Annotated in this window: 94 protein-coding genes, 4 pseudogenes and 1 riboswitch (2 of these 99 cut by a window edge); of the genes and pseudogenes, 42 read left to right on the forward strand and 56 right to left on the reverse strand. The window is 63.9% G+C overall.

Annotation, left to right across the window (positions count from 1 at the left end):
- On the reverse strand, window positions 1–59 hold the 5' end (the start) of the coding sequence (gene mobA, locus AACG97_RS12455; RefSeq protein WP_197885594.1) for a molybdenum cofactor guanylyltransferase MobA. 532 nt of this gene lie to the left of the window's left edge; the window shows 59 of its 591 coding nt (coding positions 1–59); it begins with the start codon at window positions 57–59; the stop codon falls past the left edge of the window.
- A gap of 186 nt (window positions 60–245) precedes the next feature.
- Here mobA and AACG97_RS12460 point away from each other — a divergent pair, with 186 nt between their 5' ends.
- Entirely contained in the window at window positions 246–557 is a 312-nt protein-coding gene (locus AACG97_RS12460) for an HU family DNA-binding protein (RefSeq protein WP_197885595.1), read from the forward strand.
- Window positions 558–584: 27 nt separating this feature from the next.
- Here the strand turns inward: AACG97_RS12460 and AACG97_RS12465 are convergent, their stop codons facing one another.
- Complete coding sequence (locus AACG97_RS12465) at window positions 585–3,710, reverse strand: efflux RND transporter permease subunit (RefSeq protein ID WP_225785575.1); 3,126 nt, start codon at window positions 3,708–3,710, stop codon at window positions 585–587.
- A gap of 11 nt (window positions 3,711–3,721) precedes the next feature.
- Window positions 3,722–4,897, reverse strand: coding sequence for an efflux RND transporter periplasmic adaptor subunit (locus tag AACG97_RS12470; RefSeq protein WP_125854692.1), 1,176 nt, complete (start codon window positions 4,895–4,897; stop codon window positions 3,722–3,724).
- A gap of 271 nt (window positions 4,898–5,168) precedes the next feature.
- Here AACG97_RS12470 and AACG97_RS12475 point away from each other — a divergent pair, with 271 nt between their 5' ends.
- The 4 genes from AACG97_RS12475 to ilvA all read left to right on the forward strand — a co-directional run bounded on the left by AACG97_RS12475 (window position 5,169) and on the right by ilvA (window position 9,426).
- A complete protein-coding gene (locus tag AACG97_RS12475; RefSeq protein WP_009686653.1) occupies window positions 5,169–5,870 on the forward strand; it encodes a response regulator transcription factor in 702 nt (233 codons plus the stop codon).
- A 6-nt stretch (window positions 5,871–5,876) separates the two neighbouring features.
- Window positions 5,877–7,175, forward strand: a complete 1,299-nt coding sequence (locus tag AACG97_RS12480) for an ATP-binding protein (protein WP_197885598.1) — start codon at window positions 5,877–5,879, stop codon at window positions 7,173–7,175.
- A 79-nt stretch (window positions 7,176–7,254) separates the two neighbouring features.
- On the forward strand, window positions 7,255–7,686 hold the full coding sequence (locus tag AACG97_RS12485; protein ID WP_009686655.1) for a PACE efflux transporter: 432 nt from the start codon (window positions 7,255–7,257) through the stop codon (window positions 7,684–7,686).
- 180 nt (window positions 7,687–7,866) lie between these two features.
- The gene (ilvA, locus tag AACG97_RS12490; protein WP_115294016.1) at window positions 7,867–9,426 is read left to right on the forward strand and encodes a threonine ammonia-lyase, biosynthetic; all 1,560 of its coding nucleotides are present in this window, start codon (window positions 7,867–7,869) and stop codon (window positions 9,424–9,426) included.
- A gap of 44 nt (window positions 9,427–9,470) precedes the next feature.
- On the opposite strand, the gene AACG97_RS12495 is transcribed toward ilvA, so the two are convergent.
- The 4 genes and pseudogenes from AACG97_RS12495 to AACG97_RS28010 form a co-directional block, all read right to left on the reverse strand.
- Window positions 9,471–10,319, reverse strand: a complete 849-nt coding sequence (locus tag AACG97_RS12495; RefSeq protein ID WP_110679824.1) for an ABC transporter permease — start codon at window positions 10,317–10,319, stop codon at window positions 9,471–9,473.
- Window positions 10,316–11,332, reverse strand: coding sequence for an ABC transporter substrate-binding protein (locus AACG97_RS12500; protein WP_225785574.1), 1,017 nt, complete (start codon window positions 11,330–11,332; stop codon window positions 10,316–10,318). Before AACG97_RS12500 ends, AACG97_RS12495 begins: the two co-directional genes overlap by 4 nt.
- A gap of 80 nt (window positions 11,333–11,412) precedes the next feature.
- Window positions 11,413–12,168, reverse strand: coding sequence for a methyl-accepting chemotaxis protein (locus AACG97_RS28005; protein WP_370593759.1), 756 nt, complete (start codon window positions 12,166–12,168; stop codon window positions 11,413–11,415).
- Window positions 12,169–12,270: 102 nt separating this feature from the next.
- Window positions 12,271–13,557, reverse strand: a pseudogene (locus tag AACG97_RS28010) (PDC sensor domain-containing protein); the annotation flags it as partial.
- A gap of 237 nt (window positions 13,558–13,794) precedes the next feature.
- On the opposite strand from AACG97_RS28010, the gene AACG97_RS12510 reads away from it, so the two are divergent.
- Complete coding sequence (locus AACG97_RS12510; RefSeq protein ID WP_115294019.1) at window positions 13,795–15,114, forward strand: Na+/H+ antiporter family protein; 1,320 nt, start codon at window positions 13,795–13,797, stop codon at window positions 15,112–15,114.
- A 13-nt stretch (window positions 15,115–15,127) separates the two neighbouring features.
- On the opposite strand, the gene AACG97_RS12515 is transcribed toward AACG97_RS12510, so the two are convergent.
- The 3 genes from AACG97_RS12515 to AACG97_RS12525 form a co-directional block, all read right to left on the reverse strand.
- Complete coding sequence (locus tag AACG97_RS12515) at window positions 15,128–16,135, reverse strand: FecR family protein (RefSeq protein ID WP_110679821.1); 1,008 nt, start codon at window positions 16,133–16,135, stop codon at window positions 15,128–15,130.
- Between the two features lie 140 nt (window positions 16,136–16,275).
- Window positions 16,276–18,045 (reverse strand): acyl-CoA dehydrogenase C-terminal domain-containing protein, encoded by a 1,770-nt coding sequence (locus AACG97_RS12520; RefSeq protein WP_182365099.1) that lies wholly within the window; start codon window positions 18,043–18,045, stop codon window positions 16,276–16,278.
- Window positions 18,046–18,150: 105 nt separating this feature from the next.
- Window positions 18,151–19,773 carry an acyl-CoA synthetase gene (locus tag AACG97_RS12525; protein WP_225785573.1) on the reverse strand — a complete coding sequence of 541 codons (1,623 nt, stop codon included), beginning with the start codon at window positions 19,771–19,773 and terminating at the stop codon, window positions 18,151–18,153.
- A gap of 225 nt (window positions 19,774–19,998) precedes the next feature.
- Between AACG97_RS12525 and AACG97_RS12530 the strand changes: the two genes are divergently transcribed.
- The 5 genes from AACG97_RS12530 (at window position 19,999) to AACG97_RS12550 (ending at window position 25,409) form a co-directional block, all read left to right on the forward strand.
- Entirely contained in the window at window positions 19,999–21,375 is a 1,377-nt protein-coding gene (locus AACG97_RS12530) for a sensor histidine kinase (RefSeq protein ID WP_115295280.1), read from the forward strand.
- An 11-nt stretch (window positions 21,376–21,386) separates the two neighbouring features.
- On the forward strand, window positions 21,387–22,019 hold the full coding sequence (locus AACG97_RS12535; protein WP_009686668.1) for a response regulator transcription factor: 633 nt from the start codon (window positions 21,387–21,389) through the stop codon (window positions 22,017–22,019).
- A gap of 161 nt (window positions 22,020–22,180) precedes the next feature.
- Window positions 22,181–22,654, forward strand: coding sequence for a MarR family winged helix-turn-helix transcriptional regulator (locus AACG97_RS12540; RefSeq protein WP_009686669.1), 474 nt, complete (start codon window positions 22,181–22,183; stop codon window positions 22,652–22,654).
- Between the two features lie 29 nt (window positions 22,655–22,683).
- Window positions 22,684–23,877, forward strand: a complete 1,194-nt coding sequence (locus tag AACG97_RS12545; protein WP_009686670.1) for an HlyD family secretion protein — start codon at window positions 22,684–22,686, stop codon at window positions 23,875–23,877.
- On the forward strand, window positions 23,874–25,409 hold the full coding sequence (locus AACG97_RS12550; RefSeq protein ID WP_009686671.1) for a DHA2 family efflux MFS transporter permease subunit: 1,536 nt from the start codon (window positions 23,874–23,876) through the stop codon (window positions 25,407–25,409). Before AACG97_RS12545 ends, AACG97_RS12550 begins: the two co-directional genes overlap by 4 nt.
- 104 nt (window positions 25,410–25,513) lie before the next feature.
- On the opposite strand, the pseudogene AACG97_RS28015 reads toward AACG97_RS12550, so the two are convergent.
- The 4 genes and pseudogenes from AACG97_RS28015 to AACG97_RS12575 form a co-directional block, all read right to left on the reverse strand.
- Window positions 25,514–27,136, reverse strand: a pseudogene (locus tag AACG97_RS28015) (ATP-binding protein).
- A 487-nt stretch (window positions 27,137–27,623) separates the two neighbouring features.
- Complete coding sequence (gene mapR, locus AACG97_RS12565; protein ID WP_009686675.1) at window positions 27,624–29,033, reverse strand: GntR family transcriptional regulator MpaR; 1,410 nt, start codon at window positions 29,031–29,033, stop codon at window positions 27,624–27,626.
- A gap of 50 nt (window positions 29,034–29,083) precedes the next feature.
- Window positions 29,084–30,487 (reverse strand): cytochrome c oxidase accessory protein CcoG, encoded by a 1,404-nt coding sequence (gene ccoG, locus AACG97_RS12570; RefSeq protein WP_197886152.1) that lies wholly within the window; start codon window positions 30,485–30,487, stop codon window positions 29,084–29,086.
- A gap of 120 nt (window positions 30,488–30,607) precedes the next feature.
- Complete coding sequence (locus tag AACG97_RS12575) at window positions 30,608–30,847, reverse strand: DUF3203 family protein (protein ID WP_009686677.1); 240 nt, start codon at window positions 30,845–30,847, stop codon at window positions 30,608–30,610.
- Between the two features lie 187 nt (window positions 30,848–31,034).
- Here AACG97_RS12575 and AACG97_RS12580 point away from each other — a divergent pair, with 187 nt between their 5' ends.
- Window positions 31,035–31,553, forward strand: coding sequence for an MgtC/SapB family protein (locus tag AACG97_RS12580; RefSeq protein WP_009686678.1), 519 nt, complete (start codon window positions 31,035–31,037; stop codon window positions 31,551–31,553).
- A gap of 530 nt (window positions 31,554–32,083) precedes the next feature.
- Here the strand turns inward: AACG97_RS12580 and AACG97_RS12585 are convergent.
- From AACG97_RS12585 to AACG97_RS12595, 3 genes are all read right to left on the reverse strand, one after another.
- Window positions 32,084–32,983: a hydroxymethylglutaryl-CoA lyase gene (locus tag AACG97_RS12585; protein WP_029886492.1), complete on the reverse strand. Its 900-nt coding sequence runs from the start codon at window positions 32,981–32,983 to the stop codon at window positions 32,084–32,086.
- A 19-nt stretch (window positions 32,984–33,002) separates the two neighbouring features.
- On the reverse strand, window positions 33,003–33,401 hold the full coding sequence (locus AACG97_RS12590; RefSeq protein WP_009686680.1) for a MerR family transcriptional regulator: 399 nt from the start codon (window positions 33,399–33,401) through the stop codon (window positions 33,003–33,005).
- A 108-nt stretch (window positions 33,402–33,509) separates the two neighbouring features.
- Window positions 33,510–34,388 carry a helix-turn-helix domain-containing protein gene (locus tag AACG97_RS12595; RefSeq protein WP_029886491.1) on the reverse strand — a complete coding sequence of 293 codons (879 nt, stop codon included), beginning with the start codon at window positions 34,386–34,388 and terminating at the stop codon, window positions 33,510–33,512.
- 172 nt (window positions 34,389–34,560) lie between these two features.
- Here AACG97_RS12595 and pobA point away from each other — a divergent pair, with 172 nt between their 5' ends.
- The 4 genes from pobA (at window position 34,561) to sodC (ending at window position 39,234) form a co-directional block, all read left to right on the forward strand.
- Window positions 34,561–35,748: a 4-hydroxybenzoate 3-monooxygenase gene (pobA, locus tag AACG97_RS12600; RefSeq protein WP_009686682.1), complete on the forward strand. Its 1,188-nt coding sequence runs from the start codon at window positions 34,561–34,563 to the stop codon at window positions 35,746–35,748.
- A gap of 115 nt (window positions 35,749–35,863) precedes the next feature.
- Window positions 35,864–37,654 (forward strand): gamma-glutamyltransferase, encoded by a 1,791-nt coding sequence (gene ggt, locus AACG97_RS12605; RefSeq protein ID WP_047149628.1) that lies wholly within the window; start codon window positions 35,864–35,866, stop codon window positions 37,652–37,654.
- Window positions 37,655–37,723: 69 nt separating this feature from the next.
- Window positions 37,724–38,605 carry a LysR substrate-binding domain-containing protein gene (locus tag AACG97_RS12610; RefSeq protein WP_009686685.1) on the forward strand — a complete coding sequence of 294 codons (882 nt, stop codon included), beginning with the start codon at window positions 37,724–37,726 and terminating at the stop codon, window positions 38,603–38,605.
- Window positions 38,606–38,718: 113 nt separating this feature from the next.
- Window positions 38,719–39,234 (forward strand): superoxide dismutase family protein, encoded by a 516-nt coding sequence (sodC, locus tag AACG97_RS12615; RefSeq protein WP_009686686.1) that lies wholly within the window; start codon window positions 38,719–38,721, stop codon window positions 39,232–39,234.
- Between the two features lie 98 nt (window positions 39,235–39,332).
- Here sodC and AACG97_RS12620 read toward each other — a convergent pair whose 3' ends face one another.
- Window positions 39,333–40,169, reverse strand: a complete 837-nt coding sequence (locus AACG97_RS12620; protein WP_029886486.1) for a bifunctional allantoicase/(S)-ureidoglycine aminohydrolase — start codon at window positions 40,167–40,169, stop codon at window positions 39,333–39,335.
- A gap of 239 nt (window positions 40,170–40,408) precedes the next feature.
- Here AACG97_RS12620 and AACG97_RS12625 point away from each other — a divergent pair, with 239 nt between their 5' ends.
- Window positions 40,409–41,287: a hypothetical protein gene (locus tag AACG97_RS12625; RefSeq protein WP_197886155.1), complete on the forward strand. Its 879-nt coding sequence runs from the start codon at window positions 40,409–40,411 to the stop codon at window positions 41,285–41,287.
- Window positions 41,288–41,364: 77 nt separating this feature from the next.
- Window positions 41,365–42,048, forward strand: a complete 684-nt coding sequence (locus AACG97_RS12630) for a TetR/AcrR family transcriptional regulator (RefSeq protein ID WP_009686689.1) — start codon at window positions 41,365–41,367, stop codon at window positions 42,046–42,048.
- Window positions 42,049–42,064: 16 nt separating this feature from the next.
- On the opposite strand, the gene AACG97_RS12635 is transcribed toward AACG97_RS12630, so the two are convergent.
- Window positions 42,065–43,072, reverse strand: a complete 1,008-nt coding sequence (locus tag AACG97_RS12635; protein ID WP_009686690.1) for a GlxA family transcriptional regulator — start codon at window positions 43,070–43,072, stop codon at window positions 42,065–42,067.
- 181 nt (window positions 43,073–43,253) lie between these two features.
- On the opposite strand from AACG97_RS12635, the gene AACG97_RS12640 reads away from it, so the two are divergent.
- The gene (locus tag AACG97_RS12640; protein ID WP_009686691.1) at window positions 43,254–43,724 is read left to right on the forward strand and encodes a hypothetical protein; all 471 of its coding nucleotides are present in this window, start codon (window positions 43,254–43,256) and stop codon (window positions 43,722–43,724) included.
- A gap of 89 nt (window positions 43,725–43,813) precedes the next feature.
- Window positions 43,814–44,026, forward strand: a complete 213-nt coding sequence (locus AACG97_RS12645) for a PLDc N-terminal domain-containing protein (RefSeq protein ID WP_009686692.1) — start codon at window positions 43,814–43,816, stop codon at window positions 44,024–44,026.
- A gap of 72 nt (window positions 44,027–44,098) precedes the next feature.
- Here the strand turns inward: AACG97_RS12645 and AACG97_RS12650 are convergent, their stop codons facing one another.
- Complete coding sequence (locus AACG97_RS12650; protein WP_009686693.1) at window positions 44,099–44,410, reverse strand: hypothetical protein; 312 nt, start codon at window positions 44,408–44,410, stop codon at window positions 44,099–44,101.
- A 140-nt stretch (window positions 44,411–44,550) separates the two neighbouring features.
- Between AACG97_RS12650 and AACG97_RS12655 the strand changes: the two genes are divergently transcribed.
- On the forward strand, window positions 44,551–45,465 hold the full coding sequence (locus AACG97_RS12655; protein WP_225785569.1) for a DMT family transporter: 915 nt from the start codon (window positions 44,551–44,553) through the stop codon (window positions 45,463–45,465).
- Here AACG97_RS12655 and AACG97_RS12660 read toward each other — a convergent pair.
- The 3 genes from AACG97_RS12660 to AACG97_RS12670 form a co-directional block, all read right to left on the reverse strand.
- Window positions 45,440–46,159: a TorF family putative porin gene (locus tag AACG97_RS12660; protein WP_009686695.1), complete on the reverse strand. Its 720-nt coding sequence runs from the start codon at window positions 46,157–46,159 to the stop codon at window positions 45,440–45,442. The genes AACG97_RS12655 and AACG97_RS12660 overlap by 26 nt on opposite strands.
- An 80-nt stretch (window positions 46,160–46,239) precedes the next feature.
- Complete coding sequence (locus AACG97_RS12665; protein ID WP_009686696.1) at window positions 46,240–46,491, reverse strand: hypothetical protein; 252 nt, start codon at window positions 46,489–46,491, stop codon at window positions 46,240–46,242.
- A gap of 229 nt (window positions 46,492–46,720) precedes the next feature.
- Window positions 46,721–47,740, reverse strand: a complete 1,020-nt coding sequence (locus AACG97_RS12670; protein ID WP_009686697.1) for a branched-chain amino acid aminotransferase — start codon at window positions 47,738–47,740, stop codon at window positions 46,721–46,723.
- A 480-nt stretch (window positions 47,741–48,220) separates the two neighbouring features.
- A riboswitch (cobalamin riboswitch) is annotated at window positions 48,221–48,433 on the forward strand.
- Window positions 48,434–48,533: 100 nt separating this feature from the next.
- Between AACG97_RS12670 and cobW the strand changes: the two genes are divergently transcribed.
- The 4 genes from cobW (at window position 48,534) to AACG97_RS12690 (ending at window position 55,046) form a co-directional block, all read left to right on the forward strand.
- Window positions 48,534–49,601, forward strand: a complete 1,068-nt coding sequence (cobW, locus tag AACG97_RS12675) for a cobalamin biosynthesis protein CobW (RefSeq protein ID WP_009686698.1) — start codon at window positions 48,534–48,536, stop codon at window positions 49,599–49,601.
- Between the two features lie 3 nt (window positions 49,602–49,604).
- A complete protein-coding gene (gene cobN, locus AACG97_RS12680) occupies window positions 49,605–53,366 on the forward strand; it encodes a cobaltochelatase subunit CobN (RefSeq protein ID WP_182368129.1) in 3,762 nt (1,253 codons plus the stop codon).
- Window position 53,367: 1 nt separating this feature from the next.
- Entirely contained in the window at window positions 53,368–54,378 is a 1,011-nt protein-coding gene (locus AACG97_RS12685; protein ID WP_009686701.1) for an ATP-binding protein, read from the forward strand.
- 89 nt (window positions 54,379–54,467) lie between these two features.
- Window positions 54,468–55,046, forward strand: coding sequence for a vWA domain-containing protein (locus tag AACG97_RS12690; RefSeq protein ID WP_054913473.1), 579 nt, complete (start codon window positions 54,468–54,470; stop codon window positions 55,044–55,046).
- Window positions 55,047–55,152: 106 nt separating this feature from the next.
- On the opposite strand, the gene AACG97_RS12695 is transcribed toward AACG97_RS12690, so the two are convergent.
- Window positions 55,153–55,419, reverse strand: a complete 267-nt coding sequence (locus AACG97_RS12695; protein WP_009686703.1) for a hypothetical protein — start codon at window positions 55,417–55,419, stop codon at window positions 55,153–55,155.
- Between the two features lie 340 nt (window positions 55,420–55,759).
- On the opposite strand from AACG97_RS12695, the gene AACG97_RS12700 reads away from it, so the two are divergent.
- Window positions 55,760–57,085 carry a sigma-54 dependent transcriptional regulator gene (locus AACG97_RS12700; RefSeq protein WP_009686704.1) on the forward strand — a complete coding sequence of 442 codons (1,326 nt, stop codon included), beginning with the start codon at window positions 55,760–55,762 and terminating at the stop codon, window positions 57,083–57,085.
- 47 nt (window positions 57,086–57,132) lie between these two features.
- Here AACG97_RS12700 and AACG97_RS12705 read toward each other — a convergent pair whose 3' ends face one another.
- Both AACG97_RS12705 and AACG97_RS12710 read right to left on the reverse strand, forming a co-directional pair.
- Window positions 57,133–59,133 carry a peptidase U32 family protein gene (locus AACG97_RS12705; protein ID WP_029887226.1) on the reverse strand — a complete coding sequence of 667 codons (2,001 nt, stop codon included), beginning with the start codon at window positions 59,131–59,133 and terminating at the stop codon, window positions 57,133–57,135.
- 123 nt (window positions 59,134–59,256) lie between these two features.
- On the reverse strand, window positions 59,257–59,637 hold the full coding sequence (locus AACG97_RS12710; RefSeq protein WP_115294026.1) for a RidA family protein: 381 nt from the start codon (window positions 59,635–59,637) through the stop codon (window positions 59,257–59,259).
- A gap of 136 nt (window positions 59,638–59,773) precedes the next feature.
- Here AACG97_RS12710 and AACG97_RS12715 point away from each other — a divergent pair, with 136 nt between their 5' ends.
- Entirely contained in the window at window positions 59,774–60,466 is a 693-nt protein-coding gene (locus tag AACG97_RS12715; protein WP_054904768.1) for a tRNA (adenine(22)-N(1))-methyltransferase, read from the forward strand.
- Between the two features lies 1 nt (window position 60,467).
- Here AACG97_RS12715 and AACG97_RS12720 read toward each other — a convergent pair whose 3' ends face one another.
- The gene (locus AACG97_RS12720; RefSeq protein ID WP_197885161.1) at window positions 60,468–60,728 is read right to left on the reverse strand and encodes a DUF2790 domain-containing protein; all 261 of its coding nucleotides are present in this window, start codon (window positions 60,726–60,728) and stop codon (window positions 60,468–60,470) included.
- 124 nt (window positions 60,729–60,852) lie between these two features.
- Between AACG97_RS12720 and AACG97_RS12725 the strand changes: the two genes are divergently transcribed.
- Entirely contained in the window at window positions 60,853–61,785 is a 933-nt protein-coding gene (locus tag AACG97_RS12725; RefSeq protein WP_009686710.1) for a LysR family transcriptional regulator, read from the forward strand.
- A 39-nt stretch (window positions 61,786–61,824) separates the two neighbouring features.
- Here the strand turns inward: AACG97_RS12725 and AACG97_RS12730 are convergent, their stop codons facing one another.
- Window positions 61,825–62,976 (reverse strand): acyl-CoA dehydrogenase family protein, encoded by a 1,152-nt coding sequence (locus tag AACG97_RS12730; protein WP_029887231.1) that lies wholly within the window; start codon window positions 62,974–62,976, stop codon window positions 61,825–61,827.
- 16 nt (window positions 62,977–62,992) lie between these two features.
- A complete protein-coding gene (locus tag AACG97_RS12735; RefSeq protein ID WP_125854800.1) occupies window positions 62,993–64,063 on the reverse strand; it encodes an enoyl-CoA hydratase/isomerase family protein in 1,071 nt (356 codons plus the stop codon).
- Between the two features lie 329 nt (window positions 64,064–64,392).
- Here AACG97_RS12735 and mdcA point away from each other — a divergent pair, with 329 nt between their 5' ends.
- From mdcA to madM, 9 genes are all read left to right on the forward strand, one after another.
- Window positions 64,393–66,054 (forward strand): malonate decarboxylase subunit alpha, encoded by a 1,662-nt coding sequence (gene mdcA / locus AACG97_RS12740; protein WP_182368123.1) that lies wholly within the window; start codon window positions 64,393–64,395, stop codon window positions 66,052–66,054.
- Window positions 66,054–66,959, forward strand: coding sequence for a triphosphoribosyl-dephospho-CoA synthase (locus AACG97_RS12745; RefSeq protein WP_144188142.1), 906 nt, complete (start codon window positions 66,054–66,056; stop codon window positions 66,957–66,959). The genes mdcA and AACG97_RS12745 overlap by 1 nt, the downstream gene beginning before the upstream one ends.
- A 1-nt stretch (window position 66,960) precedes the next feature.
- The gene (locus AACG97_RS12750) at window positions 66,961–67,260 is read left to right on the forward strand and encodes a malonate decarboxylase subunit delta (RefSeq protein ID WP_009686716.1); all 300 of its coding nucleotides are present in this window, start codon (window positions 66,961–66,963) and stop codon (window positions 67,258–67,260) included.
- Entirely contained in the window at window positions 67,253–68,101 is an 849-nt protein-coding gene (locus AACG97_RS12755; protein ID WP_064314480.1) for a biotin-independent malonate decarboxylase subunit beta, read from the forward strand. Before AACG97_RS12750 ends, AACG97_RS12755 begins: the two co-directional genes overlap by 8 nt.
- The gene (gene mdcE, locus AACG97_RS12760) at window positions 68,098–68,889 is read left to right on the forward strand and encodes a biotin-independent malonate decarboxylase subunit gamma (protein ID WP_125854803.1); all 792 of its coding nucleotides are present in this window, start codon (window positions 68,098–68,100) and stop codon (window positions 68,887–68,889) included. Before AACG97_RS12755 ends, mdcE begins: the two co-directional genes overlap by 4 nt.
- A gap of 1 nt (window position 68,890) precedes the next feature.
- On the forward strand, window positions 68,891–69,505 hold the full coding sequence (locus tag AACG97_RS12765) for a malonate decarboxylase holo-ACP synthase (protein ID WP_125854804.1): 615 nt from the start codon (window positions 68,891–68,893) through the stop codon (window positions 69,503–69,505).
- Entirely contained in the window at window positions 69,502–70,422 is a 921-nt protein-coding gene (mdcH, locus tag AACG97_RS12770; protein WP_115294034.1) for a malonate decarboxylase subunit epsilon, read from the forward strand. The genes AACG97_RS12765 and mdcH overlap by 4 nt, the downstream gene beginning before the upstream one ends.
- A gap of 123 nt (window positions 70,423–70,545) precedes the next feature.
- Complete coding sequence (gene madL, locus AACG97_RS12775) at window positions 70,546–70,968, forward strand: malonate transporter subunit MadL (RefSeq protein ID WP_009686721.1); 423 nt, start codon at window positions 70,546–70,548, stop codon at window positions 70,966–70,968.
- Between the two features lie 2 nt (window positions 70,969–70,970).
- Window positions 70,971–71,735 carry a malonate transporter subunit MadM gene (gene madM / locus AACG97_RS12780; protein WP_009686722.1) on the forward strand — a complete coding sequence of 255 codons (765 nt, stop codon included), beginning with the start codon at window positions 70,971–70,973 and terminating at the stop codon, window positions 71,733–71,735.
- A gap of 29 nt (window positions 71,736–71,764) precedes the next feature.
- Here madM and AACG97_RS12785 read toward each other — a convergent pair whose 3' ends face one another.
- The 23 genes from AACG97_RS12785 to AACG97_RS12895 form a co-directional block, all read right to left on the reverse strand.
- A complete protein-coding gene (locus AACG97_RS12785; RefSeq protein WP_009686723.1) occupies window positions 71,765–73,060 on the reverse strand; it encodes an MFS transporter in 1,296 nt (431 codons plus the stop codon).
- A gap of 326 nt (window positions 73,061–73,386) precedes the next feature.
- A complete protein-coding gene (locus AACG97_RS12790) occupies window positions 73,387–74,520 on the reverse strand; it encodes an HlyD family secretion protein (protein WP_125854806.1) in 1,134 nt (377 codons plus the stop codon).
- Window positions 74,517–76,166 carry an MFS transporter gene (locus tag AACG97_RS12795; protein ID WP_029887240.1) on the reverse strand — a complete coding sequence of 550 codons (1,650 nt, stop codon included), beginning with the start codon at window positions 76,164–76,166 and terminating at the stop codon, window positions 74,517–74,519. Before AACG97_RS12795 ends, AACG97_RS12790 begins: the two co-directional genes overlap by 4 nt.
- Before the next feature lie 213 nt (window positions 76,167–76,379).
- Window positions 76,380–78,782, reverse strand: a complete 2,403-nt coding sequence (locus AACG97_RS12800) for a TonB-dependent receptor (RefSeq protein WP_197885169.1) — start codon at window positions 78,780–78,782, stop codon at window positions 76,380–76,382.
- Between the two features lie 112 nt (window positions 78,783–78,894).
- Complete coding sequence (locus AACG97_RS12805; protein WP_009686727.1) at window positions 78,895–79,860, reverse strand: FecR domain-containing protein; 966 nt, start codon at window positions 79,858–79,860, stop codon at window positions 78,895–78,897.
- Window positions 79,857–80,366, reverse strand: coding sequence for a sigma-70 family RNA polymerase sigma factor (locus AACG97_RS12810; RefSeq protein ID WP_009686728.1), 510 nt, complete (start codon window positions 80,364–80,366; stop codon window positions 79,857–79,859). The genes AACG97_RS12805 and AACG97_RS12810 overlap by 4 nt, the downstream gene beginning before the upstream one ends.
- 100 nt (window positions 80,367–80,466) lie before the next feature.
- Entirely contained in the window at window positions 80,467–82,983 is a 2,517-nt protein-coding gene (locus AACG97_RS12815; protein WP_197885171.1) for an excinuclease ABC subunit UvrA, read from the reverse strand.
- Between the two features lie 57 nt (window positions 82,984–83,040).
- Window positions 83,041–84,138, reverse strand: coding sequence for a type VI secretion system protein TssA (gene tssA / locus AACG97_RS12820; RefSeq protein ID WP_054904743.1), 1,098 nt, complete (start codon window positions 84,136–84,138; stop codon window positions 83,041–83,043).
- Window positions 84,139–84,232: 94 nt separating this feature from the next.
- Window positions 84,233–84,751, reverse strand: coding sequence for an Hcp family type VI secretion system effector (locus AACG97_RS12825; RefSeq protein ID WP_029887856.1), 519 nt, complete (start codon window positions 84,749–84,751; stop codon window positions 84,233–84,235).
- 143 nt (window positions 84,752–84,894) lie between these two features.
- The gene (gene tssM / locus AACG97_RS12830; protein WP_197885172.1) at window positions 84,895–87,387 is read right to left on the reverse strand and encodes a type VI secretion system membrane subunit TssM; all 2,493 of its coding nucleotides are present in this window, start codon (window positions 87,385–87,387) and stop codon (window positions 84,895–84,897) included.
- Window positions 87,384–88,292, reverse strand: coding sequence for a type VI secretion system-associated protein TagF (tagF, locus tag AACG97_RS12835; RefSeq protein WP_009686733.1), 909 nt, complete (start codon window positions 88,290–88,292; stop codon window positions 87,384–87,386). Before tagF ends, tssM begins: the two co-directional genes overlap by 4 nt.
- Entirely contained in the window at window positions 88,289–92,089 is a 3,801-nt protein-coding gene (locus AACG97_RS12840) for a type VI secretion protein IcmF/TssM N-terminal domain-containing protein (RefSeq protein ID WP_182388352.1), read from the reverse strand. The genes tagF and AACG97_RS12840 overlap by 4 nt, the downstream gene beginning before the upstream one ends.
- A 30-nt stretch (window positions 92,090–92,119) precedes the next feature.
- A complete protein-coding gene (gene icmH / locus AACG97_RS12845) occupies window positions 92,120–92,836 on the reverse strand; it encodes a type IVB secretion system protein IcmH/DotU (protein WP_009686736.1) in 717 nt (238 codons plus the stop codon).
- Window positions 92,833–94,176 carry a type VI secretion system baseplate subunit TssK gene (gene tssK / locus AACG97_RS12850; RefSeq protein ID WP_009686737.1) on the reverse strand — a complete coding sequence of 448 codons (1,344 nt, stop codon included), beginning with the start codon at window positions 94,174–94,176 and terminating at the stop codon, window positions 92,833–92,835. Before tssK ends, icmH begins: the two co-directional genes overlap by 4 nt.
- Window positions 94,173–94,895: a type VI secretion system lipoprotein TssJ gene (tssJ, locus tag AACG97_RS12855; RefSeq protein WP_182368104.1), complete on the reverse strand. Its 723-nt coding sequence runs from the start codon at window positions 94,893–94,895 to the stop codon at window positions 94,173–94,175. The genes tssK and tssJ overlap by 4 nt, the downstream gene beginning before the upstream one ends.
- Before the next feature lie 25 nt (window positions 94,896–94,920).
- Window positions 94,921–97,518: a type VI secretion system ATPase TssH gene (gene tssH, locus AACG97_RS12860; RefSeq protein WP_029887850.1), complete on the reverse strand. Its 2,598-nt coding sequence runs from the start codon at window positions 97,516–97,518 to the stop codon at window positions 94,921–94,923.
- A complete protein-coding gene (tssG, locus tag AACG97_RS12865; protein ID WP_009686740.1) occupies window positions 97,515–98,585 on the reverse strand; it encodes a type VI secretion system baseplate subunit TssG in 1,071 nt (356 codons plus the stop codon). The genes tssH and tssG overlap by 4 nt, the downstream gene beginning before the upstream one ends.
- Window positions 98,549–100,369, reverse strand: coding sequence for a type VI secretion system baseplate subunit TssF (tssF, locus tag AACG97_RS12870; RefSeq protein ID WP_009686741.1), 1,821 nt, complete (start codon window positions 100,367–100,369; stop codon window positions 98,549–98,551). Before tssF ends, tssG begins: the two co-directional genes overlap by 37 nt.
- Window positions 100,369–100,851, reverse strand: coding sequence for a type VI secretion system baseplate subunit TssE (gene tssE / locus AACG97_RS12875; protein ID WP_009686742.1), 483 nt, complete (start codon window positions 100,849–100,851; stop codon window positions 100,369–100,371). Before tssE ends, tssF begins: the two co-directional genes overlap by 1 nt.
- A gap of 26 nt (window positions 100,852–100,877) precedes the next feature.
- Complete coding sequence (gene tssC, locus AACG97_RS12880) at window positions 100,878–102,380, reverse strand: type VI secretion system contractile sheath large subunit (RefSeq protein ID WP_009686743.1); 1,503 nt, start codon at window positions 102,378–102,380, stop codon at window positions 100,878–100,880.
- A 14-nt stretch (window positions 102,381–102,394) separates the two neighbouring features.
- Window positions 102,395–102,934, reverse strand: coding sequence for a type VI secretion system contractile sheath small subunit (tssB, locus tag AACG97_RS12885; protein WP_012272397.1), 540 nt, complete (start codon window positions 102,932–102,934; stop codon window positions 102,395–102,397).
- Between the two features lie 64 nt (window positions 102,935–102,998).
- Window positions 102,999–103,748 carry a hypothetical protein gene (locus AACG97_RS12890; RefSeq protein WP_033691266.1) on the reverse strand — a complete coding sequence of 250 codons (750 nt, stop codon included), beginning with the start codon at window positions 103,746–103,748 and terminating at the stop codon, window positions 102,999–103,001.
- A 438-nt stretch (window positions 103,749–104,186) separates the two neighbouring features.
- On the reverse strand, window positions 104,187–104,756 hold the full coding sequence (locus AACG97_RS12895) for a hypothetical protein (RefSeq protein WP_009686745.1): 570 nt from the start codon (window positions 104,754–104,756) through the stop codon (window positions 104,187–104,189).
- 90 nt (window positions 104,757–104,846) lie between these two features.
- Here AACG97_RS12895 and AACG97_RS12900 point away from each other — a divergent pair.
- A pseudogene (locus tag AACG97_RS12900) lies at window positions 104,847–105,730 on the forward strand (ADP-ribosylglycohydrolase family protein); the annotation flags it as partial.
- 28 nt (window positions 105,731–105,758) lie between these two features.
- On the opposite strand, the pseudogene AACG97_RS12905 reads toward AACG97_RS12900, so the two are convergent.
- The 4 genes and pseudogenes from AACG97_RS12905 to AACG97_RS12920 all read right to left on the reverse strand — a co-directional run.
- A pseudogene (locus AACG97_RS12905) lies at window positions 105,759–105,860 on the reverse strand (hypothetical protein); the annotation flags it as partial.
- Window positions 105,861–105,879: 19 nt separating this feature from the next.
- Entirely contained in the window at window positions 105,880–106,191 is a 312-nt protein-coding gene (locus AACG97_RS12910) for a hypothetical protein (protein ID WP_009686747.1), read from the reverse strand.
- Between the two features lie 130 nt (window positions 106,192–106,321).
- The gene (locus AACG97_RS12915) at window positions 106,322–106,831 is read right to left on the reverse strand and encodes a hypothetical protein (RefSeq protein WP_009686748.1); all 510 of its coding nucleotides are present in this window, start codon (window positions 106,829–106,831) and stop codon (window positions 106,322–106,324) included.
- Between the two features lie 50 nt (window positions 106,832–106,881).
- On the reverse strand, window positions 106,882–107,907 hold the full coding sequence (locus AACG97_RS12920; RefSeq protein ID WP_009686749.1) for a hypothetical protein: 1,026 nt from the start codon (window positions 107,905–107,907) through the stop codon (window positions 106,882–106,884).
- A gap of 268 nt (window positions 107,908–108,175) precedes the next feature.
- Between AACG97_RS12920 and AACG97_RS12925 the strand changes: the two genes are divergently transcribed.
- The 4 genes in view from AACG97_RS12925 to AACG97_RS12940 are tightly spaced (at most 40 nt apart) and all read left to right on the forward strand, a layout consistent with a single transcriptional unit that may run on beyond the window.
- The gene (locus tag AACG97_RS12925) at window positions 108,176–110,026 is read left to right on the forward strand and encodes a type VI secretion system Vgr family protein (RefSeq protein WP_182368100.1); all 1,851 of its coding nucleotides are present in this window, start codon (window positions 108,176–108,178) and stop codon (window positions 110,024–110,026) included.
- Between the two features lie 8 nt (window positions 110,027–110,034).
- Window positions 110,035–110,625, forward strand: coding sequence for a hypothetical protein (locus AACG97_RS12930; RefSeq protein ID WP_082414709.1), 591 nt, complete (start codon window positions 110,035–110,037; stop codon window positions 110,623–110,625).
- Window positions 110,626–110,665: 40 nt separating this feature from the next.
- Window positions 110,666–111,133 carry a DcrB-related protein gene (locus AACG97_RS12935; RefSeq protein ID WP_009686752.1) on the forward strand — a complete coding sequence of 156 codons (468 nt, stop codon included), beginning with the start codon at window positions 110,666–110,668 and terminating at the stop codon, window positions 111,131–111,133.
- 4 nt (window positions 111,134–111,137) lie between these two features.
- On the forward strand, window positions 111,138–114,662 hold the 5' portion of the coding sequence (locus AACG97_RS12940; protein ID WP_225785565.1) for an RHS repeat-associated core domain-containing protein. The gene runs 702 nt beyond the window's last position; the window shows 3,525 of its 4,227 coding nt (coding positions 1–3,525); the start codon lies at window positions 111,138–111,140; the stop codon falls past the right edge of the window.

Genomic DNA, 114,662 nt, shown 5'->3' on the forward strand with positions numbered 1-114,662 from the left:
CGTTGCCCGCGGCCCCCCGCGAGGATCAGGGCAGAGCAGGTGAGCAATTGTTCAGTCATTGGCTAAAGTCCGAGGCAGGCACGCAGGCAACCCTCACACGCACGACAGCGGTTGTCCAGTGGACGTGAGCGCGGGGCCAGGGCACTGACATTTTTGCCAGTTGTGCCCGCCGCTGCTTCTCCCTTGAATAGGGCTGCAGCCTTGCCCGCGCAATGAGGGCAAGCCAGATTCCCAGGAGAAGGCAATTGAACAAAGCGCAACTTATTGAACAGGTAGCAGCGCGCGCCGAACTCAGCCAGGCGATGGCCAAAAAGGCAGTCGATGCCTTCATCGACGGGATCAAGGCATCGCTGAGCACACACACGCCTGTCGCTTTGGTGGGTTTCGGCAGGTTCGAGACTGCCCGAAGGCCAGCGCGGGTCGGCAGGGACCCGCGGTCTGGCAAACCGTTGAAGATTCCGGCGGCGATGACGGTCAAGTTTCGAGCTGGCAAGGCCCCCAAGGACGCCGTCAGATTCAACGGGGAGGCCGACGCCAAGACCAAACCCCGCAAGTGAACGAAGAGGGTCCCTGGGGACCCTCATTCAGGGGCTGTCGTGCAGCGCCTCGCCGGCCGTTACGGTTTTGCGCGTGCCAGCCAGCCGCATCACGCTGACGAAGAACACCGGCACGAATACCACCGCCAACGTTGCGCTCAGCATGCCGCCGATAACCCCGGTGCCGATCGCCTGTTGGCTGGCCGAGCTGGCACCGCTGGCGATCGCCAAGGGCACCACGCCGAGGATGAACGCCAGCGATGTCATCACGATCGGCCGCAGGCGCAGGCGGGCGGCCTGTACGGCGGCATCGGCGGCGTCCACGCCTTGGTCGACCAGGTGCTTGGCGAACTCAATGATCAGAATGGCGTTCTTCGCCGACAGGCCAATCAAGGTGATCAGGCCGACCTTGAAGAACACGTCGTTGGGCATGCCCCGCAGGGTTACCGCCAGGACCGCACCCAGCACGCCGAGCGGCACTACCAGCAGCACTGCGGTGGGTATCGACCAGCTCTCGTACAGCGCAGCCAGGCACAGGAACACCACCAGCAGCGACAGCGCCATCAACATCGGCGCCTGGCTGCCGGACAGGCGTTCTTGCAGTGACAGGCCGGTCCATTCCAGGCCGGCACCGGCGGGCAGTTGCGCCACCAGGCGCTCGATTTCGGCCATGGCTTCGCCCGAGCTGTAGCCGGGGGCCGGTTCGCCGGAAATCGACACCGCCGGGTAGCCGTTATAACGCGTCAGTTGCACCGGGCCGCTGACCCATTTGGCCTGGACGAACGCGGCCAACGGCACCATCTTGCCGCTGCTGTTGCGCACATGCATGTTCAGCAGGTCTTGCACCTGGCTGCGCTGGTCGCCTTCGGCCTGCACCACCACGCGCTGCATGCGGCCCTGGTTCGGGAAGTCGTTGACGTAGCTGGAGCCCACTGCCACGTCGAGTACCGAGCCGATATCGGCAAACGTCACGCCCAGGGCATTGGCCTGGCGGCGGTCGATCTCCAGCTGCACCTGCGGGCTTTCCGCCAGCGAGGCTTCGCGCACGTTGCTCAGTACCTTGCTCTTGCCGGCCTGCTCGAGCAGCTGGTCACGCGCCGCCATCAGCGCGCGGTGGCCCATGCCACCCCGGTCCTGCAGGCGGAACTCGAAGCCGGTCGACTCGCCAAGCCCGTCGATGGGCGGCGGCAGCACGGCGTAGGCCACCGCATCCTTGAGTTGCGTGAAGGCCTGGTTGGCGCGCTCGGCAATCGACTGGGCAGTGTGTTCGGCACCGCGCTCGGACCAGTCCTTGAGGGTGGTGAAGGCCAGCGCGGCGTTCTGCCCGCTGCCCGAGAAGCTGAAACCCAGGATCAGTGTGGTGTTGCCGACCCCCGGTTCTTCACTGTTGTGCGCCTCGATCTGGGCGGCCACCTGTTCGGTGCGCATGCGGCTGGCGCCCGGCGGCAGCTGGATGTCCGTAATGGTGTAGCCCTGGTCTTCGGTGGGCAGGAACGCCGTGGGCAGCTGGCTCAAGCCATAGCCCAATACCCCCAGCAGCAGCGCATACAGCAACAGGTAGCGCCCGCTGCGTTGCAGCGCTTGCATGACCCAGCGCTGGTAGCCATCGCTCATGCCCTCGAAACGGCGGTTGAACCAGCCGAAGAAACCCTTGCGTGCATGCTGTTCGCCCTTGGCCACAGGCTTGAGCAGCGTGGCGCACAGTGCCGGGGTCAGGCTGAGGGCGAGGAATGCCGAGAACAGGATCGATACCGCCATGGCGACCGAAAACTGTTGGTAGATCACACCCACCGACCCTTGCATGAAGGCCATGGGCAGGAACACCGCCACCAGTACCAGGGTGATGCCGATGATCGCGCCGCTGATCTGGCTCATGGCCTTGCGCGTGGCTTGCCGGGGCGGCAAGCCTTCTTCGGCCATGATGCGTTCGACGTTTTCCACCACCACGATGGCGTCATCGACCAGGATGCCGATGGCCAGCACCATGCCGAACAGGGTCAGCACGTTGATCGAGAAACCCAGCGCCAGCATTACGGCGAAGGTGCCCATCAGTGCCACCGGTACCACCAGGGTCGGGATCAGCGTGTAGCGCAGGTTCTGCAGGAACAGGAACATCACCGCGAACACCAGCAGCATGGCTTCGAACAGGGTACTGATGACCTGCTCGATCGACACCTTGACGAACGGCGAGGTGTCGTAGGGGATGTCGTACCTGACCCCCTCGGGGAAGTAGCGCGCCAGGTCCTGCAGTTTCGCCCGTACCAGGGTGGCGGTCTGCATGGCATTGGCGCCCGGTGCCAGTTGCACGCTGAAGGCCGTTGCCGGCTTGCCGTTCAAGCGGGTGCCGTACTGGTATTCCTGTGCGCCGACTTCCACCCTGGCGACATCGCCAAGGGTGACCACGGAGCCGTCGGGGTTGGCGCGCAGCACAATGGCGGCGAACGCTTCCGGCGTGCTCAGCTGGCCTTTGACCACCACGTTGGCCGTGATTTCCTGAGTGCTGCGGCTGGGCAGGTCGCCAATGCTTCCAGGGGCTACCTGGGCGTTCTGGCCGGCGATGGCGTCGGCCACGTCGTTGGGCGTGAGGTTGAAACCGACCAGTTTGCGCGGGTCGATCCAGATGCGCATGGCCCGTTCCGAGCCATACAGCTGGGCCTTGCCGACGCCTTTGAGGCGGCGTATTTCATCCATCACGTTACGCGCCAGAATGTCCGACAGGGCGGTTTCGTCGAGTTTGCCGTCTGTGGAGGTGAGGGTGGCCAGCAGCAGAAAGCCGGTGGACACCTTCTCGACCTGCAGGCCCTGCTGGGTGACCGGCCTCGGCAGGCGGGACTCGACCACCTTCAGGCGGTTCTGCACGTCGACCTGGGCCAGGTCCGGGTGGGTACCCGGGGCGAAGGTGGCGGTAATGGTGGCGCTGCCCAGGCTGCTCTGGGATTCGAAGTACAGCAGGTTGTCGGCGCCGTTGAGTTCCTGTTCGATCAGGCTGACCACGCTTTCGTCCATGGTGGCTGCCGAGGCGCCGGGGTATACGGCGTAGATCTCGACCTGCGGCGGTGCCACGTTAGGGTATTGGGCCACCGGCAGTTGCGGGATGGCCAGCGCGCCGGCCAGCAGTATGAACAGCGCGACCACCCAGGCGAATACCGGGCGGTCGATGAAGAATTGCGGCATGGGTCAGGCCCTCACTGGCCGTTGTGCTGTGCGATGGGCGGCGTTTGTGGGCTGGGGTCGACCTGCACCTGGTCGCCGGCCTTGACGTGCTGCAGGCCCTCGATGACCACGCGCTCACCAGCGGCCAGGCCGGCGCTGACGATCCAGCGGTCGCCCAGGGTATTGCCCAGCACCACCTCGCGCTCGCTCACCCGCGCCTGCGGGTCGACCACCAGTACCTTGGGCTCCCCGGCGCTGTCACGCAGAATGGCGCGCTGCGGCACACTCAGGCCATGGGGTTGCACGGCCTGCTCGAGGCGCACGCGCACGTAGCTGCCGGGCAACAGGTCCAGGTCCGGGTTGGGGAACTCGCTGCGCAGGGTGATCTGGTTGGTGCTGGGGTCGACGCTGATGTCGGAGAACAGCAATTTGCCCGGCAGTGGGTAGGCGCTGCCGTCGTCCTGGATCAGCGTCGCCCGGGCCTGACCGTCGCCCACCTGCTGCAGCTCGCCCGCGCGCAAGGCGCGGCGCAGGGCATTGAGCTCGCGGGTGGATTGGGTGACATCGGCGTGGATCGGGTCCAGTTGCTGAATGGTCGCCAGCGGGGTGCTCTCGTTTTGCCCGACCAGCGCGCCTTCTGTGACCTGGGCACGGCCAATTCGCCCGGAGATGGGCGCGGTGACCGTGGCATAGCCGAGGTTGAGGCGTGCGCGCGCCAGTGCCGCCTTGGCTTCGGCTACGGCGGCATCGGCCTGCAGCAGGCTGGCCTTGGCATTGTCGTATTCCTGGCGGCTGACCGCCTTGTCGTCGACCAGCTGGCGGTAGCGCTGCTCTTGCAGGCGGGCCTGGTAGCGAGTGGCTTCCGCCTTGGCCAAGGTTGCGCGGGCACTGTCGTGGTCGGCTTTGAACGGCGCCGGGTCGATCAGGAACAGCACATCGCCTTGCCTGACGTCACTGCCTTCGCGGTACACCCGCTTGAGCACCACGCCGGCGACCCGCGCGCGCACTTCTGCGGTACGCGGGGCCAGGATGCGGCCACTGAGTTCGCTGCTGATGGCCAAGGGCTGCAGTTGCAGGGTTTCCACCCGTACTTGCGGGGTGGGTGCCTGTTCGTCTTGCTCGGCGCTGTTGCCGCAGCCGGCCAGGGACAGGCTCAGAAACGCCAGAAGCGCCACTGGGCGCAGGCGAAGGGAGAGGGTAGTAGGCATGCGGATCTTCCGATGATGACGGGGTATATGCTACGGCAGGCATTGCTGGGCGGCTGTTAATACCTGTAGGGCGAGTGTGAAAAAATGTAAAGAACAAGCCTGTGGTGTTGCAGTGTTCTATATCCTGAGTATTCCTGTGCCGGCCTCTTCGCGGGCTTGCCCGCTCCCACAAGGACCGCACAGTATCTGAAATCTGTGCTGTACCTGTGGGAGCGGGCAAGCCCGCGAAGAGGCCGGCAAGGTCCAACACAACCTAGATTCCCAAGCACCTATGCCGAATATTCTCCTGGTCGAAGACGACAGCGCCCTGTCCGAGCTGATTGCCAGCTACCTGCAACGCAACGACTTTCATGTGCAGGTGATCGCCCGCGGCGATCATGTGCTGGACGAGTACCGCCGGCAAAAGCCCGATCTGGTCATTCTCGACCTGATGCTGCCGGGCCTCGATGGCCTGCAGGTCTGCCGCCTGTTGCGCCAGGAATCGCAAGGCTTGCCGATCCTGATGCTGACCGCCCGTGACGACAGCCACGACCAGGTACTGGGCCTGGAAATGGGTGCCGACGACTATGTGAGCAAACCCTGCGAGCCCCGTGTGCTGCTGGCGCGGGTGCGTACCTTGCTGCGCCGCAGCAGTGTCAACGAGCCACGGCTGGACCACGACCTGATCGTGATCGGCGGCCTGCGCATCGACCTGGCCGAACGCACGGTCAGCTGGCGCGGCGACGAAGTGGAGTTGTCCAGCGGCGAGTACAACCTGTTGGTGGTGCTGGCGCGCAACGCCGGCGAAGTGCTGAACCGCGACCGCATCCTGCAGCAACTGCGGGGCATCGAATTCAATGGTACCGACCGCTCGGTGGACGTGGCCATTTCCAAGCTGCGGCGCAAGTTCGACGACAACGCCGGTGAAGCGCGCAAGATCAAGACCGTATGGGGCAAGGGCTATCTGTTCAGCCGCGTCGAGTGGGAGTGCTGACCGGCCATGCTCAAGATCCTGGTGCGGCTGTACCTGGTGATCATCATTGCCTATGCCGGTGCGCTGCTGCTTATCCCCGACAGTATCGTCGGTCTGTTCCATGAACGGTTCATGGCCTACAACCTGGACCAGGCCAAGGGTGTGCAGTCGATGGTCGTGCGCCAGTTCCGCCAGGCGCCGCGCGAGCAGTGGCCAGCGGTAGCGCAGGAGCTGGCGGGTGATTTCGCACCGCTGCAACTGCGGCTGTTGCCCATGGACCAGGCGGGCCTGAGCGACCAGGAGGAGGCGCGCCTGGCGCAGGGGCTGCACGCGGTACGCATTGGCGAGTGGGGCTATTACGAAACCGTGCTGGCCCCCCTGGACAAACAGTGGCTGGTAGAGCTGCATTCGCCGCCCGACCCGTTCGACATCAACGTATTGTCCTGGGGGGTGACCGTCTTGATCGGTGCCGCCATGCTCGGCTGCCTGCTGCTGTGGGTGTGGCCGCACTGGCGGGACCTGGAGCGCCTGAAGGAAACCGCACGGCGCCTGGGCCAGGGGCACATGGCCGAGCGTACGCACATCTCGCCGCACTCCAACATCGGCGAGCTGGCCGGGGTGTTCGATACCATGGCCAGCGACCTTGAGCGGCACGTCAACCAGCAACGCGAGCTGCTCAATGCGGTGTCGCACGAGCTGCGTACGCCGTTGACCCGGCTCGACTTCGGCCTGGTGCTGTTGTTCGACGAAGTGCCGCCAGCCAGCCGCAAGCGCTTGCTGGAACTGGTTGGCCATGTGCGCGAGCTGGATGAGCTGGTGCTGGAATTGTTGTCGTACAGCCGGCTGTACAACGCCGACCAGGCCCGCGAGCGGGTCGAGGTGTCGTTGCTGGAACTGGTCGACAGCGTGCTGGGCGGCTTCGCCGAGGAGCTCGATGGCCGTGGCATCCAGTGGGAAGTTCGCGCCGAAGGCGAGCTACCCCGCTTTGTGCTGGACCCGCGGCTCACCGCCCGGGCCGTGCAGAACCTGGTGCGCAATGCCATGCGTTACTGTGACCAAAGCCTGTTGCTGCGCTTGTGCCTGGACCAGGACGGCGCGTGCCTGTTGACGGTGGAAGACGACGGTATCGGCATTCCGGTAGCGGAGCGGGAGCGGATCTTCCAGCCGTTCTACCGGCTGGACCGCAGCCGTGACCGGAACACCGGTGGTTTTGGCCTGGGCTTGGCGATCAGCCGGCGTGCGATCGAGGGCCAGGGCGGTACGTTGACTGTCGCACAGTCGGCGCTGGGCGGAGCGCAGTTCCGCATCCGCTTGCCTGCCCGTTAGCAGGCGGCAGGGGCGTACAGGCTTTTTCTTCTCGGCCAGTTCTTGTAGGTTTACAGTTCTTCAAGCCAGGGAGCTGAACATGCAAGGCAAGGCACGCAAGATCGTCCAGGCCATTCTTTACGAGGCCATCGCCGTCGCCTGCGTGGCCCCGGCACTGGCGTTGGCGTTCGGCGCCGGCATGGCGCAATCCACAGTGCTGTCGGTGCTGATGTCAGGCATCGCCATGAGCTGGAACATGGGTTACAACTGGGTGTTCGAGCGCTGGGAGGCGCGCCAGCAGCGGCGTGAACGTACGTTCACCCGGCGCCTGCTGCACGCCCTGGGCTTCGAGGGTGGGTTGGTGCTGATCCTGCTGCCGCTGGTGGCTTACTGGCTGAACGTCAGTCTGTGGGCGGCGCTGCTCACCAACCTGGCATTGTTCGTGTTCTTCTTCGTGTACGCCTTCGTGTTCCAGTGGGGCTTCGACAAAGTGTTCGATGTGCCGCTGTCGGCGCAGCAAGCCAAGTGTTGACGTGGGCCTGCGCGGCAAGCTAAGTTCCTGGTCTATGAACACTTACCCGCACGTGAACGCCATTATTATTACCGCCATTATCAGCTTGGCGGGCTAGCGCGTACGTGCACCGAACCCGCCCTGGAGGCGGGTTTTTTCTCTCTGACTCCTGGGCAACGTAAAAACGCCAAGGAGTCATCGATGACCAGCTTCAGCACACCCCGTACCCCAGCAACCCCCCAGCAACTGCTGTCGGAGCATGTGCGGCGCATTCTTGCCGCGCCGGTGTACGACCTGGCTATCGAAACGCCGCTGCAAGCTGCCCCGGCCTTGTCTGCCCGCCTGGGTAACCAGGTGTTGCTCAAGCGTGAAGACCTGCAGCCGACTTTCTCGTTCAAGATCCGCGGTGCCTACACCCGCCTGTCGCGGCTTGGCACCGCGCAACGCGAGCGCGGGGTCATCACGGCGTCGGCGGGCAACCATGCCCAGGGCGTGGCCCTGGCAGCTGCGCACCTGGGCATGAAGGCCACCATTGTCATGCCCACCACCACACCGTCGTTGAAGGTGGAGGGGGTGCGCTCACGCGGTGGCCATGTGGTGTTGCACGGCGAGAGCTTCCCGCATGCCCTGGCCCATGCCTTGAAACTAGCCGACCAGGCCGGCGCCACCTTCGTGCCGCCGTTCGATGACCCCGATGTCATCGCTGGCCAGGGTACGGTGGCCATGGAAATACTGCGCCAGCACCCGGGTGCGCTGGACGCCATCTTCGTGCCGGTGGGCGGCGGTGGCCTGATCGCCGGTATCGCCGCCTACGTGAAGTACCTGCGCCCCGAAGTGAAGGTGATTGGCGTCGAGCCGGACGACTCCAATTGCCTGCAAGCGGCTATGGCTGCGGGGGAGCGGGTGGTCCTGCCGCAGGTGGGCAGCTTTGCCGATGGGGTGGCGGTGGCGCAGGTCGGCGCGCATTGTTTCGAGTTGTGCCGGCATTTCGTCGACGAGGTGCTGACGGTGAGCAGTGACGAACTGTGCGCAGCGATCAAGGATATCTACGATGACACCCGTTCCATCACCGAGCCTTCCGGCGCATTGGCGGTGGCCGGGATCAAGCAGTATGTGGCGCAGCACGGCGCACAAGGGCAGACCCTGGTGGCGATCGATTCCGGCGCCAACGTCAACTTCGACCGTTTGCGCCATGTGGCCGAGCGCGCCGAACTGGGCGAGCAGCGCGAGGCAATCATTGCAGTGACCATCCCGGAGCAACCCGGCAGCTTCCGGGCGTTCTGCCAGGCACTGGGCAAACGCCAGATCACCGAGTTCAACTACCGCTACTACCCCGGCCAGCAGGCGCGCCTGTTCGTCGGGGTGCAGACCCACCCGGTGCACGACCCGCGCAAGCAACTGCTGGCCAGCTTGGCTGGGCAGGGTTACGCCGTACAGGACCTGACCGACAACGAGTTGGCCAAGTTGCATGTGCGCCATACCGTGGGCGGTCATGCCGCCCCGGGGGCTACTGAGCGGGTGCTGCGCTTCGAGTTCCCGGAACGGCCAGGGGCGTTGCTGGGTTTTCTGGAGCGCTTGGGCAAGCACTGGAACATCAGCCTGTTCCATTACCGCAACCATGGCGCGGCCCAGGCCCGGGTGCTCGCCGCCCTGGAAGTGCCAGCGCAAGAGCTGGCGGGCTTGCCAATGGCGCTGGATGCCATGGGCTACCAGTACTGGGATGAGACCGACAACCCGGCCTACACACTGTTCCTGGGCTGAGCCGGGGTTGGCGGGTCCGCGGTCAAGCGGACCCGCCGCGCCGTTCAGCGTGCACCGCGCCCGTAGGCCTGGCTGATGCGGTCGATGACCATGGCCAGGGCGACGATCGCCAGCCCGGCTTCCACACCCTGGCCTACGTTCAAGGTCTGGATACCGGCCAGCACATCCTCACCCAAGCCGCGCGCGCCGATCATCGACGCCACCACCACCATCGACAAGGCCATCATCACCGACTGGTTCAGCCCGGCCATGATGCTGGGCAGCGCCAGCGGCAGGGCTATGCGCCGCAACCGCTGCCAGCGGCTGGCGCCCAGCCCGTGGGCGGCCTTCAGCAACGACGGGTCGATCTGGCTCAGGCCCAGCTGGGTCAGGCGCACCAAGGGTGGCAGGGCGTAGATCAGGGTGGCGAATACAGCCGGCACCTTGCCCAGCCCAAACAGCATCAGCACCGGGATCAGGTACACGAACGCCGGCAGTGTCTGCATCACATCCAGAACCGGCAGCAACAACCGCCTGGCCAGTGGCCGGGCGGCCAGCAGGATGCCCAGCGGTACGCCAACCAGTACGCACAAACCCGTACTCACCAGCACCAAGGCCAGGGTCTGCAGCAGTTTGTCCCACAGCCCGAGCATGCCGATCAGTGCCAGCAGGGCCACCAGCACCACGCTGCGCAGCAGGCTGCGGCTGGCGTGCCAGGCCAGCAGGCCGACCATCGCCAGCAGCAGCCACCAAGGCACCAGGCGCAGCAGGTTCTCCAGCCCGACCAGCACCTGCAGCAACTGGTCGGACACGTTGCGCAAGTGGTCGCCGTAGTGCAACACCAGCCAGTCGACCACGCGGTTGACGCTGTCAGCGATGGAAAACTGCAAGGCTTGAGGGAAACCGCCGCTCACAGGCTGGCCTCGACCTTGGCGGCGATATCGGCGGGCAGCCAGGCCTTCCATACCTCGCGGTTATCGCGCAGGAAGGCCAGCGCGGCATCGTGCGGTGGCGTGCGCTTTTCACTCATGTTCGCCAGCGCCTGGTTCAGGCGCTGGATTGGCAAGTCGACCTGCTCGAAGACACGCACAAGGTCCGGGTAGCCATCGCGAAACGCCTTGGACACCCCGATCGACAATTTCGCCGGAAGTGACTGGCTGCCTTGGGGGTTGGGGTTGCTTGCATCGGTGAGGGTGGCCCAGGCGTTGGCATCGAACGGGGGTTCTTGCAGGCGTACGAGCTTGTAACGGCCCATGAGGGGGGTAGGGTTCCAGTAGTAGAACAGCACGGGCTGGCCACGGCGGATGGCCGAGGTGATTTCGGCATCCATGGCGGCACCGGAGCCACTGCGGAAGTTGGTGTACAGCTCATTCAAACCGTAGGCCTTGAGCTTCTGGCTGTTCACGGTTTCGGAGGTCCAGCCGCTGGGGCTGTTGAGGAAGCGGCCTTTGTCGGGCGACTCGGGGTCGCGAAACACCTGCGGGTAGCGCTTGAGGTCCTGGACTTGGCGCAGGTCGGGGGCACTGGGCTTGATGCCACGGGCAGGATCGCCCTCTATCACATAGGCCGGCACCCACCAGCCTTCTTCGGCATTTTTTACCGTGTCGCCCAAGGCGAATACCTGGCTGGCCTGCTCGGCCTTGACCCAGGCGGGGCTGCGCCCGGCCCACTCCTCGGCGATGACCTGAAGGTCGTTACGTGCCAGCGCCACCTCCATGCTGACCGTGCTGCCGGGCAGGGTGTCGGTGGGGTAGCCGTAGCCGCGCTCGACAATCAGCCGCAATATCTCGGTGGTGAGTGCGCCGCTTTCCCAGCTGATGGCGCCGAAATGAATGGGGGCGGGCTGGTCGGCCGCTGCTGCGCTATCGGTGCTGGCCAGGCCAACCGTCAGCAGCAGCCCGGCCAGGAGCGCGGGGATTGTTTTCATGTGCACCTCGTCGTCGACAGTGCGGCAAGTGTAGACGACGAGGTTGGGCTGCCCTGGGGTCCACTGGCGCCCCCAATGCTTCAGACGCGGAACTGGTCCATCAGCGCCTGCTGCTGGTTGGCCAGGCTGTTCAGCGACTGGCTGACCCGGGCTGACTCATTGGCCTGGCCGGACAGCGATTCGGTCACGTCACGAATGGTGGCCACGTTGCTGTTGATTTCCTCGGCCACCGCGCTTTGTTCCTCGGCGGCCGAGGCAATCTGCAGGTTCATGTCGGTGATCACCGTCACCGCCTGGCCGATGCGCTGCAGCGCGGTCACCGCCTGGCCGACCTGCTCGACACCGCCCTGCGCCTGGCGGTGGCTCTGGTCCATGGCGCCGACCACTTCGCGGGTGCCGTTCTGCAGCGCCTCGATCACCTGGCGGGTTTCTTCCACCGACTCCTGGGTGCGTTGGGCGAGGTTGCGCACCTCGTCCGCGACCACGGCAAAGCCCCGGCCGGCCTCGCCAGCGCGCGCTGCCTCGATGGCGGCGTTGAGCGCCAGCAGGTTGGTCTGTTCGGCAATCGAGCGGATCACTTCCAGCACCGAACCGATCTTCTCGCTGTTCTGTGCCAGGCCCTCGACCTCGGCCATGGCATCGCTCATGTTGGCGGCCAGGGCGTCGATGCTGCTGGTGGTCCGATCGATCACCGCCAGGCCTTCCCGGGTGGCCTGGTCGGCATCACGTGCCGCCTGGGCGGCCTGGGCGGCGCTGCGTGCCACATCCTGAGCGGTGGCGCTCATTTCATGCGAAGCGGTGGCTACCTGGTCGACCTGGCGGTACTGCTGCTCCATGCCGGCGCTGGTTTCAGTCGCGATCGCCGAAGACTGGTCGGCGGTACCCCGGGCGGCCTGCACCGAGCGTTTCACCTCGGCGATGGTCGGTTGCAGCTTGTCGAGAAAACGGTTGAACCAGCCGGCCAGTTCACCGAGTTCGTCCTGCTTCTGGTAAGCCAGGCGCCGGGTGAGGTCACCTTCGCCGCTGGCGATATCCTTGAGCATGGCGGCCACGCCAAGAATCGGCCGGGTGACCCCGCGCGCCATCAGCCATACCAGCAGCAGGCCGGCGATCGCGGCAGCCAGGCCCAGGCCGAGTTCCAGCAAGGTTCCGCTGGTGTTCAGTGTGTCCAGTTCCTGCTTCAGTGCTTCAGCGGGGCCGGTCAGGGCATTTTCCGGCACATCCAGCAACACGCCCCAGGGCTGGGCATCAGGGATTGGCCGGAACGCGGCAAGCACTTTCAGGCGCTGCTGGTCATGCAGAATGCTCAGCTTGCCAGCGGCCAGCCTGCGCACCAGTTCGGCGCCATGGGCCGGGTCGACCTGGTCGACGCGCTGGGCCAGCTTGCTGGCGTCGGCGCTGTAGCCGGCCAGCAAGCCGACCGGGCTGAGAATGCCGACCCGGGTGCGGCCCTCGTACAGGTTGCGGCTGGCCTCTTCGCTGAGTGCCTGCAGGCTGTTGAGGTTGATGTCGATGGACAGCGTGGCGATGATCTTGCCATTGACCGTCAGCGGGAAAACGATACTGGTCATCAGCACTTGCTGGCCGTCGATGGCATAGAAGTACGGCTCCACCACGCACACCTTGCCGGTAGTGCGCGGGCATACCCACCAGGTGTTGGCCGGCTGGCCACTGGGGCCGATCTCGGTGTTGGCCATGTCATGTTCAGGCAGTGCCATGGCCGTCAGATGGCCGGCACGCGGCTGCGACCAGTACAGGGCGAAGCGCCCGGTCTCGTTGCTGCCCAGTTCCGGTTTGTCGGCGAACAGGTTGTCCTTGTTGTCCAGTGCATTGGGCTCGAACACCAGCGACAGGCCAAGCAGGTCGGGGTTGGCCTGCAAGGCGGCGCGTACCTGGCGCGTCATGTCCTCGCGCAGGTCGAAGGCATCGAGAAAGCGCTTTTCGGCCTGTTCGCGCAGGAACAGCACCTGGCGGGCGAAACCGGCACCGTACTGGTAGGCGTCCATGAACTGGCGGCGAATGTTCAACGCCTGTACTTCACCTTGCGACTCGATGCGCGACTGCGCCGCCTCGGTCAACATCTGCATGCTGCTGGCCTTGACCAGGTCCGAGCTGTGGTCCATGCGGTACAGCGACAGGCCGACGAGCAGGGTGACGATGCTGGCCAGGCAAAGGCCGGCGAGCAGGGTGATCTTCCACTGGATGGAGAGTTGTCGCAAAGGCATGGGGCGTTTCCCTTTTTCAATGCAGTAAGGGTTATGGCTTTGGGCAGGGTGGGCAGGTCGTGGGGGCAGGCAAGTGGCCCCAACATCACCGTATCGGCGCTGTAGGATTTTTCTTTATTCAAACATTCAATTTAAATTTCTCGCCGGTGAAATCCGCCGCAACCTGGCAATTTTGACATCTGCCGCCCACTGCTTCAGAGTTCGCGCTTTTTTCTGTCGTAAAGAGGTAAGCCCACCATGAATGCAGTGATCGCCGCGGTCGGCATCATGCTGATACTCAGCCTGTCCCGCGTGCACGTGGTCATCGCCCTGATCATTGGCGCCCTCGTCGGCGGCCTGACCGGTGGCCTGGGAATGGAAGGCACACTCAAGGCCTTCAACGGCGGCCTCGGTGGTGGGGCCACGGTGGCCTTGTCCTATGCATTGCTGGGCGCCTTTGCCGTGGCGATCGCCAAGTCCGGCCTGGCCCATGCCCTGGCCGACCGCGCCCTGGCCATGATCGACCGCCAGGGCCATGCCAATGCTGGCAAGCTCAAGTGGCTGATGATCGGCCTGATGCTGGCGGTGGCGGTGTCGTCGCAGAACATCCTGCCCATTCACATCGCCTTCATCCCGCTGCTGGTGCCGCCGCTGCTGTATGTGCTGACCCGCCTGCGCATCGACCGGCGGCTCATCGCCTGCGTGATCACCTTCGGCCTGATTACCCCCTACATGTTTCTGCCGGTGGGCTTTGGCAACATTTTCCTCAATGAAATCCTGTTGGCCAACGTGGCCCGCGCCGGTGTCGACGTGAGCGGCATCAACGTCACCCACGCCATGGCGATCCCGGCTGCCGGCATGCTTGTCGGCCTGTTGCTGGCCGTGTTCGTCAGCTACCGCAAGAAACGCGACTACGACCTGGCACGCATTGCCCAGGTGGAGCAGGTGAGCGTGCAGTACAACCCGGTGACGCTGCTGGTGGCCGGGCTGGCGATTGCGGCGGCGTTCATCGTGCAACTGCTGCTCGATTCGATGATCATCGGCGCCATGGTCGGCTTTCTGATCTTCTCGTTGTCGGGCATCGTCAAGTGGCGCGACACCGACGACCTGTTCACCGAGGGCATGAAGATGATGGCCATGATCGGCTTCATCATGATCGCCGCCTCGGGCTTTGCCGAGGTGATGAAGGCCACGGGCGAGGTGAACAGCCTGGTGCAGGCTTCGGCGCAGTGGATCGACCACAGCAAGGGCGTAGGTGCCTTGCTGATGCTGCTGGTGGGGCTGCTGGTGACCATGGGCATCGGTTCGTCGTTTTCCACCGTGCCGATCCTTGCTGCGATCTTCGTACCACTGTGCGTCCAACTGGGCTTCGACCCGCTGGCCACGGTATGCATCGTCGGCACTGCCGGTGCCCTGGGTGACGCCGGCTCGCCGGCGTCGGACTCCACCTTGGGCCCGACCTCCGGGCTTAACGTGGATGGCCAGCACCACCACATCTGGGACACCGTGATCCCGACCTTCATCCATTACAACCTGCCGTTGCTGGCGTTCGGCTGGCTGGCGGCCATGACCTTGTAAGGCGGGGCGGGCGTCAGCCTTTGCCAGGCGGCGGCGAAATGCGGTTGAGCACGGTGCTGCCGTCCTTGCTGCGGGTCAGGTAGACCGGCAGCACCTTGGGCAGGTTGTTGACCAGGCGTTCCACCTCACGGGTATTGTAGACACCGCTGATGCGGATGCGCCCGGTGCTGGCATCGGCCAGCCGCAACGGCGCGTCGAGGTAGCGGTTGATCACCGGTAGTGCCTGTTCCAGGCTGAGGTTGTCGAGCACCAGTTTGCCGCTGCGCCAGGCCAGGCTATTGCCAACGTCGCCGCTCTGTTCCAGTTGCGGTTCGAAGTCGCCCTTGTGGTAGCTGGCCTGCATGCCAGGGCCAAGGCGATAGCCGCCGGCGCTGCCGTCGCTGGAGACCAGCACCGAACCTTCCAGCAACGTGACCTTGACCTGATCACGATACTTCCACACGTTGAACTGGGTGCCGGTCACGCGCGTCTGCCCGCGGCCGGCGCGCACGATGAACGGGTGGCTGCTGTCGTGCCAGACCTTGAAGAACGCTTCGCCACGCTTGAGTGTGACCTGGCGCTGGTCCTTGTAATTGAGGAAGGTCAGCTCGCTGTGCAGGTTGAGTTGCACCTGGCTGCCGTCGCTCAGGACCACGCTCTGCATGTGGTCAGTCGCTTCGAAGTGCTGGTAGCGATTGGGCAACCAACCCTGTTCCCAGCCGAACCAGCCCGCCAGTGGCAGCACGGCCAGGGCGATGGCGGCGGCAGAAGCCAGGGGCCGCCAGTTACGCCGGCGCCTGATGGCGATGGCCGCTGGGTTGACGTCCATGATCGTGGCGGTGCGCGGCAGCAGGTCGGCGGTTTGCCAGATTTCCAGCATGGCCTGGTACTCATCGGCATGCCTGGGGTCAGCCGCCTGCCAACGCAGGAATGCCTCGCGCTCGGCCGCCGTGCAATCGTCTGCATGCAAGCGCATGCACCAATGCGCGGCGGCGTCGGTGATCGCATCGTCAGGGGTGGGCTTGAGGCGGTCTTGGTTCATTGCGGCTCCGGGTTTTGCGCATTCTACCCTTGCGCATGGGCCCCGGAGAACCTGGGTAATGGCGAATGACTATCAGTTGTGCCGGTTTTCCGCTGGAATTGCAACGGTTTTGAGCGTTTGAGAACCTTTCGCGCCCGCCGTCAGAACTGCGCTGCTGCCAGCCCGTACAGGCTGGCACTGCCTGCACGAATGCTGGCCTCCAGTGCCAACTCGCGCGGCAACACGCGCTGGAAGAAAAAGTCCGCACAGGCCAGCTTGGCGCCGTAAAACCCGCTGTCTTCATGCTGTTTGGCCAACGCCACCGCCGCCATGCGTGCCCACATATAGGCATACGCGGTAAGCCCGAACAGCTGCAGGTACTCCACCGCCACCGCACTGACCAGGTTCGCGTCTTCAGTGGCGCGTGCCTGCAACCACGCGCTGGTGGCCTCCAGCCGCGTCAGGCTTGCCTGCAAGGCTGCCCGGTGCAGTGGGGCTTCCAGGCTGAACGCCCGTACCTCGGCGGCGAAGCTGGCCAGTGCCTGGCCGCCGTCAGCCAGCACCTTGCGCCCCAGTAAGTCGAGGGCCTGGATGCCGTTGGTGCCTTCGTAGATCTGCGCGATGCGCACATCACGTACCCGTTGCTCCTGGCCCCATTCGCGAATGTAGCCGTGGCCACCGTACACCTGCTGGCCGAGCACGCAGCTTTCCAGGCCGTTGTCGGTGAAGAACGCCTTGGCCACCGGGGTCAACAGCGCCACCATGCGCTGGGCCTGCTCGCGTTCACTGCCAGCTTCGGCATAGCGCGCCAGGTCGAGCTGCTGGCCCACATAGGCGGCAAACGCCCGGCCCCCTTCGGTGAGGGTGCGCATGGTCAACAACATGCGCCGCACATCGCCGTGGTGGATGATCGGGTCGGCGGCTTTGTCCCGCAGCTGCGGGCCCACGGCGGCGCGGCTCTGCAGGCGCTCGTTGGCGTAGCGGGCAGCCGCCTGGTACGACGCCTCGGCACAGCCGATGCCCTGGATGCCGATCGACAGGCGTTCATAGTTCATCATGGTGAACATGGCCGCCAGGCCCTTGTTCGGGGCGCCCACCAGATAACCCGTGGCTGCATCGAAATTCATCACGCAGGTGGCCGAGGCCTTGATGCCCATCTTGTGTTCGATCGAGCCGCAGTGGGCAGCATTGCGCTCGCCCAGCCGGCCATTGGCGTCAACCAGGAACTTGGGCACCAGGAACAACGAGATGCCCTTGGCACCGGCGGGCGCATCGGGCAGCTTGGCCAGCACCAGGTGGATGATGTTCTCGGTCAGGTCCTGCTCGCCGCCGGTGATGAAGATCTTGCTGCCGGTGATGCGGTAGCTGCCGTCGGCCTGGGCTTCGGCGCGGCTGCGGATCAACCCCAGGTCGGTGCCGGCATGCGGCTCGGTCAGGCACATGGTGCCGGCCCAGCGCCCTTGGTAGAGGGGCGGCAGGTAAGTGGCCTTGAGCGCCTCGCTGGCGTGCGCATCGATCGCCAGGCAACTGCCAGCGCTCAGCGCCGAATACAAGCTGAAGCTGCAGTCGGCCGCGTAGAGCATCTCTTCGAACAGCACCCCCAGCATCTTCGGCATGCCCATGCCGCCATAGGCCGGGTTGCCGCCCAGGCCGACCCAGCCGCCCTCGCGGTAGGTGTTCCACGCTTCGCGGAAGCCATCGGGCGTCGTGACGCTGCCGGCGTCGAAACGCACGCCTTGCTCGTCACCCTGGCGGCTGAGCGGGGCGACCAGCTGGCTGCTGACCTTGGCCGCTTCTTCCAGAATGGCGTCGGCGGTGTCGGCGTCTATGTGCTCGGCCAGGGCCGGCAGGCGCGCCCACAGGGCCGGGGCGTTGAATACATCGTGCAGTACGAAGCGCATGTCGCGCAGGGGGGCAGTGTAGGTGGTCATTGGCGGCTCTGGAAAAATGGCACATCAGGGTTGGCCCTTCGCGGCTGATCCCGCTCGCGCAACAGCGGGCGCATGTGGGTCAAGCCGCGAACAGGCCCCATGGGGTCAGAGGGTTCTGGCGCGGTCGCGCAGCAAGTACTTCTGGATCTTGCCGGTGGAGGTCTTGGGCAGCTCACCGAACACCACCGTCTTCGGCACCTTGAACCCGGCCAGGTGCTCGCGGCACCAGCTGCTGATGTCGGCTTCGCGCGTGTCTTCGCGGCCGGGCTTGAGGGCGACGAAGGCGCACGGGGTTTCGCCCCACTTTTCGTCCGGGCGGGCCACCACGGCGGCCTCCAGCACTGCCGGGTGCTTGTACAGTGCGTCCTCGACTTCGATGGTGGAGATGTTCTCGCCGCCGGAAATGATGATGTCCTTGAGCCGGTCCTTGATCTCCACATAGCCATCGGCGTGCCACACGGCCAGGTCGCCGGTATGGAACCAGCCCCCACGGAAGGCTTCAGCGGTAGCTTCCGGGTTTTTCAGGTAGCCCTTCATCACGGTATTGCCGCGCATGAAGATCTCGCCCAGGGTGTTGCCATCGCGCGGCACAGGTTCGAGGCTTTGCGGGTCCGCGACCATCAGCCCGTCGAGGGTGGGGTAGCGTACCCCCTGGCGGGCCTTGATTTGCGCACGCTCTTCCAGCGTCAGCGCATCCCATTCCTCGTGCCAGGCGCACACGGTCACCGGGCCGTAGACCTCGGTCAGCCCATAGGTGTGGGTCACCTTGATGCCCATTTGCTCGACGGCGCCAATGACCTTGGCCGGGGGCGCTGCGCCGGCCACCATCGCCTGCACCGGGTGCTCGATGGCAGCCTTGGCTGCCTCGGGCATGTTGACCAGGGCGTTGAGTACGATCGGCGCACCGCACAGGTGGCTGACCCGGTGTTCGCGGATCAGGTTCAGGACCTTTTGCGGGTCGACCCGGCGCAGGAACACGTGGGTGCCGGCCAGGGCGGTGATGGTCCAGGGGTAGCACCAGCCGTTGCAGTGGAACATCGGCAAGGTCCACAGGTACACCGGGCGATGGCCCATGGCCCAGGTCATCTGGTTGCCAATGGCGTTCAGGTACGCGCCACGGTGGTGATAGACCACGCCCTTGGGGTTGCCGGTAGTGCCGGAGGTGTAATTCAGCGAAATGGCCTGCCACTCGTCATCCGGCCAGTCCCAGGCAAATGCCGGGTCGCCCTCGGCAAGCAGGGCTTCATAGTCCAACGTGCTGACTGCGCGGCCCTCACCGTATTCCGGGTCATCCACATCCACCACCAGTGGCGGGTGCTCGAGCAGGGCCAGGGCGGCTGCGATGACCGTGTGGAATTCGCGGTCGGTGATCAGCACCTTGGCTTCGCCATGCTGCAGCATGAAGGCAATGGCCTCGGCGTCCAGGCGCACATTCAGGGTATTGAGTACGGCACCGGTCATCGGCACGCCGAAATGCGCTTCGAGCATGGCCGGGATATTCGGCAGCATGGCCGCTACCGTGTCGCCACGGCCAATGCCGCGGCCGACCAGGGCGCTGGCCAGGCGTCGGCAGCGTTGGTAGGTTTCCTGCCAGTTACGGCGGATGGCACCGTGAATGACCGCGGGGTAGTCGCCGTACACGGCGGCGGTGCGCTCGATGAAACTCAGCGGGGTGAGGGCGACATGGTTGACGGCAGCGGGCTGCAGGCCCTGGGCATAGATCGACATGCGGTAGTCCTGTAAGGGAGGCAGGCGCAGCGGCTGCTGCCTGGCCCCCGGTGGCTGATTGTTAGCTCTGTTCAGGGTGCACAGGGAGGCGCACGGTGGGGCGCTCCCTCTGTCGCATTTTTACGCGAATGGCTATGGTAATAGGAATATCGACCATAGCAATATAGTAGAAATACTATATAGGAGCCCTTCAACGTGGATCAACCTGCCGCCTGCCTGCTGGCCATGGACCCACAACCGAGCCTGCTGCTGGCCGCCGATGCCAGCGTGGTGGCGCTGAACCCGGCCTTGCAGGCCTGGGTTGCCGAGGGGCCTACGTTGCGTGCTTGGCTACCGGCCAACTGTACGGCGCTGGTCCGCGCCTGCCTGCGCCAGCACCGCGCAATCAGCGACGTGGAGGTACAGGTCGGCGCGCGCACCGTGCTCTGGACCTTCATGCCGGACGACCAGGGCCAACAGGTGCTGGGCCGCTGCCGTGACGCCAGCGAAGAGCGCCAGGGGGCACGCGAAGCCAGCCGCGCCAGGCGCCTGTACCGGTTGATCATCGAGAACACCACCGACCTGATTTCGCGGCACAGCCCCGATGGCCGTTTTCTCGATGCCTCACCGGCCGCCCACCGTCTGTTGGGCCTTTGGCCTGAGCAACTGCGTGGCAGGCTGGTGCATGGCCTGCTGCACCCGCGGGAGCGCCGCCAGGTGCTGCGCCAGGCCGCCGCTGCACTGGACCAGGACGGCTACCACACCATGACTTGCCGGGTGCGCCAGGCCAGCGGGGGCTACCGTTGGTTCGAGATCGCCAGCCGGGCGATCCGCGAAACCTACACGGGCGCGGTGGTGGAGGTGGTCAGCGTGTCTCGCGACATCACCTTGCGAATCGAAGCCCAGGAGAACCTGGCGCACAGCGCGCGGCTGGCCACCCTGGGTGAACTGGCTTCGGGCATTGCCCATGAGCTCAACCAGCCGCTGGCTGCCGTGGTCAACTATGCCAACGCCAGTCAGCGCTACCTGCACAGCCTGGGGCGTGACCCGCAAGCCCTGGAGCGGGTGGGGCAGGGCCTGCAGCGTATCAGCGAGCAGGCTACCCATGCCGCCGAAGTGATCCGCCGCCTGCGCGCGTTCCTGCGCAAGGGGCCGCGGCGCCTGCAGGCGCTGGACGTGGCTGAAGTGGCTGGCGAAGCCATGCGCCTGTGCGCCTGGGAGGCCGCCCGTGACCAGGTGCAGATCGAGCTACGCGTCAGCGCGCAACTGCCTTCGGTGTACGCCGACCGGGTGCTGTTGGAGCAGGTGCTGCTCAACTTGCTGCGCAATGCCATAGAGGCCAACCGTGAACACCACGGCGAGCGGCCATCGCATATCCTGCTTGGCGCAACGCGGGATGGCGACGGCGTGCTGGTCGAAGTCGCCGACCAGGGCACAGGGGTCGCGCCTGAACGCCTGGACGCGATTTTTACGCCGTTCACCACCAGCAAGGCGGATGGGCTGGGCCTGGGGTTGAGCATGAGCCGCAGCCTGATCGAAGGCTTCGGCGGCAGCCTGTGGGCGCGGGTGGGAGACAACGGTGGTCTGGTATTGTGCTGCCGGCTGGTGGTCAGCAGGCGCTAAGGGGAGCTGCGGTGCAAGCAAAAGTCTATGTGGTCGATGACGACCAGGGGATGCGTGATTCGACCGTCTGGTTGCTGCAGTCGGTAGGCCTGCAGGCGTTGCCATTTGCCACCGGGCAGGCGTTTCTGGAGGCGTGCGTCGACGACGGGCCTGCCTGCGTGCTCCTGGATGTGCGCATGCCGGGGCTCGGTGGCCTTGCCGTGCAGCAGGCCATGCACGCGCGTGGGCTGGCCCTGCCGGTGGTGTTCGTCAGCGGGCATGCCGATGTGCCCATCGTGGTACGGGCGTTCAAGGCGGGCGCCTGTGACTTCATCGAAAAGCCCTACAACGATCAGTTGCTGCTCGACAGTGTGCAGGCCGCACTGGAGCGCGCGGGGCGGGTACGCCAGGGCGATCAGGCGCTGGCGCAGGTGCAGGCGCGTATCGACAGCCTCACACCGCGAGAGCGTGACGTGTTCGTGCCGTTGGCCCAAGGGCTGAGCAACCGTGAAATCGCCGAGCGCCTGGGCATCAGTGTGAAAACCGTCGACCTTTACCGCGGCCGGGTAATGAAGCGGCTCCAGGCGGCCAGCCTGGCAGAGCTGGTGGGCATGGCCATAGCCTGCGGGGCGGTCGAAGCGTTGGGGCTGCGGGCTCGGCAGTAGCAACGCGGGTGGCGCCATGGCCAAGGGCGGGGCTTGCGCAAGCCACGACCGTGGGTACCGAACGGGCTGAATGATGAAATTTTGCATAGCAAGCTAATCAAGGCTTTGACATTCACTGCCTAGGCAGTAATATTTTCACACAACTCCCCGAGCGGTTATCGATGGCCCATTTTTCCCCCGAAAACTTCCAGAGCTGCGCCATTGGCATGCTGCTGGGGCGCGCGGCGATCCTCAAGGACCGCATCCTCGACTGGCACCTGGAGTCGGAGGGCGTGACCGCCGCCCAGTTCAAGGTGTTGATCATCGTCACCCAGTACCAGGTGGATACGCCGGCCGAACTGTGTCGCTACCTCGGGCTGGACAGCGGTTCGATGACCCGCATGCTCGACCGCCTCGAGCAGAAGGAGCTGATCGTGCGTAACCGCTGCGCCGACGACCGGCGCCAGGTGCGCCTGGCGCTGACGGCCGATGGCCAGCGCCTGGCCGACCGCCTGCCGGAAATCGGCGCTGCCGCCATGAACGAACTGTGCGGCGTGCTGGCCCCAGAAGAGTTGCAGACCCTGGAAGGCCTGTTGGCCAAGGTCCTGCTCAATGCCGGCGACCCCTTGACGGTGCGCCGCTTCGGCGACCGTTGAACCCTGTCACGAATTTTCAAGGTATTGTCATGGCCACTTCCACAGACACCCCGACACCCTCCGCAGCGCCCGAGCCGTCGCGCAAGCGCAAGGCCTGGCTGCTTGGCCTGCTGTTGCTGCTGGTGCTTGCCGGCATCGGCACCTGGGCCTGGTACAGCCTGGTCGGCCGCTGGTATGAAAGCACCGACGACGCCTACGTCAATGGCAACGTGGTGGAAATCACCCCCTTGATCACCGGCACTGTGACCAGCATTGGCGCCGATGACGGCGACCTGGTGCATGCCGGCCAGGTGCTGCTGCAGTTCGACCCGGCCGACAGCCAGGTGGCCCTGCAGTCGGCCGAAGCCAACCTGGCGCGCACCGTGCGCCAGGTGCGCGGGCTGTACAGCAATGTCGACTCGCTCAAGGCCCAGCTGGCGACCCGCCAGGCCGAACTGCGCAAGGCGCAGCAGGACTTCAACCGGCGCAAGGTGCTGGCCGACAGCGGTGCCATCGCTGCCGAGGAGCTGTCCCACGCCCGCGATGACCTGAGCGTGGCCCAGGCCGCGGTCAATAGCGCCCGCCAGCAACTGAGCACCAGCAGTGCCCTGGTCGACGACACCGTGGTGTCGTCGCACCCCGAGGTCATGGCGGCTGCGGCCGACCTGCGCCAGGCTTACCTCGACCACGCGCGCACTACCTTGGTGGCGCCGGTCACCGGGTATGTTGCCAAGCGGACCGTGCAGCTGGGCCAGCGCCTGCAGCCGGGCACCGCGACCATGGCGGTGATCCCGCTGGACCAGGTATGGATCGACGCCAACTTCAAGGAAACCCAGTTGCGCGACATGCGGATTGGCCAGCCGGTAGAGATCAGTGCTGACCTTTACGGCAGCGCAGTGACGTACAGCGGTACCGTCGACAGCCTCGGCGCAGGCACCGGCAGCGCCTTCGCCCTGCTACCGGCGCAGAACGCCACGGGCAACTGGATCAAGATCGTGCAGCGGGTGCCCGTGCGTATTCACCTGAACCCCGAGCAACTCAAGGACCACCCGCTGCGTATCGGCCTGTCCACCGTGGTCGAGGTCAACCTGCACGACCAGAGCGGCCCGACCCTTGCCCAGCAACCGCCGCAGAAGGCCAGCTATACCACTGAGGTTTATGACCGCCAGCTGGGCGAAGCCGATACCCTGATTGCCAAGCTGATCCACGAAAACAGCGCCCCTGGCAAGACGGCGCAGCGATGAGCGATAACGCCGCAGCGCAGTTCACCCCGCCGAGCCTGCTGCTGACCACCATCGGCCTGTCGCTGGCCACGTTCATGCAGGTGCTCGACACCACCATTGCCAACGTGGCCTTGCCGACCATTTCCGGCAACCTGGGCGTCAGCTACGAGCAGGGCACCTGGGTCATCACGTCGTTCGCGGTGAGCAATGCCATTGCCTTGCCGCTCACCGGCTGGCTGAGCCGGCGTTTTGGTGAGGTGAAGCTGTTCATCTGGGCCACGTTGCTGTTCGTGCTGGCCTCGTTCCTGTGTGGTATCGCCCAGTCCATGCCGGAGCTGGTCGGCTTCCGCGTGCTGCAGGGCGTGGTGGCCGGGCCGCTGTATCCCATGACCCAGACCCTGCTGATTGCCGTCTACCCGCCGGCGAAACGGGGGATGGCCCTGGCGCTGCTGGCGATGGTCACGGTGGTGGCGCCGATTGCCGGGCCGATTTTGGGTGGCTGGATCACCGACAGCTACAGCTGGCCATGGATCTTCTTCATCAACGTGCCGATCGGCCTGTTCGCTGCTGCAGTAGTGCGCCAGCAAATGCGCACCCGGCCGGTGGTGACCAGCCGCCAGCCGATGGACTACATCGGCCTGCTGACACTGATCATTGGCGTGGGTGCGTTGCAGGTGGTGCTGGACAAGGGTAACGACCTGGACTGGTTCGAGTCGTCGTTCATCATCGCCGGTAGCCTGATATCGGTGGTGTTCCTGGCTGTGTTCGTGATCTGGGAGCTGACCGACCGCCACCCGGTGGTGAACCTGCGGCTGTTCGTGCACCGCAATTTTCGCGTAGGCACGCTGGTGCTGGTCGGGGGGTATGCCGGGTTCTTCGGTATCAACCTGATCCTGCCGCAGTGGTTGCAGACGCAAATGGGCTACACCGCCACCTGGGCGGGCCTGGCGGTGGCGCCGATCGGCTTGCTGCCGGTGATCATGTCACCCTTCGTGGGCAAGTACGCGCACCGCTTCGACCTGCGCGTGCTGGCGGGGCTGGCGTTCCTGGCAATCGGGGGCAGCTGCTACATGCGCGCCGGGTTCACCAGCGAGGTGGATTTCCAGCATGTGGCACTGGTGCAGTTGTTCATGGGGATCGGGGTCGCGTTGTTCTTCATGCCGACCTTGAGCATCCTGCTGTCCGACCTGCCGCCGCAGCAGATCGCCGACGGCTCGGGGCTGGCCACCTTCCTGCGGACCTTGGGCGGCAGCTTTGCGGCGTCGTTGACCACCTGGATCTGGATTCGCCGGGCGGACCAGCATCATGCTTACCTGAGCGAGAACATCAGCCAGTTCGACCCGACCACGCGGCATACCCTCGAACAGCTGGGCGGGGCCAACCCGCAGAGTTATGCGCAGCTTGAGCAGATACTCAACGGGCAGGCCTACATGATGTCCACGGTGGACTACTTCACCCTGATGACCTGGGTGTTCGCCGGGTTGATCCTGTTGGTGTGGTTCGCCAAGCCACCGTTCACCGCCAAGGCGGGGCCGGCGTCGGCGGGGCATTGACGCCGTTGTGCAGGTTGGCACGCGGTGGCGGCTGCCACTTGCGCCTCCTTCTTATGCCACCGGCAGGTTCATCGACCTGGGCGGCGGGCGCTGAGCCGTGCCGCTCAGCGTGACAACGGCGTGCCGGCCAGCATCCGCGCCACCAGGTCGCTGAGCTGTGCCAGCTCGAAGGGCTTGTGCAGGACCGCGAAACGACGTGCTGTGGGCAGCTCCGGTTGCTCGCTGGTATAGCCGGTGATGAACACCACCGGCGTGGTTTCCGGCAGACTGTTGCCCAGTGGCTGACCAACCAGCCCTCCAGGCAGGCCGGAATCGGTGATCAACAAGTCCGGCTGCAGGCCGCCCTGCAGTGCGGCCACGGCGTGTTGACCATCGCCGAATGCATGCACGTCGTGGCCTTGCTCCTGCAGAATTTCGCTGATGACCAGACGCATGGTTTCCTGGTTCTCCACCAGCATGATCAGGTTGGCCGTTCTGGCAGGCATGGGCGGTGGGGGTTGGGGCAACGCCGGCGGGACCGCCACCTGGGTGTCGTCCCTGGGCAGGTAGATATCGATGCAGGTTCCTTTACCCGGCACACTGTCGATTTGCAGCTGGCCCCTGGATTGCCGGATGAAGCCGTAGACAATTGACAGCCCCAGCCCAGAACCCTGGCCAAGCGGTTTGGTGGTGAAAAACGGTTCCGATGCTCGCTGCATCACGTTGGCTGGCATGCCGATGCCCGAGTCGCTGACGCTGATCCGTACATAGTCGCCACACGGCAGGTCAAGGCTGAGGGCATGCTCCTGGGTCAGTGTCTGGTTGGCACTGCCAATGCACAGCGTGCCGCCTGAGGGCATGGCATCGCGGGCATTGATGCACAGGTTGAGCAAGGAGCTCTCCAGCTGCGAGAGGTCGACGCGTACCGGCCACGCACCCGGCTGGGTCTGGTCGTTGAAATCAATGCCCGCATGCAGCGAGTTGATGATCAGTTCGCGCATGCCGGCCAGCAGCTGATGCACATCCACCGCCTGGGGCGTCAGTACCTGTTGGCGGGCAAATGCCAATAGCCGCTGTACCACCGCCGCGGCCCGTTGGGCGTCGTGGCGGGCCGCGCCAAGCAACCGCGCGGCTTCGGGCTAGCGCTTTTCATCCTGGCGTTGAATGGCGCTTTCCAGGGCAGCCAGGATGCTGCCCAGGAAATTGTTGAAGTCGTGGGCAATACCCCCGGTCAACTGACCGACCGCTTCCATCTTCTGCGACTGGACCAGGGCAGTTTCAATCTTGCGCAGGCGCTGCTGTTCGTTGATGCGCTCGGTGATGTCGTAGGCGAACAGGTAGCCACCCTGAATCATCAAGCGGTTATCACGCAACGGGTTGTAGCGGATTTCGTAGTGCCGCAGTGCTTCAGGCGGCCCTAGGGCAATGTTGTCGACGAAGGCCTCGCCCGCCACTATACGCGGCCAGACCGGTGCCAGCTGGCTCATGATATCGGGCTGGCGCGCCAGCAACTGCGGAATGTGGTCGCCGACCTGGGGGACGAACCCGCGCAGGCGCAGGAACGTTTCCTGTGCTGTGCGATTGATGGCCAGCAGCCTGAGGTTGCAGTCGGCAGCAAATACATTGGCCAGGCTGTGGTCGACCAATTCCCCCAGCAGTTTGTTGTTTGCGTCTGCCTGGTCTACACGCTCGGCCAGTTGCTGATTGATTGCCTGCAGCCGGTGCACGCTGACTTGCGCGGTTGGCATACCGGTAAAGATCACGGCTACGCGTTTATCGCTGGCAGGCTCCAGCCGGTGCACCGACAGGCTCAACCAGCGATCGGTCGCGGCCAGCCGTTCTTCGAACTGCAACGCACGGCCGCTGCGCGCCACTTCGGCGAAGCGGGGTAGCCAAGTATCGACTTCGTTCGGGATCAGTTCACGGGCCGTCTGACCCATCTGCTTGGCATGGGCAGTGTGACGAAGGCAGGCCTCATTGCTGAGAATGTAGCGGTAGTCATGGACCTGCCCGTTATCGTCGTCCAGCAGCTCCAGTACACAAAACCCCTCTTCCATGTGCTGGAGCAAAACATCCTGGCAGGCCGCTTTCAGCTGCAGCTCAGCAACCTGGGCCTCCAGTTCGAGCACCTTGTCGTGAAGTGCCTGTGTGCGAGAAGCGGCATCGTCCTGAACCATGCTGAGCTCCCTCGGTAATGGATCGCACTACTATAGTTACCATGATTGCCATTTGCCTTCAAAATGACCGAATGATCCGCCCCAGGGTTTCCATGGCTTGTTCGGCGGCGGCGTTCCAGGGGCTGCCGTAGTTCAGGCGAATGCAGTTGCCGAAACGTCTGGTGGGCGAAAAGATCGGGCCGGGGGCGATGCTGATGCCTTGAGCCAGGGCCATGTGGAACAGTTTGAGTGCGTCCATTTGCTCGGGCAGCTCCAGCCACAGAAAGTAACCCCCGGAGGGCTGGCTGACCCGCGTCTGGGCTGGGAAGTACCGGGCGATAGCGGCGAGCATGTCGGCCTGTTGGCCTTCCAGTGCGTAGCGCAGTTTGCGCAGGTGGCGGTCGTAGCCGCCGTGCTGCAGGTAGTCGGCGATGGCGGCCTGGGCAGGCATCGAGGCACACAGGGACGTCATCAACTTCAGCCGCTCGATTTTCTGCGCGTAACGCCCGGCCGCGACCCAGCCAATGCGGTAGCCAGGGGCCAGGCTCTTGGCGAACGAACCGCAGTGCATCACCAGCCCCTGGGTGTCGAACGCCTTGGCCGGCTTGGGTGCCTGCTGCGCGTAGTACAGCTCGGCGTAAACGTCGTCCTCGATCAGGGGCACCTGGTGCCGTGCCAGCAGTTGTACCAGCGCCTGCTTGTTCGCCTCTGGCATGCTGGCGCCGACCGGGTTCTGGAAGTTGGTCATGCACCACACGGCTTTGACCGGGTGCTTGTCCAGGGTTTGCGCAAGCACCTCCAGGTCCATGCCCTGGCGCGGGTGCACCGGGATTTCCACTGCCTTGAGCTTGAGCCGCTCCAGCACCTGCAGGCAGGCATAGAACGCGGGCGCTTCGATGGCGACCAGGTCGCCCGGCTGGGTGACCGCCTGCAGGCACAGGTTCAACGCCTCCAGGGCGCCGTTGGTGATCAGCAGTTCCTCCATGGGCAGCATCAGCCCGCCAACCATGTAGCGCAGCGCGATCTGGCGGCGCAGCTGCGGGTTGCCGGGTGACAGGTCGGTCACCACCATGCGCGGGTCCATGCTGCGGCTGGCGCTGGCCAGCGAGCGTGACAGGCGTTGCAGCGGGAACAGCTCGGGGCTGGGGAAGGCGGAGCCGAACGCCACGGTGTTGGGGTCCTTGATCGAGTCGAGGATGGAGAACACCAGGGCACTGACGTCGACATCGGTGGACTCGCTGGCCGGCTGCAGCGGCTGCGGCTCGCAGAATTGGCGTGGCGCGTGGGCGTTGACGAAGTAGCCCGAGCGTGGCCTGGCGCGGATCAGCCCGCGCCGTTCCAGCAGGTAATAGGCCTGGAACACCGTGGACGGGCTGACCCCGTGGGTCTGGCTGGCGTAGCGCACCGAGGGCACCCGCTGGCCGGGGCCGAGCACCCCGGAGCGGATCAGTTCGGCAATATCGTCGGCGAAGCGTTCGTAGCGTTTCATTCTGGCCTTCTGTCGAAGCCTGGCAGGCAAGGTGGTTGCAGTGTAAGGGATCAGCGGTTCATGGGTGCGACGAAGCGGCTGTGGGCCACGCTGCGTATGGCGGGGTCGTCACGTTCGCTGATGACAAAACTGAGTGTCTGCGAACTGCTGGTCGGCCGCTCGGCGAGCATTGCCACCGACACCGGCAGTTCGCTCATTTCGCCTGCGGGGATGACCAGCGCGGTGTCGCCCTGCAAGGTGAAGCCGTCGGCATCCAGCAGGCGCAGCAGGTAGTGTTGGGTGCGCTCGGTCTTGTTGATGACCTTGAGCAGGTAGATGTTCTCGATCTGGCCCTGGGCGTTTTCGCGGAACAGGCCGCGGTCCTTGATCACATCCAGCGACACCATCGGGCGCAGCTGCAAGGCCAGCACCAGCGCTGCCAGCATGACCACCAGCGCAGTGGCATAGCCCAGCAGGCGTGGCCGCAGCCAGTGGGTGGAGCCGCCTTGCAGGCTATGTTCGGACTTGTAGCCAATCAGCCCGCGGGCATAGCCCATTTTGTCCATGACCCCGTCGCAGGCATCGATGCACGCCGCGCAACCGATGCAGGCCATCTGCAAACCGTCGCGGATATCGATACCGGTGGGGCAGACCTGCACACACAGGGTACAGTCGATGCAATCGCCCAAACCTTGGGCGCGAGCATCGCTGCCTTTTCTGCGCGGGCCACGGGCCTCGCCACGGCGTGGGTCGTAGGCAACTGCCAGGGTGTCCTTGTCGAACATCACGCTCTGGAACCGCGCATACGGGCACATGTGCAGGCACACTGCCTCGCGCAGCAGGCCGGCATTGATGTAGGTGGCCGCGGTGAAGAACAGTACCCAGAACAACGCTACGCCGCCCAATTGCAAGGTCAGCAGTTCTGCAGCCAGCGGGCGGATCGGGGTGAAATAGCCGACGAAGGTCAGCCCTGTGGCCACACCAATGGCCAGCCACAGGCAGTGCTTGGCCGTGCGCCGGGCCAGTTTGTTCAGGCCCCAGGGGGCGGCGGCCAGCCTGATGCGCTTATTGCGGTCGCCCTCGGTGACTTTTTCGCACCACATGAACAGCCACGTCCAGGTACTTTGCGGGCAGCTGTAGCCACACCACACCCGGCCGGCGTAAACGGTCGCGGCGAACAGGCCGAAGGCACAGATGATCAGCAGCGCCGACAGCAGAATGAAATCCTGGGGCCAGAAGGTCGCGCCAAAGATGTGGAACTTGCTGTTGGCCAGGTCCCACAGCACGGCCTGGCGGCCGTTCCAGTCGAGCCAGGCGGTGCCGAAGAACAGCAAGAAAAGCGCGCCAGCGAAACCCACGCGCAGGTTACGGTACAGCCCGGTGAAGCTGCGGGTGTAAATGCCGCTGTCGGTGCGGCGCGTTTTGACGCTGGTTGCGGGGGTGTCGATCTCTGTGCAAAGAATTCTGTCAGTCATGGGCAGGTGCTCATCAGGCCTCGATCAGGCATGAGCACTATGGCGCCGAAACTGTTAGCAGCACAGCTTCAGATTTTGCGCCAAAAACCATATCAGATACCGCGCAGGCGTCGCCGGCCCCTAGATGACCGAGCCTGGAGCGCTGGCCTTGAGGTGCCTGCGGCTATCCACCGCACCTGCTACCGTCAAGGCGTCGGCCTCGGCTTCGGTGATGGGCACGCGTTTGTCGTCGTGCAGCGCCACCGACATGCGCAACTGTTCGTCGGTAATGATTTCGATATCCGGGCCAGCACACTCGATACGCAGGTTTTCACCCGTCAAGGTGCAACGGCGGGTGGCTTCATCGATTTCAACGGGCATGGTCAGGCCTCCTGGGTGGGTTACAGGGTGGACCGCGAGGGGGGCCGGGTCGTTGCATCAACGGGCTGAGTGGCACTTTGCACGGCGGCTGGCGGTCAGTGTCTATACACAGCAGGCCCGGCTGCTTACAGACACACCCTGCGCACTGCCGGGCAGGTAGCACAATGCTCAGCATGGGAACCAGGCAATGGAGCTGATCTGGCAGGTAATACAGGCAGAGTTCGCCGATGTGACCGACGCGAGTGAGGTCACGCGCATTCTTTTACGGCTGTTGATGGCAGCGGTGCTTGGTGCAGTACTGGGGTTCGAGCGCGAACACAGGGGCAAGTCGGCGGGCGTACGCACGCACATGCTGGTGTCGCTGGGGGCCGCGCTGTTCGTGCTGGCACCGAGCATGGCCGGGGCCGATGCACAAGCCCTGAGCCGGGTGATACAAGGTATCGTCGCCGGTATCGGCTTTCTGGGTGCGGGCACCATCCTCAAAGGCAACGGCAAGGACACCAGCCATGTGAAGGGGCTGACCACGGCCGCAGGTTTGTGGATGACCGCTGCCATTGGTACGGCCGCTGGCATGGGCCGCGAAGCCACAGCGCTGATCAGCACGGTGCTGGCCCTGCTGGTGCTGGCCACGATGCCGGTGCTGGTGGACAAGTTCGAGGGGGAAAACGAGGATAAACAGAAGGAGGAAGAGGGCAGGAAGCACTGAGGGGAGCCGAAGCTCCCCTCAAAGCGTTGTTGCCTGCTCTTTTTTTATTATTGGGACTGGCCTGTTGTTGTTTTTGTCGGCGTGTCCGGGTGTTGCGGGCGACCCCCATGCGGGGTCAAGAGCAAACGTATTTTTTTGAGCGCTGACCTGCTTTCATCATTGCTGATCCGAACCTGGCTGCTGCTACCTCGAGGTAGTTTTGTTGTTTTGTGCCAAACCGCGGGGCGGGCCCCTGAAAAGACTGCCTACTCCAAAAAAATCTGCTTGCTGCGCCTCTGCCGTGTTGTTCTTGTTATGTCAGAGCCGTTATCTGTTGTTTTTATTGGGTGTCGCATTTTTTTTGTTGTTGTACGAAAGATATAGCAGGCAGCGTGCCAACTTTTGAATATCGTTTAAAATCAAGCATTTAGCGGATTTTGAAAAAAATGCAGGGCCCGAATTTTTGTCGATTTGTTTCCCTGTTACCCGATTTTTCGCTGTGGAATGGGGGGCGGTAACACTCACCCACACCTCTGTGACACCTTCATGACCTACTGCGCCATGCGCGCCCGCGCCACCCGTGAACCGTTGCTGCGGCCCAGTACCTGGCTGATGCGCTGCCCAGCGGCAATCAGCCGGTCCAGGTCGATGCCGGTTTCGATGCCCAGCCCCTGCAACAGGTAAAGCACATCCTCGCTGGCGATATTGCCGGTGGCGCCCTTGGCATACGGGCAACCGCCCAGGCCGGCGACCGAGCTGTCGAACACATTGATGCCTTCGAGCAGGCTGGCGTAGACATTGGCCAGGGCCTGGCCATACGTGTCATGGAAGTGCCCGGCCAGTTGCTCGCGTGGCACCTGCGCCGACACCACCTCGAACAGGCGCCGGGTGTCGCCGGCGGTGCCAGTGCCGATGGTGTCGCCCAGCGATACCTCGTAGCAGCCCATGTCGCGCAGCTCGCGGGCAATCGGTGCCACCTGCTCGGCGCTGACCTTGCCCTCGTAGGGGCAGCCCAGCACGCACGACACATAGCCACGCACCCGCACACCGTGGCTGCGGGCAGCTGCCATGATCGGTTCGAAGCGCTTGAGGCTGTCGCTGACCGAGCAGTTGATGTTGCGCTGCGAGAACGCTTCGGTGGCCGCGGCGAACACCGCCACTTCCTTTACCCCCGCGGCCAATGCGTCTTCAAAACCGCGCAGGTTCGGTGCCAGCGCTGCATAGGTAACGCCTGGGCGCTGCTGGATACCGGCAAACACCTCGGCCGAGCCGGCCATCTGCGGGACCCACTTGGGCGACACGAAACTGCCCACTTCAATGTAGGCCAGACCCGCTTCGGTGAGGTCGTCTACCAGGCGCACCTTGGCGCTGACGCTGATGGGTTGGGCTTCGTTCTGCAGGCCGTCGCGGGGGCCGACTTCGACCAGGCGCACGTGGTTGGGCAGGGACATGGTGGTTTTCCTGTGACGTTCAGCGGTTGTCTGTGTTGTTGAGGGTGGCGGCCAGTGCTTGCTCGCAGCGTTCCTGGGCCGTGTCCAGCTCCAGTTGCATCTGGTGAATGTCGAGCAGTTGCTGCTCCAGCTGCGCGCGGCGTTCGGCGATTTTCGCCAGCATGCTGTTGAGCTGTTTGAGGTTGCCGCTGGTGGGGTCGTACAGCTCGATCAGCTCGCGGCACTCGGCCAGGGAAAAGCCGATACGCTTGCCACGCAATATGAGCTTCAGGCTGACCTTGTCGCGCGCCGAATAGATACGTTCCAGGCCCCGGCGCTCTGGGCTCAACAGGCCCTGTTCCTCGTAGAAGCGGATGGCGCGGGTGGTGATGTCCAGTTCGCGGGACAGGTCGGAGATGCTGTAGGTCTGCGTGCTCATGCTGGGGCTCGGGCGAAAGTATCCGGGTATCCTGAGGCCAGCTTGACGTAAACGTCAAGCAAGCGCGAGCGTGGGCATGGCCTGCGGACCTGGGGCCAGGCAGGCCGATCATTCAGGCTGCACTGCCCGTCGATACGCATTGGGCGTTTGCCCACTCAGGCGCTTGAACCAGCGGGCAAAGTAGGTGGGGTCGCTGAACCCCAGGCTATCGGACAACTGGCCGATGCTCATGCGTGTGTAAACCAGGCTGCGCCGCGCCTCGAGCAACAGGCGCTGGTGCACCACTTGCAACGCCGTCTGCCCGCTCAGCGCCCGGCACAGCTGGTTCAACTGCAGGCTCTGCACATTCAGCCGTGCGGCGAATGCCTCTATCGACAAGTGCTCGCGGTAGTGCGCTTCGACCAGGCGCAAATACTGCCCCAGCAACTGGCGGTCGCGTTCATCACGCGTGCGCGGGGCCTGCCCAAGCTGCTGACGGCGGCTGATCCACACCATCAGGGCGGTCACCAACGCCTCCAGCATGGCGGCCCGCGATGGGGCGTTGCCCTGGTATTCCTGCTGCAAGGTCTCGATCAGGCTGCGCAGGTGCGCGCGATCCCGGCCCAGCGGGTAGCTTACCGGCTTGGACAACACCGCCAGCGGTGCGCCCAGGCGCTGCTCAAGGTTGGCCACCAGCGCGGCGCCAAAAGTGAGCACGTGGCCCTGGATGTCGGCACTGAAGCGAAAGCCATGCACGGTCAGGGGTGGCACCACCTGGATCGCGGCTTCGCTTAGGGCAGTGCGGGTGCCCTCGATTTCCACCTGGGCCTGCCCGCGTTGCACGTACAGCAATTGAAACAGCTCGGCATGTTGGTGGGGCTTGATCTCCCAGTGGTGCAGGCGGCTGCGTGCCGGGATCGGCTCACAGTGCAGCAGGTCGGTACCAGGCCAGGCCTGGTTTTCCCCATACAGCTTGAACAGCGGAACGCCGGGGAGGGTGGATTTCATCAGCTTTGGCCTGTCCGTTAATCGAACGTTTTTTGTAAAAGTGCAGGTTTTGCATGGAATAGCACAGCTCAGTTGCGGTTTTTGCCCGTAAAAATGCAAAGGCAAACCCTAACAGCAGATGCCGCGCCACCGCCAGTGCAGGGCCGGTATCGTTCCAACAGAGACAACAACAATGAAAACTCAGGTTGCAATCATTGGCGCGGGCCCGTCGGGCCTGCTGCTGGGTCAACTGCTGCATAACGCCGGTATCGACACGGTGATCGTCGAGCGCCAGACCGCCGAGTACGTGCTGGGCCGCATCCGCGCCGGGGTGCTGGAGCAGGGCACGGTCGACCTGCTGCGCGAGGCCGGTGTGGCCGAACGTATGGACCGCGAAGGCCTGGTGCACGAAGGGGTCGAGCTGCTGGTTGGCGGGCGCCGCCAGCGCCTGGATCTCAAGGCCCTGACCGGCGGCAAGACGGTGATGGTCTATGGCCAGACCGAAGTAACCCGTGACCTGATGCAGGCCCGTGCAGCCAGCGGGGCCCCCATCTTCTATTCGGCCAGCAATGTTCAGCCGCATGAGCTCAAGGGCGAGAAGCCCTACCTGACCTTTGAAAAAGACGGTCAGGTCCAGCGCCTGGATTGCGATTACATTGCTGGGTGTGACGGCTTCCATGGGGTTTCCCGGCAGAGCATTCCCGAGGGTGTGCTCAAACAATACGAACGGGTATACCCCTTCGGCTGGCTGGGCCTGCTGGCGGATACACCGCCGGTCAACCATGAACTGATCTATGCCCACCACGCCCGCGGTTTCGCGCTGTGTAGCCAACGTTCGCAAACCCGCAGCCGCTACTACCTGCAAGTGCCGCTGCAAGACCGTGTCGAGGAGTGGCCCGACGAGCGCTTCTGGGGCGAACTGAAAGCGCGTTTGCCTGCCGAGGTGGCAGCGGACCTGGTCACAGGCCCGGCCCTGGAGAAGAGCATCGCGCCGCTGCGCAGCCTGGTGGTGGAACCGATGCAGTATGGCCACCTGTTCCTGGTGGGCGATGCCGCGCATATCGTGCCGCCAACCGGGGCCAAGGGGTTGAACCTGGCAGCCTCGGACGTCAACTACCTGTACCGGATTCTGCTCAAGGTGTACCGCGAGGGGCGTACCGAGCTGTTGCAGCAGTATTCGCCCCTGGCCCTGCGCCGGGTATGGAAGGGCGAGCGTTTCAGCTGGTTCATGACCCAACTGCTGCACGACTTCGGCAGCCACAAGGACGCCTGGGACCAGAAGATGCAAGAGGCTGATCGCGAGTACTTCCTGACCTCGCCGGCAGGTTTGCTGAACATTGCCGAAAACTATGTGGGCCTGCCGTTCGAAGAGGTGGTTTGAGGCTGCCGCCTCCCGCTGACGAGGCCGGGAGCCAGGAAAATCGCGCAAAAGCTTGAACTCGGGTTTAGCCATGAACCACAGTGGCGGGCTGAATGGGTGAAGCAGGAAGCACGCGATGACATTTTCCAAGCCACTGCTCGTGGCCCTGTGGCTGCTGGCTGCCAGCGGGGCGACGAAGGCCGACCAGGCGCTGCCAGTTGCACCGGAACTGGCTTCCGGGTACCGCACCGGCCTGCAGCCGGTGCACGCCAGCCGGCACATGGTGGCCGCTGCCAACCCGCTGGCCAGCGAAGCGGGGCGGGCGATACTGCGGGCCGGTGGCAGCGCCATCGACGCTGCCATCGCCATGCAAATGGTGCTGACCCTGGTCGAGCCGCAGTCCAGTGGCATTGGCGGTGGGGCTTTCATCCTGTATTGGGATGGCGAGCGCGTGCAGGCATTCGACGGCCGCGAGGCAGCCCCGGCGGGGGTCACGGAACAACTGTTCCTGCAGGCCGATGGTGAGCCGATGCCGTTCCGCCAGGCGCAGATCGGTGGCCGCTCGGTGGGGGTGCCGGGTGTGCTGCGGGCGTTGCAGGTGGCCCACCAGCGCTATGGCAAGCTGCCCTGGCGCGACCTGTTTGCGCCGGCCATCGCGTTGGCCCGCAGCGGCTTTGCGGTTTCCCCGCGCTTGCACACGTTGATAGCCGGTGACCCGTTCATTGCCCAGTCACCGGCCATGGCGCGTTATTTTCTGGATGAACAGGGCAGGCCCTTGCCAGTGGGGGCTACCCTGCGCAACCCGGCGCTTGCCCAAACCCTGGAGCTGATCGCTGCGCACGGCGCCGATGTGTTCTATAGCGGTGAGATTGCCCAGGCCATCGTGACCCAGGTGCGCAGCCATGCCAATCCCGGTTACCTGTCGCTGCAGGACTTGCAGCTGTACCAGGCCAGGGAGCGCGAGCCGGTATGCGGCCCCTACAAGGCCTGGCAAATTTGCGGCGTGCCGCCGCCGTCTTCCGGCGGGGTAACGGTGTTGCAGACCCTGGGCATCCTTGAAGCCGCTCAACGGGCCGTGCCTGCGCATGACCTGGCTGGGTTGCGGCCGCAGCCCACTTCATCCCCAGCGGGTATTGAAGCAGCGCCAATGGCCGTGCACCTGGTCGCCGAGGCCGAGCGCCTGGCCTATGCCGACCGCGCCCAGTACCTGGCAGACAGCGATTATGTGCCCGTGCCGGTCAAGGCCCTCACCCACCCGGCCTACCTGGCCAGCCGCGCCGCCTTGATCGGGGCACACAGCATGAGGCGTGCGCGCCCAGGCCAGCCGCCTGGTGTCGACCTGGCCCTGGCGCCGGACCGTTCGCCCCTGCGCATTTCTACCTCGCACCTGAGCGCAGTGGATGACAGCGGTCATGCCCTGGCCATGACCACCTCGGTCGAGGCCGCGTTCGGCGCGCACGTGATGGTCAGGGGCTTCCTGCTCAACAACACCCTGACCGACTTTTCGTTCATCGCGCAGGAGCGTGGCCGGCCTGTGGCCAACCGGGTACAACCTGGCAAGCGGCCGCTGTCGGCCATGGCGCCGACCCTGGTGTTTTCCCGCGCTGGCGGCGAGCTGGTGGCCAGCCTGGGTTCGCCGGGGGGCTCACAGATCATCGGTTACGTGAACAAGGCACTGCTCGGCCTGCTGGATTGGCAACTGGACCCGCAGCAGGCTGCCGGCCTGCCCAATTTCGGCAGCCGCAATGCCGGCACGGAAGTGGAAGCAGGGCTGGCCAGCCCGGCACTGGTCCGCCAGTTGGCGGCCTGGGGCCACGAAGTCACGCCAATGACCATGACCAGCGGCATGCAGATCATCCAGCGCACGGCTGACGGCTGGGCCGGAGGGGCCGATCCGCGGCGCGAAGGGGTCGCCCTCGGCGACTGAGCAGGGCGTTGCAGGGCCTGGTATAGCGTGATAGAAGTCTGTCTTGTCATTCATTAGTTGAATACCAAGATGTCCAATAGCGCGAAATCGAATAGGGCCCTGTTCGACCTTGACCTGTTGCGCGCCACGGTGGTGGTGGCCGACTGCGGCAGTTTCACCACCGCGGCCGCACGCCTGCATTCCACCCAGTCGACCATCAGCCAGAAGGTTCGCCGCCTGGAGGACATGGTTGGCCACCGGTTACTGGTACGCGGCAACCGCGACGTGCTGCCAACCGACGCCGGGCAGACCCTGCTGGGCTATGCCCGGCATATGCTGGCGCTGAACGACCAGATGCTCGAAGCCTTGGCCGGGGCCATGGTCGGCACCACCGTGCGCCTGGGTGTGCCGGAAGACTTCGTCGGCGGGCGGACCACCAATGCGCTGGCGGCGTTCAGCCGCCTGCACCCGCAGGTAAAGCTGGAGGTGACCAGCGGCCTGTGCCGCGACCTCAGCCAGGCCTACGACAACGGTGAGCTCGACCTGGTGCTGCTCAAGCAGCGGCGCAACACCCGCGAGGGCGTGGCATGCTGGCCAGAGCGCCTGCAGTGGATCGACAGTGCCCGCGCGCCGGCGTTCGAGCTGGACCCGATTCCGCTTGTGACCTTTCCGCCACGCGGCCTGTACCGCGAAGACATGATCAATGCCATCGAGGGCATGGGCCGGCGCTGGCGTATCAGCTTCACCAGTTCCAGCCTCAGTGGCATCCAGGCGGCCGTGGCCGATGGCATGGGCGTCAGTTTGCTCCCGCCGCGCGCGGCGACAGGCGAGCACCGGGTGCTGGGCGAGGGGCAGGGGCTGCCGGAGATCGATAGCTATGAAATCGTCATTGTGCACCGGCCGACCGCTGACATCATGGTCAAGGCCTTGGCCGAGGTGATGACTCAATTGCTGGCCGGGGGTGGCATCTAGCCCAACGAGAAAAGTGTTTCAGGCTGTGGCGCGATGGAATGTCTGGCAGGGCCGTGCAGTCCCACCGTTAACGTGGGCAGTACGCCCAGCAACCCAAGCCATGGAGACGCACTATGAAAACAGCTGCATTTGTCGCTTTACTGGCCAGCGCCGGGTTGGCCCAGGCGGCCGAAACGGTCGAACTCAAGCTGGCCGGCCCCGACGGCCCTGGCAAGTCCATTGGCACTATCAGCATCGAGCAGAACAAATATGGCACGTTGCTCACCCCCGACCTGAAGGACCTGCCGCCAGGTGTGCACGGCTTCCACCTCCACCAGAACGCCTCGTGCGCACCGGCGCAAGAAGGCGGCAAGCCTGTGCCAGCGGGTGCTGCGGGCGGGCACTGGGACCCGGATTCCAGCAACGCCCACAAAGGCCCCTATGATGACAGTGGTCATCGTGGCGACTTGCCGGCGCTGTATGTGGGGGCCGATGGCAAGGCCACCTATCCGGTCCTCGCGCCGCGGCTGAAGGCCACCGATTTCAAAGGCCATGCACTGATGGTGCACGCCGGCGGTGACAACCACAGCGACCACCCCGAGAAGCTGGGTGGCGGTGGAGCCCGGGTGGCCTGCGGGGTCGTGCAGTAAACGCTTGCCCGTGCGCCTGAAACAAGGCCGCCCCTGCAGGTTCACGCAAACCTGCGGGGGCGGCCTTGTGTCGGGAGGGCGCCATGCGCCCCGGTGCCTCAGCGCTTGGGGTTCAGCGTCAGGTGCACGTGACGGTTCACGTCCTTGTACAGCAGGTAGCTGAACTTGCCTGGGCCACCTGCGTAGCAGGCTTGCGGGCAGAAGGCGCGCAGCCACATGAAGTCGCCGGCTTCCACTTCGACCCAGTCCTGGTTCAGGCGGTACACCGCCTTGCCTTCCAGCACGTACAGGCCATGCTCCATCACGTGGGTTTCCGCGAACGGGATCACGCCGCCGGGCTGGAAGGTGACGATGTTCACATGCATGTCGTGACGCATGTCGGCCATGTCGACGAAGCGGGTAGTGACCCAGCGGCCTTCGGTGCCCGGCATTTCAATGACGGTGGCGTTGTCACGGTGGGTCACGAACGACTCAGGTGCGTCCAGGCCCTCGACTTTCTGGTAGTGCTTGCGCAGCCAGTGGAAGGTGACATTGGCTTTGCTGTTGTTGCGCAGGCTCCACTCGGCGCCTGGCGCCAGGAACGCGTAGCCGCCTGGCACCAGGGTGTGGTGCTTGCCTTCGACGGTGATGTCCAGTTCGCCTTCGACGATGAACACCACGGCCTCGGCATCAGGGTCCAGCTCAGGGCGTTCGCTGCCGCCTTCCGGGGCCACTTCGACGATGTACTGCGAGAAAGTCTCGGCAAAACCGGTCAGTGGGCGGGCGATGACCCACATGCGCATCTTGTCCCAGAATGGCAAGTGGCTGGTGACGATGTCACGCATCACGCCTTTGGGGATGACGGCGTAGGCTTCGGTGAACATGGCACGGTCAGTCAGCAGCTCGGTTTGAGCCGGGTGCCCACCGTGGGGGGCGAAGTACGAATGGTTCGACATGGACAATCTCGACTTGTTGTTCTCTCCCCGTGCCGTGAACCGCACCGGCCGGTGCGGCGCAGGGGATGTGGCGACAGAATAGGGTCGAGCGCGCGCCATGCACAAATTAAATGTTGGAATACCCAGGATTCGATCGCTGAATGCGCGTTCGCTCGCAGGGGCTGCTGAGCAGATAATTCCGACATATTTTTCACATTCCCTTGTTAGGATCCCCCGGCATTTCCAAGGAGCCCCCCCTTATGCCGTCTATCCTGCGCAAGCGCAGCACCCGAATCGTCTTCACCGCCACCACTGGCCTGCTCGTGGCCACATTGGGCTTTTTCGCCTGGCAAAGCTTCTATCCGGTGCAGGCCGCGGCAGGTTGGAAAGTCGGTGTGCTGCACAGTGACGTGACCAAGGCCGCGTCACTGCTGCCGCAAGCCGATGGCAGCCTGCTGGTCAGCCGCGAGCTGGACGACGGCCGCGGCAGCATCCTCAAGATCGCCGCCGACGGCGCCCGGGTGGTAGTCATTGATAACCTGTCCAAACCCGACGGCATGGTCGCGGCCCAGGGCGGTTGGGTATTCAGCCAGGAGGGCGGTGCCGCGCCCGTCAGCCTGGCCCGCGATGGCGAGGTCACGCCGTTGTTCAATGGCGACAGCGTGCAAGGGCTGTGGAACGACGGCAAGCACCTGTATGCCATCGAAGACCGCAAAGGTAACGGCCGCCTCATGCGCTACGACTGGCAGAGCGGGCAACTGGACGTGCTGCGTTCCGGCCTGACAGAAACCGAAGGGCTGACACGCTGTCGGGGCGACCTGTTGTACACCGAAAAAGCCAAGGGCACCGTGCGCGCCCTGTCCGCCGATGGCAACGACCCGGTGGTGGTCGACGGTTTGCGCAACCCCACGTTCCTGTACTGTGACCAGCGTGGCCTGTGGATCAGCGAGGACAACACGCACCGCGCCCGGCTGCTGCGCATCGCTGCCGACGGCAGCCAGCACACGGTGCTGACGTTTCTCAAGGCGCCCCAGGCCATCATCGCCGACGGCAAGGGCGGTTACCTGCTGGCCGAGGGCGGACGCGACCGTGTCTTGCACCTGACGCCGCCAGCAGAGCCGGTCACGGCCCAGCGCTAGCCGCAACAGCGAGCTTCCCTGCACGGCCGTGCTCACGGATAATCCCCCACATTCCAATAAACAGCCTGTGAGTGGGTATGAGTGATTCCGTAGTCGGCCTTGGCCAGCCTGAAACCGAAGGGGGGCGCAGAACGCGCAAGAACAACCCCGAGAAAACCCGCGAGGATATCCTCCAGGCCGCCATCCACGAATTCGTTCAGCAAGGGCTGGCCGGGGCTCGCGTAGACGCCATCGCTGAACGCACGGCTACGTCCAAGCGCATGATCTACTACTACTTCGGCAGCAAGGAGCAGTTGTATTGCGAGTGCCTGGTCAAGCTATACGGCGATATTCGCAAGACCGAGCAAAGCCTGGACCTGGAGTCGCTGCCGGCCGACCAGGCGATCCGCAGGCTGGTGGAGTTCACCTTCGACCACCACGACCGCAATGTCGACTTCGTGCGGATCATCTGCACCGAAAACATCCACTACGGCGAATACGTCAAGCAGTCCCCGGCTATTCGCGAAATGAGCAGCCTGGTGCTCGAAGCCTTGGGCAACACGCTGCGCCGCGGGGTAGAAGAAGGGGTGTTCCGCAGCGGTATCGAGGTGATCGACCTGCACATGCTGATGAGCTCGTTCTGTTTTTACCGGGTGTCCAACCGGCATACCTTTGGCGAGATCTTCCAGATAGACCTGTCGGATGACCAGGTCAAGCTGCGGCACAAGGCGATGATCTGTGATGCGGTGCTGCGCTACATTCAGATTGGGCAGCGCCCCTGACGCTGCGCCAGCCTGCTCAGTCGCCCAACCGCTGCTCACGCGAGGGCGGGTAGCCAAAATACGCCGCATAGCATTTGCTGAAATGTGACACCGAAACAAAGCCGCAAGCCACCGCCACTTCCATCACCGACAGGTCGGAATACTGCAGCAGCCTGCGGCTTTTGGTAATGCGCAGCTCCATGTAGTAACGCCGCGGCGATGTGCCCAGCTGGGCCTGGAACAACCGGTCGATCTGCCGCCGTGAACGCCCGCTGTAGGCGGCCAGCTGGTCGAGGCTGAGGGTTTCTTCGAGGTTGTTCTCCATCAGTTCGACAATGGTACGCAGGTGCAGGCTCATGGACTTCTTGGCCCCCGGCCCGACCTGGCGGTAACGGGCGCCTGAGAACGACAGAATTTCTTCCACGCCTTCGGCCAGGCCGTCACCATACAAGCGCCGCACCAGCCCCAGCATCAGTTCCATGGCGCCGTTCGGGCTGGCGGCACTGAGCCGGTCACGGTCGAGGGTGAAGCTGGCCGGAGTAATGCGGGTTTGCGGGCTGCGCTCGGACAAACTGGCACGCTGCTCGGGGTGAACGCTGCAGCCATAGTCATCCAGCACCCCGGCGCGCCCCAGGAACCAGGCGCCGTTCCACAAGCCACCCAAGGCCATGCCATGGGCCGCGCAATCACTCAGCAAGCGGTCGAGTACCGGGTATTTCAGCGGCGTACGCAAGCCCCCGCAGATGACCAGCAGGTCTGGTGACTGCAACGCCTGGGGGGACAATTCGGTGGCCACCAGTTCCAGCCCAAGGTCGCTGAGCACGCGGTCGCCGTCCAGCGACAGCGGGGTGAAACTGAAGCTGTCGGTACGCAGCAGGTTGGCCGTGACCAGCACGTCCATGGCCACGGTGAAACTGGCCATGGAGAAGTGTTCGAGCAGCACGAAATCGACTTGATAAGGGGCCTGGGCGTCGGCGCTGCTGGCCTTGAGCCGCAGCATGTTGCTGGTACTGGTCTTCTTGCTGAACTGGCGTGGCGTGGGCACTCTGAACTCCGCTTGCTGGCTGGCTCGCAGAGTGTGGCCGGTGGCTGGAGGAAAGACAATCTCCCCGGTGGCGGTGTCGTATTACAGGTCGTGTTCAGGCAACCTGTATGGCTGCAGACTTTCCCACTATGCTTTGCCATAGGCGCTTGCATGAAACGCCTGGCCCTTGAGGAACCTATCGATGAAATACGCCGCTGCCTTGTTGCTCAGCTTGTTGCCATTGCTGGCCACGGCCATGGAGCCGGGCGAACCGCTCGCGCCCTTCACGTTGCTTGACCAGCATGACAAGGCCTACACCCTGAGCGCGGACACCCAGGTACTACTGGTGGCGCGCGACATGGACGGCGCCAAGTTGGTCAAGGCTGCACTGGCCGACGCGCCCAAAGACTACCTGGAAGCACGCAAGGCCGTATTCGTCGCCGACATCCAGCGCATGCCTGCGTTGGTCAGCAAGCTGTTCGCCATCCCGGCCATGCGCGGTTACAGCTATAGGGTGCTGCTCGACCGGGAAGGGCGGGTAGCCAGCCGGTACCCCGGGCAGCCAGGGCAGGTGCAGTGGTTGCAGTTGCAAGAAGGCAGATTGGTGAGCCAGCAGGCGTTCACCGATGCCGCGGCATTGAAGGCGGCGCTGGAGCGTGCGCCGCAGCAGTGAGGTGCGTTACCTGCAGGAGTGGTCAAAACAATCTGAACCCTCAGCGTCAATAACAACCCAAGCCATTACACGGCAAAGAGAGAGCGCTTATGGAAGTCGGAACGATCTGGATCATTGTCGCAGCCTTGGTCATCCTCATGGAAATCTGGGCCATCTGGAACATCATCGGCAGTGAGCGGCGCGCCGAACGCAAGATGTTGTGGGTGGTGTTCGTCGTCTACGCGCCAATCCCCGGCTTGTTGTTCTGGGCCTGGCGCGGCCCGCGCGCCGTCAAAGGCCGGTCCGTACTCGAAGAAAAATGACAGGCACGGGTATCAGGCGCTCGCGCGCCTGATACCGTCAGCGGTCACTTTCCAGCGGTCACTTCTCAGCGGTCATTTGGGCAGCACGTTGAAGCGAATGGCGGGGCCGAGGCCGTTCACCATCAGGCAGCCGTAGAACTTCACGGTGGACAGCACGCCCAGCGCCTTCAACGCATCGTGTATGAATGCGTGGAATACGCGCTCGGCATCCTTCTGGCGGTCGGCAAGCGTCGCGGCCTCGAGCGTGACCACCCCAAGCAAGGTGGTCTCGATGTGCTGGACGGTTTCCAGGCCGGTTTTCTCGCGAAGGTACGTACGTGCCTTCGCCGCATCTGCCTCATCCCCTTCGACGGTGTAAGCCAACTGAAAATCGAATTTGCTCATGGTTTTGTCCTTGGTTGCGCTAAAGCGTCCGTGCCGTGCCGTGCACCTTACCGGCATGCGCAAGTTGTGAAAACGAACGAGGTGTTCAACAATCTCATCTGTTTGTAGGAAACGACCTACTTGACCTCGAGTCCCACACCATGAGCACTGGCACCACCTCGCTTGCCGGGCATAAGGCTCGTGCCTGGCTCTGGCCAGCGCTGTTCAGCCTGGTGGCATTTGCCGCCAACTCGGTGTTCTGCCGCCTGGCCCTCAAGAACGGGGCGATCGACCCGGCCTCGTTCACCGTGGTGCGCCTGGCCAGCGGTGCAGTATTCCTGTTGTTGCTGATTCGCTTGCGCAGACCGGCGCAGCGCATGGGTGGCACCTGGCGAGCAGGCCTGGCCTTGTGCCTGTATGCCTTCCTGTTTTCAGCGGCCTACCTGCAACTGAGCGCCGGGGCGGGCGCCTTGCTGCTCTTCGGTGCCGTGCAGATCACGATGTTCGGCTTTGCCTGGTGCAAAGGCGAACGCATCAGCGCACGGGGCCTGCTGGGTATGCTGATCGCCTTCGCCGGCTTGCTGGTGCTGTTGTTGCCAGGCGCTTCGGCGCCACCGTTCAGCAGTGCCTTGCTGATGGTTATTTCCGGCATCGCCTGGGGGGCGTACACCTTGCTCGGCAGAGGGTCGCCCAGGTCGCTGGCCGACACGGCCGGCAACTTTGCCCGCAGCCTGCCCTGGCTGGTGGTGCTGGCACCGCTGCTGTGGCTGGGGGCCGGGCCACACCTTAGCGCTGGTGGCTTGCTGTTCGCCCTGGGCTCCGGTGTGCTGGCTTCCGGAGCCGGTTATGCCGTGTGGTATGGCGTGGTGCGGCAGGTCAGTGCGCAACAGGCGGCGACCCTGCAGCTGAGTGTGCCGGTGCTGGCGGGGTTGGGCGGGGTTGCGCTGATCGGTGAGCCGTTATCGCTGCGTTTGTTGCTCGCCAGTGTGGTAGTGCTGGGCGGTATTGCGCTGGCGCTGGCGCCGCGCCGCCAGGCCCTGCAGGCAAAGCCTAGAAAAAGCTGCGCTGGGCCTTGAGGGTGACCACGCTGTCGCAATAGGTGTTCATGCCTGAGTAGGCGTCACAGCTGGTGCCACTGAGGCTCGAGTTGCTGTAGATCAGGTTCAGGTCGATGCCTAGCCAAGGGCGCGACAGTTCCAGCGACCAGTCGGAAAAGGCATTCACCTGGCTGCCATCGCCGATGGTGAAGGGTGTGCCCAGGCGGTGATGGGCGAGTTTGACGGTGAGGTCGACATCGAACAAGGGCAGTTGGCCAAAATCGGCGAACAGCGTACCGGTGCGGTTGTCGGGGTTGTCGCGCAGTGCGCCGCCGAACCGGCTGCCAAGTACCGAAACTCCCCCATACAGGGCTACGCTCTCGGCGCCGGCGATGTTTGGCTGGCTGTAGTGGATCAACCCCACTTCATAGCCCAAGGTGCTGTCGAAGTGGTGCTTGTAGCCCATGTAGCTGTCCAGGCGCAGGGTCGAGTTGGCCGTCACCCCCATGCTCGGGGCATATTGGCCGACGTACAGCCCACTGGGGTGGCTGAAATCCATGCCGCCATGAAACGCGCCGACCGCCGTGGGTGAAATCAACCCTTGGGCCATGCTGCGGGAAGGGGTGGTGCCGAGTGTAAAGTCGAAATCGCCCAGTTGGCGCTTCATCTGCTGGGCCAGCAGAGGGGGGCTGAACAGCAGGGCAATGCTCAGCAACAGCAGGGGCCTGAACATGGTCACCGTCCTGGAGGGCTTACGGTAGAGCGTTCAGGATACATGCCCGAGCGGCCGCTGAAAACCATGTAGCGGCGGGTTCAGCCTTTGGTCGAACGGTCGGCATCGGCTGCCTCGGTCACCACCGGCAGGTTGCCGGCACGCTGGATCACCCGGCGTTGCTGCTCATAGTCGTCCAGCGACAGACCGCGGCGCTGCAAGGCCTCCAGCTGTAACTGGCGGGTTTCGTCGGCGCTGTACGGGCGCAGTTCAGGGTGGCTGGCACAGCCGCTGCTGATGGCGAGGGTAAGCAGGGCAAACGTGGCAGTCAGCAAGCGGGCCAGGGTGTTCATCAGGTAGCTCCAGGGGCCAATGGTGTAGGTGGCGAGGCGATGGAGCTAGGTTATGTGGTTGCCGCGCCCGGTAGAAATTGCCCCTCTCGATAGTGACTATTGATGCACGGCGCCCTGGCCATTGACGCGCAGAAGCTCAAACCTTGCAGGCTGCCGCCTGGTGGCTCGATCCATGAAAAACGGGGCATGCCAGCGATGGCATGCCCCGTTTTTATACCGCAAAAGCGTTTCAGGCGACTTTGACGATCCAGCCAGCCGGTGCTTCCACATCACCGCTCTGGATGCCGGTCAGCTCGTTGTAGAGCTTCTGCGTGACCGGGCCGACCTTCTCCAGGTCGTGGAACACGTGCAGCTTGCCGTTGTACTCGATGCCACCAATCGGGGTGATCACCGCAGCAGTACCGCAGGCGCCGGCTTCGACGAAGCGGTCCAGCTTGCTGATTTCCACGTCACCTTCGACCACGGTCAGGCCCAGGCGCGATTGTGCCAGCTCCATCAGCGACAGGCGGGTGATGCCTGGCAGCACCGAGGCCGATTTAGGCGTGACGAACTCATTGTTGGCGGTAATGCCGAAGAAGTTGGCCGAGCCGACTTCTTCAATCTTGGTGTGGGTCAGCGGGTCGAGGTAGATGGCGTCGGCGAAGTTGGCTTTCTTCGCTTCGGCACCTGGCTGCAGGCTGGCAGCGTAGTTGCCACCGACCTTGGCGGCACCGGTGCCCTGCGGTGCTGCACGGTCGAAGCTGGAGATCTGGAAGTTGTGCGGCTTCATGCCGCCCTTGAAGTACGAGCCAACCGGAATGGCGAAAACCGAGAAGATGAACTCGGGGGCGGTGCGCACGCCAATGTTGTCGCCGGTGCCGATCACGAACGGGCGCAGGTACAGGGCGCCTTTACCATGCGGTGGCACGAACTTTTCGTTGGCCTTGACCACTTGCTTGCACGCCTCGATGAACACATCGGTCGGCACCTGCGGCATCAGCAGGCGGGCGCAGCTGCGCTGCATGCGGGCGGCATTCTGGTCCGGGCGGAACAGGTTGATGGAGCCATCCTTGCAGCGGTAGGCCTTCAGGCCCTCGAAACATTGCTGGCCATAGTGCAGCGCGGTGGAGCCTTCACTGATGTGCAGCACGTTGTCTTCGGTCAGGGTGCCCTTGTCCCACTCGCCATTGCGCCATACGGACAGGTAGCGTTTGTCGGTCTTGATGTAGTCGAAACCCAGCTTGTCCCAATTAATGCTTTCGTTGCTCATGACACCCTCATTGTCTTGCTAATGCCCGATCGCTCGGGCTGCTGTTATATGCGCACCATGCCACCTTAATACATCCGTGGCGGATCGGGAACGGCCGGTCAAGAATTGACAGGCTGCGATGCATTATTTGCGGGTGCTGCAGGCGCAGGGACGGCATCGAGGCTGCAAGGTGATTGTCACAATATTGTCAGCGCCTGTGAGATCGAGCGCCGCCCGCGCGGCGCATCGCGAGCTGCGCTCGCTCCTACGTTCGTTTCGGGCCAATTATGCCTGGGGGATTTGCGCGCGAACCCTTTGGCGCATGCCTCAATATCGCGTCGTATGAACCAGGCGGTCGCGCGCGCCTCTCACAGGCCTCACTGGCCCGAAACAAACGTAGGAGCGAGCGCAGCTCGCGATGCGCCGCGCGGGCGGCGCTCGATCTCACAGGCGCTAAAAGAATCGAGGCGAGCCAACGGTTGACCACCCGCCAACCACTGCGTAGCCTTGCCACTTCGAGGTTCTTCGGCCAGGCCGAAGCTAAGACGGGAACGCGGTACAAGCCGCGGCTGCCCCCGCAACTGTAAGCACCGACAACGGATCGACACAGCCACTGCGCCAACGCGCGGGAAGGCGTCATCCCGCCAGACTGCTGCCACGGCAGGCAACTGGAACGGTGCAAGCCAGGAGACCTGCCTCGTCACGTTTTCGACTTTCAACCGGGCGGGGTGATCCGGTGGCGAACAAGCCCGGCCGGCCTGGCCGGTGGCTGTCGTCCTGCATGCCCGCGCCATACTGCCAAGGGCACTGCGACATGAAAACACTGGCCAAGCTCCCCGTTACCATCGTTACCGGCTTTCTCGGCTCGGGCAAGACCACGTTGCTGCGCCACATGCTCGACAACGCCCAGGGCCGCCGCATCGCGGTCATCGTCAACGAGTTCGGCGAACTGGGCATCGATGGCGAAATCCTCAAGCAATGCAGCATCGGTTGTACTGAAGAAGAGGCCACCGGCCGTGTTTACGAGCTGGCCAACGGCTGCTTGTGCTGCACCGTGCAGGAAGAATTCTTCCCGGTGATGCGCGAGCTGGTGGCACGCCGTGGCGACTTGGACCACATCTTGATCGAGACCAGCGGCCTGGCCCTGCCCAAACCGTTGGTGCAGGCCTTCCAGTGGCCGGAGATCCGCAACGCCTGCACCGTCGACGCCGTGATCACCGTGGTCGACAGCCCGGCGGTGGCTGCCGGCACCTTTGCCGCCTACCCGGACCAGGTCGATGCGCAGCGCAAGCTGGACCCCAACCTGGACCACGAGTCGCCCCTGCACGAGCTGTTCGCCGACCAGCTCGCCAGCGCTGACCTGGTGGTATTGAACAAGGCTGACTTGATCGACGCCGAAGGCCTGGCCAAGGTGCGTGCCGAAGTCGCCGAAGAACTGCCGCCGGCGGTGAAAGTGGTCGAAGCCAGCAGCGGCAAGCTGCCACTGGAAGTGCTGCTGGGCGTGGGCGCCGAGTCCGAGGCGCACATCGATGGCCGCCGTACCCACCACGACTCGCACCACGACGGCGACGACCATGACGATCATGACCACGACGCCTTCGACTCCATCTCCATCGACCTGCCGGAAGCCGACGAAAGCCTGCTGCTCGATGCCCTGAGCCAGCTGGTGGTGGAGTTCGGCATCCTGCGTGCCAAAGGCTTCGCTGCCATCCCGGGCAAGCCGATGCGCCTGCTGGTGCAAGGCGTGGGTACCCGTTTCGACAAGCACTTCGATCGTGCCTGGCGTGCCGACGAGCCGCGCATCACCCGCCTGGTGCTGATCGGCCAGGACCTTGATGCGGCCCAGCTGGAAGCGCGCCTGCGCCAGGCCTTGGGCGCCTGACCCATGCACCTGCTGCGGACCCAGCCCGGCGGCTTTGTGCCGGATGACAGCATCGCCGACCTTGGCCAGACACCCGCCGAACTGGTGATACTCTGCAGCGGCGATTCTCACCTGGCATTGCTGGCCGACACGGCCGAGCAATTGCCCGCAGGCTTCCCCAGCCTGCGCCTGGCCAACCCGATGCAGGTGCAGAACCACGCCTCGGTCGACCTGTACGTTGACCAGGTGCTGCGCCATGCCAAGGTCATTCTGGTGTCGCTGCACGGTGGCGTCGGTTATTGGCGCTATGGCGTAGAACAACTGGTCGAACTGGCGGCCCGTGGCGTGCAGCTGATCCTGGTGCCGGGCGACGACCGCCCGGACCCGGAACTGACCAGCCTGGGCAACGTCACCGGCGCGCAGGCCGAACGCCTGTGGCACTACCTGCGCCAAGGCGGCAAGGCCAACGCCATCAACCTGTTCAACTGCCTGGCCAGCCAGTGGCTGGGCCGCGACTATGCCTGGGACGAGCCGCAGCCGTTGCCGCGCACGGCGGTGTACCACCCACAAAAGGGCAGCGCGGCGCTGGAGGACTGGTACCCGCAGTGGCACCCCGAACACCCGGTAGCGCCGCTGCTGTTCTACCGCTCGCACCTGCAAGCCGCCAACACCGCGTTCATCGACGTGTTCTGCCAGCGCCTGCAGGCGGCCGGTCTGAATCCATTGCCGATCGCCGTGGCCAGCCTGAAGGAAAGCGCCTGCCTGGAGCAGGTCGAAGCCTGGCTGGACGAGGTCGGCGCCGAGGTGCTGGTCAACACCACCGGTTTTGCCCTGTCCAGCCCCGAACGCCCCAACCTGCGCCCGTTCCGCCGTGATATCCCGGTGTTGCAGGCCATTTGCGCGCAGGACAACCAGCCCGGCTGGGAAGCCAGCGAGCAAGGCCTGGGTGCGCGCGACCTGGCCATGCACATTGCCTTGCCCGAACTGGACGGGCGCATCATCACCCGGCCGGTCAGTTTCAAGGACATGGCCTGGCGCAGCGAGCGCAGCCAGTCGGACGTGGTGTGCTACCGCGCCCACCCCGAACGCATGGACTTCGTCGCCGAGCTGGCGCGCCGTTGGGTCGAGCTGGCGCGCCTGCCCAATGGGCAGAAGCGCGTGGCCCTGGTGCTGGCCAACTACCCGACCCGGGATGGCCGTATTGGCAACGGCGTTGGCCTGGATACGCCCGCTGCGGCCCTGAACATCCTCAAGGCCTTGCAGGCCGAAGGCTACCCGGTGGCCGACCTGCCGGGCAGTGGCACGCAGCTGATCCAGCAGTTGCTCGGTGGCGTGACCAACGACCTCGACCACCTCGACCAGCGCCCTTGCGCCCAGAGCTTGAGCCTGGCCGACTACCAGGCTGCGTTCGCGCGCCTGCCCGAAGCCAACCGCCAGGCGGTGCTGGAACGGTGGGGGCCACCCCAGCAGGACCCGATGTTCCGCAGTGGCCGGCTGATGGTCGCCGGCCTGCGGTTTGGCCTGACCTTTGTCGGCATCCAGCCGGCACGTGGCTACCAGGTGGACCCCAGCGCGGTCTACCACGACCCCGACCTGGTGCCGCCACATGGTTACCTGGCGTTTCACTTCTGGCTGCGCCATGCCTTCGCTGCCGACGCGGTGATACACGTTGGCAAGCACGGCAACCTCGAATGGCTACCAGGCAAGGGCGTAGGGCTGTCGGCGCAGTGCTGGCCGGACGCCTTGCTCGGCCCGCTGCCGAACATCTACCCGTTCATCGTCAACGACCCCGGTGAGGGCGCCCAGGCCAAGCGCCGTACCCAGGCGGTGATCATCGACCACCTCATGCCACCGCTGACCCGTGCCGAGACTTACGGGCCGTTGCGCCACCTGGAGCAACTGGCCGACGAGTTCTATGAAGCGCAACTGCTCGACCCTCGGCGGGCGCGCGAGTTGCAGCGCGACATCCTCGAACTGGTCAAGGCCAACCATATCGACCGCGAGCTGCAGCTGGAGGGGCAGTTGGACGATGCTGCCGTATGGCTGCCGCGCCTGGACACTTACCTGTGCGACCTCAAGGAGTCGCAGATCCGCGACGGCCTGCATGTGTTTGGCCAATCGCCTGCCGGGCGCCTGCGGCTGGATACGCTGCTGGCGTTGCTCAGGGTCGAGCGTGGCGACGGCCGAGGCGGCAATGCCAGCTTGCTACGCACCTTGGCCAAGGCGCTGGTGCCCGGCTTCGACCCGCTGGATTGCGAACTCGGCCAGCCGTGGCAGGGCGCCCGCCCCGAGCCGTTGCAAGCGGTAACCAGCGAGGCATGGCGCACCTGTGGCGATACACGGGAGCGCCTGGAGCTGTTGGCGCTACACCTGATCGAGCAGGCGCTGGCCGGCACTGCACAGCTACCTGACAGCGCCGCATGGCACCCCGTGCATGCGGTGCTGCAAGCCCTGTGCATGGACGTGGCGCCGGGCCTGGATGCCTGCGGCAGCGCAGAAATGCAGGGCTTGCTGGCGGCGCTGGCCGGGCGCTTCGTGCCGGCAGGGCCCAGTGGTGCGCCCAGCCGTGGCCGCCTCGATGTGCTGCCCACCGGCCGTAACTTCTATACCGTGGACGTGCGCAACCTGCCTACCACCACGGCCTGGCGCCTGGGCTTCGCCTCGGCCAACCTGATTCTTGAACGCCACCTGCAGGACCATGGCGACCACCTGCGCCAGTTGGGCCTTTCAGTGTGGGGTACCGCTACCATGCGTACCGGCGGCGACGACATCGCCCAGGCCATGGCGCTGATGGGCGTGCGGCCGGTGTGGGCCAGCGGTAGCCAACGGGTCGATGACTTCGAGATCTTGCCGCTGAGCTTGCTCGACCGCCCTCGGGTGGACGTGACCTTGCGCGTTTCCGGGTTCTTCCGCGATGCCTTCGGCAACCTGATCCGCCTGTTCGATGCCGCGGTGCAGGCGGTGGCGGCGCTGGACGAGCCCGACGACCTCAACCCCTTGGCTGCCCGTGTACGCTCCGAGCGCGCTGCGCTGCAGGCCCAGGGTGCAAGCGCCGAACAGGCCGCTCGGCAGGCTGGCTGGCGGGTGTTCGGGGCCAAACCCGGCGCCTACGGTGCCGGGGTGCAGAATGCCATCGACGGCCGCCTGTGGCACAGCCGCGAAGACCTGGCCGAGGTCTACCTCAACCATGGCGGCTATGCCTACGGCGGCAGCGATGACGGCACCCCGGCCCGCGCCCAGTTCGCCCAGCGCCTGGCCAAGGTCCAGGCGGTGTTGCAAAACCAGGACAACCACGAGCACGACCTGCTCGATTCCAACGACTACTACCAGTTCCAGGGTGGCATGCTGGCTGCTTCAGAAACCCTGGGCGGGGCCGGCGTGGCCAGTTACCACGGTGACCACAGCCAGGTGGACCGGCCGCGCATCCGCACCTTGAAAGAAGAGCTGAACCGGGTGATCCGCGCCCGTGCGCTGAACCCCAAGTGGATCGATGGGGTCAAGCGACATGGCTACAAAGGCGCCTTCGAGATGGCGGCGACGGTGGACAACCTGTTCGCCTTCGACGCCACCACGCACCTGATCGACGACCATCATTACCAGGGGCTGGCCGACGCCTATGTGCTCGACCCGGCCACCCGCGACTTCATGCGCGAGCACAACCCCGAGGCCTTGCGTGACCTTACCGAGCGACTGCTTGAGGCCCAGCAACGTGGCCTGTGGCAAGCGCCTGGTGACTACCGCGAAGCGCTTGAGGAGCAACTGCTCGACGGCGAGGAACAGGCTTGACATGAGTGAACCCGTACAATTTCCGCTGGTGGCCGTGGTGGGTGCCGAGGACCTGAAGCTGGCCCTGTGCCTGACGGCCATCGACCCGAAAATCGGCGGCGTGCTGATCGAAGGCCCGCGCGGCATGGCCAAGAGCACCTTGGCCCGTGGCCTGGCCGACCTGCTGGGTGAGGGCCCGTTCGTGACCCTGCCGCTGGGTGCCAGTGAGGAACGGTTGGTCGGTACCCTGGACCTCGACGCCGCGCTTGGCCAGGGCAAGGCTCAGTTCTCCCCAGGGGTGCTGGCCCAGGCCGATGGCGGCGTGCTGTATGTGGATGAAGTCAACCTGCTGCCAGATACCCTGGTCGACCTGTTGCTTGACGTGGCCGCCAGCGGTACCAACCGCGTCGAGCGCGACGGCATCTCGCACCGCCACAGCGCCCGCTTCGTGCTGATCGGCACCATGAACCCGGAAGAAGGCGAACTGCGCCCGCAGTTGCTCGACCGGTTCGGCCTTAATGTGGCCCTGGAAGGTTTGCCCGAACCTGCGGCCCGGCAGCAGATCATCCGTCGGCGCCTGGCCTTCGACCATGACCCGCAGGCTTTTTGCGCGCAATGGGCGCAGGCGCAGGCGCAGTTGCGCGAGCGCTGCCAGGCGGCGCGCCATGTGCTGGCGGGCATTGCGCTGGACGACCAGGCACTGGCCTGGATCACCGAGCGCTGTTTTGCTGCTGGCGTGGATGGCTTGCGCGCCGACCTGGTCTGGCTGCGCGCGGCGCGCGCCCACTGTGCCTGGCGCGGTGGTGCAGCCATTGAAGAAACCGACGTGGAGGCCGTAGCCGAATTCGCCTTGCGCCATCGCCGCCGGGTGGCGCCACAGGCCAATCCGCCAGCCCCCCCGCAACAGGCGGAACAGCCGGCCGGCAGCAACCCTGGTGAACAAGGCGGGCAGGGTGATTGGGGTGCATTGCCCGCGCAGCCGGTGGCCAGTGGCGCCCGTCGCGAGGTGCCAAACTGGGCAAAAAAGCCCTGAGCCCCCCCCAGCCACACGCCATAGGGGGGGATGCCAAGGCGGGTGCAGGCAAGCAGCACGGTGCCAGCCGGGGGCGCGCACGCGACGCGGTGGCAGGTAGGGTCGCCTGGCTGCCGACCTTGCTCAAGGGGCGCCCACGCCAGCGCCAGGACCTGTGCTGGCAGCAACGCCGGGCCAGGCCTGCCGAACTGTGGCTGGTGATCGTCGATGCGTCGGCTTCAACCCGCCGCCACCAGGCCCTGGCGCAAACCAAGGGGGTGTTGGCAGCACTGTTCGATCAGGCTTATCGCCAGCGTGCTCGCCTGGCGCTGCTCACGGCCAGCGGGCGCATGCCGCAGTGGCAGCGCCATGGCCTCAAGGCGTCGGCGGCCTTGCAGCCATGGCTACAGGCGTTGGGGGCTGGCGGGGGCACGCCACTGTTCGCAGCCCTGGAGCAGGCCCGGCATTGGCTGCAGGCACGCCAGCGGGCACACCCGCAAGAAGTGCTGCGCTGCCTGGTGTTTACCGATGGGCGCGTGCAGCACAGCAACACGGTCCAACCCATGCCTTGTGCCACGCTGTTGGTCGACATGGAACTGGCGCCGGTACGGCTAGGGCGTGCCCAGCGCCTGGCCGAGCAATTGCAGGCGGATTATCAGCACTTGCACCACTTCAAGCTCGCGTATTGAACAGGAGCACTGCGGCACAATGTCGCAAGTGACAAAGTTGTCAGGCCTGCACGATGAAAGTTGCACAAGTGCGTGGCGCTGCACGCACTTGTTATAGGCGCCGGTATTATTTAGGCATCGACCACGGTTGCAGGTCGTAACCTTTTTCGCACAATTCGGCGCGCACTTCCTCGATCAGGCTGGCCCACTGCGCGGGGTCGGAGTAGATGCGCGAAGACACCTGCTTGGCGCCAATGCGGGTGTTGGTCCGGTCGATCACTGCCAGGCTGAGTTCACCAGTGCCATTGGGGGCATCCCAGGCTACGCACTGGAAGGGTTCGAAGGCGTGGTCGGCAATCAGCAGTGCTTCGTTGACACGGAGCGGGGCATTCATGGTTCGGTCTCTCTATGGTCCCAAACAGCGAAGTAAGTCCGCGTTGCTTAAAAGTCGCCTCAGGTGCGCGAAGTGCAGCGCGGGGTTATGTGTACTGATGCTCGCTGTGCGGTAGCAAGTCACACATTGCGAATAAATTTTTTGCCAGGGCAATCTTCGTTATTCCCTGCGCCGCCATGTGATGTCGTTAAAGTGCGAAAATTCCCGTGGGCGTTTGTAAAAAAATGCGTCGGCAGACGGACGGTACTGGGCAGTGTCAACTTCGTTGCTACTGTTAAACGGGCGCCACAACTTGCTGTTTTACTTTAAAAAAATCAAACAATGGCGCCAAGGATCGGTCATGCAACAGCCTGCCGCGCAACGCCGTTTGCTGATCGTCGACCCCTGCGACGATTGCCACCGCCTATTGCCGGGCCTGCGCAACGCCGGCTGGGATGTCGACAGCTGCATGCTCGCCGCCGCACTGGACCACCCCTGCGATGTGGGCCTGCTGCGCTTGCAGGCCGCGCACCTGCGGCACCCGGACGCGGTCAAGGACATGATCAAGCGCAGCAACACCGAGTGGATCGCCGTGCTGAGCGCCGACCAACTGCGCATGCCAGCCTTCGGTGACTTTGTCTGTGAGTGGTTTTTCGACTTCCACACCTTGCCGTTCGACGTCTCGCGGGTGCAGGTTACCCTGGGCCGGGCGTTCGGCATGGCGCGCCTGCGCGGCAAGGGTGCGGTCAAGGTCGATGACGCGAACGACGAATTGCTCGGTGACAGCCGGCCGATTCGCGAACTGCGCAAGCTGCTGGGCAAACTGGCGCCTACCGAATCACCTGTGCTCATCCGCGGTGAAAGCGGCACTGGCAAGGAGCTGGTGGCGCGCACGCTGCACCGCCAGTCGCAGCGCAGTGATCAGCCGTTCATCGCCATCAACTGTGGCGCCATCCCTGAGCATTTGATCCAGTCCGAATTGTTCGGCCACGAGAAAGGCGCTTTTACCGGGGCGCACCAGCGCAAGGTCGGGCGTATCGAAGCGGCCCACGGCGGCACCTTGTTCCTGGACGAAATTGGCGACTTGCCGCTGGAACTGCAGGCCAACCTGCTGCGCTTTTTGCAGGAAAAGCACATCGAGCGCGTAGGCGGCAGCCAGCCAATACCTGTGGATGTGCGGGTGCTGGCGGCGACCCACGTGGACCTGGAACGGGCCATTGAGCAGGGGCGTTTTCGCGAAGACCTGTATTACCGCCTGAACGTATTGCAGGTGGTGACAGCACCGCTGCGCGACCGGCACGGCGACTTGTCCATGCTGGCCAACCATTTTGCCCATTTCTACAGCCTGGAAACCGGGCGCCGGCCGCGCTCCTTCAGTGAACACGCCTTGGCAGCCATGGGCCACCATGACTGGCCGGGGAACGTTCGCGAGCTGGCCAACCGCGTACGCCGCGGGCTGGTGCTGGCCGAAGGGCGGCAGATCGAGGCGCAGGACCTGGGCTTGCAGTTGCACGACCAGGAGCAGCAGCCGTTAGGCACCCTGGAAGAATACAAGCACCGCGCCGAGCGCCAGGCCTTGTGCGATGTGCTCAACCGGCACAGTGACAACCTGAGCATGGCTGCCAAGGTGCTGGGTGTTTCGCGGCCGACGTTCTACCGCTTGTTGCACAAGCACCAGATACGCTGAGCGTTACACCACGGCACCTGGGCGAACATCACCCAGGGCCGAACCCCTCAATGCGGCCCGCGCGGGATGGTCTTGAGCAGGTCTTCGGGGCTGATGTGCCCAACCACTTGTGCGACCGCGCTGCCCGGTGTCGGCAGGTCGATGATATGGCTCTTCATCTTGCCGATCACATGCATCTCGCACGGCTTGCAGTCGAATTTCAGCGTCAGTACCTCGTCGCCCTGAATCAGCTGCATGGGCGCGACCTTGGTGCGTACGCCGGTGACACCCTTGGCCTGCTTGGGGCACAGGTTGAAGCTGAAACGCAGGCAGTGCTTGGTGATCATCACCGGCACCTCGCCGTGCTCTTCATGGGCCTCGTAGGCGGCGTCGATCAGTTGCACGCCATGGCGGTGGTAGAAGTCGCGAGCCTTCTGGTTGTACACGTTGGCCAGGAACGACAGGTGCGACTCGGGGTACACCGGCGGCGGCGTGGTCTCGGCCTTGCGCGCGCCGCGTGGGTGGGCCTGTACCCGCGCGGCGGTCAGTGCCTCGATGGCCTCGCGGCGCAGGGCCTTGAGCTGCGAGTTGGGGATGAAGTACGCCTGCGGGGCGTCCAGCTCGATACGGTCGGCGTGGTACATAGTGGTACCCAGCTGGCCGAGCAGGTCGTGCAGTTGCTCCAGTGCCTGCTGGGGCTTGTTGGCGACGCCGAACGGGCCCTCCAGGGCTACCTGCACACTGACCCCTTCCTCGCTGCTCAGGGTCAGCAGCAGGCGTTGCTCGCGCAGCACCGCGTGCCACTCCACGCCCACCCGGCGTTCGGAGGACGTGCGCTGCAGGGCCTGTTGCCAGTTGTGGTCCAGGTTGCGCGACAACGGGTGGTTGGGGCGCAGCTTGTGCAGCCCTTCGGGCATTTCATTGGGCTCGACGCGGTAGCGGTAGCGTGTTTGGCCGTCTTCTTCAAACTCGCCGCGGGGCTCGGCGATGTTGGCGCGAAAACCCAGCACTTCGCGTTTGACCAGCACATTCAGGCCGTCGCCGTTGGTCAACGGCACGTCGGTCACCACGTGCAGGTCGCGCTTGCCGACCTTTTCCACCACGCCCACCGGCAGGCCGGTGAAGGTTGGCGAGTCGAACGCGCCGATATCGACCTTGCGGTCGGTGACGAAGTAGTCGGTGCTGCCGCGGTGGAAGGTCTTGTCCGGGTCGGGCAGGAAGAAGTGCTCGGTGCGCCCGCTGGAAGCGCGGGCATAGTGCGGGCGGCCTTCCAGGATGGCGTCCAGTTCCTTGCGGTAGTGGGCCGTGATGTTCTTCACATAGCCCATGTCCTTGTAACGCCCTTCGATCTTGAACGAGCGCACGCCGGCATCGACCAGGTCGGCCAGGTTGGCGGTCTGGTTGTTGTCTTTCATCGACAGCAGGTGTTTCTCGAACGCGACCACGCGGCCCTGGTCGTCCTTGAGGGTATAGGGCAGGCGGCAGGCCTGCGAGCAGTCGCCACGGTTGGCGCTGCGCCCGGTTTGCGCGTGGGAGATGTTGCACTGGCCGGAAAATGCCACGCACAGTGCACCATGGATGAAGAACTCGATGGCCGCGTCGGTTTCGGCGGCGATGCTGCGGATTTGCTGCAAATTCAGCTCGCGGGCCAGCACCAGTTGCGAGAAACCGGCCTGGTCGAGGAATTTCGCCCGCTCCAGGGTGCGAATGTCGGTCTGGGTGCTGGCGTGCAGCTCGATTGGCGGGATGTCCAGCTCCATCACCCCCAGGTCCTGCACGATCAGTGCATCGACACCGGCGTCATGCAACTGGTGGATCAGCTTGCGCGCCGGCTCCAGCTCGTTGTCGTGGAGGATGGTGTTGATGGTGGTGAACACGCGCGCATGGTACCGATGGGCGAACTCGACCAGTTCGGCAATGTCGCTGACTTCGTTGCAGGCATTGTGGCGCGCGCCGAAGCTTGGGCCGCCGATGTAGATGGCATCAGCGCCGTGCAGGATCGCCTCACGGGCGATGGCCACGTCACGCGCAGGGCTGAGCAGTTCCAGCTGGTTCTTTGGAAGGGACATGTCGTTGTATTTTCGGGCTGTCACGGGTTAGGCGCGCATTGTAGCGGCGAAACGGGCTGGCGGCACCCTTGGGCTGCCCGAAGGTGTGCAGCCAGGGTGCGAGGGGGCGGCAACGACGGTCGGTCAGCGCTTGGCGGCCATCGCCGTCACTTCGACGCGCATCCCGTCGAAAGCCAGGGCGGCCACCCCAACGGCGGCACGTACCGGCCAGGGTTTGCTGAAGAAGCGCTGGTACACTTCGTTGAATGCCGCGCGGTCGGCCATGTCGGTCAGGTAGATGGTCAGGTGCAGCACGCGGTCCATGCCGCTGCCGGCTTTTTCCAGCGCCACTTTCAAGGCCTGCAGGGTGCACTCGCTTTGCGCGACGATGTCACCCAGCTCCAGGCTGCCGTCGGCACGGGTCGGGATCTGGGTGGTGACCAGCACGCCGTTGTACTCGGCGACGTCGGAAGAAATCGAGTCGGCGTCCGGGTCGGGGGTATAGATGATGTCTGCTTGAGCCATGGTGTGGTTTGCCTTGCAACGGAAGGAAACGGCAAGCCTACGCGAGCGCAACGCACCGGTCGAGCGCACCCCGGCGTTTGTAAAGCGCGGCGTTCACCGGCAGAATCGCGGCCGATTGCCAGACCAGAGGTTTACGTTGAACGAACAGACTTTGTCCCGGCGCCTGGAGCGCGTGGCTGCCTATGTGCCGCAGGGCGCGCGCCTGGCCGACATTGGCTCGGACCACGGCTTCCTGCCGGTGGCGTTGATGCTGCGCGGGGTGATCGAGGCCGGGGTGGCCGGTGAGGTGGCGCAGGTGCCGTTCGCCTCGGCCCAACGCACGGTGAGCCGCAACGGCCTGGAGGCCTCTGTGGCCGTGCGCCTGGCCGATGGCTTGGCAGCCATCGAGCCACAGGACCGTATCACGGTGGTCAGCCTGTGCGGCATGGGCGGCGACACCATGTGCGCCATCCTGCAGGCAGGCCCGCAGCGCCTGGCCGGCGTCACCCGCCTGGTACTGCAGCCCAACGGCGGTGAGCGCGAACTACGCCAGTGGCTGGCCGGCAATGGCTACCGGATCGTCCACGAGGAACTGCTGCGGGAAAACCGCTTCGACTACGAGATCATCGTCGCCGAGCCGGGCAGGGCGGTGTACACCGCTCAACAGCTGTACTTCGGGCCGTTGCTGATGCAGGAAAAAAGCGCGGCGTTCCTGGGTAAATGGCAGCGCATGCTGCGCCAGAAGCAGCACACCCTGGCCAATTTCCAGCGGGCCCGGGGCGCAGTGCCGCAGGCGAAGATAGACGACTTCAACCAGCAGGTAGGCTGGATAACGCAGCTGCTGGCCTGAGTCACTGTTGCGGGCAGTTGCTCATCTCGCGGTAACTGATTTCGTGCCTCTGGTCATGGTGGTCGAGGTACACCATGTGAGCGGTGCCGATCTGGCAGTCGCCGACGTTGCTGGGCGGGGTGATGGAAATCACTTTGGCCACATCCAGGTGCATACCGTATGCATAGTTGCTACTGGCTGGCTGATCGTTGCCCGTGGCGGCGAGGGCTGCGCACGAAGCCAAGGCAGCGGAAATGGCGATTATAGCGAGGGAGGGTTTCATGGCTGGCTCCTTTTACAATGTATGACTAATGATGTATTCAAAGGCCTTACACAATAAATGGGCTAAGTCGTGATAGATTCCTGCCTTTAACGTAACAATAACACCCAGTAAGGAGCTCACTTTCATGGACATGCTCCATGCCATGCGTACCTTCGCCCGTGTGGTGGAATGCGGCAGCTTCGCGGCGGCCGCCAACGCCCTGGACATCTCTGCGGCACAGGTTTCGCGCATCGTGGCGGAGCTGGAAAACCAGTTGCAGACCCGCCTGTTGCACCGCACCACCCGGCGCTTGCGCATGAGCGAGGCCGGCGAGCGGTTTCTCGAGCGGGCGCGGCAGATCATGCTGCTGACCGAAGAAGCGGTGGGCGAGGCCCGTGGTGCGCACCTGACCCCGCGTGGGCGGTTACGCCTGCACTGTCCCCATGGCCTGGGGCTGTTGCTGATGCCGCTGGTGGCCGGCTACAACGCGTTGTGCCCGGAGGTGGTGATCGAGCTGACCCTGTCACAGCGCAACCCCGACCCGCTGGCCGAAGGGCATGATGTGGTGATTACCGTGGACGGCGCGTTGCCCGATTCGCAGCTGATCGCCGTGCCGCTGGGCAATATCTTCAGTATCCCCTGCGCGGCCCCGGCCTACCTGGAAGCCAATGGCGTACCGGAAAGCCCCGAAGACTTGCACGGCCATCGTTGCCTGCGCATGTCGTATCCCATGTACGAAGGTGACTGGGTGTTCCCGCAGGGGGTCGACCAGTGTGTGATCGTACCGAAGGACGGTTTCTCCACCAATGTTGCCGATGCCATGCTGGTGGCCAGCGAGTTGGGCATGGGCATAGGCCTGTTGCCGTTCTACACCGCCAGCCAGGCGATCGGGCAGGGGCGGCTGTGCCGCCTGTTGGCGCCGTATCGGCTGCGCGAGAGTGCGCTGTATGCAATTTACCCGTCACGGCACTACCTGGATGCCAAGGTGCGTACCTGGATCGACTACCTCAAGGAGCAGTTGCCAGCGCTGTTCGAAAGGCACGCCGAGCTGGTGGACGACGCCCGCTACTGGCGCTAGGTGGGCAGAGCCTGGCGCCAGGGCTCGGTCGTCGACCTACTAAAGCGTGTAGTGCTTCAGCTCCCGCGCAATCAGCATGCGCTGGATTTCGCTCGAGCCTTCGTAGATCTGGGTGATCCGCGCATCGCGGTAGTAACGCTCTACCGGGTAGTCTTCCAGGTAGCCGTAGCCGCCATGTACCTGGATCGCCATCGAGCACACCCGTTCGGCCATTTCCGAGGCGAACAGCTTGGCCTGGGATGCCTCTGACAGGCACGGCCTGCCGGCGCTGCGCAGGCGCGCAGCATGCAAAATCAGCAGCCGCGCAGCGTTGACCTGCACCTGCATGTCGGCCAACAGGTTGGCGATGCTCTGGTGCTCGTTGATCGGCTTGCCGAATTGCACACGGTCCCGTGAATAACCCAGCGCTGCTTCGAACGCCGCACGGGCGATGCCCAGCGCTTGCGCGGCGATACCGATCCGGCCCCCTTCAAGGTTGGACAAGGCGATGGCCAGGCCCTTGCCGCGCTCACCCAGCAGGTTGGCGGCCGGTACACGGCAGTTGTCGAACGTGACCGCGCAGGTATCAGAGGCGCGGATGCCCATCTTGTGTTCGCTGCGGTCGACTTTGAAGCCCGGGTTGTCGGTAGGCACCAGAAAGGCCGACAGGCCCTTCTTGCCCAGGTCCGGGTCGGTTACCGCAAACACGATCGCCAGGCCGGCACGCCGGGCATTGCTGACGAACTGCTTGGCGCCATTGATTACCCATTGGCCGTCTACCAACTCTGCGCGGGTCCGCAGGTTATGCGCCTCGGAGCCGGCTTGCGGCTCGGTCAGGCAGAAGCAGCCGATCACTTCACCCGTGGCCAGGCGCGGCAGCCATTGCTGCTGTTGGTCGGCCGTGCCATAGGCCAGCAGCGGGCCGCAACCCACGGAGTTGTGAATGCTCATCATCGCCCCGGTGGCGCCACAACCGGCGGAAATTTCCTCAACCGCCAGGGCATAGGCAACGTAGTCGGTGTAGCTGCCGCCAAAATCTTCGGGCACGACCATGCCCAGCAGGCCCAGTTCGCCCATCTTGCGTACCACGTCGTCGTCGATCCAGCCGGCCTTTTCCCAGGCCTGGGCGTGCGGGGCGATTTCGCCACGGGCAAAATCGCGCGCCATGTCGCGGATCATGATCTGTTCTTCGCTCAGTTCCAGGTCTTGCATCGGTGTACTCCCGGGCTCACAGGCCTTCGAAGAATTGGTCGACCCGCTGGCGTTGCAGTGCAGCCAGGGTGGCTGGGTTCCAGCGCGGTTGCTTGTCCTTGTCGATGATCAGGGCGCGTACGCCTTCGATGATATCGCCATGCTGGAACCACTGGCGGTCCAGGTGCAGCTCCATGGCAAAGCACGCCTCCAGGTCCCGTTGGCGGCCCCGGCGCAGCATCTCCAGCGTAACGGCCATGGCCAGCGGTGAGCGGCTTTCCAGCTGATCGGCGGTGGCCGTCGCCCAGGCGTGGCTGTCGCCAATGCTGACTGTGCGCAATTGCTCGACGATGGCCGGCAGGTCGGGCAGGGCGAAGAAGTGGTCGATGACCGGGCGCAGTTTTTCCAGCGGGGCATCCTCCAGCACCTGGCTACCGAGCCTGGCCAGCAGGCCCTGCAGGTCCTTGAGCGGGTGGTCGCCGAAACTCAGCTGGTCCAGGCCCTGATCCAGGGCGGCGAGCTGGTCGCTGGCCAGGTACCAGTCGGCCAGGCCGCAATACAGCGCATCGGCGGCCTGCACCTGTGCGCCGCTCACACCCAGGTAGATGCCCAGCTCGCCAGGGAGGCGCGACAGAAAATAACTGCCGCCCACGTCGGGGAAATAGCCAATGCCGACCTCGGGCATACCCAGGCGGCTGCGCTCGGTCACCACACGCAGGTCACAGCCCTGAGCCAGGCCCATGCCACCGCCGAGGGTGAAGCCGTCCATCAGCACCAGCACCGGTTTGCGGTAACGGTGGATGGCCAGGTCGAGGGCATACTCCTCGACGAAAAAGGTCTCATGCAGCGTATCGCCGGCCTTGAAGCTGTCGTGCAGCGAACGGATATCGCCACCGGCGCAAAAACCCTTGGGGCCTGCACCGCGCAGCACCACAGCCCGTACGTGCGGGTCCCGGGCCCACTGTTCCAGGTGGTGGCGCAGGCTACGGACCATGTCCAGGGTAAGGGCATTGAGGCCGGCGGGGCGGTTCAGTGTCAGGTGGCCGACCTGGTTGCGGACCTCGGCCAGTACATGGTCGGTGGCCGAGGTGTAAGCGTGCGCAGTCATTGCCTTCTCCCTGCTTTGTTATTGATTTTCCAAGTGAAGTCTGGATTTCGCTGGAGGATCTGGCGATCCTTGCATGCGAATTTGCCTTGTACAATCGACAAATCTGCAGGGGGAATCTGCATTTTTGCGTGCCTGGCAGTGTTGCCACTCTAGCAAGGTTTGAGGTTTACCGGATTGCCTTGGTGGATGGGCGCCGATGTTCTTGGTGTTTTGGTCCACCAGAATCACGATCATTAACCTTAGCGTAACGATCCAGCGCCGAGCTTGATTGATGCCCGGCTGGCCCCCGCCCTAAGGTGACCCCACGACAGCGAACCCGTGGAGTCACCATGACAACAACACAGAATCCACCGCCGCAATGGTCGCGACGGCGTGCCGAAAAGCAACGCCGCCTCGATCAGGTCCGCCACCTTGCCGACGGTGCGGTGCTGCCCAGCGAGCGTATCGTCGAAGCACTGGAGCTGTTGCTGGCCCCCGGCGACCGGGTGGTGCTGGAAGGCAACAACCAGAAGCAGGCCGACTTCCTCTCGCGTTCGCTGGCCAAGGTCGACCCTGGGCGCCTGCACGACCTGCACATGATCATGCCCAGCGTCAGCCGTGCAGAGCACCTGGACTTGTTCGAGCGCGGCATCGCCAGCAAGCTGGATTTTTCCTTCGCGGGGCCACAAAGCCTGCGCATTGGCCAGTTGCTTGAAGACGGCTTGCTCGAAGTCGGCGCGATCCACACTTATATCGAGTTGTACTCGCGGCTGCTGGTCGATCTGATCCCCAACGTGACCTTGGTGGCAGGCTTCATGGCCGACCGTGAGGGCAACCTGTACACCGGGCCCAGCACCGAAGACACCCCGGCGCTGGTGGAGCCGGCCGCGTTCAGCGACGGTATCGTCATCGCCCAGGTCAACCAGCTGGTCGACCGTGTGGATGACCTGCCGCGGGTCGATATCCCGGCGTCATGGGTCGATTTCGTGGTGGTTGCCGACCAGCCTTTCTACATCGAACCACTGTTCACCCGCGACCCACGTCATATCAAGCCGGTGCATGTGCTGATGGCGATGATGGCCATTCGCGGCATCTACGAAAAACACCAGGTGCAGTCGTTGAACCATGGCATCGGCTTCAATACCGCTGCCATCGAGCTGATCCTGCCCACCTACGGCGAGTCGCTGGGGCTCAAGGGCAAGATCTGCCGCAACTGGACCCTCAACCCGCACCCTACGCTGATCCCGGCTATCGAAAGCGGCTGGGTGCAAAGCGTGCATTGCTTTGGCACCGAGCTGGGCATGGAGGACTACATCGCCCAGCGGCCCGATGTGTTCTTCACCGGCCGTGACGGTTCACTGCGCTCCAACCGCATGATGTGCCAGCTGGCCGGGCAGTACGCCGTGGACCTGTTCATTGGCGCGACCCTGCAGGTAGACGGCGATGGCCATTCGTCGACAGTCACCCGCGGCCGCCTGGCCGGCTTTGGCGGGGCGCCGAACATGGGCCACGACCCCCGGGGCCGGCGCCATGCAACGCCGGCCTGGCTCGACATGACCGTGCCGCAAACCCTGCTGGAGCGCGGCCGCAAGCTGGTGGTGCAGATGGTCGAAACCTACCAGGAAGGCGGCAAACCGACCTTCGTGGAAACCCTGGATGCGGTGGCCGTGGCGAAAAAGGCCGGCATGCCGCTGGCCCCGGTGATGATCTACGGTGACGACGTTACCCACCTGTTGACCGAAGAGGGCATTGCCTACCTGTACAAGGCCCGCAGCCTGGAAGAGCGCCAGCAGATGATTGCCGCTGTGGCCGGGGTTACCGCCATCGGCCTGCGGCATGACCCGAAAGACACTGCGCGCCTGCGCCAGCAAGGCCTGGTCGCATTGCCCGAAGACCTGGGCATCCGCCGCACCGACGCCAGCCGCGAGCTGCTGGCAGCGCGCAGCGTTGCCGACCTGGTTGAATGGTCCGGCGGCCTGTACAACCCGCCGGCACGGTTCAGGAGCTGGTGATGAAAGCACGCGACTTGCGCCTTGAACCTGTTACGGTCCCTGTGGGCGCGGGTTTACCCGCGAACAGGCCAGCCCACACAACCCGGATTCAACTGCCAGACCACTTGGCCGACCTGGCCGTGGAAGCCCTGATCGACGAAGCCGAGCTGTCCCCCAAACCCGGCCTGGTCGACCGCCGCAGCAACGGCGCTCACACCGACATGACCCTGGCCCTGATGCACGCCTCGGCCCTGGCCCTGTGGCCCTGCCTGCGCAACATGGCCGCAGCCGCGCAAACCATTGGCACCATCGGCCAACCCCTGCGCGCCAGCTTGGGCCAGCTCGGCCGTGAAGGCGAAGCCGCGATGCTGGCCGCGACCCATGGGGTCAACACCCACCGCGGCGCTATCTGGGCCCTGGGCCTGCTGGTCGCCGCCAAGGCCCTCGACCCCGATGCCAGCGCCAGCACGGTGGCCGCGCGGGCCGGGCGCATCGCCCTGTTCGACGACCCGGCCATGCCGCAGCAGCACAGCCACGGCCTGCAGGTGCGCCAGCGCTATGGCCGCAGCGGTGCCCGCGAACAGGCGCAACAAGGCTTCCCTGCGGTTATCGGCCACGGCTTGCCACACCTGCAACGCAGCCGTGCCAGCGGTGCCAGTGAGGCCAACGCCCGGCTCGATGCCTTGCTCGCCATCATGGCCGTGCTCAGCGATACCTGTGTGCTATGGCGCAGCGGCCCTGCCGGGCTGGCCGCCGTGCAGCAGGGCGCCCGCGCGGTACTGGATGCCGGGGGCAGTGCCACCCTGGCCGGGCGCCGCCACCTGCGTGCGCTGGACCAGCAACTGCTGCAACTGAACGCCTCACCGGGCGGCGCCGCCGATCTACTGGCCGCCTGCCTGTTCCTCGACAAAGCCGGGAGCCTGTGACATGGAAACCCTGACCTTCGATTTCCCCGCCGCCGAACCGGGGCGTGGCCGCACGCTGGTGGGCTGTGTCAGCTCCGGCGACCTTGAAGTACTGATCGAACCCGGCACCGCCGGCCACCTGCAGATCCAGGTGGTGACTTCGGTCGATGGCAGCGCCGCGCGCTGGGCGCAACTGTTCCAGCGCCTGTTCGAGGGCCGCGCCTGGCCGGCCGTGAACATCGACATTCATGACTTCGGCGCCACCCCGGGGGTGGTCCGCCTGCGCCTGGAACAAGGCTTCGAGGAGATCGCCCATGACTGACACCGCACGCTTGCTGCGCAGCCGCAGCTTCGTAGAACTGGGTGCCCGGCAGCGCGCCCGCGCCGTGCTCGACCCGGGCAGTTTCCGCGAGCTGCTCGGCCCCTTCGACCGGCTGATGTCGCCTTGGCTGCCCTTGCAGGGCATCGTGCCGCAGGCTGACGACGGCGTGGTCATCGCCAAAGGCACGCTGAACGGGCGCAATGCGGTGGTCGCCGCTATCGAGGGCGGCTTCCAGGGCGGCAGCATGGGCGAGGTGGGCGGCGCCAAGATTGCCGGGGCGTTGGAGCTGGCCATCGAAGACAACCGCAATGGCATCCCCACGTGTGCAGTGCTGCTGCTGGAAACCGGCGGTGTGCGGTTGCAGGAAGCCAACCTTGGCCTGGCAGCGATTGCCGAAATCCAGGCGGCGATTGTCGAACTGCGGGCCTGGCAGCCGGTAATCGGGCTGATTGCAGGTTCCGTCGGGTGCTTCGGCGGCATGTCAATCGCCGCTGGCTTGTGCAGCCATTTACTGGTCACCCGCGAGGCCCGCCTGGGCCTCAACGGGCCTCAGGTCATCGAACAGGAAGCCGGCATTGCCGAGTATGACGCCAAGGACCGGCCGTTCATCTGGAGCCTGAGCGGCGGCGAACAGCGCCATGCCAGCGGGCTGGTCGATGGCTATGTGGCCGATGACATCCAGGCGCTGCGCGACTGCCTGCTGCAACTGCTCGACTCGCCTGGCGCTGACCGCGCCCGGCAACACGCCTGGTACCTCGAGCGCCTGGCCCGGCTGGGCGCCGAGTGCCCGCAACTGGACGCTGCCGCTGTGCGTGCCCTTTACCAAGGAGAAGCCCAATGAACCGTGCCATGAACTGGTTGCCGGGCCTGGCGGGCGGCCAACCCTTGCCGGGCTACCCGGCGTCGTTGCAGGTTATCGATGGCGAACTGGACAACCGCCTGGCGCGCTTTATCGCCGTGGTCCCCGACCCCGCCAATCCGTTCCCCCGCGCCCGCGGGGGCGAAGTCGGCCTGCTGGAGGGTTGGGGCCTGGCCAAGGCCGTGAGCGACGCGGTCGACGCTGACAGCCAGGGGCACAAGCGCGCAATTGTCGCGGTAATCGATGTGCCCAGCCAGGCCTACGGTCGCCGTGAGGAGGCCTTGGGTATCCATCAGGCCTTGGCTGGCGCGGTGCAGGCTTACGCCCAGGCCCGGCTGGCCGGTCACCCGGTAATCGGGCTGCTGGTCGGCAAGGCCATGTCTGGCGCTTTTCTTGCCCACGGCTACCAGGCCCAGCGCCTGATCGCCCTGGACGATGCCGGGGTAATGGTGCATGCCATGGGCAAGGCGGCAGCCGCGCGGATTACCCTGCGCAGTGTCGAGCAACTGGAAGCGTTGGCCGCCGAGGTGCCGCCCATGGCCTATGACCTGGCCAGCTATGCGTCACTGGGCCTGCTGTGGCGTCGGTTGACGGTGGCCAACGCCCAAGCGCCTGGCAGCGCCGACATTGCCCGGGTGCGTGCCTGCCTTGCCGACGCGGTCCGGGATATTGGCAGCTCGACCGACCTGTCGTCGCGGCTGGCGGGCGAACACCGCAGTGCCTCGCGGCAAGTGCGTGAGCAACTGCGCCGCCAATGGCAGGGTGCCTGAGGTGAACGCGCCACGCCCCCATGACCTGCTGTGGGGCATGCCCACTTCGGCCCTGCCGGCCGACGCGCCGCTGTGGGCACGGGAAGTGTTGGCCGGCGGCCAGCCGGTGGTCGTGCGCCGCGCGGTGTGTGACGCCGGCTGGGTCGCCGTGGGCGTGCGTGGCCAAGGGCGGGCGCAGCGCCTGGCAGCGTTGATGCGGGTTGGCGACATTCAACGCCAGCAGGCCCCCGAAGCCTTGCAGCGGCCAACACAGCGCGCCTGGCCAGCATTGCAGGCCCTGGCCTGGGTAGCGCCAATGCTCGATGCCTGCGGCCTGGCCTGGGGGCCGACAGGTGGCGTGGGTTACCAGATTGCAACGGGTATCGACGTGCTGCACGCCGACAGCGACCTGGACCTACTGGTACGCACGCCGCAACCGCTGGCGCGTATACAGGCCCGCACGCTGTTGGCGATGCTGGCCGCCGCGCCATGCCGTATCGATGCGCAGTTGGAAACCCCGGGCGGGGCTGTGGCGTTGCGCGAGTGGGCCGGTTTCGCCCAGCGCGTGTTGCTCAAGTCGCCCGTGGGGCCATGCCTGTGCGAAGACCCGTGGGCTGTACGGGAGCGTGCCGCATGAGCACTCTGTTCGCGTTCCCGGGCCAGGGTGCCCAGCAGGTCGGCATGTTGCAGCGCCTGCCCGAAGGCAGCGGGCCGGTGCTGGAAGAGGCCAGCGATGCCCTTGGCCAGAACGCACTGGCGTTGGACAGCGAGCACGCCCTGCAGTCGACCCGCGCCGTGCAGCTGTGCCTGCTGCTCAGTGGCGTGGCCTGGGCGCGCTGGTTGATGCAGCGCAGCCCAGGGCCGGATTGCGTGGCGGGCTTGTCGGTCGGCGCCTATCCGGCGGCAGTGGTGGCCGGTGCTTTGGGCTTTGCCGACGCTGTGCGCCTGGTTGCCCTGCGCGGCGAACTGATGCAACGGGCCTATCCGCGCGGCTATGGCATGACTGCGCTCAGTGGCCTGGAGCTGGCCAGTGTCGAGCGCTTGCTGGGAGAGGTGGGCGGCGAGGTGTATGTCGCCAACCTCAACAGCGAGCAACAGATCGTTATTGCCGGCAGCGAAACGGCGATGGCGGCGGTGGCGGCCCGCGCGCGCAGCCTGGGCAGGGGCATCGCGCGCCGGCTGGCAGTCAGCGTGCCATCGCATTGCCCGTTGCTGGCTGGCCCGGCAGCAGAGCTGGCTGCGGCCTTCGCTGCGGTCGAACTGCAGCGGCCACGTATCACTTACCTCAGTGGCAGCAGCGCACGGGTGATAGTCGACCCGCAGCGCCTGCGCGACGATCTGGCCGGCAACATGGCGCGCCGGGTGGACTGGCGGGCAGCGTTGCGCAATGCCTATGAACGCGGCGTGCGCCTGCACCTGGAAATGCCGCCTGGCAGCACGCTCAGCGGCCTGGCCCGGCCGGTGTTCGAACAGGGCAGGGTGCTGGCGGTGGAAGGCACCCGATGGGACAGCCTGGATGCGCTGCTGCGCCAGGAGGTGGCGGACCGGCGATGACGGCGGGCAGCGCGCCGGCTGGCACGGGCTACGCCCGTTAATGAAGCCGGTGCGGCGCTTGCGGGTTTACCGATGGCGAAGAACAACAACAAGCAACTTCGACACTACCTGAGGACAACAACAATGATCATCTATGGTGTGGCACTGCTGGCGGTCTGTACGCTGGCTGGGGTTATCGTCGGCGACTTCCTGGGCGTACTGCTGGGCGTCAAATCCAATGTAGGCGGGGTCGGCATCGCCATGATCCTGCTGATCTGCGCACGCCTTTACATGCACCGTCACGGTGGCATGAGCAAGGAGTGCGAGTTCGGTGTGGGCTTCTGGGGGGCCATGTACATTCCGGTCGTGGTGGCCATGGCGGCGCAACAGAACGTGGTCACTGCCCTGCACGGCGGGCCGGTGGCGCTGCTGGCTGCGATAGGTGCGGTGCTGGTGTGCGGTGCGACCATTGCACTGATCAGCCGCAGCCACCGCGGCGAACCGCTACCCGCGGTCGAGGCGCCACCCCAGGCCAATGGGCATGCTGCCCCTGCAGGGGGGCGCTGAACATGTGGCCGATCATTGATAATGCCCTGGAACATAACGGCCTGATCACTGCCTTCGCGGTGGTGGGCGGCATCATGTGGCTGTCGGTGTTGTTGTCCAGGTACCTGACCTTCGGCCGCGTGCACGGCTCGGCCATCGCCATTGTCATCGGGCTGGTGTTGGCCTGGGTGGGCGGTACCCTCACAGGCGGCCAGAAAGGCCTGGCCGACATGGCGCTGTTTTCCGGCATCGGCCTGATGGGCGGGGCCATGCTGCGCGACTTCGCCATCGTTGCCACGGCGTTCGAGGTGCAGGCCACCGAGGCTCGCCGTGCCGGGATGATCGGCGCGGTGGCGCTGCTGCTCGGCACGGTCTTGCCATTCATTGTCGGGGCGGGCGTGGCGTACGCCTTTGGTTACCGCGACGCGGTGAGCATGACCACCATTGGTGCCGGTGCCGTGACGTACATCGTCGGCCCGGTGACCGGCGCGGCGCTGGGTGCCAGTTCGGACGTGATGGCCCTGTCGATCGCCACCGGTTTGATCAAGGCGATTCTGGTGATGGTATTCACCCCGGTATCGGCCCGTTTGCTGGCGCTGGACAACCCACGCTCGGCAATGGTGTTCGGCGGTTTGGCGGGGACTGTGTCGGGTGTGACCGCCGGGTTGGCGGCGACGGACCGGCGGCTGGTGCCTTACGGGGCACTGACCGCCACGTTCCATACCGGCTTGGGGTGCCTGATGGGGCCGTCGATCCTGTACTTCTGTGTGCGAGGGTTGGTGGGGTAGACAACCGGGCTGCATGGCAGCCCGTTGGCTCAGTGGGCCTGGCTCTGGGCAGCCGGTGCAGGGTCGGCGGGCTCCAGCGGCGGATGCTCTTGCGCGGCATGCATCAGGTCTTCGGTTACCCGCAGTTCGGCACCGGTGGGCGAGAACGTGGTCGAGGCGGCGAAGGGCGCCGGGTGCTCTGCCGCCGGGCGCTTGCCACGGCGCCACATGAAGAAGCACAGCATCGCCAGGTTGACCACGGCAAACGCCCAGAACAGTCCGGCCTCGCCAAACTCGGTCATCATCGGCGAAATGGCCACCGGTGCCATGGCCGAGCCCAGTGAGTTGATCAGCAGCAAACCCTGGATCATCGGCACCAGCGCATCGGACGGTGCGCGGTCGGCGGCATGGCTGACCGCGACCGGGTACAGGGTGAACACGCCTCCGCCCAACAGGAACAGCATGGCCGGCAGCAGGAACGAGTCCGAGGGCAGGAAGACCGTGACCAGTGACAGCACAACGCACAAGGCGGCCAGCGCCAGCAGTACGTCCAGGCGGTCTTTGCGGTCCGACCAGCGCCCGACCGGGTACTGCAACAGCATGGCGCCAAGGATGACCCAGGCCATCATGTTGCCGACTTCGCCCACCTCCAGGCCGATGCGTTGCAGGTACAGCGGCAGCAGGGCATAGATGCCGGCGATGGCGACGCCCGAGCCGAAACAACCCACCAGGCCCGAAGGGGCCACGCCCAGCAACTGCCGGGGCTTGAGGGGTTCGACCTGCTCTAGCAAGGGCGATACCCGCGGCAGGATCACGATGGGCAGCACCGACAGCGCGGCGAGCACGCCGGCCAGCATGAACGGCGCGGTATCGCCCAACTGGGTGATCTCCCCCAGGCCGGCCTGGGCGATGACCCCGGCGCCATAGAAGGCGATCATGTACAGCGCCAGCAGGCGGCCGCGGATTTTCGCGTCGCCGGCCAGCAGCAGCCAGCTTTCGATCACCAGGAACACGCCCACGGCGGCCCAGCCGTTGATCAGGCGCAGCACCGACCACCAGGTCACGTCGTAGAACAAGCCCTGCAGCAAGATGGTCACGGCAATCAGCGAGGCGAAGCTGGTATAGGCGCGAATGTGGCCGATGCGCAGGATCAGCCGGTCGTTGAAGATGGCGCCCAGTGTGAGGCCGATGAAGTAGGTCGACGAAACGATGCCAATGGTGGTGGCAGACTCACCGGCAGCGCCCAGGCGCAGGGTGGTGAGGGAAGACATGAAGCCGTTGCCCAGGGCGATGATGAACAGCCCGAGCAGGGGCGCCAGCGCCATGGCCAGCAAACGCGGAGACATAGGTACCTCTGGTTGGATGAGCGGAATGAGCGCCTTTTCGGACGCGCACACCGGCTCGACCCCGCAAGGGGCGAGTAGCTGCACGGATGCGACCTGGGCAAGACTCAACCGCTGGGCCGTAGGGGATGGGGCCGGGCGGGGAGGGTTGAGCCTATTTCACATGGTGGGCATGTGTTCAGGCACGGACTCTGTCATTGCTGCTGGTTGCCACCGTTGACGGCGACGGGCGAAAAGGAAGCGCGATTCTACGGGGTTGCGAGGGTTTGCCCAAGGGGCCTGGCCCTGCGACGAGACGCCGCAGGCAGCCAGGCAACTGCGCCCGGCAGCTAAGGCTGCACCCGGGTATCGATACTGACCACCACCGACATCCCCGGCCGCAACTGCCGGGCGGGTGGCTGGTCGGCATCCACGGTGATCCGTACCGGTATCCGCTGGGCGATCTTGACGAAGTTGCCGGTGGCATTGTCGGCCTGCAGCAAGGCGAACTCCGAACCGGTGGCCGGCGAAATCTGCTGCACGTGCCCGTACAGCTTCAGGTGGTTCAGCGCGTCCACGGTAAAGCTCACGGGTTGGCCGATGCGCACATTGGCCATCTGGGTTTCCTTCATGTTGGCGATGACCCACAGGGTGTCGGGCACCAGCGCCATCAACTGTGCACCTGAATTGACATAAGCACCCAGGCGCGTGCCGATCTGCCCCAGTTGGCCGTCACGCGGGGCGGTAACCCGGGTGTTGTCGAGGTCGATGCGCGCCAGCTCCACGGCGGCCCTGGCGTTTTCCACAGCCGCTTCGAGCGCAGCCCGGTTGACCACCACGGTCTCCCGGTCCTGGCGGGCGATTTCCAGCGCGGCCTTGGCCTGGGCCAGGCTGGCGACGGCAGCTGCCTCGTTGGCGCGGGTCACGTCCAGTTCGCTGCGGGAAACCGAGCCGTCGCTGACCAGCGCCTGATTGCGGCGCAGGTCGGCCTTGGCTTTGGCCGCCTGGGCCTGGGCATCGCCAATGGCGGCCTGGCGCTGGGCAATGGTGGCTTCGGCGCTCTTGCGCTGTTGCAGGTTGTTGGCCAGGGCTGCCTGTTGCTGCTGCAACTGGGCGAGGGCCTGGGCCAGGCGCTGCTTGTAGATACGGTCGTCCAGTTGCACCAGCAGGTCGCCGGCCTTGACGAACTGGAAGTCGTGCACGGGCACGTCGACGATGTAACCACTGAGTTGGGGGCCTATCAGGGTGACCTGCCCGCGCACCAGGGCGTTTTCGGTGCTTTCGATGGCACTGCTGAAGGGCGGCAGGCGCCAGGCATACAGCACCAGCAGAACACCTGCCAAGGCCACGGCGGCAAAGCAGATCGAGGACAGCAACCGCACCCGCCGCGTGCGTACTGGGCTACCCGGCTCGCTGGGCGGCGTTGTGCCTTCCGGGGTTTCGGCGATGGCGGTGGTGGTCGTGGTACGGGTGTCGTCGGTCATCGGGTGGGCACGCCGGGGGTGGAGTCGGTGGTGGTGGCCTGGCGTTTCGAGTACCAGAGCCAGGTGCTACGGATGCAGATCCAGATCATGGTCAGTATGGCGATGCTGCCGATCAGTACGAACACATCGTTGTAGGCCATGACATTGGCTTCGCGGCTGGCGGCCGTGGCCAGCAGGCGCATGCCGGCTTCGGTGCGCAGGGCCGGGTCGGCGAGGATGCCACTGTAGGCTGCTGCACCGCTTTGTACGCGGGCATTGACCAGTGGTTCCAAATAACTCAGGTGGTCCATCAGGTGGCTGGAGTGGAACTTCTCCCGCCAGGTCTGGAAGGTGCCGAGCAGTGCCGCGCCAACCAGGCCGCCGACGTTGTTGCAGATGCCGAACAGCACCGAAAAGCTGACCAGGTTACGGGGGTTGGCGCGCACATGGCTGATACCCAGGGCCATCGACGGCCCCAGGAAGAAGGTACTGCCAAAGGCCAGCAGAAACTGGCTGAAGTACATTTGTGCCGGGCGCGTGAGGTTGCTGGAACCGCTGTCGATGAATGCACCGACGGCCATGGCCAGCAAGGACACGAACAGCGGGATGATCAGGTGGTTGGGATTTATGGTCAGGGCACTGCTGGCCAGGCCCGCCACGGCACCCAGCAGCATGATCCAGTACAGGCTGCGCATCTGCTCGCTGCTCATGTTCAAGGCCTGCAGGAAGCCTACCGCGCCTGTGGATTGCTCCGAGGTGACCATGCGGATCAGCACCACGCACAGGGCCAGACGGATGATGGCGCCACTGCCAAGCCAGCGGGTCATCAGCAACGGGTTGCGGCGGTTGTGTTCGATGGCCAGGCCGCTGAGCATCAGCGCAATCGATGCCGCCAGCGCCACGCCGAGCCACGGGGCCTCCAGCCACCAGTCGATGCGCCCCAGCGACAGCACGGCACAAAGCAGGGCGGTACCGCTGGCCATCAGGGTGAAGGTCAGGAAGTCCAGTGGCTCGAAGGTTTTGAAGCGGTCACCGGGCGGCAGCTTGAGCAGCAGGACACAGCCCAGTGCCGCCAGGGCCAGGCCGAGCTCGAACAGGTACAGCCCGCGCCATTCGGCTATCTGCAGCAAGTCTTCGGAAAAGATCCGCGCCAGGGGTAATGCCAGCTGCGAAGCGCCCAGGCCCAGTACCATGGCCTTCAACCGCCACTGGGCGGGGAAGGCCTGGATCATGTAGTACAGCCCCAGCGAGCTGAGCGCCGCCCCCACCATGCCGTGGGCCGCGCGCACGGCGATGGCCGAGTTGAGGTCGTTGACCAGCAGGTGGGCGAAGGTGACCAGGACGTATAGGACCAGGAACACCTCGGTGAAGGCGCGCAAGCCGAATTGTTGGCGGAATTTCACCAACAGCAGGTTCATGGACACGTTGGTCATCACGTAGGCCGCTGGCAGCCAGGCCATTTCCGCCGTGGTTGCACCTAGCGCGCCTTGCAGGAACATCAGGTTGGCGGTGACCAGCGCGTTGCCCAAGCCACCGGTAATGGCTACCAGCAGGCCGACCACGCCATACGCCAGGCGTTTGGCTGGCGAATGCAAAGGCGTGGAAGGGGAGCCTGGCAGGGTGGGTTTTTCGTGGGGTAGCCACGCGTGTGGGGCGTATTTGTCCATGGGGCAGACTGTACTTGAGCGGCGCTTGGTGCTGCTAGGTGCAGGCTTTGGTTTTGAGCATATTGTGCGTTGCCGGTAGCACCGTATTCGCGGGTGGCACCGAACCCGACGCGGTGGCTGGCACCGGCTGCGCCGGTGTTCGCGGGCACGCCCGCTCCCACAAGGGAGCGGGTTTACCCGCTAAAGGGCCGGGGCTGCTGGCTGACGGGGGCGTCAGAAATCTACGCTGGCGGACAAGCGCAGCACCCGTGGTGTGCCTTGGGTCAGGTAGTTGTTGGTGCTCGAGGCCGACGCCCAATAGGCCTTGTTGGCGACGTTCTCCAGGTTGGCCCGCAAGGTCACCCACTGCTCATCCAGCTTGAAACGGTAACGTGCGCCGAGGTCGACCCGGGTCCAGGCCGGGATGTTCAGGCTGTTGCTGGCATTGACGTACTGGCCGCCGGTACGCAACACCCGCGCATTCAATGCCGCGCCGGCGATGCCTGGAACGTCCCAGTCCGCGCCCAGGTTGTACTGGAAGCGCGGCACGCCCGGCGCACGGTTGCCGTCGTTGGCGCCATTGGCAGTGTTCTTGAGCTCGGTGTGCATGAACACTGCACCGGTCAGCAGGCGCAAGCCGTGCACCGGCTCGCCGAACACATTCAATTCCACCCCTTTGTTGACCTGCTCGCCGTCCATGCTGAAGGTGTCGCGCTCGGCACCGGCGCTGCGGAACGTGGTGCTGTTGGGCTGCTCGATGCGGTACAGGCCAAGCGTTGCACCAAAGCTGTCCCAGTCCAGCTTGACCCCGGCCTCGACCTGCTTGCTGCGCCTGGGCGGGAACACTTCATTGGCATTGGTCACGCTCGACGGGGCAGTGGGGCCTTGTGCCAGGCCCTCGATGCGGTTGGCGTAGAACGACACATGCTCCCACGGCTTGAGCACCAGGCCATAGACCGGCGTGGTCACCGACTCGTCATAGTTGGCGTTGCGCTCACCGCTAGCGGTAGACCAGCCGTCGACACCGATCGATTGCCGGCGCACGCCCAGGGTCAGCAGCACACGGTCATCCACAAAACCAAGGGTGTCGGACAGCGCCACGCTCTTGACCCGGTTCTTGCCCACGATACGCGGGTCGTGCAGGTCACTGCCCGTGTACGTATTGGTCGGGCGCGGCACCTTGACCGGGTGGTACAGGTCGGTGGCATAGCGGTTTGCAGCAGCAACTGCGGCGTAAGCCGAACGTTGTTCGCCCCACATGCCCGAAAGCCCGACGTTGAGCCGATGGCTGACCGCCCCCGTGGCGAACTGGCCATTGATGCCGGCCATGGCGCTCTTGTTGTCTTCATCGTGTGGTGAATAGAGGTAGCCACCCCGCGCAGTACCGTTGGCGTCGCTGACGTACAACGAGGAGTATTCGCCGTTTTCGCGAGTGTGCTTGGCCCCGGCACCGGCATAAAGCACCCAGTTGTCGTTGAGGTCGTATTCGGCGTTGAGCATGCCGTAGGTGTCTTCCAGCTGTGACCAGGTCCACGGTTGGGCGTAATTGTCGCGCGCCGAGGGGGCATGGGGCACTTTGCTGCCGGTTGGGTAGATCACCGCCCGGCCCTGGTTGATGCGTTCTTTCTGGTAACCCAGGTCGGTGGACAGGCGCAGGCGTTCGCCCCGGTAGTCCAAGGCTACAGCTACCAAGGTGGCGTGCTGCGCTTCGTCGTGCACACCCGTGCCGCCGTCATGCTGGGCCAGGTTGATACGGGCGCCGAAGCGGTTGTCTTCACCAAACCTTTGGCCCAGGTCCAGGTGGCCGCCGACATTGGCGCCGGTGGCATAATCGAGGCTGACGTGGCGGGTTGGCGTGTCTGCGGCACGCTTGGGAACCAGGTTGACCGCACCGCCAATACCGCTGCCCTGGGGGGCGACGCCGTTCAGAAAGGCGTTCGGGCCCTTGAACACCTCGACGCGCTCGAGTGCTTCGGTGGTGATGATCTGCCGCGGTAGCACGCCGTACAGGCCGTTGTAGCTGATGTCGTCAGTGCTCAGTGGCAGCCCGCGGATGGTGAACACCTGCGAGAAATTGCCAAAGCCTGCCGACTGGCGCACTGCCGCGTCATTGAGCAACACATCACCCAGGGTACGCGCCTGTTGATCGGCAATGGTCTTGGCGGTGTAGCTGGTGACGCTGAACGGTACATCGCTGGTCGGCTGTTCCCCAAGCACACCCAGGCGTGCGCTACGCGCCACCTGGCCGCCTTGCCAGGTATCGCCGCTGGCGGCCAGGTTGCTGTTGATGGTGGTGGCGCCCAGCTCCAGGGCACTGCCCAGGTCCACTGTCGGCGCCAGGGTGTAGCCCCCGCTGCCGGTGCTGATCAGGCTGTAGCCACTGCCGGCCAGCAGGCGAGCAAAACCCTCCGGCACACTGAAACTGCCCTGCAGGCCCTGGCTTTGCCTGCCCTGAAGCAGCGCCGGGTCGAATGACAAGGGCACCCCGGCATTGGCGGCGAAGCGTGCCAGCACATCGGCCAGCGGGCCAGCGGCCAGGTGATAGTCGCGGGTGGTGGCGTCGGCAGCGATCGCCGCTGGTGCCAGGGCGGCCATGGCGATGGCAAGGCTCAGTGCCTTGAAAGGCAAATGGGGCATTGGGCGAGGGTCCTGTAGGTGCAGAAAAGGGAGGTTCTGCACTGATCACCGGACGACGCCGGAAAAGGTATCAAAAAGCCTGTCGTTGATTCCCGTGTGCGCTGAGCCCGGGTCAGCTCAGGGGCTCGACCGTCACCCAATAGCGAGTCAGGCCCTGGACAGTTACCGGCAAGGTGTCGGCCAGCAGCCGCAGGCTGGCATCGGTATCGGTCACCGGAAAGGCGCCAGACACTTTCAGGCCGCGCACCGCCGGGTGGCAGCGCAGCACGCCCGGGCGGTAGCGGCCCAGCTCCTGCAACAGGTCGGCCAGGCGCATGTCGCGCGCCAGCAGCATGCCGTGTTCCCAGGCCAGGTCGCCTTTTTCCAGCGGGGTGGCGGGCAGTACACGGTCGGCATCGAACGCGGTGCGCTCGCCCGCCTTGAGCTGCACGCTGGCGGCGGCGTGCAGCGGGCGGTTGGCGACGGTGCCCTGCAACACCGCTACCCGGGTCAGTGCGCCGTCGATACGTACGCTGAAGCGCGAGCCCAGCGCCCGCGCATGCCCCTGCGGGGTGGTCACCACCAGCGGGCGCGGCGGGGTTGCCGGGTCGTTGGCGCTGGTCACGAGCACTTCACCTGCCAGCAAGGCGATACGGCGTTGCCGGGCATCGAAGCGGATATCGATGGCGGTGTGGGTGTTCAACAGTACGTGGCTGCCGTCGGCCAGTGTCAGTGAGCGTTGTTCGCCAACCGCCGTGCGGGCATCGGCGGCCCATTGCTGCCAGGGTGCCTCGCGCCAGGCCATCCAGGCTGCTGGTGCCGCCAGCAGCCACATCCCCAGACGCTGCAGGGCCTGGCGGCGGCTGACCGCACCCTGGCGGCTGAGCCGGCGCAAGGTTTCCCCGGTAACCGGCGCAGGCAGGCGGCGAAACTCACCGAGGATGGCCTCGGCGCGCTGCCAGGCCAGGGCATGCTGGCTACTGCGCTGGCACCAGGCCTGGACAGCGCGATGGTCATCGTCGGTGGCTGCGCCCGACTGCAGCTGCACCAGCCAGTCGGCGGCCTCGCCGAGGATCAGTGGGTCGATAGGTGGCCTCATTCGTCCATGCTCAGGCAGGCGAGGAAGGCGGTGCGCATGTCGCGCTTGATGGTCACCAGCGAAACCTGCAGTTGTTCGGCGATTTGCGCGTAGGTCAGCCCGTCCAGTTGCGACAGCAGGAATACGTGGCGAACCCGCGCCGGCAACTCGCGCAGCATGGCATCGATGCGGTACAGCGTTTCGAGGATCATCCAGCGGGTCTCGGCCGACGGCACTTCTGGTTCGGGCAGATGCGCGATGGCCTGCAGATACGCCCGTTCGACATCCTGGCGACGCCAGCGGTCTATCACCAGGCCCTTGGCAATGTGCGTCAGCAATGCCCGAGGCTCACCGCCGAAATAGCTGTTGCCCTGACGGCTGAGCAGGCGCAGGAAGGTGTCATGGGCCAGATCGGCCGCATCGCAGGCATTACCCAGCCTGCGCCCCAGCCAGCCCTGCAGCCAGCCGTGGTGCTCGGTGTACAGCGTCTGAACCTGCAGGTTGAGGGTGGGGTCGGCGGGCGGCATGGGGCGCGGGTTTCCGGGAAATAGGTGCAATTAGGAATTGATCGCATTCTATGCCCCGGGTTGCAGAACTGGCAATGTACAAAAGTGCGGGTACAGGCCCTTACAATGCCTTGGCCAGAAACGCCGCCGTGCGGCTTTCCTTGCAGTTGGCCACCACTTGCGGCGTGCCGCTGACCACCACCTTGCCCCCGGCAGCCCCGGCACCTGGCCCAATATCGATCACCCAGTCACTCTGCGCCACCACCCGCATGTCATGTTCCACCACCACCACGCTGTGCCCAGCCTCGACCAAGCGGTTCAGTTGCAGCAGCAGCCGGTCGATGTCTTGCGGGTGCAGGCCATTGGTCGGCTCATCCAGCACGTACAGGGTCGCGCCCCGGGCCATGCGTTGCAGTTCGGTCGCCAGCTTGATGCGTTGCGCCTCCCCCCCGGACAGCTCGGTGGCCGGCTGGCCCAGGCGCAGGTAACCCAGGCCGATGTCTTGCAGCACCTGCAGGCACCGCCGGGCCGGAGGCTGTTCGGCAAACACCTGCAGGGCCTGGTCGACGGTCAGTTGCAGCACTTGCGCAATGTTCATGCCTTGCCAGCTGACCGCCAGGGTTTCGGGGTTGTAGCGCGCACCGTGGCAGGTCGGGCAGGGTGCGTACACGCTGGGCATGAACAGCAACTCGACGCTGACGAAACCCTCGCCTTCGCAATTGGCGCAGCGGCCCTTGGCCACGTTGAAGGAAAAGCGGCCGGCGTCGAAGCCTTGCGCCTTGGCTTGTTCGGTGGCGGCAAACAGCTTGCGCACATGGTCGAACAACCCGGTGTAGGTCGCCAGGTTGGAGCGCGGCGTGCGCCCGATCGGCTTCTGGTCTACCTGCACCAGGCGCTTGATAGCCTCGAGCCCGGCGCTGACATGGCCGCTGCTGGTCTGTTGCGGTTCGTCTTCCAGGCTCTGCTCCTCAGGCTCGTCGCCTTGTCCGGCATGGCCCAGGTGCGCGCCCACCAGCTCCAGCAGGGCCTGGCTGACCAGGCTCGACTTGCCCGAACCGGAAATACCCGTTACCGCCGTGAAGCAGCCCAGCGCAAATGCCGCGCTGAGGTTGTCGAGGTTGTTGCGGCTGATGCCTTCCAGCTTCAGCCAGCCACGGGGCTGGCGTGGCGCACGCGGGGCCTGGGCCTGGGCGCCGAACAGGTAGGCGCGGGTGCAGGACTGCTCGACCTTGGCCAGCCCCGCCGGGGGCCCGCTGTACAGGATGCTACCCCCGTGCTCGCCGGCGGCGGGGCCTACATCCACCAGCCAGTCGGCCCGGCGCATGGTGTCCAGGTCGTGCTCCACCACATACACCGAGTTGCCCGCCTGCTTCAGCCGTTGCAGTGCCTGGAACAGCGCTTCACTGTCGGCCGGGTGCAGGCCGGCCGAGGGTTCGTCGAGTACGTAGATCACGCCGAAAAGCTGCGAATTCAGCTGGGTGGCCAGGCGCAGGCGTTGCAGTTCGCCAGATGACAAGGTGGGCGTGCTGCGCTCCAGGGCCAGGTAGCCCAGGCCCAGTTCGAGCAGGGTGTCGATGCGCTCCAGCAGCTCATGGGCGATGCGCTGCGCGGCCAGGCGCTTTTCCAGGGTCAGCTGGCTTTGCTGTGGCTCCAGGTAGCCCGCTGCCGCGACCTTGCGCAGCACCTCGGCCAGCGCTTGCAGCGGTAACTGCGACAGCTCGGCGATGTCCAGCCCGGCAAAGGTCACGCCCAGCGCTTCACGCTTCAGGCGTTTGCCGTGGCACAGCGGGCAGGCGCTGGGGCGCATGTACCGGGCGACGCGCTTGCGCATCTGTGCACTTTGCGAATGCATGAAGGTATGCATGACATAGCGCCGGGCACCCGTGAAAGTGCCCTGGTAGCTGGGCTCCAGCTTGCGCTTGAGGGCCTGGCGGGTTTGCGCCGGGGTCAGGCCGGCATAGACCGGTGCGGTGGGCGTTTCTTCAGTGAACAGGATCCAGTCGCGCTGGGCCTGGGGCAGGTCGCGCCAGGGGATGTCCACGTCATACCCCAACGTGACCAGGATGTCGCGCAGGTTCTGCCCTTGCCAGGCCATTGGCCAGGCCGCGATCGCGCGTTCGCGGATGGTCAGTGACGGGTCGGGCACCATGGTCGCCTCGCTCACCTCATAGACGCGCCCCAGGCCGTGGCACTGCGGGCAGGCACCCTGCGGGGTGTTCGGCGAAAAGTCCTCGGCGTACAGCATGGCCTGACCTGCCGGGTACTGCCCCGCGCGTGAATAGAGCATGCGGATGGAGCTGGACAATGTGGTCACGCTGCCTACCGAAGAACGGGCGCTTGGCGTGCCCCGTTGCTGTTGCAAGGCAACTGCCGGGGGCAGGCCTTCGATGGCATCCACATCCGGCACACCCACCTGGTCGATCAGGCGCCGCGCGTAGGGTGCCACCGATTCGAAATAGCGGCGCTGGGCTTCGGCGTACAGGGTGGAGAACGCCAGTGAGGATTTCCCCGAGCCGGACACCCCGGTGAACACCACCAGCGCATCGCGCGGAATATCCACGTCGATGTTTTTCAGGTTGTGCTCGCGGGCACCACGGACGCGAACGAAACCGGTGGGGGGAGTGGAACGTGGCGGCATGGCGCTTTCCTTGGCGGTACGGGAAGCTCACGGTAGCAGCATAGTCGCTGACGTGGGTCAGGGTTTCGGTTCGCGGGTGCCAAGTACGTCGCGAATGTTGTCCACCACATTGCTGTCTTTGATCACATCGCTCAGCCAGCCTTCCAGCGGCATGTTGCCCCACTTGATGGCACGTTCTATCAGATACGGCACCGGGCTTTGCGGTTCAGTCTGTTTGAAAAACTGGGCGATGCCGGCCAGCATGCTGAAGGCTTCGTCCCGGGTCAGCGGGGTGGTACGCATGGGCGCAGGCGCAGTGGGCTGGGCGGGAGTGTTCATGGCTTCACCTGCCTGTTCGACGGGGGCGACGCTGGCCTCGGGTTCGTCGACCACGGGGGCTGGCGGCTGCAGCTCGACACCACGGTCTTTCAGCAGTTTTTCAGCCAGCTGGCTGGCCCGGGTCAGCATGTCGGCGAGGCTGGCAAAGCTCGGTGCCTCGTGGCCGAACAGTTGCTCCGCAGTGGCCTGCAGGCGTTTGCAGGCTTGCAGACTGTCGTTGATCTGCAGCGCCTTGTTGCGCAGGTATTCGGTGTCGGACAGCGCCACCGAGCGCTGGAATATCTCGGCGTTGATCTTGCCTTCGTTCAATGCGGTCTGCATGGCCTTGGTGTCGCGCAGGGCCAGGTTTTCCACAAGACGTGATTCGTCGTAACGCAACACGCCAAAATTCTGCCCTTGGGTGATGGGCAAGCCACCGGCGATGTCGGTGAGCGTGCTCTTGAGCCAGGACAACCGGGCCGCCCGCTCGTCAAGGCCCTCTTCGAGGGTTGGGTACAAGTTTTCCCAGAACGCCTGCAGCAACTGTTCAGTCAGTACCAGGCCGAAGGTGATGCCTTCGAAGTGCGCGCGCTGGGCCAGGCCTTCGCTGAGCCAGGCTGCCAGCATCAGGTCCTTGCTGTGTTGGGCGAGGCCCTGGGCAGACAAGTTGATCACCTGCTCCCAGTCGGCGGTTTTCAAATCGGTTTGCCAGTCGCCCTGGGTCAGGTAGTCCGGGTCAGCCCGGCGCGCCTCCTTGATCTGGTCGAACAACGCAGAGAAGCTCAAGTCTTCGCCACTGCCACCTTCGATGGGTGCGACCAGTGCGGCCAGCGAGAGGTCATTGAGAATGTCAGGCATAAAGCACTCAGGTTCTGGCTAGTGAACAGCGTGCCAGGCTGGCTGGCACGCTGTGAAGGATGGGCCGCTGAAGCGGCCCTGGGCATGCAGGTAATCAGGCGAAGACTTTGTTCGCGGTGCGGTCCCAGCCACCGACGATGTTGCCGCCGGCCTGGCCGTCGGTACGGTTCTGCTGGGTGTAGGTGGTTTTGATGCGGGCGAAGTTGAAGGTGATTTCTTCGATCGGCAGGTCGCTGACCGCCTTGTCTTCACCGGCCTGGTTGCCACCGGCAACGAACCTGACCGACGACACCACGACTTCTTCCATGTCGATGGTCAGGTAGGTGACCTTGTCACCACCGGCGCGGTTGACGTTGAGCTTCAGCTTGGCAATGTGTTTGCCGGTGCAGCAGTGCTCGAACAGTTTGGCCGATGCCTTGTCGACCGATTTGCGGATCTTGAAGTCGCTCAGGGCAACACGCTCGGACGACGCGCCGCCCGAGGAGCTGGCAGTCGCCGAGGTCGCCTGGGTGGCGCCGTACTCGTAGCCCAGCACTTCGATCCAGTCCTTGTGCTTTTCGTCCAGTACTTCGCCTGGGATGCCGTCGATTTGGATATACGCGTCAAATGCCATTGTGAAACTCTCCATTAACAACTGGTAAAGGGTTGCTCATGCGACCCTTGGTTTTTCACCTCGCCAACAGGGCGGCAGAGGTAGCGTGCCGCCACCCGGTGCTCCTCCTGTGAGCCCGGGTGGCCGGTTGGTGCGGCGCGCGCTCAGTTGAGCCCGCGCACTTCGATTTCTACCCGGCGGTTGGGCTCCAGGCATTTGATCAACTGGGCCCGTGCCTGTTGCATGTCACAGTTGACCAACGGTTTACGGCTGCCTTCGCCCTGGGCCACCACCAGTTCGGCCGGGACGCCCTTGCCGACCAGATAAGTCCGAATGGTTTGCGCCCGTTGTTTCGATACCTGCAGGTTGCTCTGGCTGTCACCGAGCTGGTCGGCGTGGCCGGAGATGACGATCTTGCCGATATTGGGCGTGTTCAACAGTTTGCTGGCGATGGCACTGAGTTGGTTCTGGCCCTCGCTTTTCAGGCTCTGGAAATCTGCCCGGCCAAAGGCGAACAAGGTGTCCGATTCCAGCGTGATGGTCTCGATCGCGCGTAGCGACTGGGCACGCAGGCTGTCGATGTAGTTGCGCGAGCTAGAAATCAGGAAGGCGTTGTCGAGAATGCGCGGCACATCCGTTTCGCGGATCTGGTCGGCATAGAAGGTGATCTGCCGGCTGGCGTACAGGTAGTCCTGGTCGCCCTTGCCCTGGTTGGCCTCGGACAGGCTGTGGCCGGTGTGCCGAGCGATGGCCGGGTACCAGTAGTCGGGCAGGTGCGCCTTGAGAAACGCCGGGTCGGCCTTCTCCCGCTGGGCGGGCGAAAGCATCACGTAGGTGTCCAGTGTCGCCTTGCCGAAATCGGCGATCGACTGGGCGCGGTTGTCATGTGGCAGGGCTTCGGCCTCCACACTGTCCACGCCGCTCACCGGTTGCAATTCGCGGGTATTGCGTTGGTAGACCTTGAGCGTGGTCAGCAGGTAGAGCGTGCGGGTGAGGTTGTCTGCGGTGGGCTTGAGCATCACCTGCTGCAGGGTGGTGAAGTAACGGTCGCGCAGCAGCGGCTCAACCTGATGGCCCTGGTACAGGCCCAGACGCAGGCTGAACGGTACACCCTGCTCACGGTGCTGCCGGTAGTAATGGGCGGCCCAGAAGCGCAGGCGGTCCAGGCTGCGCCAGGCGGCGTACTGGCCATCGGCAGCCTGGTCCTGGCGCTTGGCCTCGGCCAGCTCGCTCGCGATGCTGCCCAGCACCGCACGGTTGTTCAGGTACGACCAGCCCCACAGGCTGCACAGCACCAACCCGGCGAGGCTGGCACAGGCCACCCAGGCGGCCTTGCGCCGGCGCTCGCGGTGGTTGCTGGTGTACAGCGCCACCAGGTGCTGGTCGGGGATGATGACCTTGCGGAACAGGCTGTTGATGAACAGCGGCGCAGGCTGGCTGCCTGCGCTGACCGCCCCCTCGCCGTGTTCCAGGGCAAAACGCTCGGCAACATGCTGGCCATGGCTGCCCCACAGCGCTTCATCGGCCTGCAAGGCGGCAGTGAAGTAGAAGCCACGCAGCATTTCGGCATTCTGGTAGGGGTTGACCCGCAGCAGGCTGTCGACGAACGCCTGCAGCCGTGGCTTGATTGCGGCCAGCTCCAGCGGGAAGCGGTAAGCGGCGTCGTTTTGCCGCGTTACCTGAATGTCCTGCTGCACCAGTTGCTGGCTGGCAACCTGCTGCCAGTAGCGGGTCAGGTCGTCCATCGCCTGGCCAAAACGCTGGCCCCAGTCCGCCTGTTCGTAGCCTTTGTGCGCGAAGGTCTTGCCCATCACTTCGCCGCGCGCGGCCTCATCCAGCTGGCGATAGAAGGGCGTGAAGCCGGGTATCAGGTCGCACTTGGTGAATACCAGGTAGATCGGCAGGCGCACTTCCAGCAAGGCGCAGCTTTCCTGGATGCGTTCGCGCAAACGCTTGGCCACCCGCTGCTGGTCTTCGGCCGAGCCGTGCACAACGTCGGCGATGCTGACACTGACGATCAGACCGTTGAGCGGGCGGCGTTGCCGGTGCTGGCGCAGCAACTGCAGGAAGCCACGCCACTTGCCGGCCTCTTCCGGGCTGTTCATGTAGCGCCCGGCAGTGTCCAGCAGTACCGCTTCAGAGCTGAAGAACCAGTCACAGTTGCGCGTGCCACCCAACCCTGCGACGCGTGCACCTTCGCGCTCGGCGTAAGGGAAGTTGAGGCCGGACTGCAGGATCATGGTGCTCTTGCCAGCGGCGGGCTGGCCGATCACCAGGTACCAGGGCAGCGCGTACAGGGCGTCTTTGGCAGAGGTGCCGCGTGGCGTGTTCTTGTGCAGGCGCTCGATGCCCTGCAGCAGGCGCTCGCGCAACAGGCTGACCTCCTCGCGGTCGGCCGGCGTGGCATTGAGTACAGCCTGGTCGGCGTCGTCGCGCAGCAAGCCTTCGAGGTTGTGATGCTGGCCGGCGCCACGGTACAGCAGCAGGACGTAGCCCGCCGACAGCAGCAGGAAAACCCCGATGCCAGCCAACAGGCTGTGCAGCGAAGCGAAGCCCAACGCGCTGCCGATCGCCCATACCAGGAAGATCACCAGGAAAAACGCCACCCCCAGCAGATAGGGTTGGTAACGCAGGCAGTAGTACTTGATCTTGTTCATACAGGCGTCGCATCCAGCGCATCGACGAATTGCTCGATAACGCGTTCAAGGGGTAGATCGAAGTCGTGTTGGCCGCGGGCCGATGCCGCAGGGCCCAGTAGCGCCAGATGCTGCTGGGCCTCGGCACAGCCGCAGAGCAGGCGATAGGCACTGCTGGCGTGGCGTGACGGGAAGCAGAACAGGCGCGGGTGCATGAAATCGTCCGCCAGCAGGCTCACGGCTGGCGTATCTGGCTGCCCGTTCATGTGGCACAGCCAAGTCAGCCACAGATCGGCTGTAGGGTTTTTCAAACCGCGCTCAGCGGGGAGGGGCAACTCAATGCCACCCTCGAAGTCACTGTGCAGCGCCGGCCGGCAGGCGCGCAGCCGTGTCAAAGCGGCGGCGCTGTCGAAACCTGGCCAGGAGCCGTGCAGTGCACGCGCGATATCGGTGAAGCTGAAGTCACGCAGGAACTTGGCGTGCACCCGGCGGAACAGGTCCAGGTCCTGGGCTTGCAGGGGGCGCAAGGCCTTGACCTGTTCGAACAAACGGGAGCCGTCGGCACCTTGCACGGCCTGGTGCAGCAAAGGCTTTATCTGTGCGCAGAACAGCTCGCCCAAGGTGAATGGGTTGCCCAGGGCCATGCCTTCCTTGCCCTTGAGCAGTTGGTAGATGAAGAACGGATAGCGCCGGTTACTGGCGTCACGCGAGCTCAACAGCCCGCCCAGCAGCCAGTTGCCATTGCGTGCGCGGTACGTGAAGAAGCACATCGGCAACCCATCGAACAGTGCCTGCCAGTCTTCGCGGTGGCGCATGGCCGCCAGCGAGGTCTGCAGCCAACTGTCGAATTCGCAGACTTCCTCCGCCGCGCCATGCAGGCTGACGAAGTCTGCGCTCGATGGCAGTTTGCCGAAGCAGCCGATCATTGGGCACTCCTGTCGTTGAGTGCGCTTAGGGCCTTGACCTGGCTCAGGTCGGTCAGTTTTACCCCACCGAAGTTGCGCACCACCAGGCTCACTCGGCCATTGGCGGTGTTCCAGCTGAAGCGCTGCTGGATGCCGTCGAGGTCGTCGACGCGGGCGCTTTCGTTCATGCGCAGCAGGCCCCAACGCCCGGGGAAGTCGAACACCGTTACCCGTGCGCCACTGAGCGTTACCACATCCAGGCGAGCGCCCGGGGCGTTGCTGGTGCCTGGCCAGGCGAAGCGGCTCCAGCTGCTGCGGCCGTTGCGGTAGTGCTGTTCCTGCCCATCGAGGGTGAACACGATGTCGGTGAAGTTGGCCGAGGGCTCCAGCATGATTTCAAAGCCGTTGTCGCGGTCTGACAGGCTGGCGATCACCTGGCCTACCGAACTGGCCCGGTCGATGCTGTTGAGCATGCCAGGGTTGACCAACGCCGGTGCCTTGCCATCACCCACGCCCAGGCCTTCGCCGCCGGCGAGGTTGCCGATTTCGTTGCGTTTGAAGGCCGGCAGCAGCCCCGAGTCCGGGTCTACGAAACGTTGCAGGTCTTTGACCGAGGCTTCGTTGCGGCTACCACCGGCAATCGGGTAGCGGTGCGCCATGACCTGCTGCCAGGGCTTGGCGATCTGCTGCGCCCAGGCTTTGGCGATCTGCTGGCCGGCCGGGTCACGCAAGGTCGCCCAGGCGTACTGGATCGGCAGGTTGAACAAGCCTTGCAGCGAACGCGACAGGCTGTCCTGGCTGGTGTCGACGCTGGTTTCCACGTAATTGCGTACCGTGGTGACCTCGCTTGGCTGGCCTTCCAGGGTTTCGCTGATCAGCTGCTTGCTGCTTTTGCCGACATCCTGCGACCGCTGGATGTTGTTCATGCGAACCTTGAGCTTGCGCAGCGCCGCCAGGTAGCGGTCCATGATGGTGCTGTCGGCGCCTTCGGCGTTGTTCTGGGCGAATACCCGGGCAACCGGTTCGAAGCGCTTGGCGAGGCTGCCGTCGTCCACCGCCGGCAGGGCCGGGGCTACGTTGGCAGGCAGGCTGTCGTTGGCGTCGAACAGCCCGGTAACCTTGCTCCAGAAACCGTCATCACGACCAGTGCCGGCCGACGGTACTTCGCGTTTGACCGGCAGGTCCCACTGGGTATTGTCGTTCACAGCCTGCAGCAGGTTCTTTACGGGAGAGTGCTGAACGTCGCTCAAAAGCCCCAACTGCTGGGTCGCCGATGCCAGGTCGGCGAAGTGGCGCACGCCCACGCTACTGACCATCTTGTACCAGGCTTGGGTGTAATCGCGCTTGTAGCGGCTCATGAATTCGCGCACGAAGTTGGCCTTCTGCACCAGGGCATCGCCGCCGTCGCCGTCCAGTACCCAGTCGGACTCGTTGCGCAAGTTGCTCGATACCAGCTTGATCAGTTCAGGCTTGACGAACGTATCCCAGCCTTGGCGGGTATAGATCGCAGGTACCCCGGCCGACCCGTACAGCAGTGCGCGCCCAGGTTGAGGCACAAGGTCGTTGAGGCTCAGTGCCGGGAATTGGCGGCTGGATTCGAGTTGCAGGCGCAGGTATTCGCGATCGACCAGCGAACTGGAAATCATGAACGACTTGAGGTTCTGCCGGGTTTCGTTGATCAGTTGGTCGTTGCGTGGCAGTGAAGGCGCCTGGCCCTGCTCCAGCAACTGCACATACAGCGGAGTGTTTGCGGCGATCACGTCGGCGCTGGCGGGGGTGCCTTCGCCGGCCGCCGCGGCCCAGGCCTGTGGCAGGCTTGCGGCAATGAAGGCCGGGTCTGGGTGGGCGTCGGGTGCCGTCAGCAGCAGGTACAGTTTGAGCGTGTTGTAGGCGTCGATGATCGAGGCGACTTGCTGCTCGTCGAGGCGCCCCAGCATCTCTTCGGACAACGACAGACCACCGGTGGTCGCGGACAGCTCGGCGGCATCGCTGGCTGTGGCCAGGTTGACCTTGGCCGCATGGGCGCCTGCGCGGGTGTTGGCCAGCGCGGCCTGCGCTTTGGCTGCAACCGCTGGGGCCAATGGCTTGGCGTTGCGTTTTTTCGGCGGGGCCGGGGTGAACTCCAGTGACTGGTTGATACCCGCGGCGAAGGTATTGAACGCGCGCATTTGCACTTGCAGGCTACGGGCGATCGGTTCCAGGGCCTGGCTGCGCAATTGCGCCAGATACGCGCTGCGGGTCACCTGGTCAACCGCCTCACCGTGGTACAGGCCGGCGCTGAGGCGCAGCGGCACGCCTTGTGTGCGATGCGACTCGACAGTGGCCATCTGCTCGCGCAGCACTTGCAGGCCTTTGCCCGCGGCCAACTGCTGCTGGCTGTCTTCGGCCTGGCCTATCTGGGCCAGCTGCAGGCGCAGATTGTCCAGCCATTGGCGGTTGTTGACGAACGACACTGCCTGCCAGCTGACAAGCAGCACGCCGGCGGCAACGGCCAGGCCCAGCAGCAGCGGGCTGAGCCCCGCTTGGCGGCCTTGGCGCGAGTGATACAGGCTGAGGTCACGGTCGGGGAAAATGACCCGGCGGAAGGTGTCGGTAATGAAGTAGCTGCGGTTGCCCGCTGCCGTGCCAGCCTGTTCGGCCTGGCCATCCTCGGCCGCCTGCAAGGCGAATTCGTCGGCGATGGCGTCTTCGTACACGTGCCCCAGTTGTTGCCCGGTCTGCAGGGCGCTGGTGAAGTACAGGCCGCGCAGCATCAGTGGGGCGCCGCTGCGCTGGCCGTGGGTGAAGTGCCCGAGGAACTGCTCGAGCACACCGCCCAGCGCGGCGAAGTATTGCGGGAAGTTCAGCAGCGTGCTGTCGGCTGCAGCGCCCAAGGCGATCACTTGTGCGTCGACGTGCTGGCGAATGTGGCTGTGCAGGTTGCCCAGGCGCGCCTGCAGCACCGCCTGCAGGCCTTGGTTGCGGATTTCCGACAACGCGAAGGTCATGCCCAGCGGTTGCTGGCGTTGGTGCAGGTCCAGGCCATCAAAAGCCTGGCTGAAGCCCGGCAACTGGTCGGTCTTGCTGAGCATCAGGTAGAGCGGTGGGTTGGTGTCGAGGCACTGGGCGTATTCTTCCACCCGGGCTACCAGCTGCGCTGCCAGGGCATCACGCTCTTCGCTGTTGGCGGCCAGCAGTTCGGGCAGGCTGACCACGAGCACCAGGCCATTGATCGCTGCCTTGCCGCGCTGCTTGCGCAGCATGCGCAGGAAAGCCGAAAACTCGCTTGCCGACTGGTCGTCACGCAGGTAACGGCCGGCGGTGTCGATCATCACCGCGTCGGGGCTGAAATACCAGTCGCAGTGCTGGGTGCCACTTTCGCTGTCGTTGGCGGTGGCGATACTGGCTGACAGGCCGGAGTGGGTCAGCAGCGAAGTCTTGCCTGCCGCCGACATGCCGACCACCAGGTACCAGGGCAGGTCGGACAGCGCCGATTTGCCACCGCCGCCGGCGGAGCGGTCGGTGCGCAGCATGCTGATGGCATGCTTGAGGCGCTCGCGCAGTACCTGCTGGTCACGGAACTCGCCGGTGGCATTCCACGAGCGGTCGACTTCGATCTGCAGCAGGTTCTCCAGGTTGTGCTCGGCACGAATACGCTGGTACTGGCGCAGCACGACGGCCAGCAGGAAGCAGGCGCTGATGATGGCCAGGGCTTCGGGCAGGTGCTGCTGCAGCCACGGCAGCAGCGGCGACACCAGCCAACAGACCAACAGGCTCCCCAGCCACAGCAGTAGCAGCAGAACCCAGAAACTTTTCAAGAGGCGCAGTAATGTTTTCATGTCTTCCTGACTCGGCTACCTGAGGTGCACTCAGGCACTGAACAGCTGGCGGATTTGTTCGGAGAGGGCGGCGACGTCCTTGTCCAGCAACCAGTCAAGGGTCAGGTACACGGCGACGCAAACCAGCGCGATCAGCGCCAGGTACACCCACAGCGGCACTTCGTGGCGCAGCATCTGCGACACCTGGTCCGGCAGTGCCCAGTCCGGTGACAAGGCCTTGGGTGCCTTGCGGTAGCGGGCGATGTCCTGGCCGAGGGTGTTGGCCAGGTAACGCAGCTGGTCTTTCTGGCCAAGGCTGAACTTGCCCTCGAAGCCAAGCGCCAGGCACAGGTGATAAACCTCGAGCACATCGAGGTTCTGTTTGACATCGCCCCGCAGAGCCTCGACCTTTTCGAAAAAGCCTTCACCCGCCAGGTGCACGCCGAAATAGCGGAACTGCAAGGGTTGCAGCTCGAAGTGCTGGCGCAACGCGTTGTCGCCAGCGCGCAACACGCTTTCATCCAGGAAGGCGCAAAGCGCGTACTGGGTGTCCTTGACCTGTTCGGCGCTGTAGTTGGCGGCACGGGCGTCACGTTCCAGGTTGGCGAAGAAGCGTTCGACGCTTCCTTCGAAGGCCTGCACCGAAGTGACCTGGCGGCCACGGCGCACGATCAGCGCCATGCTGATGAAGTCTTGCACCAGGTCCTTGAGCGACGGTTTGGCAGGGGTGGGCATGGTAGCGCCCTGTTGCAGTACGGCTTCGGTCATTTGAGCACCGCCATCAGTTCAAGCTTGAGGTTGGTAAAGGCGCTGGGCGCGTAGAAGCAGATGGTCTGGGCGTTCATCATTCGCTCATACACCTGGCCATGCGGCTCGATGGCGAAGTACTGGTTGTCCAGGCGCACCGGGATCGCGTTGGGGAGCCGCGCGGCGTGGTTGAGGGTAACGCCGGGCATGGCACTGTTGACCACCACCTCGATGTCTTCGGGCGAGCCGATCTTGAAGGCCCGCGGCACCAGTTCCAGCAAGCTGGCACCGGGCATGTCGGCATGGACCGACACGTAGAAGTCGGCCTCGACCAGGCGCGGGTCGTGCAACTGCCCTTGCCAATACGACGGTTTGGTCTGGGTGAGGTTGATGACGATGCACTGGTTGGGCACGACGTTGTCCAGCATCACCCTGATCATCTCGTCCAACTTGACCAGCGATGCGGCGGGGTCGTGGTGGTCGTACTCGGGGATGTCGGCCAGTTGAGTGTCGAGGGTGAAGGTCAGCAGGCCACCGGCAAGGTCGGCAAGGAACAGGTACAGGCGCTCTGGGTGCAGGCGTGGGTGGGCCAGCAGGTGGGCCAGTTGCGGGTGCGCCCGGTTGACGGTGTTCAGCAGCCAGAACAAGGTGACATCGCTGGAGCCGAACTCGGCGATCTGGTCGGCGCGTTCGCGGCGCCGGCCAGACAGTGCCTTGCTTTTGGCCTGCAAGGCGCCGAGCAGGCGCTTGCCAATGCCGGCCAGGGTTTCGTGGCAACCCAGGTGCAGGGTAGGGTGGACGAAATGCGGGTCCAGATTGAAACCGCCCATGCTGTTGCGGGTCAGCTTGGCCAGTGGGCAGTAGCTATAGCCATCGAGGCTATCGCCGTCGACCAGCAGCACGACGTTCAGGCGCAGGCTGGTGATCTCGTTCTCCAGCTCGCCTTCGTTGAGGTCGGGCAGGGTGTCGAACTGTTTGCGATAGCGCCGCGCTGCCTTGTGTTCCTGGCCGTCTTCGACGTAATTGAGGCCGAACGGCTCAGGCAGCTTCAGGGCAGCGTACACCTTGAGGTCGTTGGCCTTGAGCAGATCTTTGAGGTCACGCGCGGCCGGCAGTGGGTCGTGCTGCGGCGCGTCGTACAGGCTGCCATCGGGGAATACCAGCTTAAGGCGCTTGAGTTGCAGCGAACCGTTGCTCAGGGCGTCCTCGTCCACTTGCAGCGCCTGTACACCCCAATGGAAGGGGGTGCTGCGCAGGGTCGCTTCGGCCAACTGATGTTGGTGAAACTCGTCCTGATACTGAAAGTGCTGGGGCAGCAGGAACATGCCTTCCGACCACATCACCCGGCTCTGCTTGCTCATTTGACGCTATCCACGAAAGAGTTGAAGGAATTGTCGACGGCGTTTTGTGCTGATTTGCCAGCCATATCGCTGGCCTTGTCGAGCGCGGCGTCCTGCACCTTGTCGGTGAGGCCAGGCGCGGCTTGCCTGGCGCGCTCGGCGGCGGCCTGCTGCTCGGCGGTCGGCGGCTTGTTCAATACGTCCACACCGCGCATGGCATGGATCTCGGTCTTGTCCACCAGCACGCGCAGGCCGTCCGATGAGAACCAGATCCCGTCCTTGCGCAGCGAGTCGGCGTCGAAGGCGACTTTCCAGCGGGCATCCTGCTCGTCGCGGAAAAACGCTGCCACGCCGACATACCGGGCGCTCTTGGCCAGCGGCCATTGGTCGATCTGGCCAATGCCCGGTAGCAGGGTGATCTCGCGTGCCTCCACCAGGGTGTTGCCCAGAGCTTTCTGCGGGGTAGCCCACAGGGTTTCGGCATCGCTGGCGGCGAAGCGCTCGAGGTCGGTCAGCTGGTACACGCGCATTACCACCGACAGCGGTTTGCCGTCGGCATCCGGGTTGAGCTGGTTGCCGCCATCAGAGGTCAGAATGACTTTTTCGCTGTCGGCCAGCATGTCGGCCGCCCAGCTGTCTTCCATGCGCTTGCCGATGCGGTCGGTAACCCCGCAGCCGGCCATTGCCAACAGCAGGGCAACGGCAGTCAAGCGTTTGAGGGTAGTGTGCTTGTGGTACATGACGGCAAAAACCTCCGGGTGCGGGTCAGGCCAGGCGATAGGCGAAATCGCCATCGCTGCCCAGCTCGATGACCAGGCGCTCGATGGGCGTGCCCTGGGCCATGCGCTCTAGCACGCGCTGGGCGAGCTCTGGCATCAGGGTCTGGGACAGAATGTTGTCGATGTTGCGCGCACCGCTATCGACTTCGGTGCAGCGTGCGGCGATGGCCTTCACCAACGCCGGTTCGTAGCTCAGTTCGGCCTGGTGGTTGCGTGCGAAGCGCTTGGCGATGCGCTCGAGCTTGAGCGCGACGATGCGCTCCAGCACCTGGTCCTGCACCGGGTAGAACGGCACGATGCTCAGGCGGCCAAGGAAAGCTGGCTTGAATACCTGGTTCAGCTCACCGCGCAGGCCTTCGATGATGGCTGCGGGGGTGGGCTGCTGCTCGGCATTCAGGCAGGTGTGCATGATGTGCTCGGTGCCGGTGTTGGAGGTAAGGATGATCACCGTGTTGCGGAAATTGATCTCGCGGCCTTCACCGTCGTCCAGCACCCCTTTGTCGAACACCTGGAAGAACAGTTCAAGTACATCGGGGTGAGCCTTTTCCACCTCGTCCAGCAGTACCACGCTGTACGGTTTGCGGCGCACCGCCTCTGTCAGCACGCCGCCTTCGCCGTAGCCGACATAGCCCGGTGGTGAGCCTTTGAGGCTGGATACCGTATGCGCTTCCTGGTACTCGGACATGTTGATGGTGATCAGGTTGCGTTCACCGCCATACAGGGTGTCGGCAAGGGCCAGGGCGGTTTCGGTCTTGCCGACGCCGCTGGGGCCTAATAGCAGGAATACGCCGATCGGTTTGTTCGGGTCTTCCATGCGCGCACGGGAAATCTTGATGCGTTTGCCGATTTCATGCAGGGCATGGTCCTGGCCCAATACGCGCTGGCTCAGCAGTTCAGGCAAGCGCTGAACGGTATCGATCTCGTCGCGCAGCATCTTGCCCAGCGGGATACCGGTCCAGCCGCTGATGACCTGGGCGATGGCGCCACTGTCGACCAAGGCATGCACCAGTGGCTGGTCGCCTTGCACCCGGGCCAGTTCGCTGCGCAGGGCATTGAGCTGCGCGGGGTCGGCTTCACTGGCGGCGCTCAGCGCCTTGAGCTGTTCGACCAGTGCCAGTTCCTGTTGCCACTGGGTGTTCAGTTGCTGCTCCTGCAACTGCGCGGCTTGCAAGGCAGCCTGCAGTTCGCCGAGGCGGCGGGCATGATCGTGGCCTTTGCCGGCTTCGTCGCCCAGCACGCTGATTTCAGCTTGCAGGTTGTCGATCTGCCGACGGCAGTCTTCCAGTGCGCCAGGCTGCGAGGTTTGCGCCAGGGCGATGCGTGCGCAGGCGGTGTCGAGCACGCTGACAGCTTTGTCTGGCAGCTGGCGGCCGGTGATGTAGCGGTTGGACAGGCGCACTGCCTGCACCAGCGCTTCGTCCATGACCGCCACCTTGTGGTGTTCGCGCATTTTGCCTAGCAGGCCGCGCAGCATGTGGATGGCTTTGTCTTCATCCGGCTCTTCGACCTTGACCACCTGGAAGCGGCGGGCGAGGGCTGCGTCCTTTTCGAAGTACTTCTTGTACTCGGCCCAGGTGGTGGCGGCGATGGTGCGCAGCTCGCCACGTGCCAGCGCAGGCTTGAGCAGGTTGGCGGCATCATTTTGCCCCGCTTGGCCACCGGAGCCGATCAGGGTGTGGGCTTCATCGATGAACAGGATGATCGGGTGCAGGCTGCGCTTGACCTCTTCGATCACTGCCTTGAGGCGGTTCTCGAACTCACCTTTGACCCCGGCGCCCGCCTGCAGCAACCCCAGGTCGAGGGTATGCAGTGCCACATCCTTGAGCACGGCCGGCACGTCGCCTTGGGCAATGCGCAGGGCCAGACCTTCGACTACGGCTGTTTTGCCAACCCCGGCCTCACCGGTGAGGATCGGGTTGTTCTGCCGGCGGCGCGTGAGAATGTCGACCATCTGCCGCACCTCGAATTCGCGCCCAAGCACGGGGTCGATGCGCCCTTCGCGGGCACTTTGGGTAAGGTTGACCGTGTATTGGTCCAGCGCCGGGGTCTTGCCGCCAGCCTTGCCCGTGGCAGGGGCCGGTGCCGCTGGGCCAGCCAAGGCGCTGGCGTGGCGCGATTCGGCGCTGCCCTCGACCAGAGCGGCAAGGTTCAGGCGAAGGTCGTCTGGGTTGATCTTCTCCAGCTCAGGGGCCGAGGCGACCACTACGCGATGCAGTTCGGCATCGTCCAGCAGGGCTTGCAGCAGATGGGCACTGCGTACTTGCGCGACGCCGTACTCGATCGATGCCAGCAGCCAGGCCTGTTCGATCATGCGGGTGATATGTGGCGACAGCGCCGGGGTGCGGGTGTTGCCTTTCTTGAATGTGCCCAGGGCCGTTACCAGTTGCGCCTGCAGGCGCTCGGCGACCACATCGTAGTGGCGCAGGATTGGCGCCAGGTCAGTGTCGCCGGCATCGAGCAGCTGCAACAGCAGGTGCTCGACTTCCACGTCGTAGTGTTGCTCCGAGAGGCACAAGGCTGCAGCGCTTTCTGTCGCCGTGCGGCTGGTTTCGTTGAGCTTGGCGAACAAAGACTTCAGGTTCACAAGGCGACCCCATCGTAAGGAATGTGGAAGACGGCGCAACGCGATGGCTCCGCGTCACGGCCAGGGCGTTTGAGCCAGCCCAGCCAGCCCAGGGCAAGGTTGCCTGTGCGACCGAGCTGGGCGGGTGGTACAGCCTCGGGCTTGAGCCGCGGGGCAATTTCGAAATCCAGCTCGGCACCCAGGTAGAAGCGCACCAGCTCGACCAGCTTGCGGTAGCACGCGGTGCCGGGCTGGAACCGTTGGTAATCGGCCAGGCCAAGCGGGCCGAGCTCGATGCGGATGCACGACTGGTAGTCCCAGACCCGGTTACCGGCCACGGCACTGTGGCCCAGCTGGGCATTGCGCCGCCCCAGCTGAGTACATTGTTCCGGCTGCAGGCGCAGCCAGCGCCCAGCGAACTGGCGGACTTTGATCGGCAGCGCGAAGTAGAAGCCGAGCATGCGCTCCAGGTTCAGGGCGTTGCGTGGCTTCTGGCTGAGCAGGCCGGCAAAGTAGCTGAACAGCTCGCGGCGCAGCGCCGTGGGCTGCTGCTCGAACTTGAGCCGCTGGGCCATGGGCCCGAACCCCACCATGTTGAGCAGGTAGCCGTCGAAGCGCGATGTGCCGTTGCGCTCGTGTTCGATATGAAACTTGTATTTTTGCCAGGCTTCGTAGAACAGCGTGGTCATGCGGTGCGAAAACATGTCGAGGAACGCATGCGCAGCATCGTCGCGATACTGTACGTGCCGCTCCAGCAGCAGCTCGGTGTACGGGCGTGGCAGCACACCAGACGGCCCTACCAGGCCCATGAAGGTCACCTGGACCTCCGACAACGGCCGGCCGGCAGGCGAAACCTTGCCCTCGCGTTCGAAATGCAAGTCGCTGACTTCGCTCGCCGGGAACGCCAGGGACAGCTGGGTGCGAAAACGCAGCGGGTCTTCGTGCGGGCGCGTTGCCAGGTCCATGCGCCCGGTGCGGCTGTAGTGCAGGCGAAGCAGGCGCACCAATTGAAAAAATTCGAATCGGTGCGGCTCGGCTCGGGCCTGATCGATCAGACCAGGGGCTGATCGCCAGTGCGTGCTGGCCATTGGACGACTCTCTTTTCTCGTTGTTGGGTACGCAGCGTCAGTTGGGTGAAGCTGTTCATCGAACAGTACTGGCCGAAGAAATGGTCCAGCACCATGCCGAACAGGAACACACCGCTGCCGGTGAACTGGCTTTCGTCCAGCGTCAGGGTGATACCCACACCGCGCACGAAGTTCGGCCGCGGGTGGCCGATACGCGCAACCACCGGTTCGCTGGCGATAGCCTTGATGCCGTTGATTTGTTTACGAATGGCCGAGACGTTGCGGTAGTTGTAGAGCGACAGCAACTCGAGCAGTACTTCGCGGCCCTGGCTTACCAGCGACAGGTGGTTGAGCGACAGGTGCGCAATAAGCCGCCAGATAAGGCCTTTGCCCAGTGGCACACGCATGGTGGCGGTGGGCTTGCGCAGGCAGCGGATGTCCTTGATCACCGAGTTGGCCGGGATGTTGAAATCACCGCGTTCACCACCGAAAGGCAGCATCAGCGGCACATCGCGGTTGCTGCAGGTAAGGCTGATGCTGAGGGTATCGCTGCTGGCGTCTATCAGCTCCAGGTCGCGGTCGACCACGCGGATGCTCATGGCTGTGGCATCGCCTTGGTTGCGCCGGCGGGCGATCCAGAAGCTGGTGTGCGGGTCTTGCTCGCCACGCGGCTCGAAGAATGCCTGGCAGGTGGCGACCTGGTCGATGCCACCCAGTTTGCGCACGCGCCGTACCCGATCGATCGACACCACTTCTGCGGCATTGTGCAGGCGGGTGTCGGGGGTGACCGGGTACTCGTGCCGCGTATGGGTAAGCTTGATCGGCTCGGCCTGTTGCCGGAACAAGTTGATGATTGGCGTGCAGTTGAGCTTGAAGTTGTTGCGCCCGATGTTCTGGCTCAGCCGCGCCAGGCGGTCGCCCAGGTCGTAGTCGCTGAAATAGAAATTGACCTGTACCTGTTCCACGGCCTGACCATTCAGGGGGCGAGCGAACCCGCCGAGGTCGAAGAACATGAACTTGTCTGGGAAGGTGAAATACTCGTGCAACAGCCGGTAGCCCAGGAACGAGCGTTCGGAATAGTCCACCAGGCCTTCGTCACGCCCATAACCTACAGCGCTCAGGGCACCTGCTGGCAGCACGATTTCGCGCCTGCGGCCTTGGTCGTGGAAGCTCAGGGTCGCTTTGGCGAGGTTGTTGAACAGCAGCTCGTACAAATGCAGCATCAGCGTTGCTTCACCGTCGAGGAAGAAGCGCAGGCGGTCGATTTGCATTTGCCCGAACAGGGCGTCGCCGGTGGCGGCCAGATCGATGCTCAGGCGGGCGACCAGGTCGGCGCTGTGGCCGTTGAAAGCGGAGCGCTCCATTTCGGCGAACGTGGCCTTCTGCACGGCAATCGGCCATAACTCAACCGGGTAGCAAGTGCGGAATTTACACACCACGCCCTCAACGGCGTTGGCATGCATCTCGGTATGGCGCGCCACGCGGTAGGCTTCGGTCACCTTCTCGTGCTTGCCCAGGCTCAGCTCGGCGATCGACATCGACGGGGTTGGGCGCAGGTAGTGCGGGTACAGCACCTCAAGGAAGGACTCGACGATTTCCGGAAACTCGTCATCGAGTTTTTTATGCACCCGCGCGGAAAGGAACGAAAACGCCTCGATCAGGCGCTCGGTATGCGGGTCTTCGCAGTTGTCGCCCTCGATGAGTAGCCGCGAAGCAATTTTCGGGTACTGCGCGGCAAACTCCTGGCCGAGGAAGCGCAGGTGCGACAGTTCCTTTTCGTAGTAGGGCAGCAGTTCGTCGAGCATCAGTTGAGGTTCTGTACTTTGTATTCCTGGGTGTTGACCTGCAGCACGGCGTCGAATGACACCTGGCGGCTGATATCCTGCAGACGCAATACAGCGTCTACCCGGAAGGTCAACATGCGGTGGCCGTTCTGCTGGGCCAACAGCTGAACCCGCACCCGGCGAAAGCGCCGGTCGCCGGTGCTGATCGCCCGCTCCAGCTGCTGCTGGATCAGGCGGCGATCGTGCGGGTCGAGTACGCTGCGGCTGATGAAGTCAGGCATGCCGTATTCAAGGATGGAGCCCTCAAGCTGACTGAAACCCTCGAGCTCTTCGGCGACCAGCGACTGGCGCGTGTTAACCAGCACTTCAAGGTCGCGCACGATGCTGGCCTTGTATTCGGCCAGTGAGCAGGTACGCTGCGCGGCCGGCTCGGCCGACTGGTGAGGGCGGTCGTCCAGCAGGCGGTCGAGCAGCGAGGGCAGCAGCCGGGCTTGGTTACTCATGTGTCATCCCTGTACACAGCGGCTGATCAGCCGCGGGCGCCCTGCGGCAACTCGGCCACCAGGCGCAGCGAGGCGGTCAGTTCGTCCAGCTGGTAGTGCGGGCGCAGGTAGGTCACGGCTTTGTACACACCTGGCTTGCCGGGCACTTCGAAAACCTCGGCGCGGGCTTCGCGCAGCGGGAACTTGGCCTTGGCTTCCTGGCTGGCGGTATCGTCGAGCAGCACGTAGCTGGCCAGCCACTGGTTGAGGAAGCGCTCCACGTCCATGCGCGAGGCGAAGCTGCCGATTTTGTCGCGCATGATCGCCTTCATGTAATGGGCGATGCGCGACGTGGCGAAGATGTACTGCAGCTGTGCCGACAGGCGTGCGTTGGCGTTGGCGATGTCGGTGTTGTACTGCTTCTGCTTCTGCGCCGACTGGGTGCCGAAGAACGCCGCGTAGTCGGTGCCCTTGCAATGCACCAGCGGGATGAAGCCGAGGTCCGACAGCTCTTTTTCGCGGCGGTCGGTAATGGCGATTTCGGTCGGGCACTTGAGGGCAATTTCGCCATCGTCGGTCTTGAAGGTATGAGTCGGCAGGCCTTCGACCAGCCCGCCCCCTTCCACGCCGCGGATGGCCACGCACCAGCCGTAGCGGGCGAAGGCATCGGTAACGCGGGTGCCCAGGGCGTACGCAGCGTTCATCCACAGGTACTTGTTGTGGTCGCGGCCGTCGACGCTTTCGACGAAGTTGAATTCTTCCACCGGGGTGGTATCGGGGCCATACGGCAGGCGACCGAGCACATGCGGCAGGGTGAGGCCGACGTAGCGGGAATCTTCCGAGGCGCGGAATGACTTCCACTTGGCATACTCGACGGTGTCGAAGATCTTCGCCAGGTCACGCGGGCCGGACATTTCGGTGAACGAGTCCCAGCCGAACAGCTCGGGGGAGGCAGCCGAAATGAACGGTGCATGGGCCGCCGCGGCCACGTGCGAGATCTCCTCCAGCAGGTACATGTCTTCGGGGTTGCGGTTGAACTCGTAGTCACCGATCAACATGCCGAAAGGCGCGCCACCGAAGGTGCCGTACTCTTCTTCGTAGACTTTCTTGAACAGTGCGCTCTGGTCGAATTCGCTGGCGGCCTTCAGGTCGCGCACCAGGTCCTTCTTCGAGGCATTGAGCAGGTGGATTTTCAGCGTGGTGCTGGTCTCGGTCTGGTCGACCTGGTACTTCAGACCGCGCCAGGAGGCTTCCAACTGCTGGAATTCGCTGGCGTGCATGATCTCGTTCATCTGCTCGGAGAGCATCGAATCGATCTCGGCGATACGTGAGTCGAGCACGGCGATCAGGTCCTTGCTCGGGGTCATCTCACCCTCGAGCACCTGGTTCACCAGTTCGCCGATCAGGTCGCGGGTGCGATTGCGCTCGGTGTCGGAGCGGGCCACGCGGCTTTGCGAGATGATGCTGTCGAGCAGCGAGGCCTGTGGTGCGAAGCTTTCTACCTCGACCAGGTCGCCGGCCTGTTGCGGTGCGGTTTGCTTGTCAGTCATGTTCGGGCTCCTGCTCAGGCGCGGTCGCTGCTGGATGGATCTTTCACTTCAGCCTCACGGCCGAATTCCTTGCCCAATGTCTTGAGCTTCTCGGTGTTTTGCAGCACGTCCATCAGCAGCTCTTCGAGCTTGTCGTTGCCGCCCATCTTGTTGCGCAGGTCTGCCAGCTTATTGCGCACTTCCAGCAGCTTGCGCAGCGGTTCAACCTGCTTCACCACGTTTTGCGGCTCGAAGTCTTCGAGGCTGTTGAAGTTCAGCTCGACGCCCAGCTGGGTGCCGTTCTTGGCCAGGGTGTTGTCGACGCGGTAGGTCAGGCGTGGCTTGATGCCCTTGAGCACGCCGTTGAAGTTGTCGCGGTCGATGAACACGAACTTGCGGTCCTTGAGCTTGGGCAATGGCTCCAGCGGGTTGCCGGAGAAGTCGCCCAGTACGCCGACGACGAAGGGCAGCTCCTTTTTCTCGATGGCATCGCCGATGTCCACGTCGTAGGTGATATGGACCCGGGGCGCGCGGACGCGGTCGAGTTTGTGCTGGGTGCTTTCCTTCTTCGCCATCGTATTCTCCAGTGCAAGCAGTTCGCTGCGAATCATTGCGCCGCCCGTATCCGGGCCCTGCGCGTTACAGTCCTTCGATCGTCCGCAGCAGGCGCTGACGGATCTCGTCGTTCATTTCCAGAATGTTGTCGCGGCCCACCAGCTCTTCGAAGCTGGTGTTGCCGGCAATCTGCGTGCTGCTACGGATGACCGAATCGTCCGGAAGTTCCGAACGCACCGGCGCGCTGATGACGCAGAAGGGCAAGTCGCCAAAACCCTTGAGGCGCTCGAAGCTCAGCCCGTAGCGCAGGCCTTCGAACAGCCGGCCCAGGCCCGGGGACTTGCTGAGGCAATAGAACAGCACCAGGTAGTGCACCACGAAGCGGTACAGCTCGGCGCTGCTGCGGTTGGGGTCTTTGATGACGTTGCGAAACTGCGCCAGATCGAAGGCGTGGAAGCCCACCACCCAGCGCGTGGGGCTGGTGATGCGGATGACCTGGCCGCTCTGTTCGAGGACCTTGTCGTATTCCAGCGGGAACAGTTCGGGGGTGGTGCTGAGCAGGTTCAGTGGCACTTCCAGCTCGCTGACCAGCTGGAACGGGGCAGCGGCACCAATGCGCTCGTAGAGTTCGATAAGCGCCTGGAAATGCCCTTGGGTTTCGCGCCCGCTGCTGCGCTGGGCGCCCTGCAGGTATTCGCCAAAGAGGCTTTGCGGACGGATCAGCGGCGCCACGGTGGCCAGGTAATCGGCCGCCTGCGCTTTCAGCGCATCGGAGATCGCCCGCGTCTGGCTACGCAGCTTGATCAGTGCTTCGACATCGAATGTCTGTGTCATCGGTGCATCGTCCATGTGCCTGCAAATCGTCCTGAAACGCCAATGGCGTGGACCTGAATATCGCGCCTCTCAGCTGCGGCAAATTCGAGTGCTGGCACATGAATATCGTGTTGCCAGTAATGCCGAGTAGGGCACCTCGCTGGGAAAGAAGTTCCCGCAAGGGTGGCGATTTTTTCCCCGTTTTGTGATGTGGTGCAATGATGGCGTCATGACATTGCGCGCAGGTTTCGAGCACATGGAATGGGGCTTTGACCCGGAAAATTAGGGGTAGTAGGTGCAAAGATCGCGGTAAAAATGGGCGTGAAAATATTTTTTCAAAAAGTGATCTGCGTCGCATTTTTCAGTGCAACGCCGTTCATGCCTGTCTTTCATCGCAGCGTGTTTTCGTGATGGCAATGCGACGGAATATGCCGCGTCGAAGTGGGTCCGTATGGGTTGCTACAGCGACTTTGCGCCGGCGATGCGACCTTGGATTCCCCACTCCCACAAGCACCCTAGCAATGCATGTAATTCATCGGTGGCCTCGACCAACAGCACGCCGTTTTCATACAGTACGGCATCGCTGAGCGTGCCCATGCCGCGAGGCATCGCGAACAAGCTCAGGCGCACCTGCTGGGTATCGCTGCGCAGCCGTGAACGGTAGCCCAGAAGGGTATTGGCCCAGCTTGCGTAGCCGCCATCGCGCAGCAGCAAGGTTGCTGCTCGTGCCAACACCGCCGAGATCTCCGTCAGGTTGCGAATGCACGGGTCAGCCGTGCCACGCTGGGCGCCGGGTTGCATCATCAGGGCGTGGTCCAGTTCGCGGCGGCGGCATCGAACAACCATGGGCAGCGCTGCCGAAGGTTCCTGTAGCCAGGCCTCGTATCGGGCCTTGTCGATGCGGTAATACTCTTCGTAATCGACCAAGGTATTGCTGACTGGGATGGACAGGTAGCACTGCTGCGAAGCCAATTCTATCCCGAGTGCAAAGCGGTGCTCGCGGCTTGTGTAGGTGTCATTGAATTTCATGCTGAGAAGCACCTCCGAGGTGGGTTGTTAGCGGCCATCACTTGGGCATGGCTACCTGCCTGGGCATGTCGTTGCCAGTAGCGTGCATGTGATGCGGTAGGCACGACCTTGGAGTTCCAGCGGCGTGATCAAGGGCATGTCAGCGATATGGTCGGCGGTGGTCCTTTCCGCCTGGCGCCTGGTGAGTGAACCGACGATACCAGTATGGCCCTGTGCCTGGCGGACGCCTACGCCAGCCAAGGCAAGTTCGATTTCGCAACCTTCGCTGATGCATTGGTGCGTTGGTAGCGGCACGGCGAAAACAGCGTCAATGACCGCTGCTTCGACATCGGCAATGTCACCCGCCGAGCCCTGGAAGGGTGGGAGGCCCAAGGGCTTGGCTGGATGGGCAATATCGAGGCCTCGACCGCAGGCAATGGTTCGTTGATACGCCTCGCGCCTACGGCTATTTACAGGCGTCATTCGCTCTCGGCAAGCTGGTGGGAGAGCGTCACCCAAAGCGGCGTGACCCATGGCGCCGTCGAAGTTCAGGATTGCTGCAAGCTGTTCGCTGGCCAGTTGCACCTGGCGCTCAACGGCGCAGACAAGGTCGAGGCGTTGACACCCAGGGTGCGGCCGCTGCAGCCGAGACCCACGATCATCAATGCGGGGGAGTACACGCACAAATCTCGCGAACACATTCGCTCGTCGGGATATGTGGTCGATACCTTGGAAGCCGCGCTTTGGGCTGTCTGGAATACCAACAATTTCAGGGATGCGATACTGCTGGCTGCCAACCTTGCCGATGATGCCGATAGTGTCGCTGCAGCGGCAGGGCAGATTGCGGGGCGCTCTACGGGGTATCGGGCATGCCGTCGGAGTGGGTGGCCAAGGTGGCTTGGTCGCAGCATATTCGTAGGTTGGCGAGCCGGCTGTTCGAGCTGGCGCCGCCGCGCGATGAGCTCGATGAGCGTATCTACGATAGGCCTGAATAGCGACGTAGTAGGCGTCCTTCAGCGCTTTAGCCAGTTCGGGGTCATTTTCCTCGAACGCCTTCGCTGCAAGGTAAAATCGATTGCCATCTGCATCACATCCCTTGCACGCCGCCCTCGTGATGAAAACCATAAGGGTGCAATGTCAGGTTCTATTCGTGCGTGTTACTTCTGGCTTTAAATTTTTTAAATGAACTCCATTCTTGTCCCTTGATTAACGCCATATAGAATTTGGCAAAAGCCTCGCTAAGCTCATGATCGTCTCGTAGGTTTGTTTCAGGTAGGTAGCGATAACAAGGGATGTCTCGCGCCTCTAAAGGTGTGTGGATGTCACCGTTCTCAGATTTCAGCAGAAGGTCGCGAAGTAGGTTGAGCATGGTCATGGCGTCAGGATTCTGGTCCTTGAGAATCTCAAGCTTTTCGCGAAGCGCTCTGGCTGTAATTTTCAGTGTGTCTTTGTCCATTTAATGCCTGAGTGTGTGTAGACCGGAGGGGCGCCACTGTACGCCCCGTCTCCAGGTCGCTGCGGCTTATCAACTGTTACCTTTTCGGTTTCCCGCCGTACTCACTTTGAGCCTGGCCAAGGTAGGCAACTTACCGCCCGTCGACCTGGACGCAAACGTCCTTGCCGTCGATAACCTTGCATGGCCAGTTGTCGTTGATGTAGTGATCCGGCTTGAAGCACACCCGGTCATCATTGACCCAGAACAACTGCCAGGCAGAACCCGATATCAGCAGCTTCGAGCAGGGCGTGTAACCCCTGGCCAGCAAAGCCCCCGTAGTCAGAACCATCACCGCAGGTACTACATAGATCAGTGTTTTAATCGATATCCCGAACATCAACGCCTGGAAGCGGTGCAGCCGGGATGCAGGGGGTGGGTCGAACTTCTTGCCGGTCCAGGCGCAGATCGCGCTGCCAATGAGCAGGATGGCGAGTGCCGGTGGAGCCATGAGCAGGCCGAACGCGAGGTACGGTGTTTCCACGACTGGAGCGCCACGAAGCAGCCTGCCGTACAGCGGGAACAGGTAGTTGGTATAGGCATAAAGCGAGACGGCCCCTACCAGGAGCAATGCGATGAACATGGCGACGGCCAGCAGCCTCATCTTGAGGGGGGAAAGCCCGGGTGAAATTTGTGAGGAGCGTGTATTCATTCTCAGAACTTAGGCAGGTTGAACGTTGGGAGCGATGGCAATGAGGGCATCGATGGCAGCCTGGGGGCGTCTGGCCATGCAGGCAAGTCTATCCCGTCGGGGCGCAGCTTACGGATGACCCACGACTTGGCCTCATCGTAAAGCTCGTCGGCAATCCTGCCTGCGATGTTGGCGACGGTTTCCTCAGCGTAGCGACGCAGGTCGTCCGGCTTGATCTCGGTGATTGTCTTGTGAATGGCCTCGATATGATCCACGGCATAGCGTAAACCCGCCTTAACGGCATTCTTGATGCCGAAGTGATTGTCGAGTGCGTTCAATCCAAGACCTACGGCAAATACCACGAGCGCCCCGGCAATGACTGGTGCGGCGGCTGCAGTGAACAGGGCGCCAGCAGCCAGGGCCGCGGCGTATCCGAGTGCCGAGGCGATACCGGCCTTGATCAGTTCCACGCCAACGCCGCCAAACAGGTCACTCATGACGTGCTCGTCGGCAAATATCCATTCTGCGACTTCAATGGCCACCGCCACGTAGCACGAAAGCTTGAATCCTTTGATGGACGAACCGCGCACTCCATACTTGCCGATGCCCATGCTGACGAGCTTGGCATTCTGGATGCCATAGCGTGGCGCGTTGAGTGTCTTGCGCAGGCCAGGGTAGCCGGTGAGAACGACGTACTGCTTACCATTGCGCACTGTGTAGCGTACTTTTGTGCCCAACCCGTTCATGTCGCGAATGAAACTGGCGGTGTTTTTCGCGTCCCAGGCGGCCATGGCCGCGGGCACACCCCAGGTGGTATTGACGAAGGTGTGAGGCAGGCCGTTGTAGGTGGATTTCACGCCGTGCCAGGTGCCGGTCAGCATATCGCCCTGTGTGCGCGTACAGACTTGCGGCGATTGCGTGGCGCCATGTGCCTGCTGAGCAAACTGGGCCTGTGCATGAAAATCCTCAATGGACATGATCACCATTTCCCGGTGATTCTGGTCCATCTCCCGGTCGAGCTGGCTGAGTTGGCTTTCGCTCACGCTCATGGCGATTCTCCCTGATATTCGCGATCTACTGCCTCATGGCTAGGCGTAGGGAGCCTACACTCCAGACCTCCAGCAGATCAAACCGGAGGACATATTCCGATGTGATTAATCAAGAAAGTGTCCACTGATATACAGGCCCATGATCCACCTGTTGCACGCGGCTTTTGTCCTCGTGGTGAGGCAGTCTGGCTTATTGCCATCATTTGACAGCTCCCGGCCAAGCGCGTTTTCATTGTGAGATTTCCAGCTTGATGCAGGATGCATTGATATGATTACGGATGCCCTCGAGTCGATGCTCAGCCAGCATCAACGCCTGTTCACCTTCGATTCTCCACTGCCTCCCGAGCAAGAACTGCAACTCCTCAGCTTCAGCGGCCGCGAGGCGATTTCGGAGTTGTTCAGCTTCCAGGCACACCTCATTTCGCAAGACGCTCGCATCGAACTGAAGAAACTCATCGGCAAGAAAGTCACGTTGGGGATTGCCTTGGCCAACGGCACCACAAGGTACATCAGCGCGCACGTGTCGGACTTCGTGCACACCGGTGCGGATGGCGGTATTGCCAACTACACCGCTGAACTGGTGCCTTGGATCTGGATTCTCAGCCGTCGCCGCGACTCACGCATCTTCCAGGACAAGACCACTGAGCAGATCGTCAAGGAAGTTTTCGATTACTACCTGTCGCTGGCCGAGCATGAGTTCCGCCTGAGCCAGCCGCTCAAGCCAATCAGCTACTGCACGCAGTATCAGGAATCGGACCTGAATTTCGTGCTGCGCCTGCTCGAGCAGGAAGGGCTGTTCTTCACCTTCGAGCACTCCCAGGAAGGCCATCGCATGATCATCAGCGATGACAGCAGCATGCTGCCGCAGCTGGAGCGCCAGCCGCTGATCCGCTACCACAGTGCTTCGGTCACCGAAACCGCCGACTCGATCACGGCGTGGTCGTCGGCGCGACGGATGCAGCCAACCCGCCTGACCCTCAAGTCCTTCGACTACAAGCAACCCGGTAACCCGCATCTGGTGCAACTGAACTCCGTCAACCAGCAGGGTGAGGTTGGCCAGTACGAGGTCTTCGAATATGAAGGCCTCTACGGCTATGCCGACGCCGATGAAGGCATGCGCAAGGCACGTCGTCGGCTGGAGGCGATGGAGGTCGACGGCAAGACCTTCCATGGCGAGAGTAATTGCCGTGCCATGGAACCTGGCCGTTACTTCGAGCTGAGCCAGCATTACGATCACGACAACGACGCCCCGGACGATCGCCAGTTTCTGCTGCTTTCCGTCACCCATTGGGGGCAGAACAACTACGCCAACGATGGCGAAGCGGGCTACCGCAACAGCTTCAGCTGCATCCGCCGTAAAATCCCGTTCCGCCCTGCATTGCGCACCCCAAGGGCGGGCATCAGCGGCCCCCAGACTGCCATTGTTGTCGGTCCACACGGCGAAGAGATCTACACCGATGAACTGGGGCGGGTGAAGTTGCAGTTCCACTGGGATCGTAACGGTGAGTTCAATGATCAGAGCTCCTGCTGGGTACGCGTCACCCAATCCGGCGCCAGCGGCGGCTTCGGCAGCATCCAGATCCCACGCGTCGGCGACGAAGTGGTGGTGGTGTTCCTCGACGGCAACCCGGACCGCCCGCTGATCATGGGCAGCCTGTACAACAGCACCAACACCCCGCCTTGGGCGCTGCCGGCGAATAAGACCCAGAGTGGGTTCCTGACCCGGTCGATGAAGGGTGACGGCGGTACCGCCAACTTCTTCCGCTTCGAGGACAAGGCCGGCGCCGAGCAGATCATCATGCATGCCGAGCGCAACATGGATACCGAGATCGAGCTGGATGAGCGCCATGAGGTAGGCAACAACCGAGTGATCAAGGTAGGTGGAACGCACCATGAGGTAATCAAGCAAGACACGGTGGTGAACGTCACGAACGGTAGTTACACGCTGAAGGTGGACAACAACCTCATTCAGGTAAGCGCCATGGAAAGCATCCTGCTCGAGGTCGGCACCAGCAAGATCACGATCAAGCCAGACAAAATAACCATCGAAGCAGACAGCATCGACATTCTCGGCAAGAACACCTTTGTCAAAGGTGATCGTGTCGATATCAACGAGTAGGGCGAAGTGTGATTATCAAGGGCAATATCTACGACAGGCTCTCACAGAGGAGTGAAGCTGCCGAGGCGCTCGCTCGGCAGGACGCAGAGGAGGTGCGCATCGCAGCGGAAGCTGCGGTCGAGGTCCTGCGGCAGCCACCCGCGCTGGTCATGGATGCAGAGAACAATGCCTTGCGCATTGCAGGTTTGAATTTGCTCATGCCACAGGGTTTCGCTTTTCGCGATATCAATACCACGCTGGAGTTCGCGGGTTGTCATGTGCAATTTGACGCCCGTCGCCGGCGTGCACCTGAAGGGCTTGAACTCAATAAGGCGGTGGAGTTGTTTACCAACGAGCTGCGTAAAAGCCATTCAGAGATTGATTTGGTGCGCCAGGTCTCAACGGCATTGGCCGGCCACCCTGCCATCAGCCTTGACTACCAGTTCAATGTTGGCCAAGAGCGCCGTCACGGTCGCTCCGTTTGCACGATCATCGTTTCAGCGGACGGTAACGGGCGCGAGTGGTTCAGTGCCTCTACTGTGATCGACCCGAGTAAATCACAACTGGCTGACTGGCTGATCGCATTCGACGCGATGCTTGCCGGCATGACAGCCGAGTAATACTCAAACTCACATCACGATTTCATGGAATTTACAATCAATGGACTATCAACTGCAGGAAGGTTCTATCACGTTGCCGGAAGGTTTCCAAGATCGTACGGTCAACATGTTCGTACTGGGGAACAGCATTCCCGCACCTCTGAATATCACACTTTCGCGCGACAATCTGCTTCCAGCAGAGGATATGAAAGCGTACATCGATCGTCAGGTTAAGTTGATTGCGGCCAAGCTTCGCGGCTACACCCTGTTGGGCAAAAAGCCGGCGCAACTCTCTGCCAGTAAGCCGCTCGCAGGTGTTCAGATCGATGCGTATTACTTGAATGATGGCCGGCCGTTGTATCAGCGTCAGGCTGCTTTCGAGGTTGCCCCAGGGCGTATTCTGGTGTTTTCCACCACCAGCCAGGCCGACTTTAGCAGCAAGCAGGACGAAAGTTGGTTGCAGTTGTTGATGAGCTTCGAGCCGCGCCATAGCACCGCAGAAACCTCCGATAACGCCGCTCAGGACTGACCTCATGTTCGAAGCTGCGCGTTGGGGTGACGAGATTGAACACACCGGTGCCCTGGCTGGTTTTCTTGCTGGGGCGGTGATTGGGTTGGCAATTGCCGCTGCAGGCGCTTTCTTTATCTGCACCGGTGGATTGGGTGGGTTCCTGCTGGCCATGATCGTTGGTCTGGGAGCAAGCGCCGTACCGATGATCGGCGAAAAGATAGGGTCATCATTCAAATCGCCAGCGGGGCAGATCGAGTTCGACGGTTGCTCTCCCAATGTATTCATCAACAAACGCAACGCTGCCCATGCCGAGCAGAGTATCGCCAAGTGTGACAAGCATCCGGCGACCGTGCTGGTAGCGGAAGGCTCGTCCAATGTGTTCATCAATGGTGTAGCTGCTGCGCGCAAGGGTGACGCGCTCACCTGCGGGGCGAAGATTGCCGGCGGGTCTAACAATGTGTTCATAGGTGGTGGCACTACACGCTACCTGCCTGTTGACGAAGAAGTGCCCGAATGGTTGCGCGTTACGGTGGACGTTTTGATGATCGTCGCATCCATGGGCAGAAACGTCGTTGCGGTTTACCGCCTGGGCCTGCAAGCGGGCCTCAAGGCAGCCGGCCCCTGTGCGCTGCAGACAGGCTTGACCATTGCAGCGAGCTACCTCGCAGGGCGCTTCATCATCGGCCCTGCGGTGGAGCGGGCTATCGGTGGCTTCACAGGCAACCCGGTCGACATGACCAACGGCCGCAAGCTTCTGGCCAATGAAACGGACTTCGTGTTGCCAGGCTTGATGCCTATTGAATGGTCTCGTTTCTATGCCAGTGACCTCACCGTGGAAAGTGCCCTGGGGCAGGGCTGGATTTTGCCCTGGGAACAAAGCCTGCGTCGTGGCGGCGGGTTCGTCTATCTGACCGACAACCAAGGTCGCAGTGTTCCGTTCATTGACCTGGAGCCAGGCGAGAGCATCTATAACCCCCATGAGCGTATTCATCTCGTGCGCTCCCAGGGCGGGCACTATCTTCTGCAAACGCTCGATAACGTATTTTTCTATTTTGGCGAGGTGCCAAATGATAATTCGCGCGCGCCTTTGCAGCGCCTGGAAAATGCGCTCGGGCATTATCTGCATTTCACCTACAGTGCCGATGGCCGCCTGACGGATATCACCGCACCAGGGGCGGTGCGTGTCCACCTGCACTACGACAACCCACTGGGCCGCCTGACCGATGTGAAGCGCGTGGTCGGTGATAGCGCCGTTGAAACGCTGGTGCGTTACCGTTACGACGACAATGGCCAGCTTACCGAAGTGATCAATCGCAACGGCGATTCGGTACGCCAGTTCGGCTACGCTGAAAAACTCATGACGCGGCACAGTAACGCTCTGGGCCTGATCTGCGAATACCGCTGGGAGACTCACGACGGCAAACCGCGCGTCGTCGAGCACTGGACCAGCGACGGCGAGCATTATCACTTCCGATACGACTTCGCCCAGCGGACCAGCTGGGCGACCGATGTGCTGGGCCGTGAACTGGAAATCCGTTACAACGAGGATAATCGCGTCATCGGCAGCCGTGACTTCGGCGGTGAATGCTATGGCATGGACTTCGACACCTCCGGCAATCTGGTCGGCATCAAGCTGCCTGATGGCAATCGCCTCGCCCTGAAGTACGACGAATTCTCCCGGCTGATCGAGGAAACCGACCCGCTGGGTCGCAAGATCAGCTACAAGCACTACCGCACCACGCCACTCATCACCGAAACCCGCTTCCCCGACGGCAGCGTCTGGCAGGCGCGTTACGACGAAAAAGGCAACCTGGTTGCCGAGATTGACCCGCTGGGTAACAAGACCCGGTATCTCAACAGCGATGACGGCCTGCCGCACACGATCATCGATGCCAACTTCAAGTCCAAGTATCTGTGGTGGAATGCCTACGCGCAGGTCGAGCGCTTCGAGGACTGTTCGGGCAAAAGCACCTACTACCGCTACGACGAACGCCAGCACCTGGTTGCCGTTACCGATGCGTTGAACCAGACCACTACGCTGGAACGCAAGCCCGATGGTGAAGTGCTTCGTATCAATCATCCGGACGGCACTGCGGAAACCTTTACCTACAATACTCTTGGCCAGGTGCTGAAGCACACCGATGGAAAAGGCCAGACAACCTACCTGCAACGCACCTCGCGCGGCCTGCCCAGCAGTCGCCAGGATGCCAAGGGCGAGTGGATCCGCTACGAGTATGACAAGGCCCTGCGCCTGACCGCACTGGTCAACGAGAACGGCGCGGCCTACCGCTTTGCCTATGACGCGTCGGACCGCCTGAGCGAAGAGGTGCGGGTGGACAACTTGACCCGGCGCTTCAGTTACGACGCCGGTGGTCATCTGGTGCGCCTGGACGAAATTGGCTATGGCGAAAGCGGCGAACGTCCGGAGCGCCATACGCTGTTCGAGCGTGACGCCATTGGCCGCTTGATGGCCAAGGTCAATCGCGATGCACGGCAAGATTTCGAGTATGACGAGGCTGACCGGTTACTGAGCATTCAGCGCCACCCAACAAGCGCGGGTAAGCAGCTGGGCATCACCGATGAAAAGCTAGGTTACATCTACGACCTGCTGGGGCGACTGACCCAGGAACTGACCCCAAGTGGGGCACTGGACTATGAATACGACCCACTTAGCAACCTGACCACGCTGACCCTGCCGGATGGCCGCAAGCTCAATCATCTGTATTACGGCAGTGGGCACCTGCACCAACTGAACCTGGATGGCCAGGTGATCAGCGACATGGAGCGCGATGACCTGCACCGCGAGGTGTACCGCACCCAGGGCAAGCTCACCAGTTGCTTCGGTTATGACGCCATGGGGCGCAAGGCCTGGCAGTTTGCGTCGACCTTGCCAGCGGACAAGCTCTCGCAAGTGCATAACACCGGCATTAACACCTCGTTGCTGGTCGAGCATGCCTACAACCCGATTCACCGCCGTTACCAGTACGACCCGGCGGGGGAGTTGGTGCGCACGTTGGACAAACTGCGTGGTGAGATCAAGTACGAGTACGAAGCCAACGGCCAGTTGCGCAGCCGTGATACCGGCTCGCTGGTGGGCAGCGAAGAGTTTCGTTATGACCCGGCAGCCAACCGGTTGGACTTCAATGCGCGGCAGTTTGCCAAGGTCAAGGACAACCGCATCAAACAGTGGCGGGATCAGGAGTACCGCTACGACCCGTGGGGCAACCTGATCGAGAAGCGCTCGGGGCATAGCAAGCTGCAAAGCTTCAGCTACGACTGCGAGAACCGGCTGGTGCGGGCGGAGACGTTGGTCAATGGCAAGCTGGCAAGCCGAGGCGAGTACCGTTACGACAGCCTTGGGCGGCGGGTGGCCAAGCGGGCTGAAATCAACGGCGAGGTCGAACAGAAGCGCTTTCTGTGGCAAGGCTTGCGCATGCTGCGGGAGGAAACGCCTGGGCAGAACATCCTGTACCTGTACGAGCCGGGTAGCTATGCGCCGTTGGCGCGGGTTGATCAGGTTGAAGGGGAGGAGCAGAAGGTTTACTAC

It is taken from the genome of Pseudomonas sp. Nvir, assembly GCF_963778085.1.
Classification (GTDB): domain Bacteria; phylum Pseudomonadota; class Gammaproteobacteria; order Pseudomonadales; family Pseudomonadaceae; genus Aquipseudomonas; species Aquipseudomonas juntendi.

What these genes read in the sequence shown, in the direction of transcription:
- AACG97_RS12750 (WP_009686716.1), top strand. Translation starts at nt 66,961, where the DNA reads ATGGAAACCCTGACCTTCGATTTCCCCGCCGCCGAACCGGGGCGTGGC.
- tssB (WP_012272397.1), bottom strand. Translation starts at nt 102,934, where the DNA reads ATGGCGAAGAAGGAAAGCACCCAGCACAAACTCGACCGCGTCCGCGCG.
- tagF (WP_009686733.1), bottom strand. Translation starts at nt 88,292, where the DNA reads ATGATCGGCTGCTTCGGCAAACTGCCATCGAGCGCAGACTTCGTCAGC.
- AACG97_RS12630 (WP_009686689.1), top strand. Translation starts at nt 41,365, where the DNA reads ATGAGTGATTCCGTAGTCGGCCTTGGCCAGCCTGAAACCGAAGGGGGG.
- AACG97_RS12540 (WP_009686669.1), top strand. Translation starts at nt 22,181, where the DNA reads ATGGCCCATTTTTCCCCCGAAAACTTCCAGAGCTGCGCCATTGGCATG.
- AACG97_RS12710 (WP_115294026.1), bottom strand. Translation starts at nt 59,637, where the DNA reads ATGGCTCAAGCAGACATCATCTATACCCCCGACCCGGACGCCGACTCG.
- AACG97_RS12485 (WP_009686655.1), top strand. Translation starts at nt 7,255, where the DNA reads ATGCAAGGCAAGGCACGCAAGATCGTCCAGGCCATTCTTTACGAGGCC.
- madM (WP_009686722.1), top strand. Translation starts at nt 70,971, where the DNA reads ATGTGGCCGATCATTGATAATGCCCTGGAACATAACGGCCTGATCACT.
- AACG97_RS28005 (WP_370593759.1), bottom strand. Translation starts at nt 12,168, where the DNA reads ATGGAGCAGCAGTACCGCCAGGTCGACCAGGTAGCCACCGCTTCGCAT.
- AACG97_RS12515 (WP_110679821.1), bottom strand. Translation starts at nt 16,135, where the DNA reads ATGAACCAAGACCGCCTCAAGCCCACCCCTGACGATGCGATCACCGAC.
- mapR (WP_009686675.1), bottom strand. Translation starts at nt 29,033, where the DNA reads ATGAAACGCTACGAACGCTTCGCCGACGATATTGCCGAACTGATCCGC.
- icmH (WP_009686736.1), bottom strand. Translation starts at nt 92,836, where the DNA reads ATGACCGAAGCCGTACTGCAACAGGGCGCTACCATGCCCACCCCTGCC.
- AACG97_RS12730 (WP_029887231.1), bottom strand. Translation starts at nt 62,976, where the DNA reads ATGCAAGACCTGGAACTGAGCGAAGAACAGATCATGATCCGCGACATG.
- AACG97_RS12815 (WP_197885171.1), bottom strand. Translation starts at nt 82,983, where the DNA reads ATGCCGCCACGTTCCACTCCCCCCACCGGTTTCGTTCGCGTCCGTGGT.
- AACG97_RS12695 (WP_009686703.1), bottom strand. Translation starts at nt 55,419, where the DNA reads ATGAATGCCCCGCTCCGTGTCAACGAAGCACTGCTGATTGCCGACCAC.
- AACG97_RS12530 (WP_115295280.1), top strand. Translation starts at nt 19,999, where the DNA reads ATGGACCCACAACCGAGCCTGCTGCTGGCCGCCGATGCCAGCGTGGTG.
- AACG97_RS12625 (WP_197886155.1), top strand. Translation starts at nt 40,409, where the DNA reads ATGCCGTCTATCCTGCGCAAGCGCAGCACCCGAATCGTCTTCACCGCC.
- AACG97_RS12670 (WP_009686697.1), bottom strand. Translation starts at nt 47,740, where the DNA reads ATGAGCAACGAAAGCATTAATTGGGACAAGCTGGGTTTCGACTACATC.
- AACG97_RS12925 (WP_182368100.1), top strand. Translation starts at nt 108,176, where the DNA reads ATGATTACGGATGCCCTCGAGTCGATGCTCAGCCAGCATCAACGCCTG.
- madL (WP_009686721.1), top strand. Translation starts at nt 70,546, where the DNA reads ATGATCATCTATGGTGTGGCACTGCTGGCGGTCTGTACGCTGGCTGGG.
- ggt (WP_047149628.1), top strand. Translation starts at nt 35,864, where the DNA reads ATGACATTTTCCAAGCCACTGCTCGTGGCCCTGTGGCTGCTGGCTGCC.
- AACG97_RS12480 (WP_197885598.1), top strand. Translation starts at nt 5,877, where the DNA reads ATGCTCAAGATCCTGGTGCGGCTGTACCTGGTGATCATCATTGCCTAT.
- AACG97_RS12595 (WP_029886491.1), bottom strand. Translation starts at nt 34,388, where the DNA reads ATGAAATCCACCCTCCCCGGCGTTCCGCTGTTCAAGCTGTATGGGGAA.
- AACG97_RS12580 (WP_009686678.1), top strand. Translation starts at nt 31,035, where the DNA reads ATGGAGCTGATCTGGCAGGTAATACAGGCAGAGTTCGCCGATGTGACC.
- AACG97_RS12640 (WP_009686691.1), top strand. Translation starts at nt 43,254, where the DNA reads ATGAAATACGCCGCTGCCTTGTTGCTCAGCTTGTTGCCATTGCTGGCC.
- AACG97_RS12795 (WP_029887240.1), bottom strand. Translation starts at nt 76,166, where the DNA reads ATGGACAAATACGCCCCACACGCGTGGCTACCCCACGAAAAACCCACC.
- AACG97_RS12790 (WP_125854806.1), bottom strand. Translation starts at nt 74,520, where the DNA reads ATGACCGACGACACCCGTACCACGACCACCACCGCCATCGCCGAAACC.
- AACG97_RS12910 (WP_009686747.1), bottom strand. Translation starts at nt 106,191, where the DNA reads ATGGACAAAGACACACTGAAAATTACAGCCAGAGCGCTTCGCGAAAAG.
- AACG97_RS12465 (WP_225785575.1), bottom strand. Translation starts at nt 3,710, where the DNA reads ATGCCGCAATTCTTCATCGACCGCCCGGTATTCGCCTGGGTGGTCGCG.
- AACG97_RS12470 (WP_125854692.1), bottom strand. Translation starts at nt 4,897, where the DNA reads ATGCCTACTACCCTCTCCCTTCGCCTGCGCCCAGTGGCGCTTCTGGCG.
- AACG97_RS12735 (WP_125854800.1), bottom strand. Translation starts at nt 64,063, where the DNA reads ATGACTGCGCACGCTTACACCTCGGCCACCGACCATGTACTGGCCGAG.
- AACG97_RS12935 (WP_009686752.1), top strand. Translation starts at nt 110,666, where the DNA reads ATGGACTATCAACTGCAGGAAGGTTCTATCACGTTGCCGGAAGGTTTC.
- cobN (WP_182368129.1), top strand. Translation starts at nt 49,605, where the DNA reads ATGCACCTGCTGCGGACCCAGCCCGGCGGCTTTGTGCCGGATGACAGC.
- mdcE (WP_125854803.1), top strand. Translation starts at nt 68,098, where the DNA reads ATGAACCGTGCCATGAACTGGTTGCCGGGCCTGGCGGGCGGCCAACCC.
- AACG97_RS12510 (WP_115294019.1), top strand. Translation starts at nt 13,795, where the DNA reads ATGAATGCAGTGATCGCCGCGGTCGGCATCATGCTGATACTCAGCCTG.
- AACG97_RS12915 (WP_009686748.1), bottom strand. Translation starts at nt 106,831, where the DNA reads ATGAGGCTGCTGGCCGTCGCCATGTTCATCGCATTGCTCCTGGTAGGG.
- AACG97_RS12720 (WP_197885161.1), bottom strand. Translation starts at nt 60,728, where the DNA reads ATGAAACCCTCCCTCGCTATAATCGCCATTTCCGCTGCCTTGGCTTCG.
- AACG97_RS12620 (WP_029886486.1), bottom strand. Translation starts at nt 40,169, where the DNA reads ATGTCGAACCATTCGTACTTCGCCCCCCACGGTGGGCACCCGGCTCAA.
- sodC (WP_009686686.1), top strand. Translation starts at nt 38,719, where the DNA reads ATGAAAACAGCTGCATTTGTCGCTTTACTGGCCAGCGCCGGGTTGGCC.
- AACG97_RS12685 (WP_009686701.1), top strand. Translation starts at nt 53,368, where the DNA reads ATGAGTGAACCCGTACAATTTCCGCTGGTGGCCGTGGTGGGTGCCGAG.
- AACG97_RS12895 (WP_009686745.1), bottom strand. Translation starts at nt 104,756, where the DNA reads ATGAAATTCAATGACACCTACACAAGCCGCGAGCACCGCTTTGCACTC.
- AACG97_RS12575 (WP_009686677.1), bottom strand. Translation starts at nt 30,847, where the DNA reads ATGCCCGTTGAAATCGATGAAGCCACCCGCCGTTGCACCTTGACGGGT.
- AACG97_RS12655 (WP_225785569.1), top strand. Translation starts at nt 44,551, where the DNA reads ATGAGCACTGGCACCACCTCGCTTGCCGGGCATAAGGCTCGTGCCTGG.
- AACG97_RS12805 (WP_009686727.1), bottom strand. Translation starts at nt 79,860, where the DNA reads ATGAGGCCACCTATCGACCCACTGATCCTCGGCGAGGCCGCCGACTGG.
- AACG97_RS12545 (WP_009686670.1), top strand. Translation starts at nt 22,684, where the DNA reads ATGGCCACTTCCACAGACACCCCGACACCCTCCGCAGCGCCCGAGCCG.
- AACG97_RS12920 (WP_009686749.1), bottom strand. Translation starts at nt 107,907, where the DNA reads ATGAGCGTGAGCGAAAGCCAACTCAGCCAGCTCGACCGGGAGATGGAC.
- AACG97_RS12890 (WP_033691266.1), bottom strand. Translation starts at nt 103,748, where the DNA reads ATGACACAGACATTCGATGTCGAAGCACTGATCAAGCTGCGTAGCCAG.
- AACG97_RS12785 (WP_009686723.1), bottom strand. Translation starts at nt 73,060, where the DNA reads ATGTCTCCGCGTTTGCTGGCCATGGCGCTGGCGCCCCTGCTCGGGCTG.
- tssA (WP_054904743.1), bottom strand. Translation starts at nt 84,138, where the DNA reads ATGCCTGACATTCTCAATGACCTCTCGCTGGCCGCACTGGTCGCACCC.
- AACG97_RS12500 (WP_225785574.1), bottom strand. Translation starts at nt 11,332, where the DNA reads ATGAAAACAATCCCCGCGCTCCTGGCCGGGCTGCTGCTGACGGTTGGC.
- AACG97_RS12650 (WP_009686693.1), bottom strand. Translation starts at nt 44,410, where the DNA reads ATGAGCAAATTCGATTTTCAGTTGGCTTACACCGTCGAAGGGGATGAG.
- tssF (WP_009686741.1), bottom strand. Translation starts at nt 100,369, where the DNA reads ATGCTCGACGAACTGCTGCCCTACTACGAAAAGGAACTGTCGCACCTG.
- pobA (WP_009686682.1), top strand. Translation starts at nt 34,561, where the DNA reads ATGAAAACTCAGGTTGCAATCATTGGCGCGGGCCCGTCGGGCCTGCTG.
- mdcA (WP_182368123.1), top strand. Translation starts at nt 64,393, where the DNA reads ATGACAACAACACAGAATCCACCGCCGCAATGGTCGCGACGGCGTGCC.
- AACG97_RS12810 (WP_009686728.1), bottom strand. Translation starts at nt 80,366, where the DNA reads ATGCCGCCCGCCGACCCCACCCTCAACCTGCAGGTTCAGACGCTGTAC.
- ilvA (WP_115294016.1), top strand. Translation starts at nt 7,867, where the DNA reads ATGACCAGCTTCAGCACACCCCGTACCCCAGCAACCCCCCAGCAACTG.
- AACG97_RS12700 (WP_009686704.1), top strand. Translation starts at nt 55,760, where the DNA reads ATGCAACAGCCTGCCGCGCAACGCCGTTTGCTGATCGTCGACCCCTGC.
- ccoG (WP_197886152.1), bottom strand. Translation starts at nt 30,487, where the DNA reads ATGACTGACAGAATTCTTTGCACAGAGATCGACACCCCCGCAACCAGC.
- tssG (WP_009686740.1), bottom strand. Translation starts at nt 98,585, where the DNA reads ATGGCCAGCACGCACTGGCGATCAGCCCCTGGTCTGATCGATCAGGCC.
- AACG97_RS12825 (WP_029887856.1), bottom strand. Translation starts at nt 84,751, where the DNA reads ATGGCATTTGACGCGTATATCCAAATCGACGGCATCCCAGGCGAAGTA.
- AACG97_RS12645 (WP_009686692.1), top strand. Translation starts at nt 43,814, where the DNA reads ATGGAAGTCGGAACGATCTGGATCATTGTCGCAGCCTTGGTCATCCTC.
- AACG97_RS12800 (WP_197885169.1), bottom strand. Translation starts at nt 78,782, where the DNA reads ATGCCCCATTTGCCTTTCAAGGCACTGAGCCTTGCCATCGCCATGGCC.
- AACG97_RS12590 (WP_009686680.1), bottom strand. Translation starts at nt 33,401, where the DNA reads ATGAGCACGCAGACCTACAGCATCTCCGACCTGTCCCGCGAACTGGAC.
- AACG97_RS12725 (WP_009686710.1), top strand. Translation starts at nt 60,853, where the DNA reads ATGGACATGCTCCATGCCATGCGTACCTTCGCCCGTGTGGTGGAATGC.
- AACG97_RS12520 (WP_182365099.1), bottom strand. Translation starts at nt 18,045, where the DNA reads ATGACCACCTACACTGCCCCCCTGCGCGACATGCGCTTCGTACTGCAC.
- AACG97_RS12550 (WP_009686671.1), top strand. Translation starts at nt 23,874, where the DNA reads ATGAGCGATAACGCCGCAGCGCAGTTCACCCCGCCGAGCCTGCTGCTG.
- AACG97_RS12745 (WP_144188142.1), top strand. Translation starts at nt 66,054, where the DNA reads ATGAAAGCACGCGACTTGCGCCTTGAACCTGTTACGGTCCCTGTGGGC.
- AACG97_RS12475 (WP_009686653.1), top strand. Translation starts at nt 5,169, where the DNA reads ATGCCGAATATTCTCCTGGTCGAAGACGACAGCGCCCTGTCCGAGCTG.
- cobW (WP_009686698.1), top strand. Translation starts at nt 48,534, where the DNA reads ATGAAAACACTGGCCAAGCTCCCCGTTACCATCGTTACCGGCTTTCTC.
- AACG97_RS12840 (WP_182388352.1), bottom strand. Translation starts at nt 92,089, where the DNA reads ATGAAAACATTACTGCGCCTCTTGAAAAGTTTCTGGGTTCTGCTGCTA.
- AACG97_RS12610 (WP_009686685.1), top strand. Translation starts at nt 37,724, where the DNA reads ATGTCCAATAGCGCGAAATCGAATAGGGCCCTGTTCGACCTTGACCTG.
- AACG97_RS12585 (WP_029886492.1), bottom strand. Translation starts at nt 32,983, where the DNA reads ATGTCCCTGCCCAACCACGTGCGCCTGGTCGAAGTCGGCCCCCGCGAC.
- AACG97_RS12705 (WP_029887226.1), bottom strand. Translation starts at nt 59,133, where the DNA reads ATGTCCCTTCCAAAGAACCAGCTGGAACTGCTCAGCCCTGCGCGTGAC.
- AACG97_RS12660 (WP_009686695.1), bottom strand. Translation starts at nt 46,159, where the DNA reads ATGTTCAGGCCCCTGCTGTTGCTGAGCATTGCCCTGCTGTTCAGCCCC.
- mdcH (WP_115294034.1), top strand. Translation starts at nt 69,502, where the DNA reads ATGAGCACTCTGTTCGCGTTCCCGGGCCAGGGTGCCCAGCAGGTCGGC.
- tssE (WP_009686742.1), bottom strand. Translation starts at nt 100,851, where the DNA reads ATGAGTAACCAAGCCCGGCTGCTGCCCTCGCTGCTCGACCGCCTGCTG.
- tssM (WP_197885172.1), bottom strand. Translation starts at nt 87,387, where the DNA reads ATGAACAAGATCAAGTACTACTGCCTGCGTTACCAACCCTATCTGCTG.
- AACG97_RS12755 (WP_064314480.1), top strand. Translation starts at nt 67,253, where the DNA reads ATGACTGACACCGCACGCTTGCTGCGCAGCCGCAGCTTCGTAGAACTG.
- AACG97_RS12665 (WP_009686696.1), bottom strand. Translation starts at nt 46,491, where the DNA reads ATGAACACCCTGGCCCGCTTGCTGACTGCCACGTTTGCCCTGCTTACC.
- tssK (WP_009686737.1), bottom strand. Translation starts at nt 94,176, where the DNA reads ATGAGCAAGCAGAGCCGGGTGATGTGGTCGGAAGGCATGTTCCTGCTG.
- tssJ (WP_182368104.1), bottom strand. Translation starts at nt 94,895, where the DNA reads ATGTACCACAAGCACACTACCCTCAAACGCTTGACTGCCGTTGCCCTG.
- AACG97_RS12525 (WP_225785573.1), bottom strand. Translation starts at nt 19,773, where the DNA reads ATGTCGATCTATGCCCAGGGCCTGCAGCCCGCTGCCGTCAACCATGTC.
- tssC (WP_009686743.1), bottom strand. Translation starts at nt 102,380, where the DNA reads ATGACTGACAAGCAAACCGCACCGCAACAGGCCGGCGACCTGGTCGAG.